The organism is Pseudarthrobacter sp. 10T415 (assembly GCF_056394175.1).
Genome location: NZ_JBFTHJ010000009.1, coordinates 1 through 112,801 on the forward strand (window position 1 = coordinate 1; position 112,801 = coordinate 112,801).

The window sequence follows — 112,801 nt, forward strand, 5'->3', positions numbered from 1 at the left end:
GGAACACTCCTCTGCACCCATCACCACCACCTCATCCACAAAGAAAACTGGACCATCACCACCACCAACGGCACCCCAACCTTCATCCCCCCACCCCACATCGACCCCACCCAAACACCCCAACAAAACCACTACTTCAAACCACCACCCCAACCACCACAACCAGCGCCCACCGCAGCCAACACCCCCTGGCCATGACCCACGCCCAACACATTTGGGGTTGCCCCCAACACGTTGACAGGACAGCTACAGGCGCGTGGTTGCACCCGCACCGCCGGGGGCGCCCCTACTTGTGGACGCTCCCCACCACGACCGTGCCATCGAGTTCCTCTGAATGAACGGTGGTCACAGAAAGTCCTGTGGCGGCCACGAGCGCGGCTGTGCCGTCGGCCTGTTGCCCGCTGGTTTCAATGAGCACGCAGCCGTGCGGCGCGAGCCAGTCCTTGGCGCCCGCCGCCACACGGCGGTGGAAGTCGAGCCCGTCAGGTCCGCCATCGAGGGAAATGAGCGGTTCGTGAACGCGCGCCTCGGGCGGCATGGTTTTGATGGCATCGGTGGGAACGTATGGTGCGTTGACGGCGAGGATGTCGACCCTGCCTCTAAGCCTGTGAGGGAGCGCATCGAACAGATCACCGATGTGGACCTGGCCACCCATGGCCTCGAGATTGCTCCGCGCACACTCCACAGCCACGGGATCAATATCCGCGGCGTGCAGTTCTGCTCGTGGGAATCGTCGCGCAAGGGCCGCCACAACGGCTCCGGAACCGCAACATAAGTCCACCACCACACCATCGAAGAAAGCATTTCCCCGTGGGCCTTGGACCGCCGTGGCGCTGCCGGACGGGGAGGCACCTGAAACGGCGCCGCGTGACATACCGTCCTCTGCTGATATCAGCTCAGCGGCAAGCCGAACCAACAGCTCGGTCCGGCGCCGGGGAACGAAAACACCGGGCCGGACCGCCATGCGGTGGCCATCGAACTCTGCCCAGCCCAGGATGTACTCCAGCGGAACACCTGCCACCCGGCGCCGCACGCAGTCTGCCAGCTCGGCGGGGCTGGCCGCCTGCTCAAGGAGAAGCTGGGCTTCCTCCTCGGCAAACACGCAGCCGGCGGCCCGCAGAGCGTCGGCTACTTCAACCACACGCATGCCCAACTGTTTCGGAGTTCCGGAGGACGGGACAGGATGCAACGTGCTCCCCTTCGGAATGAGTGCGGGCGCTAGTGGTTGCCCGGCGCTGGGAGACCGGCCGGCGAGGGAGTGAACCCGAGACAACAAGATCACCCACCGGATCACCCTCCATCTGCCTGGCTGGAAATTTCATCGTAATTGACGCCACGCCGCCGCGGCAGTGGCTGTGTTTATTGGCAGGATGGAGCCATGACACCTGCCTCCGGGACACCTGCCACAGAGGGCCAAGTTCCTCACACCGCCATCATCTGGACTGGCGCCTACACCCCGGACGGCGGCGGACGCGCAGAGGGCATCGGCGCCCTCCGAGCCAACGGGGACGGGAGCCTGGAATGGCTCGGCACGGCAGTGGCGGCCCAGTCGCCGTCGTTCGTTGCCGTCCACCCGACCCTTCCCGTGGTGTACGCCGTGGCCGAGCAGCGCAGGATGGTCCAGGCCTACCGGCACGTTGATAACCACAGGCTGGAACCGATGGGCACACCCTGGCCGGCAGGCGAGGCCACCTGCCACGTTGCCGTAGACCCGCAGGGCCGCTTCGTCACCGCAACCTGCTGGGGAGACGGCCAGGTCCTGCTCTATGAACTGGATGCCGACGGCGGGATCACGGAGCGGTTTCCGGCCTCGCCGTCGGTTGATCCGCATTCGGCCCACTCCCCCGATGAGCGCCGGCAGAGCAGGGCGCACACCAGCCTTATGCTGCACGACGGGCGGGTCATGACCACAGACCTGGGCCACGACACACTCCGAATCTGGACCTACAAACCCGGGACCGGGTTGGTGGCCGACCATGAGGTTGTCCTGCCCTTCGGCAGCGGCCCCCGGCATCTGACACTGCACTCCGGCGGTAACGTGTTCGTCGTCTCCGAATACTCCATCGAGGTCTTTGTTGTCCGGCCGGACGCCGGCATCTTCGAGCTGGTGTTCCGCGGTCCCGCAACACTGGGAGGTGCCAAGGACGGCGACTCGGCCGCCGAAATCTGCCTCGGCCCCGAAGGCACCTTTGCCTACGCAGGCGTCCGCGGATCCAACCGGATCAGCGTGCTTGAGGTGGGCAGCAACGGCAGTGAACTGCTGCCCGTGCAGGACCTGGACAGCGGCGGGGACTGGCCCCGGCACCACCTGGTCCGGGGGCCCTGGCTGCACGTCGCCCACGAGCGCTCTGACAACGTGGCCACCTTCGCCCTGGACCCAGGGACAGGCCTTCCCGGACCGGTGGTCCATAACGTCGAAACTCCTTCGCCTACCGCCCTGGTGCCAAACGGCTGACACGGCCGCGCGTTGCGAGGTCCCGGCATGAAGCGGCTCAAATCCGCGTGAGAGGGCCTTCCGGCTGCCTCCGACGGGCAGTTTCCTCAACACTGGAGTAATCCTGCGCCAGCGCCTACGGTTGTGATGTGGTTCACAGGAAGCATGCTTTCCTTCGGACCCGGCGGCGCCCTTGCCGCACCAACCCTTGCCGACAGCAAGCCTGTAAAGCAGCGCCGCTACCAGGAAGGTCTCACCCTTGATACTCCGCACCCCCACCGGCGCGCCCCCACGCGCCACGTCACCAACGTCATCCCGTTCCCGCACTCGTACCAGCGCTGCCGCCCGGCGGGCCTCCGTGGGACTCCTCGCGGCAACCGTCGCCATCTCTGCTGCGTCGCTCCCGGCACAGGCCGCCCCTGCCCCGAAGGACCCGGCGTCGGCGGCCCAACACTCGCTCCGCGCCCCTGTGACCGACGAGAACTTCTACTTCGTCATGGCAGACAGGTTCAGCAACGGCAGCACCGCCAATGACCAGGGAGGCCTGGGCTCCGACCCCATGGTGTCCGGCTTCGACCCCACCAAGAAGGGCTTTTACAACGGCGGCGACCTGGCCGGGCTCCGAAACAAGATCGACTACATCCAGGGCCTCGGCACCACGTCCATCTGGCTCACGCCAAGCTTCAAGAACAAGGCGGTACAGCCAGAGGACAAATCGGCCGGCTACCACGGCTACTGGGTCACCGACTTTACCCAAATCGATCCCCATTTGGGCACCAACGCCGAACTCAAGGCACTCATCGACGAAGCCCACGCCCGCGGAATGAAGGTCTACTTCGACATCATCACCAACCACACGGCGGACGTCATCGGCTACGGCGACAAGAATGAACGGAAAGGCTACGTCCCCAAGGACGCCGTCCCCTACAAAACTGCCGACGGGCAGACCTTCGATGACCGCGACTACGCGGGGACGGACGCCTTCCCGAAACTGGATGCAGCCACCTCATTCCCTTACAAACCGGTCTTGGAACCCGGCGAAGAGGACCTCAAGGTCCCGGCGTGGCTCAACGATCCCACGCTGTATCACAACAGGGGTGACACCACCTTCACCGGAGAGGACTCGTTCTACGGGGACTTCTTCGGCCTGGACGACCTGTTCACGGAACACCCCACGGTGGTCACCGGCATGAAGGACATCTACAAGAACTGGATCCGCGACTTCGGGGTTGACGGTTTCCGGATCGACACCATGAAGCACGTTAATGACGAGTTCTGGCAGGACTTCGGTCCGGACGTGCTCAATTACGCCAAGGAACAGGGCAAGGACGAGTTCTTCATGTTCGGCGAGGTCTTCGACACCTCCAAGAGCTTCACCTCGCAGTTCACTACGAGGAACCGGATGCAGGCCGTCCTCGACTTCCCGTTCCAAGACGCAGCGCGGAACTTCGCATCCAAAGGCCGGGACGCCGGTACGCTGCAGGAATTCTTCGCAGGCGATGACTGGTACACCGACGCTGACTCAAACGCCTACCAACTCCCCACGTTCCTGGGCAACCATGACATGGGCCGCATCGGCAGCTTCATCGCTGCCGACAATCCCGGAGCGACGGACGCCGAGAAGGTGGCCCGCGACCGGCTTGCCCACGAACTCATGTACTTCTCCCGCGGCAACCCCGTGGTCTACTACGGGGACGAGCAGGGCTTCACGGGGCCGGGTGGAGACCAGGACGCCCGGCAAACGCTGTTCGCCAGCCAAGTGCCGGAATACCTGGACGACGATTTGCTGGGCACGGACGCCACCCACGCCACGGACAACTTCAACACTGCCCATCCGCTCTACACCGGGATCAGTGAACTGGCCGCCCTCACCAAGGAACATCCCACCTTGCGGAACGGCGCCCAGCAAGGCCGCTACGCCTCCGACGGCCCCGGCATCTACGCTTTCTCCCGTACCGATGCCAAGGACCAGCGCGAATACGTGGTGGCACTGAACAACAGCGGGCAGCCCCAGACCGCCGAAGTTCCCACCTACATCGCCAAGCGAAACTACACCCGCATCTACGGCGACGCACCAGCCAAAGCCAAGACCTCCGACGCCGGCACCCTGACGGTCACCGTGCCGCCGCTTTCAACAGTGGTCTACCAGTCCTCCGGCCGCATCCCGCACTCCAAGTCCGCTCCCGCCGTCGTCCTGCAACAACCGGCGCCGGCAGCCGGCGACAACGGGCGGCTCCAGGTGACGGCCGACGTCGGCGGTACTTCGTTCTACGAGGTCACCTTCGAGGCGAAGCAGGCGGGCGGAAACTGGACCCCGATCGGCACGGACGACGCCGCGCCGTACCAGGTGTTCCACGACGTCGCCGCCTTGGACGCCGGGACCTCCGTAGAGTACCGCGCCACAGTGCTCGATAACGGCGGGCATACCTCCACCAGCCAGGCACGCAATGCAAGCGTTCCCGCCCCGGTCCTGACACTGCAGAAGCCCGCAGAGGGCAGCAACGTCCAAGGCGCAGTCGAGCTCAGCGCCACAGCCGATCCCGAAAAGTCCAGCAACGTGGTGTCCTTCCAGCGGAGCGTCAGCGGCGGAGAATGGACGGCCGTGGGAACTGACGATTCCTCCCCCGTGTACTCGGCCACCGATGACATCTCCGCCCTGGCCGACGGCACCACGGTGCAGTACCGCGCCCTCATGTCCGGGCCCGGGTTCAGCGTTGCCAGCGGGACCCGGACGGTCACTGTGGGTGAGGCGCCGCAGCCGGATTCGGTGGCGGTGGCCGGATCACTGAACAAGGCGATGGGCTGCGCGGCGGACTGGGACCCTGCCTGCGCCCAGGCGCAGCTGGTCCTGGACCCGGCGGACCGGATCTGGCGGTTGACCGCGGACTTGCCGGCCGGCACCTACGAGTACAAGGCGGCCCTCAACGGCAACTGGGATGCGAACTACGGTGCCGACGGCCAACCTGCAGGACAGAACATCATCCTGGACCACCCGGGCGGCCCGGTCACCTTCCGCTACGACAACAGCACACACCTGCTGAGCGCCACCTATGCCGCGCAGCAGCCCGGGGCCGTTGCCGCCGCAGGCAGCATGGACAGGGAACTCGGCTGCACAGCGGACTGGGATCCCGCGTGCGACCAGGCTCAGCTCACCCTGGACCCTGCCAGCCTCATCTGGAAACTGACCTTTCCGGACCTCCCGGCCGGCAGCTACGAGTTCAAAGCCGCCCTGGACCGATCCTGGAACGTGAGCTACGGGGCCGGCGGAGCTTCCCCCGGCGCCAACATCGCGTTGGAGCACGACGGCGGCCCGGTCACCTTCCGGTACGACCACTTCACCCACGTGATCACCGCCGGATAGCGGGGCTGACCTACCTGTCGGCCGGGTGGCCGAGGATGCCGAGCAGCCGCCGGATGGCATCCTCGGCCGTGGGCGGCGGGCCGAAGACGGCCCGCTGCCGGGTGGTGTTTGCGACGTAACGGCCGGTCTGGAACCAGCCCATCATGGACGCCATGTCCGGCACCGTCGGGTTCACCCGTCCCAGCACCACTCCGGCCGTCTTCAGCACCCTCAAGGGCACTGAGCGAACCCCTATCCTCGATCCGCTGAGCCGGCCCATCATGTCCGCCACGTCCTTCATGCGGACCGGCCGGTCCCAGCCGATGTCGATCCGTTCCCCGTCGACCCCCGGAGTATCTACGGCATCTGCCAGGTGACCGGCAAGGTCAGGGGTGAGCACAAAGGTCAGCGGAACGTTGGGCGAACCAAACCACATCAGTTTGCCTTTGGTCACCGGGTCACCGCCGAAGCGCGTGACCTGGTCCAGGAAGGCGCCCGGCCGCAGCGCAACGAACGGTACGCCGAGCCCTTCCAGCTTGTCCTCCATGAGCTTCTTGTGCCAGAAGTGCGGCACCTGCGGGGTTTCGTCGCAGGTCAGGATGCTGGTGAGGACAAAGCGCCGGACACCTGCCCGGGCGGCCGCTTCCGCAAGGTTCGCGTTGCCCGTGGTGTCGGTTGCGGGGCTGTCGCCCTTGCGGTGCTTTGTGTAGCCGGCAGCTGTGGTGATCACGGCGTCAGCCCCCGCCATGGCCTGGTCCAGGGATTTGGGGTCCATCATGTCGCCCCGGGCAATCTGCACTCCCCGGGCTTCGAGCCGCGATGCATCCGATCCGGGCCGCACCAGGGCGCGGACTTCCTTACCCCGGTCCAGCAGCGCGGTGACCACCTGGCCGCCGAGCATGCCGGTACCTCCGACGAACAAATGGGCCCACGCCCGCCGGGTTCCCTGGCCGAGCTTGCGAGGCTAGGGGGCGGGTGGGGATCGCGTTCTCCTCACCATTGACTAGCCGTGCAGGGCCTCCTCCACCGCCGCGAGCAGCGAGTTGAACCGCGCGTTGGCGGGGAGGTCGTCAAGGAACACCGGCTTACCGTCCGGGCCGGCCAGCGGCACTTGCCAGTTCGGGTAGAGCTCCTCGGTGGTTCCGGGCTGGTTCTGCACCCGCCGCTCCCCCACCGCATCCACCAGCGCCACGCCCAGCAGTACGGACGGCGTCTGGCTCAGCAGCAGGTGCAGGGCCTCGATGGTCTGCTCCTCCGCGTCACCGCCGGCTCCGGGCAGGTAACCGCGTTCGCGGAGCAGCGCGAACATCTTTTCCAGGGACGCGTTGTGCTGCGTACGCTCTTCGGCCTCGGACCGTTCCAGCAGACCCAAGTGGCTGCGCAACGCCACGTGGTCCCCGGCGAGGTAACCGGCGGTGGGCGGAAGATCGTGGGTGTTGACGCTGGAAAGCGCCTGCGTACGGTACTTTTCGGGCGCAAGGGGAGAATCGCCGTCGTACTCAAACCAAAGAATGGATGTACCCAGAATGCCGCGCGCGGCAAGGTAGTCCCGCACCCACGGTTCGAAGGTGCCCAGGTCCTCGCCAATCACCACGGCCCCTGCCCGGTGCGCTTCCAGGGCCAGGATGCCGATCAGTGCCTCATGGTCGTACTTCACGTAGGCGCCGTCACCGGGGGCGTTGCCGCTGGGGATCCACCACAGCCGGAACAGTCCCAGGATGTGGTCCACCCGGATGCCGCCGGCATGCCGAAGCACGGTGGCCAGCATGTTACGGAACGGCTGGTAACCCGCTTCGGCCAGCCGGACCGGATGCCACGGCGGCTGGCCCCAGTCCTGGCCCTGCTGGTTGTACATGTCCGGCGGCGCTCCAACACTGGTGGCGGGGGTGAGGACGCCCTTCAGCGTCCACGCGTCGGCGCTGCTGTGGTCCACGCCGACTGCGAGGTCATGCACCACGCCCAGCCGCATCCCCGAACGCAGCGCTGCCTGCTGCGCGTTCTCCAGCTGCTCGTCGCAGATCCACTGCAGCCACCGATGGAAGCCAATCCGGTCCTCAAGCCTTCCCCGCAGCGCCTGCGCCTCCTGCGAATCCAGGGAGAACGCGGGGTCGGTCCACATGGGGTCGTCCGGCGCAGCGTCCTCGCGGATGGCTGACCAGAGGGCAAAGTCATCCAGGCCGCTGCCGGAAATGCGGCAGAACTCGTCGAAGGCCGCCTGCCGGGACGGTGACCGGCGCGTGTGGTACAGCAGTTCCAGGGCCTGCAGTTTCGCGGCGTAGACCGCGTCCCGGTCCAGCCGTTCGGCGTCCTTGTTGAGCCCTGCCACTTCCTCGCGCAGCTTCTCCAGCGCGGCGCGCTTGCGGGGGCGCAGGTAGGCAAGCTCCGGAATGGCCTCGATCCGGATATAGATCGGGTTGAAGAACCGCCGGGTGGACGGCGAATACGGTGAGGGCTGCACCGGCGGAACCGGTTCTGCGGCGTGCAGGGGGTTGACGAGCACGTAATCGGCGCCGCGGGCTCCACTGAGTGCGGCGAGGTCGGCAAGGTCGGAGAAATCCCCGATCCCCCAGGAACGCTTCGAACGCACGGAGTACAGCTGGGTGGCGAGCCCCCAGCCACGCCGCTCCTCAAGGTCCCGGGCGGTATCCAGCCGGGCCGGCGTCACCACGAGGGTTGCGGTGGCGGTGACGCTCCCGGCTTCCGCGTGCAACGTGTGCCAGCCGAGCGGCAGGTCCTGCGGCAGGGCGAAGGTGGCCCGGCCCATTGCCACACCGTCCACGTCCCGCGGCTGCACCCACACGTCCTGCTGGGCCGCGTCCACGCTCCCGGCACCGCCTTCAAGGCTGATGCGGAGGCTCACCGGGGCGCCGTCGGGGATGTGGACCGGTACCTGGGCCGGCTCGCCCTGCTGGATCACGACGGCGGGAGGCAGCGTCTTGCGCCAGGGCGCCAGTTCCGCTTCGGCCAGCCCGGCCCGGATTTGTTCATCGGTATGGGCCGGCACGCCCAAAGCGCCCAGGACCTTCCTCAGGGTCTCCGGGGAAACTGCGTGCGGCAACCCGTCCCAGCCCTGGAAGGAAGTGCCCACCCCATGGGCGTCCGCGAGCTGCTGCAGCAGGTGGGCATTCACGGCCGGTGGTTCCGCGGGCGCGTTCCGCCGTATTACGTGTTGCTGGTCTGATGCCGTCATGCGTGTCCGCCTCGTCTGGTGTGATGGGCCTGAACTTACGTGCTGCATGTTGCACCGGGCGTTTGCACCCCCGCGCACAACCGTTGATTCAGATTATTGCAGTGCTGCCGCGGGACGAAACTGCGGACCGGAACCGGCCTGCCCGCCACAAAACGTCACGCCCGCTTCCCTGCGTTACCTCCCGCGTCGAAAAGAGAAGGAACAAGGCGGGATTCCGCCGGGTGGAAGTGAATCTGTGTAGCCTCGTGACGACCGGCGGCACGTATAAATCACTCGACGACGCGCCGGGACCAGGCAGACAGCAACAGGCATTCAGGCATATACGCAACTGGCACGCAGCCAACAGGAGGGAACCGGGGATGAGCCTCAGCGAACTGAGGGTGTTCGGACGTTCGGGCACCCCAATCAGCCAACTCACCCTTGGCACCATGAACTTCGGCGAAGGCGCCGGCGGTCCGCACGGGGCCCCCACCGGCGCGGACGAAAGCATCCGCATCATCCACGCCGCCCTTGACTCGGGCATCACCGCCATCGACACGGCTGACGTCTACTCCCAAGGCGAATCCGAGCAGGTAGTGGGGCGGGCCCTGCGCGGCAGGCGCGACGACGTTTTCCTGGCCACCAAGTTCCACGGCCAGATGAGCGCCAACCCGGCCCACTCCGGTAACTCCCGCCGCTGGATCACCCAAGCCGTGGAGGGCAGCCTGCGCAGGCTGCAGACGGACCGGATCGACCTCTACCAGGCGCACCGGCCGGACTACAACACCGATGTGCTGGAAACCATCACCACGCTCAACGACCTGATCCGGCAGGGCAAGATCCTGTATTACGGCACGTCCGTCTTTACACCGGCGCAGCTGGTGGAGGCCCAGTGGCTGGCCAACACCAACCACCTCATTCCTCCGCTGGGCAACCAGGTGCCGTATTCCATGCTGGTCCGCGGGAATGAACGCGATGTCCTGCCCATCGCCCAGCAGTACGGGCTCGGTGTCCTGGCCTACGGTCCGCTGGCGGGCGGATGGCTCTCCGGAAGCTTCACCTTCGAGGCCGGCAAGGCCCCCACCCGGGTGCACTCACTCCCGGGCCGGTATGACATTTCGGGGCCCGCCAGCGAGCGCAAGCTCCTTGCCGCGGATGCGCTGGCCCGGCTGGCGGACAAGCTGGAACTTTCGCTGGTGGACCTGTCCATCGGGTTCGCCCTGACCCACCCGGCCATCAGCAGCGTGATCATCGGGCCCCGCAATGAGGAGCATCTCCAGGCCTATCTCGGCGCGGCGGATGTCCGGCTCAGCGAGCCGGTCCTGGACGCCATCGACGACCTTGTGCCGCCGGGCACCAACTTCGTGGAGCGGGACGCGGGAGCCATCGTTCCGTCCATCGAGTTCGCAGAATTACGACGACGGTAGGCGGCTTTCCGGTGTAGCGCCGATTTCGCCTTGGGTGCGCCGGGGGTGCGCCGACGGTGCGCCGACCGCGCGGGCCGCGGTCCCGCCGTCGTGCGCTGCCCTAAACCGGTGCTGAGGCGCGTGCCTGGAACGCGTCCTGAGCCGCGTGCCAAACCGGTGCCCTAACCCCGCTTCGCGGGCCTGCCTATCATGGCTTGGATGAAGGCGCTATTCACTGTTGGGCACGGCACCGCCGCGCAGGAGGACTTCGCCGCGCTGCTGGCATCAGCGGGCGTGACCTCCCTGGTGGACGTGCGGATCGGCCCGGGCAGCCGCAAGCACCCGCAGTTCGGCAAGGACCTGATGTCCACGTGGCTGCCCGACGCGGGGATCAGCTACCGCTGGGAGCGGCGGCTGGGCGGATTCCGCAAGCTGCCTCCGGATTCCCCCGACACCGCCCTGCGCAACGACTCCTTCCGCGCCTACGCCGCCTACATGCGGTCGCCTGATTTCGGGGCCGCCGTCGGCGAGCTGCTGGCTGCGGCGCAGGACGAACAGACTGCGATCATGTGCAGCGAAACCGTGTGGTGGCGCTGCCACCGCCGCCTCATCGCCGATTACTGCGTCCTGCTTGCCGGACGGCCCGTGGAACACCTGATGCCACCCGCCAAGCTGACGCCGCACGTGCCCACCCGCGGTGTCCGGATCGGTACAGGCTCGCTGGTTTACGACGTCCCCGGCACGGAGTAACCCGGGATTGTGGCGGTGGGCAACGCGAACCCTTGACTCGATGGTGGAAGGCTCTTAGCGTCATAAGCGATACCCGCGTCTCATGGAACCCAGGGGCATCCGATGCCAATGTCCGAAGAGGAGCGGAGGCTGCTCAAGGAGCTGGAGCTCGGACTGATCGCCGACGATCCCCATCTGGCCATGGAGCTGCTCTCCGGTTACCCGTCCCGCCGCATTCCGCCGGGCCTCGTGCCTGGCTGTCTGGTGTGCCTGCTCGCTTTCGCGATCGTCGCCGCAGGCATTGGCAGCCAGGAGCTGGCCGCCGTGGTGGTGGGCGCTATGCTGCTGGTGCTGGGTGGCTGCCTCCTGCTGAACCGTCCGGCCACCGGGCGCGGCACGCAGCGTGGCAAGGCTACCGGCTGACTTTCCGCGGCAGGGCTGCCGGCTGATGTCCTGGTGGCCGGGTTACGGCTGACGTTCCTGTGGCGGTCAACCGGCTACCGTCTCCGGGACCGGGCAACCGGCTGCCGTTCTCGCTACAGGGCTACCGGCTGACGTACCCGGGGCCGGGCTACCGGCTGATGTCCTGGTGGCCGGGTTACCGGCTGATGTCCTGGTGGCCGACGCTTGCAGGCTGAGTCCCTGCGGCCTCCGGCGCTGACGGCATGGTTTCCGCCGGGGCGGCAGGCAGCCGGGTGCGCTGGGTCCGCGGCGTCAGGATGAAGAGGCTGCCGAGGACGACGGCGGCGCCAAGCCAGCCAAGTGCCGGGAGCCGCTCCCCCACTACCAGGACGGCCAGGACAGCTGCCACTACCGTTTCCAGCAGCGAGATGCTGGTGGCCGTGCTGGCCCGGACCCGCGCCAGGCCCCAGCCGAACAGGATGTAGCCGGCAAACATCGGTACCAACGCCATGTAAGCGCCCACCGAGAAGTTGGTCCAGGAGTCCAGCAGCGGTGCACCCGTGACGGCCAGGACGGGCATCAGCAACAGCCCGCCCAGCCCGAAGATGCTGCCCATCGCCGCCCGGGACGGGATGCCACCGCCGATGAGCCGGTGCGCCGCCCACGAGTAGAGGGCATACGTGCCGCCGGCCAGCAGGCCCAGGAAAATTCCAGCCGTGGAATCCCAGGCCTCGCCGTCTGTACCGGCGGCGGTCCCGGGACTGTGGCCGGCGAACGAGAGCAGCGCCGCTCCGCCCACGCCAAGGAACGCACCAATGATCCAGCGTCGGGTCAGCGGCTTCCGGTCGGTAAACCGTTCGATCAGGGCCGCAGCTACGGGCGCCGAGCCGATGGAAACCACAGTTCCCACGGCCACTCCGGACAGGTGCATGGAACTGTAGAACGCCAGGGGATATACGGCCACCGCGGCCGCTCCGACTGCCACAAGCCGCCACCGCCGCAGGATGCCGGACCCCTGCCGCCTGATGGCCCGGGCCGCGGACATCGCCTGGAGCAGCCCGCCCACCCCCATCGCCACGGCGCCGATGGCCAACGGGCTCACCCCGGGGGCGAGCGTGGCGGCTGTCCCGGTGGTGCCCCACAGGATCGAAGCCGCGACGACGAACAGGGCACCCCAGAGCGGCGCGTTGCCGTGCCCGGCATGCACAGCGACGCCTGAAGCGGGGCTGCCTGTCCCTGGGGAATCTGTCCCCGTGCTCACGGTTGTGGGGCTCCCGATGCCGTGCATCCGGGTTGCAGGGGTGCTTTTCCCAGGGAATCCAGCTGCGCCGTTGTCTGGCCGGTGGCTGCCTGTCACAGTCCTGCCAGCATCTGTTGAGCAATGCGTTTGGCGTCCCGGAGGCTGGCGTCGTTGCCTTCGAGGCCGGCCCTCGCCATCGCCCCCTCGAGGAGGAAGGAGAGGTGCTGCGCGAGCACCGCAGCCCGTTCAGCCTGATCCGAGGAATCGGCGGGCTCAGGACGGTGCTCCGCGAGCCCTGGAGTCCGTTCAGCACGGGCAGAAAACGCGGCGGCCGCGGAACGACCGGCCAGGTGGTCAGCCAAATGCGTGGCCAGCAGGTGCTCCACCTCTTCCTTATGCTGCCGGACCGCCAGCCGCCCGGGATGGCCGACGGGCAGTTCGGCCGCCGCATTCAGCAGGCCGCAGCCGCGGAAGCCGTGCTCGTAAGCGAAGTTGGCGTGGTCCAGGTAGGCGTCGAACACGGCGAGGACCCGTTCGGCAGGGGTGGCGGCAATTGCCACCCGGGCGCGGTACAGTTCCAGCCATTCCTCATGGCGGGCTTCGAGGTAGGCGGCCACCAGATCGGCTTTGGACGCGAAGTTGTTATAGAGGCTTTTCTTCGCGACGCCGGCCGCGGTTGTGATGGTGTCGATCCCCGTGGCCCCCACGCCCTGGGCATAGAACAGCCGGGCGGCGGCCTCAAGCAGCAGCTGCCGGGCCGGCCGACGGGCGGGCAGCTGCGCAGAGGAAGCGGAAGCGGAAGCAGCAGCGGACAGCATCGCGGCCGACGAAGCAGCAGGCAGGGCTGCAGCGGAGGGGGCTGATGCGTCGGCGGGCATGGTGCGGCTCCTTGGGTAGGTAGACCAGTCTACATACCCAAGGAGGGGTTGCACCAGATCCGCTGGCTATGCCGCGACCGAGCCCGCGCGTGACCGCAGCTGGAGCACCACAGCGTCCACGAGGGCGCCGGGGTCCAGCGTGATATCGCCGACGACATGCGCCTCATCAGGTTCAAGGGCTTCAAGAGTTGCCAGCTGCGACTCGAGCAGGGTGCGGGGCATGAACTCGTGGGCCCGGGCTTCCATGCGCGCGGCGATGGTTGCACGCTGCCGGAGAGGTGCACGAAAACGACGTCCGGTGCGGCCGCCCGCAGAAGGTCCCGGTAGCTGCGCTTCAGCGCGGAACAGGCGACGATGGGTGCAACCGGTGTGCCGCCGTCGTGGTTTCCCGTGGTCCTGGCGCCATGCCCTGCGGGTCCCGTCTCTGCAAGATCCTGCGCAGCCAGATCCGTCCCTGCAAGATCCTGCCCGGCCAGCAACTGGCCGATGCGGGCGAGCCAGGGCCCCCTGTCGGCGTCAGTGAGCGGGATGCCCGCGGCCATCTTCTCCTTGTTGGCGGCGGGGTGGTAATCATCGCCGTCCAGGAAGGTGACGCCGAGGCGCCCGGCCAGCAGGGCACCCACTGTCGACTTGCCGCACCCGGACACACCCATCACCACCAGCGGCGGAACCGGCGTGGTCACTGCCCGCCTGCCGCCTGCGCGGAACCGCCGCCGTTGAAGCTCAGCAGGACCTTGCCGGAGCTGGTGGAGTCCTTGGCGACCTCGAACGCATGCAGGGCCTCGGACAGCGGGAACTCGTGGGTGATGACGGGCTCGATGTGCAGGCTGCCGTCGGCCAGCGCGGCGATGACCTCGTCGATCTCGTCGTTGAAGCGGAATGAGCCCTTCAAATCCAGCTCGCGGGTGATAGCCAGCGAGATGGGGACCGGCTGCATCCCGGTTGGCAGCAGCCCCACCATCACCACGGTGCCGCCGCGGACCGCGCCGCGGATGGCCGAGGCGAGGCCGTGGTGGTTGCCGGAGGACTCGATCACCACGTCCGCTTCGACGGCCTCAATGGCAGCCGTGTCCGCGGCGTTGATGACCTGGTCCGCGCCGGCGGCGGTGGCAATCTCCAGCGGTTTGGGGTGCAGGTCCACCGCGGTGATGTGCGCGGCGCCGGCCCGCTTGAGCACGGCGACGGCCAGCGCGCCGATGGGTCCGGAGCCGATCACCAGGGCCGTCTTGCCGCGGACATCTCCGGCCCGGGACACGGCGTGCCAGGCGACGGACGCGGGTTCGATCAGGGCTGCCGTGCGCAGGTCGATACCCTCGGGCAGGGGCCGCAGCATCCGCACGGGAAGGTTGACGTAGCGGCTGAACGCGCCGTCCGTGTGCGGGTAGCGGGCCGCACTGCCCAGGTAGGTGCAGCCGGGCGAGAGGTTGGGCCGGTCGGCAGGGTACTTCGCCGCGCCGGGTCCGGGGGTGGCCGGGTGGACGGCGACGGCGGTCCCCTTCTGCGGTCCTTCACCGTTGGCCGCGGCGCGGACCACCACGCCGGAAATCTCGTGGCCCAGGACCAGCGGGTCCTTCAGGATGGACTCCCCCGCCGCGCCGTGCAGCCAGTAGTGGAGGTCCGAGCCGCAGATGCCACCGTACAGCACCTCCACCACGGCCTGGTCTTCGGCCGGGTCGGCCAGCGGCACGTCATCGATGCGCAGGTCGCCCGCGGCGTGGGCCACCAGGGCCGGGCCGGAGGCGGGCAGCTTTTCAGCCGCAGTGTCCTGGAAAGTGTTCCCTGGCATCAGACCACCACCGTCATTCCACCGTCGATAAAGATTGTTTGGCCGTTCACGAAGTCGGATCCGCTGGAGGCAAGCCAGACCACCGGTCCTGCGAGGTCCTGCGGGGTGCCCCAGCGGTGGGCCGGTGTGCGGCCCAGGATCCAAGAGTTGAACTGCTCATCGTCCACCAGGTTCTGCGTCATCTCCGTGTGGATGTACCCGGGGGCGATGCCGTTAATCTGCAGTCCGGAGGCGGCCCACTCCGCCGTCATGGCGCGGGTCAGGTTCCGCAGGCCGCCTTTTGCCGCCACGTACGGGGCGATGGTGGGCCGGGCGAGATCTGTCTGGACCGAGCAGATGTTAACGATCTTGCCGCGGCCGCGCGGGATCATGTGCCGTGCCGCTTCCCGGCCCACCAGGAACGCGCTGGTGAGGTCGGTGGAGATCACCCGCTCCCAGTCGGCAACGTCCAGGTCCAGCATGGGCACTCGGTGCTGGATGCCGGCGTTGTTGACCAGGATGTCCAGCGGGCCCACGTTCTCCTCGATCCAGGCGATGCTGCGGGCGGCGGCGTCGCCGTCGGTGACGTCGAAGGCGATGCTGGTGATGCGCCCGGGCGGGAAGTCGGCGGCGAGCGCCGTTTCGGCTTCCTTGAGCCGCTCCGGGTTGACGCCGTTGAGCACCACTGTGGCACCGGCGTCGGCCAGTGCCCGGGCGAGTGAGGAACCGATGCCGCGGCTGGAGCCGGTGACCAGGGCAACGCGGCCGGTCAGGTCGAACAGTGCGCTCACGCGGACGCTCCCTGCTTGGAAGAGCCCGGCTGGGAAGGGACCTGCTGGAACGGCCCCTGCTGCACGAGGTTCGCAGGGGTTTCGCCGGAGGCGAGCGCTTCGAGCTGGCGCTTCAGGAGCTTGAGGATCCTGGGTTCGAACGCCGAGGCGTTGCCGCCCACGTGCGGGGTGATGAGGGCGTTGTCCGTGGACCACAGCGGGTGGCCCTGCGGCAGCGGCTCGGGGTCCACCACGTCCAGGGCGCACTGCAGCCGGCCGGAAACAACCTCGGCGGTGAGCGCGTCAGTGTCGATGACGGGGCCGCGGCCCACGTTGACCACCAGGGCGCCGTCGGGCAGGGCGGCCAGGACCCGTGCGTTGACCAGGTGGTGGGTGTGGTCGTCCAGCGGGAGGACCGACACCAGGATGTCGTGGTCCCGGGCGAGCGATTCCAGGTCAGTGGAGGAATGGACCTGGCCGTGCTCGTCCGTGCGGGCCGTGCTGCCCACGCGCGTGACGGTGACCTCGAAGGGTTGCAGCCGGCGGGCCAGTTCCTGGCCGATGCCGCCGATGCCCAGCAGCAGGACGCGCCGGTCCGCCAGGGACTGGCGGCGCTGCGGTGCCCAGTTTTCGGCCTGCTGGTCGCGGACGGCCTGGTCGATGCCGCGCAGCTTGGCGAGGATGAGGCCCACCGCCAGTTCCGCCGTGGCAGCGGCGTGTACACCCGAGGCGTTTGCCACCGCGGCGCCGGGCCCTGCTGCCTCGCGGACGCCGTCGAACCCGGTGGACTGGGTCTGCACGAACTTCAGGTCCTGCACCTTGTCCAGGTTCCCCAGGACGGCCCCGGCGTTGATGTACGGAAGGATGACGCCGTCAATGCTGCCGTGGGCCGCGTCGGGTTCGCCCTGCATGTCCCACACCACGCCCCTGAGTCCTTCGGGAAGCGGGGAAAGGTCAGCCAGGAGCTGGGGTTCGGGGAAACTGACGGTACGTATCAACTGCATCGGTGCGGCCTATCGGGTTGGCGGGCTGGATATTCGGCTGCCCGGGTCCCGGGCAGTGCGGAGTGGCTGTTCGTCAGTCCTCGCGGCGGTCAAAGGTGAGGCCGCCGGGAACCTGGAACGTGGGCATGAGTTCAAGCATGCCAACATTCACGTGGCGCGGGGTTTCGATGGCGTAATCAAGCGCATTAACAATGTCGTCAGTGGTCAGCGACTCGTAACCCTCGTAGTACGTCTTCCAGGCTTCTTCCATGGCTTCGGGACTGCCGCCCATGTTCCGGCCGAAGATCTCGGTTTCCACGCGGCCGGGGCAGATTTCGGTGACCCGGATGCGCTTGCCCACGGTGTCGTTGCGGAGCTGGCGGGAGATCTGGTGCACGGCGGCCTTGGTGGCGTGGTAGACCGTGTGGCCGTAGAAATTGTAGGTTCCGGCGATCGAGCTGATGTTGACGATGTGGCCGAGGTCGCGCTCCACCATGCCCGGCAGGACCAGCCGGGTCAGCTGCAGCAGCCCGCGGAGGTTGACGTCCACCAGTTCATCGATGTCCTCTTCGGAGGAGTCCAGGATGTTGCCCGGGCGGGAGACGCCGGCGCAGTTGACCAGGACGTCCACGTTCAGTTCGCGGACGACGGCGGCCAAAGCGGCTGTGTCGGTCAGGTCCACCACGTGCGGGACTGCTCCGGTCCGGTCCGCCAGTTCAGCGAGGCGTTCTTCATTGCGGGCCACTGCGTGGACGGTGAGGCCGCGCTTGGTGAGGCGTTCGGTGATGGCGGCGCCCATGCCGGTGGAGGCTCCGGTGACGAGGGCGGTGGTGTAGTCAGAAAAAGACATGTGGTTCTCCAGGTGTGGGGAATGGGAGTGCTCCTGCGCCCGGCAGCGGGGCCGGACGCAGGAGCCTGTGGGTCAGGGGTGCTTACGCATCCCGCAGCGGTTCGTGGGCACGGTCCTTGACGGTGCTGACCGCCGCGAGGGTGCCGAGTGCCGTGATGACTGCGTAGAAGGCGGGCATGTAGATGTTGTTGGTTTCCGCGATCAGCCAGGTCATCAGCAGCGGAGCGGTTCCGCCGAAGAGTGCCGAGGAGATGTTGTAGCCCACGCCGTAGGCGGAGTAGCGGACGCGGGTGGGGAACAGTTCCACGAGCAGGATGTGGATGACTGCCGTGTGGCCCGCGAAGACGACCGCCATGATGCAGGCACCGAGGATGGCCAGGCCCATCTGGCCGGTGGCGATCAGGGCGTAGGACGGGATGCCCAGGACGGCCATGGCGATAGCCGAACCGGCAATGACCTTCTTGCGGCCCAAACGGTCGGAGAGGGCACCCATGAACGGGATGGCGATGCAGATGACCACCAGGCTGCAGGCGGTGACCAGCAGCGCCTCACCGATGGTGAAGTTCAGCTGCTTGCCCTTGAGGAACGTGGGCATGTAGGAGAACAGGACGTAGTAGCCGGAACCGTTCATCAGCGGAATGAACAGCGCCAGGAGCATGGCGCGGCGGTGCACCGGGCTGGCCAGGGCTTCCTTGAGCGGGTTCTTGGAAAGGCCGCCCTCTTCCTTCAGCTTCTGGAAATTGGGGGTGTCGCTGATGGCCTTGCGGATGTACCAGCCGATGATGCCCATGGGGATGGCCACCAGGAACGGAATACGCCATGCGAAGGAACCGAAGCCGCCGCCCTCGATGGCTGCCTGGGTGAGCCAAGGGGACATGGAGAACGCAACCATGGTGCCGGTCAGCAGTGCTGCGAAGGAGGCGATCTGGGCGTAGGAGGTGATCACGCCGCGCTTACCCTCAGGGGCGTGCTCGGCGAGGAAGGTCATGGCGCCGGCAGCTTCGCCGCCCACGGAGAAGCCCTGGACCAGGCGGAGGAGGACCAGCAGGATGGGCGCGGCAATTCCGATGGCTGCATACGGCGGCAGCAGGCCGATGCCGGCGGTGGCAATGCTGATCAGCATGATGACGAAGACCAGCAGTTTCTGCCTGCCGATCCGGTCACCCAGGTAGCCGCAGACGATGGCGCCGAGGGGCCGGACGAAGAAGGACACCGCGTAGCCCGCGAAGACGAACAGCAGGGCGTTGTCCGGGTTGCCCGGAGCCAGGAAGACCAGGGCCAGGGTGCCGGCCATGAAGGCAAAAATGCCGTTGTCATACAGTTCCACGAAGATGCCCACGCATCCGGCGGTGACAACCTTGCGTGTCTGCTTCGCAGTCAGACGGTCATGCTGCGGTGCTACCGCATTCGTTGATGTTGACATCTTGTTTTCCTTTGTGGGTTTGGGAAAAGCATTCACGGGATTCAGCTTCCTGACGCTGGGCTGAGTTCGTGCCAGCGCTCGCCGGCTCCGATGCCGAGGAGTCCGAAGACCGTTTGGATGGTGCTCCGCAGCCTGTCCAGTTCCAGGCAGGCTGCCCTGTGGGTGGCCGTTGCATCAGCAACGGTTGTCTTTCGAAAGGTGATGGTGTGTCCGGGCCTGGCCTGCGCCAGGGCGTCCAGGGAGCGGCTGGTGACCACTGCCAGGACCGGATAACCTGCCGTCACGCCGCGTCCCCGGTGCAGGACCAGCAGTTCCTCCCGGGACGGGACCTCGATGGCCCCCACCGGGACGCCGCGGGACAGTACTTCGGAGGTGAGCTGGCGTTCGGGCAGTGCGCCGCCGAGCCGGAGGCCGATGTGGTTGCTCCTGGGGCTGACGGTGTACTGCGAGGTGAAAAGCAGGTCTGCGGTGTCGCCGAACTCCGCCACATCCGGACCGTCGGTGACGTCGATGACCGGGTGGGTGGTGAAGTCCGGTTTGGTCAGGCCCAGCCGGAACAGGGGCAGGCCGTAATGCGGCTGGGTGATGGGGGCGGTGCTCTTTTGCGTGGCGAGTTCGGTTCCCTCAATGAGTTTGAGGCCGAAGCCCACCACCGTGTCCGGGGCGCAGCTGCCCAGCAGGGTGGGCACCGTGAACGATCCGTGGACGGCGATGTAGGCCCGGAGCCCGGTACGGATTCCACGGACTGCCACTGTTTCGCCGGCCCGGACCGAGACCGGCTCCCACTGCGGGCAGTCGCGGCCGCCCACGGTGAGGTCCAGCGGTGCGCCGGTGACGGCGATCAGCAGGTCCGTGGTGGCGCGCATCCGAAAATCCAGTGCGGTGAGTTCCAGCAGCGGTTCGTTGTCCGTGTTCCCGGCCAGGATGTTGGCGGCCTTGGCCGAGAACTGGTCCAGGGCGCCGTTGACCGGGAGGCCAAAGCCAGGGCCCTTGGTGCGGCCGAGGTCGGTGACCACGGAGTGCCCGGGCTGCAGGATGACGAGGGATCCGGTCATGGCCGCGCCTCCAGGAACTGGCCGGCGAGGCTTTCGAAATCCCCTTCCGGGATGGCGTAGAAGCGCAGTTCGTCGCCCGGAACGTAGGGCACCAGCGGTTCACGGGTGGCGTCGAGGACGGTCAGCGGCGTCTGGCCGATGACACACCAGCCACCGGGTGCCGTGGCCGGGGCAATCACTGCCTGGCGTCCGGCCACGGAGACTGCCCCTGCCGGGACGGAGAGCCGTGGATCCTTGAGCCTCGGGACGGGGAACGGGAAGTCCGGCCCGTCCATCATGGGAGAGCCCGCGGGTGCTCCCAGGCAGCGGATGACGTAGGTCTTTTCGGTGTGCCGGGCAATGACGTCAGCGGCGTCCAGGCCCTGCTGTGCTGCCACGCGGTCCAGGTCCGGTCCGTAGCTGCCGCCGTACACCACCGGCACTTCGAAGCGGCGGGGTTCGCGGACGGTGGCGCCGGTGAAGTCCAGCTGGCGCATGGCGAGGAGCACGAAGGCCCGGACCTGCCGCGCGGAGGTGAGGTAGGGATCGAATTCCACCAGTACGGAGTCGTAGGTTGGCACGGCGCCGTGGACGCCGTCCACGCCGGCCGCCGCCAGCCACTCTGCCAGGGAGTGGACGGTGGCCCAGTCGGCCTCGGCGTTGCCGGAAGTTGCCACCACCCGGAGGGCAGCGTCACCCGACTCGTGGATTTCCAGTGCCGCGGGGGCGGCGATGGTTGGGGCCGGCATGGTCAGGAAACCTTCTGCTTCGCGGCGAGCACCTGCGCCAGCGGGGCCACGGTGACGCCGGCGGCGATCAGTTCGCTGCGGATCAGGCGGGCCAGTTCGACGGCGCCGGGGTTGTCCCCGTGCAGCAGGATGGTGTCTGCCTGGATGGCGAGGTCCCTGCCGGTCGCCGTGGTGATCAGGCCTTCGCAGACCATCCGGACCGTCCGTTCGACGATGGCTGCGGGGTCGTGGATGACGGCGCCGGGCTGGCTGCGGGGAACCAGGATGCCGTCCTCCTGGTAGGCGCGGTCGGCGATGCCCACGATGGCTACCTGCAGGCCACGGTCAGCTGCGGCGGTGGCCAGTTCGCCGTCCTGGGCGAGCACGATCAGGCGGGGGTCCACGCGGGCTGCGGCGTCGGCCACGGCCTCTGCGTAGTCGGCGCGGGTGGCTACGAGGTTGCCGAGGCGTCCGTGCGGTGCCAGGTGAGAGACGGATCCGCCGTGGTAGGCGGCGAAAGCGGTGAGGGCGCCGAGCTGGTACACGACGTCGTTGCGGACCTCGTCCGCGGTGAGGTCCATGGCGCGGCGGCCGAAGCCGCGGAGGTCCGGGAAGCTCGGGTGGGCACCGATGCCCACTCCCTTGCGGACGCATTCGGCAACGGTGGCGTTCATGATGTCCGGATCGCCGGCGTGGAATCCGCAGGCGATGTTGGCGCTGGACACGATATCCAGGAGGGCCTTGTCGTCGCCGATCGAGTAGGCACCAAAACCTTCACCAAGATCCGCTACGAGATCAACTGTGGGCATTGCGGGCCTTCCTCTGCTGCATGTTCGGGGATGTAAAAAAGTGTGACACCGGAGACTTGACTCACACAAAGACGTAATCGGTATCACGGGATAGGGGACGGTTATGACCCCCGCTTGCGGCGTTGTGGCCGACACCTGGAAATGTACTTATGGCGTGTTTCGGAAATGTAAAAACAATGCGGCCAAATGATGCCTCTGCGGTTTATGCAAAATGCATATGCCGTCATCGGAAGCCGCTATGACCGGAGCGGGGATAGAATGTTCTGGTCATTGGGAAGTCATCTGCAATTAACCTATGCCTGAGGCCGGGATCACACAAAGACGTAATGCCTGTCCCGCCATAGCGCCAACGTATGACCCCCTGCAGCACTGTGCCGTCCCCGCCGGAAAGAGGAACGCTATGGACACCCGCAAGCTGGCGTACTTCGTGAAGATCGTCGATTCCGGCAGCATCACCAAGGCAGCCGCCGCCCTCCATGTCGCCCAGCCGGCCCTGAGCCAGCAGGTTTCATCCCTGGAAACCGAGCTGAAGCAGCGGCTCCTGATCCGGAGCAAGCAGGGAGTGGAGCCCACCGCCGCGGGCCACACCCTCTACCGCCACTCCCAGACCATCCTGAGGCTGGTGGAGCAGGCACGGCTGGATGTGGCGGCATCCGGCGCTGCGCCGTCCGGCCGGGTTTCCATCGCGATCGCCCCTTACAGCATGGCGTCCAGCCTGACGCCGCGGATCATCAGCGAAGTGAACCGGCGCTACCCGGATATCGTGCTGCACCTGACGGAGATTTACGGCGGTGTACTTAGCGAGGCCATCAAGAACGGCCGGCTGGACATGGCCCTGATTTACGAGCCCGGGCCCATCCGGGGCGTGCAGTTCACCACCCTGATCGTCGAGGACCTGTACCTGATCGTCAACGGTGGCCGCGAGCTCCCGGTGGGGCCGGAGGCGGACACCATCGCCCTGGAGCAGGCCGCCACGCTGGGCCTCTTCCTGCCGGAGCAGATCCACACGCTGCGGCAGGTGGTGCAGGCCGGCATCGAGGGCAAGGGGCTCACGCTCCGGCTGGTGGGCGAAGTGGAATCGGTTCCATCGCTCACCCGGCTGCTGCGCAGCGACCTGGGGGCCACCATCCTGCCGAAGTCGGCGGCGGACGCCCTGTTCCATGAGGAGGACTTCCGGGTCCTGCGGATCGTGGATCCGGCACTGCAATGCAAGATCGCCCTGTGCACCCCGGACCATGAGCCGCTGTCCGAGGCCGGGTCCGCCGTGCTGCTGGTCCTGAAGGAAATGCTGCAGGAAATGCTCCGCAGCAAATACCCGCCGATTTCCGCCGAAAAGCCTGCCGCCTCGAATTAGCCATCATAAGGCGGCCTTATCAGGTCACGCTCCATTAGTCTTATCCATGGAATTGCGGGCGTTCTAGGATAAAAGCCATAAGGGTTCGCCAACGGCGTTTACCCGGCACAAATGATTCCTTGGAGCCCAGCCATGAAAAAGATCACCAGCCTGCAATACCGGAAGTCCTCGGACCGAAGGATCCAGCTCAAGGCGGGCACCGGCTCGCATTGCCCTACCAACGGGTTCTGGCGGCCTGAGGACGGGCCGGCGTCGGACCCTGTTTTTGTCTTTGAGGGAAGCATGATGCCGCCGGGTAAGCGTGGCTCCACCATGTGGTACCTGGATGACACCCAGGTTGGCCCGCCGGCGCACCTCCTCCCCGGCATGAACTGACAGTTTCACCACAGCAGAAGGGCCCGGAGTTCCGAAAGGAACCCCGGGCCCTGCTTTGTGGTTACAGCGCGGGTTCGAGTTCGGCGTCCTCCACCAGCAGGCCCTTGGCCTTGAGGACGTCCGTGAGCTTGCACAGCTCGATGGTGGTGCCGCCCTCCTTGTAGAGGCGGATGAGTTCGTCCTCGGCGTCAACGCGTGCCTGGGACAATGCGATGACTTCCTCGATCTCGTCCTTCCGGACCACCACGACGCCGTCGGCGTCGCCCAGCAGGACGTCGCCGGGGTAGACAATTTCGTCGCCGAAGACCAGCGGGTGGTTGATGGGGCCAATGGTTTCCTTGACGGTGCCCTTGATGCAGACGCTGCCGGAGAACACGGGCAGGCCGAGCTCGATCAGGTCCTTGGTGTCGCGCACGCCGGAATCGGTGACCATGGCGGCGACGCCCTTTGCCTTCATGGCGTTGCCCAGCACGTCGCCAAAGGTTCCGGCTTCCTCGAATTCACCGGCCGCCACCAGCACAACGTCGCCCTTCCGGGCGTAGTGGATGGCCACCTGCAGCATGAGGTTGTCCCGCGGCGCGCACACTACGGTGACGGCCGGGCCGCAGAAGGACATGCTGCGGTCAATCGGCTTGATCTTCGAGCTCAGCGCACCCTTGCGCCCCTGGGCTTCGTGGACCGTGGCGGAGGAGAACTTGGACAGTCGTTCGATGGCGTCCTCGGAGGGCTTGTCGAACTTGGTCTTGACGTGGATCACGGGATGGCTCCTAAAGGGGCTGGAAAGGGAGGTGTAGCAGCGGGCAGGTGCGGAACGTAGGGCTCAGGAGAGCGCCAGGACCGCTTTTTCGATGGCAGCGATGGATTCCTCGATCACAGGCAGTCCCGTGGCGTAGGAGATCCGGAAGTAGGGGCCCACGCCGTAGGCCGAGCCCTGGATGACAGCCACGGAGGCGGCGTCCAGCAGGTAGAGGGTGAAGTCCTCGTCGTTCGCGATAAGTTTCCCGTCCGGCGTGGTCTTGCCGATGACCCCGCCGCAGTTGACGTACGCGTAGAAGGCGCCTTCCGGCGTCGCGCATTTAAGGCCTTCGATGGCGTTGAGCCCGGCAACTGCCGCGTCCCGGCGTTCGCGGTACACGGCCACGCTTTCGCGGACGAAGGACTGGTCGCCGGTGAGTGCCGCGGCGGCGGCCGCCTGGCTGACGGACGACGGGCAGGAGGACATCTGGGACTGGAGCTTGTTGATGGCTGCCACCAGGGGCGCCGGCCCGCCGGCGTAGCCGAGCCGCCAGCCGGTCATGGCGTAGGCCTTGGAGACACCGTTGGTGACCAACACGCGGTCCTTGAGTTCCGGCGCCACGGCAACCAGGCTGGTGATCGGTTCCGCGCCGAAGTGGATTTCGTCGTAGATCTCGTCGGTGAGGACATGGACCGCGGGGTGCTCCTTGAGGACCGCGGCCAGGCCGGCAAGTTCGGAACGGGAGTAGACAGCCCCGGTGGGGTTGGACGGCGTGTTGAGGATGACCCACTTGGTGCGGTCCGTGAGGGCGGCTGCCAGCACCTCCGGAGTCAGCTTGAAGCCGGTGTCCTCGGAGCAGGGGACGATCACCGGTGTGCCCTCGTTGGCGAGCACCATGTCCGGGTAGGACACCCAGTAGGGGGCGGGAATGACCACTTCGTCACCTGCATCCAGGGTGGCCATGAAGGCGGTGAAGATGACCTGCTTGCCGCCGCCGCCGATGGTGATCTCGCCGGGCGTGTACTGCTGCCCGGTCTTGCGCTCGAGCGTCTGGAGAATGGCCTGCTGGAGTTCGGGCGTTCCGGTGACCGAGGTGTACTTGGTTTCGCCGCGGCCAATGGCGGCGACGGCGGCGTCCTTGATGTGCTGGGGGGTATCGAAATCCGGTTCACCCACCGTCAGGTCCAGGATCCGCCGGCCCTCGGCCTTGAGCTCCCGGACACGGGCCGCTGCGGCCACGCTGGGTGAGGTATTGATTCGGGTGACGCGTGACGCTGGCACGAATTCAGGCATGTTCTCTTCCGGGGCCTTCCACTGCGGACGGAGTGTGATTCATTCGAGCGTAGGGAAGGAACACCCCGCTTGGATAAGACCTAAAGTGCGTGGACGGATAAGCGGCCCTTATGACACCGCACCCAGAAGAATCCGCTATAACACCACGCCAAATTGGTATTCCCCGCCCGGCGGCGGGGCCGCGTAGCGTGGCAGGCTGGACATCCTCCTTCCCGCGCTCCGCGTCATGGCGTACGACGGCGGCCGCCGGCTTTCCGCCGTCCGCCTGGGGTTTGTCCTCCGCTACTTTCGTCCCAGGAGCCTTTTGGCAGCAAGGAGCCGGCCGTGTCCGCCCACCATGCCTTCCGTCCAACGGCCGCTGCCGCTGCGACTGCGACTGCGGCAGCCAATCACTCCGGCGGCTCCCCAGGGGGTGCATACAGGTACCGGGGAACACCGCAGCCGGACCCTGCCGCCGCCCGGGTTGGCGAGATCCGGGATCTCCTGGAGCAGCAGCGGCGGATGATTTCCCTCCGGTCCAGCCGGCTGCGTGCCCTGTTCTCCGAGCTCAACGAACGCGTGGCGCAGGCAGTCTGCGACGGCGTGAAGGTCACCGTCATCGCGCGGGCTGCGGGCGTGCCTGTCACCACGGTCCGCGGCATCGGGCTGGGCCGGGACGGGCTGTACCCCTCGGGCCTGCCCGCCGAGGACCAGTTGCGCACCATTGCCGGGATCGCGGACGAGGTGTCCTCCGTCGAAGCGGCGCGTGCCGCCGTCGAACGCCACCGCGTCCAGGTGCTGGCGGACGCGAGGAAGCAGCGCCTGCTGGATGATTACCAACTCGCCTCCGCGAGCGGCCTGAAGCACGACGAAATCCGCAAGATGACCAGGGGCGTGAACACCCGGCCGGAGGACTGACCGGCTGCGCCCGGCACCGGGGACGGATGGGAATATTGTGGCCCCGCCCCGGCGTTGTTGCCCTGTTCGGAAGAATCTGTCCAGAAGAATCAGTCGGGAACAATCCCGACGGAAGAACCTGTCCAGGCGATTCCGGATTTCAGCAGCCAGAGAGGAGAACGCATTAATGGCAGTTGATTACGACGCTCCCCGGGTGACGCCGGAAGACGAACCGAACGTAGCCATCGAGGAGCTGAAGGCCGATAAGCCGGGACGCCGGGAGGCCGCTCCCGATGTGGACGAGACGGACCTTGCGGACAGCTTCGAGCTCCCCGGAGCCGATCTGTCCCACGAGGAACTGCAGGTCCAGGTGGTCCCGGTCCAGGCGGATGAATTCACCTGCATGTCCTGCTTCCTGGTCCACCACCGCAGCCAGCTGGCACGGGAAAAGGACGGGAAGAAGTACTGCAGGGAATGCGAGTCCTGAGCGGTCATGCGGAGGCGGCTGACGGCCGCTTCCGCCCGGACCGGTTGGCCCGCCGATAACGGAAAGCCCTTTCCAAGGCTCGCCGGTCCTGATTGAATGAAGCACGCCACCCTTTCTTCAATCACACAGAACGGCTTTCACAGTGCGCATCAATGACAACGGGGCATGGTGCTGGTTCCAGGACGAACGCGCCCTCATCGATCCGGCCAACAACACCCTGCTGGTGGGTTCCGTCGCCGCTCCGGAAGGCCCAGGCGGCACTGACCGCGGCGGCAACATCGAGGTCTCAGTGCTTGACCCCGCCACGGGGCACAGCCAGGTCCACGTGCTGCACGAACGGCTGGAATCCGATGACCACAACGCCCCGGCGCTGCTGATCCGGCCGGACGGCAGGTACGTGGCCATGTACGCCCGGCACAAGACGGACAACTACTCCCGCTGGCGCGTATCCGTGCGGCCGCATGACGCCTCCGAATGGGAGCCCGAGCAGGTCTTCGACTGGACCGAACTGGCCGGCGGCCGCGGTGCCACCTACTCCAACCTGCACCGGCTGGACGCCGAGTCCCGCGTCTACAACTTTGTCCGCGCCATCAACGACGACCCCACCATGCTGGTGTCCGCGGACGACGGCAGCACCTGGAGCTACGGCGGCAAGCTCTTCACCCGCGCCAAGGTGGGTTACGTCAACGGCTACACCCGCTACTGGGGCAACGGGGTGGACCGGATCGACCTCATCACCACGGACCACCACCCCCGCGACTTCAACAACAGCATCTACCACGGTTTTATCCGCGACAATGCGCTGCACGACGCCGAAGGCCGGGTGGTGAGCAAGCCGCTCCTGGGGTCCGCGGGCGTCAACCAGGACACCCTCACCACCGTTTTCCGGGCCGGCACCGAGATCGACGGCGACGTCCTCACCCACGCCTGGACGGCAGACCTGCGGGGGCAGGGCAACCAGCTGGCGGCAATCATCAGCTGCCGGGCCAACGACGTGAACGGGCCGCTCCAGCGCCAGCAACGGCTCGACGTCGACGACCACCGGCTGCTATACGCGCGCTTCGACGGAACGGAGTGGGCCCTGCACCCGCTGGCCGTGGCCGGCCCGGGCCTGCTTCCCCATGAGCAGGACTACACCGGACTGGGCGCCGTGGATCCCAACAACCTGGACCAGGTCTACGTTTCCACGCCAGTCCACCCCGGCACCGGCGAAGCCACGGACCACTACGAGATCTACCGGGGACGGACGGCCGACGGCGGAGCCAGCTGGAGCTGGAGCGCGGTGACCGAAAACTCCGGCTCCGACAACCTCCGCCCCCTGGTGGTTCCCGGCGATCCCTCGGTCCACGCCGTGCTGTGGTTCCGCGGCAGCATGGCCTCTTCCCAGGCGTACACCGCCGAGGTGGTGGGACGGGTGGGCAGCCCGGACGAGAGCTGACGGACGAATCCGCAGCCCCCCCTGACCGATTGTGATCGAACCGCCATAAATCGGTTGACCGTTCAGGAGGGCCCGCAAAGAATGGTTGAAACGATATTCCTTACAGACCGGGGAGACCCTTGCACTACCTTCCAGAGGGCCGCCCGGTCCTGACAGTTTCCACCCTGGGCGCCCCCGGCGAAGGGCTCGGCACCGTTCTGGGCTGGCTGGCCGAACACGGCGTGGCAGGCGTTGAACTGCGGCTTGCGCCGGGCCAGATCGCAGCACCGGCGATGACCCGGCAGGACCGTGCCCGCCTCCGCTCGGAGGTGGCGGACGCCGGCGTGGCCATCACGGGGCTGGCCAGCTACATCCGCATGGCAGATGCGGTGCCGGACGAACTCGTGGTGGGCGCCCTGGAGGCCGCGCTGTTCCTGGCCGCGGACCTCGGAGCGCCCACAGTCCGGGTCTTTCCCGGCGCCCCCACGGAGCCCGCCGAGTACCAGCAGGTTCCCGTGACGACGACGGCCCGCAACGAAGTCAACGCCCTCGCCGCCGGGCGACTCACCGCCGTCGGCCGCGTTGCCGAAGAACTGGACGTGTTCCCTGCGCTGGAAACCCACGACTCCCACCCCCGTGGAGAAGACATTGCCGCCATCCTGGGCCAGGTGGAGGGAAGGGTGGGTGCGGTGTGGGACCTGATGCACCCCTGGCGCGTGGGCGAAAGCCTCGAGGATACGTGGAACATCCTGGCGCCCTGGCTCACCAACGGCCTGGGCAGCGTCCAGGTCAAGGACGCCGGGCTGCCGGAGAGCCGGACGCCGGTGACGATCGGAGATGGGACCCTCCCGGTGGACGGTTTTGCGCAGCTCCTCAAGGACCGCGGCTACACCGGGCTGCTGTGCCTGGAATGGGAGAAGGCATGGCACCCCGATGCCGTCCGGCTGGACGCCGCCATCGCATCCACCAGGGCATGGTACCTGCGCCACTGGCCGGACAGACCAGCAGTGGTTGAGCAGGCGGCGGTTGGGCAGCCGGCGCCTGACCTGCCGGCCGTGAGCCCCGGCGAGCCGCCCGTTTCAGCCCAAGAAACCGTTGTGGAGACACCGTGAACGCCCAGCCAGACCTCAATTTCGATTACTCCCCCTGGACCTTCCGGGACAACGCCTCCCCCGCGCAGCGTGAGGCGCAGCTGGAACGGCAGCGGACCCTGGCCGGCAAGGACGGCATTACCATCGGCGAGGGGGCCTACGTTTCCGCGCTGGCCATGGTGGACCCGGACAACCTGGCCCTGGGCGACGAATCGCTCATCGCCGCCCACGCGTACCTCACCGGGGACCTTCGGATCGGCAGCAACTGCACCGTGAACGCCTTCACCGTGGTGCGCGGCACCGTCAGCATGGGCGACGGCGTCCGCATCGGCGCGCACACCTCCATTCTCGGGTTCAACCACTCCATGGAACCGTCCGCACCGGTGTTCCGGCAGCCGCTCACCAGCAAGGGCATCGTCTTCGGCGATGACGTCTGGATCGGTTCCAACGCGGTGGTGCTCGACGGCGTCACGGTGGGTTCCCACGCGGTCCTCGCCGCCGGTGCCGTGGTCACCAAGGACGTGCCCGACTGGGCGGTGGTGGGCGGCAATCCGGCACGGTTTATCCGCGACAGGCGGACTCCCCGCAGGCCTGCCGGCGGCGGCGATGGGATCCTGCGTGAACGGCTTGCGTCCTTCGCCGGAACGGCCCGCGCGGACGCCCCGGAGATCATCGCCCGCTCGTGGCAGCAGGAGGCGTCCGGCACCGGCGGCTTCGGCGAAGGCCGCTACGTGGACCGTCCGGGTGCGGCGGCAACGGTCCGGGCCCACTGCGACGCGGTCGAAATCGCGGATCTCCTCCTCCGCACCACTCCCCCGCAGCTCAGCAGGGACGCACACGCGGACCGGCTCCGGTCCCTGCAGGATCCGCGGACGGGCCTGGTGCCCGAGTACGGCCCGGACGGGCTGCCGGACGCCGGAGAAGAACTGGCTTTCGGGCACGGGGCGGCCACGTATCACGTGCTCTCCGTGGGGTACGCCCTCGATCTGCTGGGAAGCGGATTCAAGCACCCCATCCACGCGGTGGCCGGGACCGGGCCTGCGGATCTGGCAGCCCGGCTGAACGCGCTGCCGTGGCGGAAGGAAGCCTGGGAATCCGGCGCTTGGGTGGACGCGTGGGGAACCGCGGAGTATTGGAACCTGGCCCATGCTGCGGACGCAAACCCCTTGAGCACCGGCACCCTTGAGGCCCTGTTCGGCTGGCTCCTGACCCGGGTCAACAGCGCCGCGGGAACCTGGGGAACCCCTTCCGCCGATACCCGCCTCAAGGTGGTCAACGGCTACTACCGGCTCACCCGCGGCACCTTCGCCCAGTTCGGACTGCCGGTCCCCCACCCGGAACAACTGATCGACACCGTCCTGGAGCACGGAGCTGATCCCCGGTATTTCGCAGACGGCCGGCAGAACGCCTGCAACGTGCTCGACGTGGTCCATCCCCTCTGGCTCGCACGGAAACAGGTGACGCACCGGGAGGCGGACATCAAGGCCTGGGCCGCAACGCAACTGGACCATGCCCTGGGCCAGTGGCAGCCGGGGCGGGGCATGGCCTTCAGCGCGGCACCCGAAAGCGGCCAGCAGAACCTCCCCGGCCTGCAGGGCACCGAAATGTGGCTCAGCATCATCTGGTACCTGGCGGACCTGCTGGGACATTCGGAGGCCCTGGGCTACCGCCCCCGCGGCGTGCACAGGCCGGAGCCGGCCTTCCTGCTTCCCACGCTGTAGCGGCCGGCCGCAGCGGGCTGTTCATTGATTGAAAACCGGGCCTGACGCGCGGCGGGCGGTCCGTCATGCTGGTGGGGACTCACATTCCGGCCGTGCCGGGCGACCCGAAAGAAGGAACCGATGTCCCTCAGCGTGGAGGAAATGAACAAGCAGCTGCCGGTGGCCAATGCGCTGCCGGGCGAGGCCGTCCCCTACTACATGGCCTCCGGCGAGGGCGCCCGGTACGAGATCAACGGGCAGCTGGTCACGGTCATCGCCCGCGCCGCGGACACCGGCGGCATCTTCAGCGCCGCCTACATCTCCGGCGGCATGGGCGCCGAATCCCCGTTCGTCAGCCACAGCATCGAGCACAAGACCCTGTACGTTTTCGACGGCATCCTGCACGTCTGGCTGCCGGGCGAGAGCCGCATCCTGACTCCCGGCGATTCGGTGGTCATCCCGCCGAACACGCCGCACGCCTACCGTATGGCCAGCCACTACACCCGGTTCCTGAACTGGATGACGCCCGGCGGCGGCGAGGCGTACTACGAGCGAGTGGGCACGCCCATCGATTCGCACGTCCCGCCGGTCCGCGCCGGCCGGTCCGCGAGCCTGCAGGAGCAGGCCGAGGTGGGTGCCGAGTTCGGCATCACCTTCCCGGACGTGGAGCGCGTGGCGCCGTCGTTCAAGCACGACGCCGGGCTGCCGCCCACACAGAGCCCCTACTTCCTCAGCGCCGGCGAGGGTGAGCGGCTGGCCAGCTACCAGACGATGTTCACCTACCTGTCCCGCCCGGCCAACACCGGGTCCAACTACTTCGCCGTGCACACCAAGGGCGCCAAGTCGCCCTACATCCCGCTGCACTTCCACTCCGAGCACACCGAGAACTTCCTCTGCACCGAGGGCCGGATGTGGCTCTACGCCAACGGCCGAGAGATGCTGCTGACGAAGGGCGACTTCGTGCACGCCCCCGCCGGCACCATCCACTCGTTCGCGCTCGACGCGCACAACACCCAGATGGTGGGCTTCCTGACGCCGTCGGTGTTCAACGGGTTCTTCGAGTACTTCAACAAGCCCACCGAGGACTACATGTACACCGAGGGCGGCGAGCCCTACATGGACATGGAAGGCTTCGGCCGGGCCCAGGCGGAGATGGACCTGACCGTCGTCGGACCCCCGCCGCAGCGCCGGGCAGCCCTCGACATCCCCTAGCGCCAGCCGCCACCGCCACCGCAGAAGGCCCGGACTTCCGAAAGGAAATCCGGGCCTTCTGCGATTCAGAGACCATCCATTGCTCCGTAACCGCCGTTTTGGCGCCTGATAAGGGCCCATGCGGAGCAATCGATGATTGGGGTGGGTCAGGCGGTGGCTTGCTTGACCAGTTCGCGGCCGTAGTCGTTGCCGTTGGGGGTGCGGACCACGGTGTGCATATGGAACGGGGCAGGTTCATCGTTGCTGAGGAACACGCCGGTGTGGTGGTCGAGTTCCAGCACCACTACCGGGCTCTGCAGGCGGAAGTAGAACGCCTCGTCCCCCTCCCAGCCGCCGATCCAGCTGAAGTACGTCTCGCCGTATTGCTCCTGGATTTCCCGACGGCGGGCGGCGCGGGGTCCGTCCGGAAGGTAGCCGATGAAGTCGTCCACCACGGCGTCCAGGAGTTCGCGGGCTTCCACCGGCATGTCCGCCACCAGGATGCCCTCGTAGGGGATCACCCGGTTGTCCTGGAAGCAGCCGCCCAGGTGCCGCTCGTCGCCCGGGTGGATCCGGCCTTCAGGCATTGCCGGGTCCACCATGGACCCGTAGGCCACGGCAAGGGAACGAAGGTCCGCAGGCAGCGCACCCATCAGCTGCCGGCCCAGGGCGATGCGCTCCTTGAAGACCTTCACGCCCCGGTGCGGGCCGGCGTCGATCATGTCCGGCTCGGCGCCCATGAAGACCGGTGAGATCACCAGCTGGCTGCCTGCCACCAGGCAGTTAATCGCCGCGTGGTGGCCAAAAAGCTGCCATCCCCAAGGTTCCGTTTCGGACGGCTCCCCGTAGAGCGCAAAGTTGTAGCTGAACTCGTTCATGAGCAGCGGCAGTTCCACCAGGTCGCCCAGGAAGCCGTTGATGCGCATCAGGTTCCGCACCAGTTCAAACCCTTCCCCGGACAGGCTCGCCTCCACCACGCCAAGGATCGCGTCCCGGACCGGCTCGCCGAGTTCGTCCAGGCGAAGCCCGGTATCGTGCTGCATGAACTCGGGGTTGGCCCAGCTCTGCCACTCGGGCGCGTCCACGGCGTAGGAGAGCTTCCCCGCCTGTTCCGGCGTGATGGTGCCCAGGAGCTTGCGCGCGGCGGCCACCATGTCCGCCGTCGGCCCTTCCTCCCCGGCCCGGGCGGGAGCGAGCGGAAACAGGCCTTCCCGGCGGACGCCGTCGCTGGTGATGCCGGCAAAGGGCTGCGGGTACAGCTTCTGCCAGCCCTCAATCATCGGGCCTGCGAAGGAGTCGGTCTTCGCGGCCTCGGCATATTCGCGGGCGTTCAGGCCACGGATCTCCGCAACGCGCGGATGGTCCGGGGCAAACAGGTAGTCACGGAATGACGGCGTCGACACGGGCGCTCCTCGCTGGAAAATCTGCTGCTGGAACTTCTTCTGCTGGGATTTCTGTGACCGGCTCGTGTGCCGGCCCGGTGCCTGCGGCTTCTCGCCGCGAACCGGGAAGCCGGCCCGCCGCGATGGACAGCGCGGCCGCGGCGGCTTCGGCTGAATTGCCGCGCCACGCCACGTGCTGGTCGGGCCGGACCAGCACGGCGTCGGCGCCCCATTGATCGGAAAGGGGGGTGCCGTCGTCGGAAGGCCCGACGGCGGCGACGGTCACCGGAATGCCCTGCCGGGCCGCCGCCTCCACCACCGGCGCAAAAGCCTCATCCGCCGGCACTCCGCCCAGCACGGCGGCGTCGGCCAGCAGCGTGAAACCGGGGCCCAGCGCACTGTAGAGAGAGTAGGACTGCGCCAACCAGGCATGCGGCAGCAGTGAGCCCGGGCTGGCGGACGGGACGTAGTGGATGGGGTCCTCGGGCGGCACAGGCAGGCCGTCGGGCACCACCAGGGGCGAGCCAGTGTACGCATAGCCCAGCACCAACCCCAGGGAATCGAACTCGCTCTGCTTCACGGCCAACGCGTCACGGGCGGTGAGCCGGGCGGCATCACCGTCAGGCCCGGATGCCGCCAGCTCCGGATCAGCGAAGTGGTACGCCAGCGCTTTGCCGTTCCGTGCGGCGTCGCCGATGGTGCGGTCCGCCACCGGCCGGCGCTCCTGGCCGTAGCTGGCCAACAGCGCAGGTCCGCCCCACCCGTTGATGGTGGCGGCCAGCTTCCAGGCCAGGTTGGCGGCATCGCCAATGCAGGTGTTGAAGCCGTGGCCGCCCCACGGCGGGTTGAGGTGCGCGGCGTCGCCCACCAGGAAAATGGTGCCGCGGCTGTACTGAGGGGCCAGCAGCATGCGGGCGGTCCACGGATCGGTGGCGAGCACCTCGATGTCCACCTCGGTGCCCACCAGCGCGCGGACCATGGCGCCCGCGTCCTCCGTGCTGACGGTGACGGACGGGTCCACACCCTGCACGATGGCCCACCAGGTACCGTCCAGGTCCATTGGCCCCACCATGCCGGACGTGTCCGAGCCCACCACCCAGTACTGCACGGCCGGGTCCAGGGTGATGGCCGGGGCCAGCGCCCCGGAGCGGAACAGGATGCTGATGTTGGACAGCGCCGCGGAGCCGCCCTCCAGGCGGATCCCCAGGCTGCGCCGGACTGCGGAGGATCCGCCATCGGCGCCGATCACATATTCCGCCGCAATGGTGTGGGCGGCACCGGACGTTCCATTCGAAACAACGGCGGTGTGCGCCGCCGGGGCAGTTTCACCCGAGGCATGGACCTCGCTGACAGCCCATCCGGTCACGAATGTCACCAGCGGATGGCTGCCGACGGCGGCCCGGAGCACTTCCTCGAGGACCGGCTGCGGCACCTGCTGCCCGCCTTCGGGCTGCGGGCCGTAGCGGCCGGGGACCAGCTGGAAGGCGTTGGAAAAGCGCCGCAGCTCGTGGGCAGCCGGGCCTGTCAGTCCGGTGCAGAAGATGACGTCCTGTGCGTAGTCCACCGGTAGTGGCGACGCGCCCCGGAGGGCCTCGGCAAGCCCCAGCCGGCGCAGGTGCGTCATGGTGCGGGCGTTGGTGGTCTTGGCCCGTGGCCTGGTGTGGTCCACGCCGGTGCGGGGTTCGATCACGGTGCTGGCGACGCCGCGGGAGGCGAGGTCCAGCGCCAGGAACAGCCCGCTGGGGCCGCCACCGGCAATGAGGACCTGGGCCTCCTGGGGGATGTCCGCCGCAGCCGTCACGGGGAAAATGCGGGGGAAGGTGCCCTGCGAGGTGTCCATCAGGCACGGCTCCGCAGGGAAGTGTCGCCCACGGGGGTGGTCAGGCTGCCGAGCTTCTCGATCTCCACCACCACGGTGTCGCCGGGCTGCAGCAGCCACTGCGGGGTGCGGGCGTAGCCCACGCCTTCCGGGGTGCCGGTGGCGATGACGTCGCCCGGGTGCAGCGTGAAGGTCTGGCTGATGAGCGAGATGATGGCCGGCACGGAGAAGATCATGTCCCGGGTGTTGCCGTTCTGGGCTTCGATGCCGTTCACCAGGGTCCGGACCTGGAGCCCGTCCCGGAGATCGCCCACCTCGTCGCGGCTGACCAGCGGACCCAGCGGCCCGCTGAAATCGCCGTTCTTGCCCAGCGTCCACTGCGAGGTCAGTTTCTGGGCCTTGCGGGAGGTGATGTCGTTGAAGGTGGAGTAGCCAAAGACGGCGTCCGCCGCGGCGGCCTCGTCTGCCGATTCGACCCGGCGGCCGATGTAGGCGGCCACTTCCCCCTCCCAGTCCAGCCCGGCCTCACCGGCGGGGACGGGAACCGGGACATTGCCCACGGACAGGGACGCCGTCCAGCGGGCGAACAGGGTGGGGTACGGGGGCAGTTCCAGGTCCTTGAAGCTTCCTTCGGCCACGTGCGCCTTGTAGTTCAGGCCCACGCAGATCACCCGGGCCGCGGCCGGGACGAGGGGCACCTCGGTGACGCTGCCCCGCTCCAGCCAGGCGCCGGCGTCGGACGCGTCATTGCCCTCCGCGCCGGCATGGGACGAAACGCCGGCAACCAGCGTGGCTGCCTTGTCCTGCCAGCCCTCGGGGTCGGCCCAGAAGTCGGTGACTGTGGCCAGCGGGAGGACGTGCGATCCGGCGAGGGCTGCCGCCCAGGGTTCGCCGTTGTGGTTGATGCCGATGAACTGCATGAGGTGGCCTTTCAGGTCTGGCGGCCGGGCAGGCGGGCTGCCCGGGCGTAGTGGAAAATCAGTGCTCCGACTGGCGGCGGAGGAAATCGAGGGTTGCTGCGGTGGCCGCTTCGGCGGCCGCGCTGCTGCCGTCCGGGGTGGCCCACATATGGTCCGCGCCGTCCAGCAGGAGAAGTTCGACGGCGGCGCCCGCGTCTTCCAGCGCCCCGGCAAGGGCGGCGGACTGGGCCGCCGGGACGAACCGGTCCGCCGTGCCATGGATGAGGAGGAAGGGAGGGGCGCCCGCATGCACGTAGGCGAGGGGGCTGGCGGCCCTGGCCCTGTCCGGGGCGTCGGCGGGCTGGGCACCGATGAGGAGTGCTTCCCGGGAACCGGGATCGTCGGCACTGGCAACGGCGTCGGGCCGGGCCTGGGCTCCCATCAGCACCAGGTCGGTGGGCGGATACCAGGCCACCACCGCGGCGACACTGTCGGCGGTCCCCGTGCCGCCGTCGTCCGCAAACGCCGCTGACCCGGCGGTCAGGCCAACCAGGCTGGCGAGGTGGCCGCCCGCGGAATCACCCCACGCGTAGATGCGCCCGGGGTCCACGTTGTAATCGGCGGCGTGGTCCCGGATCCAGCGGACCGCGGCCTTGGCGTCGTGCAGTTGGGCGGGAAAGGTGGCGGTATCCGTGAGCCGGTAGTCGGCGGAAGCCACCACAAAGCCGGCGTTCACCAGCTGTTCAATGGGGCTGAGCCCGAAACCGTCCACCGTGGGCCCCAGCGAGGAGCGCTCCCCGGTCCGCCAGCCGCCGCCGTGGAAGTGGACCACCGCGGGGTGCGGGGAAGCGGTGCCCCGGGCGGGATCCGCCGGGAGGTAGAGGTCCAGCAGCAGCGGCGCTCCGCCGCCGGGGCGGGCGAACTCAATCCCCCGAAGGATCCGCCCCGCCGTCGTCGTTGACTCCATGTGTACCGCGCCGTTCTGTCCCGTGATGATCCCGTGGTGACTGCCTGACAAGCCCGGTGTGGGCTGCGTCATGAATCAACTGTGGGGTATCGGGAAGCCGCACGGCGCGGCCGGTTTCACTGAATGAAAAGGGTTGCTGGCTGCGGCTTATCGCGGGGCGTAGTGGGCGGCGAGCTTCGCGAGTCCTTCGTCCAGCGACACCGCAGGGGTCCAGTCCAGGAGCTCCCGGGTGCGGCGCTGGTCGAACCAGTGGGCGGTGGACAGCTGCTCCGCGAGGAACCTGGTCATGGGCGGCTCTTCGGTGCGTCCGGCCCACAGCCACAGCTTTTCCACCACGGACCCCACACCCCGGGCCACGGCTCCGGGAACGGCCCACGTCGGCGCCGCAACGCCGCCGGCAGCACAGATGCCGGCCAGAAGTTCACCCACTGGGCGGGGCTCGCCGTTGCTGACCACCACCGCCTGTCCGTGGACGCGCTCCATCCGTTCCAGCGCGGCCACCATGGCGGACGCCGCGTTGTCCACGTAGGTGGTGTCGATCAGGGCAGCTCCGGCGTCCAGCAAGGGCAGGCGGCCGACGGCGGCGCGGGCCAGGACGCGCTCCACCAGTTGGGTGTCGCCCGGGCCCCAGACGATGTGCGGGCGCACGGCGGCCACCCGGAAGCCCGGGGAATCAGCGGCCAGGGCCAGCAATTCGGCGGCGCCCTTGGTGCGGGCGTAGTCGCCGTGCGCGTGCTCCGGGTCTGCCGGTCCCGCGCCCAGCCCCACGATGGCGGCCCCGGAATTCGCCACGGACGGGGAAGAAACGAACACGAAGTCCCGAACGCCCGCCGCCCGCGCGGCGTCCAGGAGCCGGCGGGTGCCCTCGATGTTCACCTCGTCGAACTCCGCCGCGCGTCCGGTGAAGGAGACCTTCGCGGCGAGGTGAATGATGCCGTCCTGGCCCCGGACGGCGTCCTTCAGCACCCCGGCATCGGTGATGGACCCGCGGAGGTCCGTAGCGCCGTCGACCCCCGACGGGCGCCGCTGCAGCGTGGTGACGGTGTGGCCCTCGCGGACCAGGAGCCGCGCCACGGCGCCGCCGAGCATGCCGCTGGCTCCGGTGACCAGGACCCTCACGGTTTACCCGGCCGGCCGCCGGCCAGCACGCGCGTTGCCCAGCGCGAAAGCCGTGTCCTGTCGATCTTGGCGTTATGCCGGATGTCGGTGGGCTGCGCGGGAACGGCCAGCACAGCGGAGATTTCGACGCCGGCCGTGCGGGCTGCTGCGCGGACGCTTGCGGAGAGGGCGGGTTCAGCCGGTCCCGCGGTGCGCGTTGGAGGCGCGGTTTCGACGACGGCCACCACCGCCTGCGTGCCGGCCGGGCCCACCCCGGTGACCGCCGCCAACCGGACATTGTCCAGCCGTTCGATGGCCTGCTCGGCACCCACCGGGGTTACCGCGGCGCCGGGTGCCGTCACCACGTGGGCGAGGCGGCCTTCCACCCAGAGCCTGCCGGCGGCGTCGAAGTGCCCCACGTCCCCGGTGCGGTGCCAGCCGGGCAGGCCGGCGCTCTCGCGCTGGGTCAGCCAGAGCCTGTCGTACGAGTCCTTGACGTGCGGGGCGCTGACCAGGATTTCACCGGCCACGCCGGCATCCGTCACCGGCGTGGTTCCGGACGCGGTGCCGTCCGCCGCGAGCGGGATGATGGCCAGGCGTGCTCCGTGGACGGGTTTGCCGACGCACACGCCGTTGCCGCCGCCGTGGAGGGTTCCGGCCGCTGTTTCGGCGTCGGCTTCCCTGATCTGTTCCAGGCTGATGTCCGTGACCGGAAGGGCTTCGGTCATCCCGTAGGGGGTGTGCAGCGAGGCCGCGGGGACCAGTTGCTGGACCTCTGCCAGAAGCGGTTCGGGGACGGGGGCTCCGGCGGAGAGCAGCAGCTCAACGCGTGCCAGCGCCTTCAGGCCCGCCTCATCGAGGTGGTCCCGGGTGGCGACGACATTGCGGAGCGCGGCCGGCGAGGCAAACACCACGGTGGCGTCGATGGCTCTGGCAGCGTCGGCCAGCGCGCGGGCTGTCAGCGTTCGGGGTGCCGTGACGTCCATGGCCGGCGTAACGGACACAGCGCCCAGTGCCGGGCCCAGGAGGGCGAACGGAGCGAAACCGGCCACCAGGTTGGACCCTGCCCGGATCCCGAAGGTGCTGGCCACGGTATCCCGCATCGCGGCCAGTTGCCGGTGCGTGTAGAGCACGCCCTTGGCCGGTCCGGTGGAGCCCGAGGTGAACAGCACGGCTGCGGGGGCGTCGGGGTCGGCAGCATCGGCGTGCTGGGCCCCAGCGTGTCCGGCGCCGGGCCGGGTCAGTTCTGCCAGGGAGGTTTCGGCGCCGAGGAGGCGGCGGCGGGCGGCCGGGAGGGTGCCCACGCTGATCCGACGGCCGGGCCAGCCAAGGGCGGCGGCCGCAGCCAGTGCTTTGTCGATGCCGATGATGAAGTCCGGGGTGGCGCCTTTCACGGCGCGGCTCAGGCCCTTGGTTCCCAGTCCGGCGTCGGCCACCACCACCACGGCACCAAGGCGCAGGCAGGCGTAGAGGGCCACGGTGAGGTCGACCCCGGGCGGCACCATGAGGCTGACCCTGCTGCCGCGCTGCACTCCGGCTTTCTCCAGCCCAGCAGCGAGGTCCAGGATCTTCTGGTCCAGCTGTTGCCAGCTGAGCGACCGGGCTGCCGTGCCGTCCGGGGCCATCTCCACGACGGCGGACCCGGTGCCGGCCGGCCCTGCGGCCTGCTCGCCGAGCAGGTCCCAGAGGGGCCGGAATTCAGCGGTTTCCGGCGCCGCCGTGCTAGCTGGGGAGGCTGACGTCGCCGGGGTGGCTGCGATGGCCGAGATATCAGTGGGGGCGGCAGAAATGTCAGCGTCGGCGCCCGAACCAGCGGCCGCGGCAGAAACCGCATCGGCCGGGACCGCACCTTTCAGCGCAGAACCGCCCGAGTCAGAACCGTCCGAGTCAGCGCCCTCCCGGGCGGCAAGCCACTCAAACACCGGCGTGGCAATATCCCGGTCCTCCGCCACAAGGTGTCCAGCACCTTCGAAGCGGTGCACCTTGGCGTGCGGAAGCCTGCCGATGAGGTCTTTGAGGTAGCGGTCGGAAAAGATGGGATCGCGGGGGCCCCAGAGCATCAGGGCCGGGACGGTCAGCCCGCGCAGCCCTTCCGCCACGCCGGCCAGCGCCGCAAAGCTGGGGTGGAATTCGTCCACCGGGATATCGGCCACGAAGTTGCCTACGCCGGACCGCCGGCTGGCGCCCCGGTAGGGGGCCATGTAGGCGGCGTGGATGTCGGCGGCCAGCGGCGGGTGGGCCAGCGAATGGGTCACCCGCAGGAAGGCGTCAGAGGTGACCGTTCCCCACTGGTGCACGGCGGGGTGCAGGGCCAGCCGGAGCGCCGGCGGAATTGTGGAGGTGGATGGCTGGTGGACTGCCGTGTTGGTCAGGACCACCCCGGCGAGCTGGTCCGGGTGCGCCAGCGCCCAGCCCAGGCTGATGACCCCGCCCCAGTCGTGTCCCACGGTGACCACGGGACCGTCCAGGCCCAGCGCCGTGGTGAGGTCGCCCAGGTCGTTGATCCGGTCGGCGAGGCGCCGGAACGTGCCGGTGCGTTCCGAAAACCCCATGTCCAGCTGGTCCACAGCCACCACGCGCCACGGGTGGGCGGGATCGGACCCGGCGGCCAGCAGCGTGCGCCAGAGGTAGGACCAGGTGGGGTTGCCGTGCACGCACAGCAGGGTGCCTGCGGGTGTCAGGCCCCGGGCCTCAAGCTGGGCGCCGTTATCCAGGATGTGCCAGTTGCGGACCGTTCCGGGCTCATCCGCCCCGGAGGTGGAGGGCACGGCAAGTTCGCGGGACCACTGCGGATCCACGCCGGGCCAGGCGGCGGCTACCAAACGATTTCAATCATGGCGGTGTTCAGGCCGGAGCCCACGCCCATGCAGAGAACGCGGTCCCCGGCTTCGAGGGACTGGGATTCGGCGGCAAGCGTCATGGGCAGTGAAGCCGGTCCCACGTTGCCCCAGTGCGGGAACGTGATGGGCACCTTGGCCGGGTCCAGGTCGATGGCATCGATGATGGCCTGGGTGTAGGCGTTGCTTACCTGGTGCGTGACGTACCTGTCCATGGTGGCCCAGTCCCACTCCGGCTGCGCCTCGTGCCAGGCGTCCACCACAAGCTGCAGGCCGCCGTCGAGCAGTCCCTTGGTGTCGGTGTTCATGCCGTCGATGCCGCCCACGCACAGTTCGTGGTGTTCAGTGCCCGCGCGCATCACCCCGCCCACCAGCCGGTGCGCGCCGGGGTGTCCGTCTGCCGGGCCAAGGACGGCCGCGGCAGCGCCGGAGCCCAGGGTGAGTGTGGCGAACTCGCGGTTGAAGTCCTCGCGGGTGGTTTCGGGACGCTGCAGCCGGGCGATCGTCGCTTCCTGTGTTGCTTCGGCGTCCTCGGCGTTGACAATAACGGCGTATTTGATCTGGCCAGAGTCGATCATGTTGGCCGCGAGGGTCAGGCCGTTGACGAACCCGAGGCACGCGTTGGCGAGGTCGAAGTTCATGGCCGACGACGGCAGGCCCAGTCCGTGGTGGATCTTCACCGCAACGGACGGCTCAAGGTTGCGCCGGGTCACCGAGGTGTTGATCAGCAGGCCAACCTCGGACGCTTCCACACCGGCTTCGGCAAGGGCCTTGGCTCCTGCCTCGATGGCGGCGTCGTCAAACGACGTGCCGGCCGCCCACCAGCGGCGGTGCGTGATCCCGGCGACGCGCTCCAGGAGACGGGGCGGGAATTTCAGCCGCTGCAGTGTCGACGCCAGCCGGCGGTCGAAGTCAACGGAACTCACGATCCTTGGAGCTTCGACGCTGCTCACCGAGAGCAGCGCGGTGTTGGTGTGACGGAAGGTTGCATTACCTACCAATTCAAGCCCCTGTTCGTTTCTGTCCTGCGGTGTCTATTACCCACCGGCGCAGGAGCTTAACTATGCAGGCAAGTGCCCCGTCATGCACATTTATTCCCGGGTCAGTGCGGTGCCGGGGTGTCCTGGAGGGGGCGGCGGGCCAGCCAAGCTGCCACTATGGCGCCTGAAATATTGTGCCACAGCGAGAAAACGGCGGACGGCAGCGCGGCCAGCGGGCTGAAGTGTGCCGTGGCCAAAGTGGCGGCCAGTCCGGAGTTCTGCATGCCGACTTCGAAGGCCAGGGCGCGGCGTGCCTTGTCATCCAGCCGGCCCAGTTTCCCGGCGAGGTAGCCCAGCCCCAGGCCGAACCCGTTGTGCAGGACCACGGCCAGGAACACGATGCCGCCGGCGGCCACGATCTTGCTGGCGCTGCCGGCCACCACGATGGCCACAATGAGGGAAATCACGACGGCGGACGCCCACGGCAGTGCCGGCAGCACCTTGTCCACGAGCTTCTTCAGGAACAGCCGGGCCAGCAGCCCGGCGACCACCGGGAGGAGGACAGTGTTGAGGATGTCCACAACCATGCCGCCGGCATCGATGTTCAGGTAGGAGCCCGCCAGGAACAGCACGAGCAGCGGGGTGACGATGGGAGCGATCAGGGTGGACACTGAGGCCACCGCCACGGAGAGGGCAACATCACCCTTGGCGAGGAAGGCCATGACATTGGACGCGGTGCCGGACGGGGCACAGCCAACCAGGATCAGGCCCACGGCAAGCTCCGGCTCGAGGTTCAGTGCCTGGGCGATGAGCCAGCCGGCACCGGGCATGATCACGTAGTGCGCCACAATGCCGAGCGCCACGGCCCAGGGCCGCTTTGCCACAGCGGCGAAGTCGGGAGGGGTCAGGGTGAGTCCCATGCAGAACATGATGATGCCCAGCAGGTAGGGCACGGCGGTCCCCATGGGCTTGAAGGTCCCGGGAAGCAGGTATCCAGCGATACCTGCGGCCACCACGAGGAGCGGGAAGACCGTCACGGCGACGCGGGCAATCCTGCTTTCCGCTGCCAGTGCCGGATTAAGGGGTGCTCCCTCAGGGGAATTCTGCGGTTTGGTTGCCTCAAGCATCTAACAATGCTGCCACCCGCGGCGATCCCAGGCGAATCCGTGACTTGGCGCGGTAACACCGGCCGCTGGATGCTGAACGGCATCCCAAGTTTTCCCCTAGGGCCCTCCTAGGCGCTCCGCCCACCATGGTTGTTGCCGTAAGAAACCATATTGGGGAGGAACCATGAGCCACACTCCACCGTCCGCTGCTGCCCTGCCCCTGAGCCGGCGGCAGTTCGGACTCGTCGTTGGCGGGGGCGCCCTGCTGCTGCTGGGCGGCGCAACCTACGGCGTTGTCTCGCGCAGCACGCCCGGCGGCGGCAGCGGCCTCGCCACGGCCTTTGGCGCCCTGTCCATCGTCGACGCCGGCCGCCTGGCAAGGCTCGATGCCCAGGGACACCCTGCGGCCAGGCCGCTGGCCTCGGCAATATCCCAAGTCAAGGACGGCTTGCACACTGCAGCCGCCGGACGCCAGGGAATACGGCAGGCCTCGAGCCGGCAACCCAGCAGCGCCGGCCACGACCCCGGCCACGACAGTGACCCCTTGCTGGACTCCGACTGGCCGCAGCCTGGCAACTTCACCTGGGGCGATGTGGTTGTGCTTGAAGTGGCGCTACGCAATGACCAACCGCAGCCGGTCCTTTTCAGTCCGGGCCAGTTGCGCCTCAGGCTGCTGCCGTCAGGCATCACGGTGGCCCCGCAGGACTCCGACCACGGACCTGGCACCATCGCCGCCGGCGCCACGGAACGGGTCTGGATCAGTTATCTCGCCCCGCACGATGCCGTCACTATGCAGATCGAATACTCGGGACTGGATGACGACGCCGCGCAACTGCTGGCACTGCCGCAACTGACTGTCACGGGGGTCCGGTCATGAGCCCCCTGGAGCTCCACATCAATGAAGGCTTCCTCCCCATGGTGGACGGGACCCTTGTTTATCACCGCGGGTTCGGGGACCGCAAGACCACGGTGGCAGACCCCAAGCCGAGCCTGGCGGTCGGCCCGCGGGTGTTCCAGCGCGACGGCACCGTGATTGCCAGCAGGACCTATCCGCTTCACGCTCCGGCGCCTGGACTGGGGCGGCCCGCACCTGCCGGCGAGGATCCCCTCAATCCCGGCGAGTACCTGGTCCGGCGCGGGCACTGGGCCAGTTTCTTTCCGGACCGCACGCTGATCGCCGAGACCGGAAGTACCGTCAGCATCCGGGTGACCAACAACCTCGCGCAGGACCATTCACTCCTGTTCCTCAATGCCGGCGGGGGCGGCGGCCACGAGGGCACCGGCGTCATCAGGCCCGGCCAGAGCGGCACCGTGACCTTTCAGGCGCCGGCGGAAGGTACGTACATCTACTGCGATCCGGGTGATGACCCGGCCGATCCCGAAGCCGATCCCGTCCAGCGGATCCTCGGCCTGTTCGGCGCCCTGCTGGTGGTCAACCCTGACTCGCCGTGGCTGCCTGGACCGGGCGGGCACGAGTTTGAGCGCCAATGGCTGTGGATGCTCCACAACGTCGATCCTGTGTGGGCCGTCATTGCGTCCCGCCAGGGAACGGTGGATCCGGACAAAACTCCTGCCTATCCCCGCTATTTCACCCTCAACGGACGCAGCGGCTTCCAGTCCCTCGCCGCTTCCACCGACGAAGCACTCAACCGGACCCGTGAGGAAGATACCCTGATGTCCGGCTCCGCCCGCCAGGTGGACGTCCGCAACTTCAGCCTGTCGACGGCGCCGGGCACGGTCCGCACCGGGCAGCTGATGCGCTTCGTCAACGCCGGGGTGGTCCACCACCAGCTCCATTTCCACGGCAACCACCTCTGGACGGTTCAGCGGAACGGGACGGCATTCCCGCGCAGCGGCGGCCGTATCGACGCCGACGGCCACATCGAGCTCCAGCAGTGGGAAGACGTCATCGAGATGCATCCCCTGGACCGGAAGGACTCGATGCTGCCGCTGCGGCGGCCGCCGGAAGCGATCGACCAGGTGTGGAACGCGCGGAAGACGGACTGGTTCTACCCAATGCACTGCCACGCCGAACCTTCCCAAGTGGCCCGTGGCGGCATGTACCCCGGCGGGCTGGTGGGCCATTGGACCATCGCGGCTCCGGGGCCTGGGAGCGCTACCGGTGGGCACCCGTTGTACCGCAGCCAGGCGGACTTCAGCTCGGACCAGATGCATGAAGGCAGCCCGGCCACGGAGTTCCGCCAGAAGCCTGATGTTGCGCACGAGTTCAAGTTCTTCAACCGCAAGATGAAGTTCGACGACGGCGGCGAATTCGAAATGTGGACGTTCGAGACGGAAAAATCGGGCCGCATCTTTCCGGCACCCTTGGTGCGGCTGACTGAGGGGCAGCTGTTCCACGGCACCATTCACCCCAGCAAACGGGTCCATACAGTCCACTGGCACGGCATGGAACCGGATCCACGGAACGACGGCGTGGGCCACACCTCCTTTGAGGTGTCGGGCTCCTACACGTACCAGTGGCGGCCCGAAAAGGGCTCGCCCGGGAACCCGAACGTGGGTGCGTCCGGGACATACTTCTACCACTGCCACGTCAACACGCCCCTGCACGTGCAGATGGGCATGTTCGGTCCGCTGATCATTGATCCGGCACCGCACCCGGACTACCCGGTGGCTGCGGGCGCGCGGCGGGCGTTCGTGGACGGACCGGAGTATGACACCGCGACGGAAACCATCCTGGTTCCGTATTCGGTGGATCCGCGCTGGCATGAGCTCAACCATGCCGCCGGGCTCTCCGGCGACGATGCCGGCCTGGACAGATTCCAGCCCAAGCACTTCTACCTGCTCGGCGGTGAACTCGCGTCCACAGCCAAGACGGAAGGACCCGCCGTCCTCAGCCGCATCCGGGCCCGCATACCCAACGGCAGCGTCAAGCCCACGCTGCTCCGCCTGCTCAACGCCAACTATTTCCCGGTGAATGCGTATTTCACCAACGCGGGCAACGAACGTGTGCCCATGGCCGAGCTGATTTCGCATGACGGCAGGCCGTTCCGCGATACGTCCAGCCCGTCAGGGCCGGCGCGGCCCATTTCGGAGACGGGGCCCCTGCGCACCAGCCTCATCAACTTCGGTGCCGCCGAGCGGTACGACATGCTGCTGCGCCCGCCCGCGCCCGGCAATTACACGCTGACGGTGGACCTGCTGGACTGGATCACGCAGAAGGTGCTCCACACCCGGAAGATCCCCGTCACCGCGGCCTGACGCCACGGGGTCAGCGCTTAGGAAAGCCCCCAATCCATGAAGGCTCATTGATAGGCGTAGGCTATTGGAGCCCTACGCCCAAGGAGCCGCGCATGGACACCCGGAAGCTGAAGTATTTCCTGGCTGTGGTTGACCACGGCGGATTCAACCGCGCTGCGGAACACCTCCTCATTGCCCAGCCGTCGCTGTCCCAGACCATCGCCGGCCTCGAGAAGGAACTGGGAGTGCCGCTGTTCCACCGCATCGGGCGGCGGGCGGTCCTCAGCGATGCAGGCAAGGAGCTGGTGGGCCCGGCGCGGGTGGTGATGCGGGACCTCGACGCCGCACAATCGGCCGTCCAGTCGCTGCGGGGAATCCGGAGCGGCCGGTTGGACATCATCACCATGCCGTCGCCGGGGATCGAGCCGCTGACGTCGATGATCAGCGATTTCACCCTGTCCTACCCGTCGGTGCGCCTCAACGTCTCGGCCGCCTTCACCCCGGAAGAAGTGGTGGAGTCCGTCCGCAGCGGCAGCACGGAAATTGGCCTGGCCGGCTCCCCCACGGCCATCCGCGTTCCCGGCGTCGAGGTCCTGGAACTGGAACGGCAGCCGCTGATCCTGATCGTCAATCCCCATGCGGACGCGTTCGGCAACGTGAAGGCCATCCAGCGGGAGGACCTGGGCGGGCACCGCCTGATCGCCAGCCAGCGCGGCTCGCTGATGCGCGGACTGGTGGACGAGGCACTGGCGTCCGGAATCAACGCCGAAATCGTGGTGGAGGTGGCGCACCGGACCTCCATCCTCCCGCTGGTACTGGCGGGTGTGGGGCACGCGGTGATGCCGTCGTCGTGGGCCCCCACGGCGCACAGAGCGGGACTGCGAACCCTGCTGATCGAGCCGGTCTCCCAGCTGGAGGTCGCCATCCTCAGCCGGAAGGAAGGCCTCACGCCCGCCGCCCGCGCGTTCCTGAAAGTCGCCGAACAGCACGTGACGGCCAAGCCCGCTGCTGTTGCTGCAGGGGAAACATAGGCGTTGCCTATCTAGCGGATCGATTCTTGGTCTTGGACGCTATGGGACCCTCGCCCGTCTACTTGAAGAGGAAGGAAACAGTGTGATGCCGATAACAGCGCCGCACTGGAACCACTCAACGAGGAGACACAGAAAATGAGCACCACCCAGACTTTCAGCATCGCTTCCATCCCCGCCGACGGCGTGGGCAAAGAGGTCGTTTCAGCCGGCCGCCGGGTCCTGGACGCCCTGGCCGGTAGCTCCAACGGCAAGTTCGCTTTCGACTGGACCGAGTTCCCCTGGGGCTCCGAGTACTACGCCAAGACCGGCCTGATGATGGACCCCAAGGGCCTGGAAGCCCTCAAGGACTTCGACGCCATCTACTTCGGCGCCGTCGGCTGGGAAAACGTCCCGGACCACGTCAGCCTCTGGGGCCTGCGCCTGAACATCACCCAGAACTTCGACCAGTGGGCCAACATCCGCCCGGTGAAGTTCCTCCCCGGGGTGCAGTCCCCGCTGCGCAAGGCCGACACCGTTGAGCTCGACTGGGTGGTGGTCCGTGAGAACAGCGAAGGCGAGTACGCCGGCCTGGGCGGACGCAACCTCAGCGGCCGCGGCCCCGGCAACGAGGTGGCGCTGCAGACCGCGCTGTTCACCGAGAAGGGCTGCGAGCGCATCATGCGCTTCGCTTTCGACCTGGCCCGCACCCGCACCGTGAAGAAGGTGTCCTCGGTGACCAAGTCCAACGCCCAGCAGTACGGCATGGTCCTGTGGGATGAAGTCTTCAACCGCGTGGCACTCGACTACCCGGACGTGCGCACCGAAAGCGTCCTGGTGGACGCGATGAGCGCCAAGTTCATCCTCAATCCGGAAGACCTGTCCGTGGTGGTGGCGTCCAACCTGAACGCCGACATCCTCTCCGACCTCGGTTCCGCCCTGGCCGGCAGCCTGGGCCTGGCCGCCAGCGCCAACCTGAACCCGGAGCGCCGCTTCCCGTCCATGTTCGAACCGGTCCACGGCTCCGCCCCGGACATCGCCGGCAAGGGCATCAGCAACCCGATTGGTGCGATCGCCAGCGCAGCGCTCATGCTGGACCACTTCGGCCTGCACGAGGAAGCCCGCAAGGTTGAGGCCGCCATCGAAGCAGCCACCGGCAGCGGACACCTGACCCGCGACGTCGGCGGCGACGCCAACACCGAGGACGTCACCGAGGCCATCATCAAGGCCCTGACACTGGCCCCGGCCACCGTCTAGCACCTCCCGCCAGGGTGAGGGTACGACGGCCGCCCGCCAGCCGCCGTCGTACCCCGAAGGCCCCGTCCCAACGCCCGCAAGCTCGCGTCGGGGCCCTCGGGGCGCCGCTTATCCCGCATTCATCCCCCCAGCGTTCTCCAAAGAAATTCCACAATGAGGTAGGAATCATGGACCACATCACAACCGCCGGCGGCCCCGCCGCAGGAAAACAAGCGCCAGCCAAAACCCGCTGGTACAAACAGCTGTACTTCTGGGTACTGACCGCCATCGTCGTCGGCATCCTGGTGGGCTGGCTGGCCCCGTCCGCGGGCATCGCCATGGAACCCATCGGCACCACATTCGTGAACTCGATGAAGATGCTCATCGGCCCCATCGTGTTCCTCACCATCGTGGGAGGCATCGCCAGCGTCGCGGACCTGAAAAAGGTGGGCATGACCGGGCTGAAGGCGCTGACGTACTTCCAGGTCGGCACCATCCTGGCCATGGTGTTCGGACTGGTGGCCATCAACATTTTCCGGCTGGGCGACGGCGTCAATGCAGACGCCGGCAGCATCAAAACCTCGGACTCGGCCGCGAAGCTCATCGACGCCGGCCAGCACCAGGAATGGTGGCAGTTCATCACCCACATCATCCCCAGCAGCATCGCGGGGCCCTTCGTTGAGGGCGACATCCTGCAGATCATCTTCATCGCCGTGGTCTTCGGCATCGCCCTGAACGCCATGGGCAAAGTGGGCGCCCCCGTCCTGGACGGCGTGCAGCGGCTCACCGGCGTGATGTTCAAGATCCTCGGCTTCATCATGAAGGCCGCCCCGCTGGGCGCCTTCGGTGCCATGGCCTACGCCGTGGGCAAGTACGGCGTCTCATCGCTGACCAGCATGGGCGGGCTGATCGCGCTGTTCTACGTCACCTCCATCCTGTTCATCGTGGTGGTCCTCGGCTCAGTCATGGCGTTCCTCAAACTGAACATCTTCACGATGATCCGCCACCTCAAGGAGGAGTACATGCTCATCCTGGGCACCTCCACCGCCGAACCTGCCCTCCCGGGTCTGATGCGCAAGCTCGAGCACGCCGGTGTCAAGAAAGAGACCGTGGGCCTGGTGGTTCCCACCGGCTACAGCTTCAACCTCGACGGCGCGGCCATCTACCTGTCCCTGGCCGCCCTCTACATCGCCCAGGCCACCAACACGGACCTGAGCATCGGCCAGCAGCTCGGCCTGCTCGCTGTCATGCTGCTGACCTCCAAGGGCGCGGCGGGCGTGGCCGGCGGCGGGTTCATCGCCCTCACGGCCACCCTGACCACCATCGGCACCATCCCGGCCGCCGGCATCATGCTGATCTTCGGCATCGACAAGTTCATGTCCGAATGCCGGGCCATCGTGAACTTCACGGGCAACGCCGTGGCCACGCTGTTCATCGCCCGGTGGGACCGCACGCTGGACGTGGACCGCGCCCGCCGCGTCTTCGCCGGTGAAACGGTGGAGCCCCTGGCCGCCACGATGCAAGCGGTACCGGCAGCACCGGCAGCAGAAGTGGTGCCGGCAGCACAGCCAGCCGCAGCATCCGCCGGGGACGCACGGGCCGGCGGTCCGGCACCCGCCGGACCCACCGGCGTCGTCCTTTCCCACAACGAAGCCGCCGCCTCCGCCGGGCACGCGTCCGCTGACCGCCGCCCGGCCTACTCAGAGACTGTCTGACCATGACTGCAGCCACCGCGAAGACCGTACTCATCGCCCCGGACAAGTTCAAGGGAAGCCTCACCGCCGCAGAGGTGGCGGAGGCCCTGGCTGACGGCATCCGCTCCGTGGCAGGTGGGCCCGGAATGTCCGCAGGAATCCGGTGCGAGCTGCTCCCCCTGGCCGACGGCGGCGACGGCAGCGTCGACGCCGCCGTCGCTGCCGGCTTTACCAGGCGCAGCTGCACGGTCCCCGGGCCCACCGGCCGGCCCGTGCAGGCAAGCATCGCGTTCGACGGCGTGACGGCGGTGGTGGAGGTGGCCAACACCTGCGGGCTGGGGCTGCTCCCCCACGGGATACTGGAACCCTTGGATGCCTCCAGCCGCGGCTTCGGCGAGGCCATCCTGATGGCCCTCAGCCTTAATCCGGCCCGGATAGTGCTGGCACTGGGTGGCAGCGCCAGCACCGACGGCGGCATGGGCATGCTGACCGCACTGGGGTTCACGTTCCGTGACAGCCATGGCCTCTTCCTGGCAGGCACGGGCCGGAACCTGCGGGAGATCAGCTCCGTGGACGTCCGGCCGATACCGGAGCTGGCAGGCACGGAGCTCATTGTGGCAAGCGATGTGTCCAACCCGCTGGCTGGGCCGGACGGCGCTCCGGCCGTCTTCGGACCCCAAAAGGGCGCCACGGTTGCTGACATCGCCGCCCTTGACCGGGGCCTTGGAAATCTGGTGGCGGCCCTGGCGCGGGCCGGTACCGGCACCGCTGCGGAGCTGGCCGCCCACCCGGGTGCCGGAAGCGCCGGCGGCATCGGCTTCGCATGCATGCTACTGGGGGCACACCAGGTTTCCGGGGCGGATTTCTTCCTGGACCTGCTGGACTTCGACACACGCCGGGAGCCCTGCGACGTGGTCATCACCGGCGAAGGCAGCATCGACGAACAGACGCTGGCCGGGAAGCTGCCGGCCGCCGTCGCCCGCCGCTCAGGAAACCGCGCGGTCCTCGCCGTGACCGGACGCTCGCTGCTGCCGCGGGAGCGCTGGGCGGACCTGCCGCTGGACCGGGTCTACGCCCTGGCGGACTACACGGAGCTGGATTCGTCCCGCGATCCGGAACTGTCCGCCGCCCTGCTGCGGCGGATCGGCAGGGAAATCGGGCAGGGCATCGGCCAGGACATCGAACCATCCGGCGGCCGGCACCGGGCAGAGAGCACCGTAGAAAGCACAAGCGCCGCCCTCCGCTAAGGCACCGCCCAGGCCCATGGCACGTCCGTAAACCCGGGCGTGCCATGCCGTTTTAGCCGATGTCCACCCACTGCGAGCGCCATTCAGGAGCCGGAAACGCTTCGCTCCAATAGGCCGTTTCCGTGGCGATCCGGCCGTCGCGGAGCTCGAAGATGAACACCGTTTCGTAAACGGGGCCGCCGTAGTCGAGGGATGCCTCGGCCACCACCAGGTTGCCGCCGCTGGTCAGCCGCCGGGGCGTGATGGTGGGCAGCTGCGGGAAAGCGTTGTAGATTCCCCGCCGGTTTTCGGCGCCGCGGACGTACTCGCCGGACTGGGGCCAGTGCATCACCGCGTCCTCATGGAACAGTTCGTCCATGACCTCAATATGCCGGTCGTTGATGCACTGGATCAGCCGGTGCACCACCTTCTCGTTGCTGCCCGTCTCATCCATGGTTTGCCCCGCCCTTTCCCTGCGGACCGTCCACTTTCGCAGTGGATTGTGCGCACATGCTAGGCCTGTCCGGCCGGCAGGGCAACGGCCCGGCGGACGACGGCAGGGCCGCACCTTGAGCGGCCGCGGTTCCTAGGACCCGCCGGCGCCGCAGCCGGTGCCGCCGCCGTATTCCAGCCAGCCCGCCAGGGCGGCGGCGAAGGAGCCACGGATGGCCGGGGTGCTGGTGACAGGCAGGGGCTGGCTACCGCTCCCCCGCGGACCGGAGTTCGCCTGCCATGAAGTCCAGCGCAGCCTGGCCTTCGGGCAGCCCGGCCGTGTGGTTCAGGTGCCCGTGCACGCCGCCCTCGGCGAGGAAGTAGGTCACGGGGACTTTGGCCTGTTCCAGGCTGGCCGCAAAGAGCTCGGCGGAGCCGCGGGCGTCGTCGTACTCGCAGGCAAGAAGGGCCGTTGGCGGGAGCCCTGCAGGGTCCGCGTACCCGGGCATCGCGTAGGACGGCGCCATGCTGACCGGGCCGCCCACGTAGTTCTCCGCTGTCCGGATGCAGTCCTCCAGGGTGAACCGCAGGTGCCGGGGCAGGCCCGCCATGACGTCCTCGTCCAACCCGGCGGCGGGCGGCGGGAGTTCGGCGTGCAGGAAGGGGTAGGCCAGCAGGAGCTTGGCGGGCAGCGGCTTTCCGGCATCGATCAGGTAGAGCGCGGCGCCAACGGCCAGGTTGCCGCCCGCGCCGGCGCCGCCCAGGCACAGCAGCTCCGGGTCCAGCCCCAGCGAGGCGGCGTTCTCGCGGGCCCAGAACCAGCCGGCCAGGGCGTCATCGTGTGGGATGGGGTAGGACACGCCGTCGCGGGCCAGCCGGTAGTCCACGGACAGCACCGGTGTCCCCAAGTCCGCCAGCACGCGGGCCAGGTAGTCCGATTCGGGGATGTCCACGCTGCCGCTGACGAAGCCGCCGCCGTGCAGCCACACCAGGGCCGGAGTGTCCGTCCCGGTGGCTTCGCCGTAGATCCGGATGGCCACGGGACCGTGCCGCCCGTCGGCTGTCACGGTACGGATGGGAACGTCGGGGCCCGGCTGCCGTTCGGCGTCGGGGTTCAGGAACCGGGGGCCTTCCGGCGAGGCAAGGTATTCGGCAAACCCGGCGGCCGGGGCTCCGGGCAGCTGGCTGGCTGATTGCTGGGCTGTTTCGTGTGGCGTCATGGTGTTCCCAGCTTCCGGGAGAAGTAGCCGACGGCGAGGGCCAGGATGGAGTCCATCTGGTCTTCGGCGCCGAAAAAGCAGTGGTCGGCGTCTTTGATGGTGACAACCTCGTGTTCCACGCCGGCCTCCGCGAGCGCGGCCGCCAGCAGGTCGGCCTGGGAATGCGGAACCAATCCGTCGCTGTCGCCGTGGACCAGCAGGAAAGGCGCGGCGCCGGCCGCCACGTAGCTGACGGGGCTGGCCGCTGCCAGCAGGTCCGGGCGGTCCGAGCCGCCCACCAGCATGTATTCCGGCTGCAGCGTCATGCCGGGCGGAACTGCCGCGGTGAGCGCGGGCGGGAACAGGCTCTCCGGGAGCTGCATGGGCGGGATGTCCGCCAGGGAGGACACCCCGTAGAAGTCGACGACGGCGCTGACGCCGGTGGCGTGCCCCTGCGCGCCGAGGCCGCCGTCCAGATCCGGGCGGTTGCCGGTGAGCCCAAGCAGCGCCACAAGGTGCCCGCCGGCGGATTCGCCCCAGGCGCCGAACCTGTCCGGATCAATGTTCAGGGGGGCGGCAAACTCACGGAGGTAGCGCAGCGCGGCCTTCAGGTCGTGGAGCTGGGCCGGGAACGGCGCCTCCAGCGAGTGCCGGTAGTCCGCGGTGGCGCAGGCGATGCCGGCCTCGTTCAAGAGCCTGAAGACCGAATCCGGCGCGAAGGTGGGCGGCAGTTCACGCCGGTCCCCCAGCTGGAAGGCGCCGCCGTGCACCCACAGCACCAACGGCGTCGGGCCGGACGCCCGGCGTGGCAGCCAGATGTCCATCTTGAGGGGGCGGAATCCGATGGCGCGCGCATACGTGACCTCGCGGTGCACGGACGACGCGTCCGAGACGGCCTCCGGTGTACCGGGTGCGTCGTACACGGGGAACGGCGGGACGTCCCTGTTTCCCGGCCGGGAAACGTCAGCGCCGGAAGCGTCAGGGCCGGAAGCGTCAGGGCCGGAGACGTCAGGGCGGGAAACGCCAGGGCCGGAGACGTCAGGGCGGGAAGGGTCAAGTACGTCGGTAGCGTCGTCCACTGTCATAGTGTGCTCCTCATCAGCTCGGGGTGTGCGGTGTCCCCGCCGGTGGCGGCGAGGAAAGTATGGTGTCCGGGTCCCACGACGGCGGCCGGTTTCCCGGGCAGCAGCACCTCAGCAGTGGTGCCGGAGGGGATGTCCGCGGTGAGCGTCAGCACGCCGTCGTCCGTCATTCCGCCCGGCGCCGAAGCATCCTTTGACAGGGTCCAGGCCACAGTGATCTGGCCGTGGGGCCCGTGGTGGGAGGTGGCGGCGGATGTGATGCCGGCGCCGGGGCGCGGTTCAATGATGACCCGGTCCCAGCCGGCACTGCCGGGCACCTGCCGCAGCCCGGCGGTGTAGCGGTGCAGGAACGAGACCACCGCGCCCTTGCTGTAGTGGTTCAGCGACTGGTGCGGCGTGCCGTCAGCATCGATGCCGTCCCACAGTTCCCAGACAGTGGTGGCGCCGCGGTCCACCATGGCCAGCCAGGACGGCTCTGTGTCCTGCATCAGCAGTTCATAGGCGAGGCCCAGGTGGCTGTTGTCGGCCAGGACCGGGAGCAGGTAGGGGGTAGCCAGGAAACCGGTGCCCAGGTGGGTGCCGGCGTCGCGGATCAGTTCCACCAGCTGTGCGGTGACGGTTGGGCGGTGCTCCGGGCTGACCAGTCCGAACGCCAGTGCCCGGACGCAGTTGGCCTGGCTGGCGACGGTGACCCGGCCGGCGGCGTCCACGTATTCCGTGGCCCAGGCGTCCCGGATGGTGTCCGAGAGCTCCGCGAGGCCGGCTGCTTCCTCCACCAACCCGAGCACCCGGGCGATGCGGGCCATCAGGTCCGTGGTGTGCCGGTAGTAGGCGGTGGCCACGATGCCGTTGTCCGCGGTGCGGGCAGCGAAGAGGTCCGGCTCGGGGCCGCCCGGTTCCATCCATTCGCCGAAGTGGAAGCCGGTGTCCCACAGGAACTTCTCGTGGGCGGCCGGGACAGGCGCCTGCGCTGCGCGGGTGGCGTGCCGCTGGGTTTCGGCGGTGGTCCGGACGAAGCCCAGCCACCGCTTCATGGCCGCCCAGTTTTCAGCGAGGATCGAGGCGTCCCCGGTGGCCAGGTAGGTCTCCCAGGGCACCATGACCATCGCGTCGCCCCAGCCGGAGGAACCGTTGGTGAAGCCCATGAACTCCGCCGAGGTGGCGGCAGGTCCGGGCGACGGCGAGATGTTGGCAATGACGCCGTTGTCCCACTGGTCGGCGCGGACGTCCCGCAGCCATTTGCGGGTGAACCCGGTGACGTCGTACAGGTAGGCGGCGGTGGGGACGAACAGTTGCCAGTCCCCGGTCCAGCCCGCTTTCTCACGCTGCGGGCAGTCGGTGGGGACCTCGCAGGAGTTGCCCAGGAAGCTCCACTCCGCAATTTCGTGGAGCTTGTTCAGCCGTTCGTCGCTGCAGTGGAACGTGCCGATGCGTTCCAGGTCGGTCCGGACCAGACAGGCAGTGATGTCCCCCGGGTGAAGGTCCGCGGCGAGCCCTTGGACCGAGACGTACTGGAAGCCGTGCGTGGTGTGCCGGGGCTCGAAGACTTCGCCGGCGGCGCCGGAGGCGGTCACGGTGTCCACCTGCCCGGCGTCCCGGAAAGCCCCGGGCGTGCGGAAGTCATGCGGGCGCAGGTGGTCCCGGGTGACGTCACCGTCCGGACCGAGTGCCTCGCCGTGTTCCAGGGTGACGGTTTCGCCCGCCGCACCAAGTGCAGCCAGGCGGATCCAGCCGTGGATGTTCTGGCCGAAGTCCACCACCTGGTGTCCGTTGGGCAGCCGCGTAATGGACACCGGCGCCAGCTCCGCCGTCACCCGTGTAGGCGGGGCGAGGGGCCCGGTGAGTGCGTCGAAGCTGCCGGAACGCACGACGGCGGCCCGCGGCGGCGCCGGCAGAAGACCTGGTGCGCGCGCACCTTCCCCGCGGTCGCCTGCCCGGGGTGACTCACCGCCGTCGGCCGTTCGGAAATCAACGTGCTGCCCCGCCATGAGGTCCGCGCTGGTGACTTCCGTGGCGGACACCAGCCACGACGCATCGGTGCCGATGACCTGCCGTCCCGCCCGGGACTCGAGCTCGAGCTGACAAAGGAATGCCGTGTGTGTGCCGTACATGTCGGCGTCGCGCGTGTACCCGAAGGTGCCGCGGTACCAGCCGTCGGTGACGACGGCGCGGAGGGTGTTGCGGCCCGCAGTGAGCAGGGCGGTGACGTCGTAGGCCTGGACCTGGAGGGTGGTGTTGTAGCTGGTGGAGCCGGGGGTGAGCTGCTGGTCGCCGACGCGCTGACCGTTGATGAAGAGTTCGTAGATGCCGTGGGCGGTGGCGTAGGCGCGGGCTTTGTCCGGTGCCGCCGGCAGAGTGAAGGTTTTGGTAAGTGCGTATCCCGGGCGCCCGCCTGGCTGGTTGACCGCCTCCTCGGCGGGGCCGATCCACTGCGCCGTCCAGTCCGAGGGGCGCAGGAGCCCCAGCTCCACGGGCATGGGTTGGGACCAGTCGCTGGCTGTTTCCGCGCCGCCGGCGGTGACGTCCCAGGTACGCACCCGCCATTCGAACCGGCTGCGGGAATCCAGGGCCGGTCCGCTGTAGGCGATGCCGCGGGACTCCGCGGATTCGATCCGTCCGCTGTCCCAGCCGTTCGAGGCTGTGATCCGGTACGCGGCCTGCCGGGTGGTTCCGGCGGGCGGCGTCCAGCCCAGGCGGGGTTCCCGGACGGCCAGGCCCATGGCTTCGCTCAGGTGTTCGGCCCGGAGCCGGGTGGGGGCGGTCATGCGGCGGGACTCCTGGAGGTGGCGGTGCTGGGACTTCAAGCTTCGTTGGCTGTGCCTTGCCCTCACAGGCGGCTTTCAATGGTTGGAATAGTATTGTGGTTCAGCTCACGGTGCCGCTGTGGGCCGTATGCTCTGCCAACGGCGCTAGGAACCACTGCCATGACCCTCTCTCCGGACACGGATACCCCCAACGCCGCGCCTGCCCGCGGAAAGCGGCCCAAGCAGGGCGAACCTGTCATTGACCGGGCGCTGAGCCTGCTGGCCGTCTTCTCGGACCGCCGCCGGGCGCTGACCCTCTCTGAACTCGCCCGCCACGCGGACATGCCCGCGCCCACCGCGCTGCGCCTGATCTCCCGGCTGGTGGCCTGGGGTGCCCTGGAGAGGCTCGATGACGGCCGGTACGTCGTGGGGGTCCGCCTCTGGGAGGTGGCATCCCTGTCTCCGCGCGGGCACGGCGTGCGCGAGATCGCGCTGCCGTACCTCGAGGACCTTTTCGAAGTCACGCGCCACCACGTCCTGCTGGCCGTGCGGGACAACGAACAGGCGGTGCTGATCGAACGGCTCTCATCCAAGGACGCCACCGAGGTGGCGTACCGGGTGGGCGGCCGGGCGCCGCTGCGGTCCACCGCCGTGGGGCTGGTGCTGCTGGCGGGAGCGGACCAGCAGTTCCAGGAAGCCATCATGGCCAAACCGCCGGAGAAGGAACCGGGTGTGGCGGAGATGCCCGAGGGGCAGCTGCGGCGGACCCTCTCCGACGTGCGCCGCACCGGAATCGCCATGATCCGGCGCAGCCACCCATCAATGACCGTGTCTGTGGCCTCGCCGGTCTTCGATGCGCAGGGTTCGGTGGTTGCGGCCCTGTCCATCGTGGTTCCGGATGGCTCCACTCCACCGAACGTGCTGGCGCCGGCGGTCCGTGCCGCCGCCCGCGCCGTGTCCAGGAACCTTGGGCACCAGGCAACGGTCAGCGCGGACGTGCGGACGCACTCGCGGGGGTAGCCGCCTAGCCCGCGGTGGCGGGGGCGTTCCGGGCAAACGCGCGGGCCGCCCGTGAACCTGCGGCGGCGCTGGCCCCGATGGTGATCAGGGCGCCCAGGATCAACGCCGAGGCTTCGCCCGGCTCCAGCAGGTTCAGCCGGGTGCCGATGGCGGCGGCAGCAACCGGCACGCCCAGCTGGGACGCCGAAAGGACCGCGAGTGGCAGCGGCTGGCCGAGCAGGCGCAGGCTGCCGTGGACCAGCAGGGTTCCTGCTCCGAGGCAGAGCCCGAGGAGCACCATGCCGGGGGTGCCGGCGAGGGCCCGCAGGTCCAGCGATGCGCCCAGCCAGACGAAGAACACGGGCCCGAGGAAACCGTCGCTCACGGCGAAGAGCTGATGCGCCAGCCGCCGGGGTTCACCCACGGCCGCCACCACCAGGCCGAAGGAGAATCCGGCCAGCATCACGGACACGTGCCCTGCCACCGCCAGCCCGGAGAGGGCGAAGAGCAGGGCCAGCTGGATCCGGAGTTCCAGGGCGAACTTCCGGTCCTCGGACACGTCATGCACCCGCCCGCGGGTGCCGCTGAGCTCCAGCCAGCGGAGCACGAAGAACAACGCCACCGAACAGGCCGCGACGGCGGCCGCCCCCACCGCCGCCCGCGCAGCGTTGGGCGGGTCCACGGCGAGCGGCAGCGCCACGATGCAGGCGATGTCCGCCACGGCAACCTGCGCCGTGGTGGTGAGGACCTTTGGACCGGCCAGCCGCAGGGAATCAATGATCGGCAGGACCAGGGCCGCCGAGGACGAGGCAAGCAGGACGATGTAGAGCGGGGCGTGGCCGGTGCCGAAGGCGAACGCAATGCCGGTTCCGACGGCGGCCGCGAGCGCCGCGGCAATGGCTGCGCGGAGCGCACCGCCCGCCAGGGCAGGGCGGATGGCCCGGTCCCGCACCGGCACGTGCGTTCCGGCCACGAACATAATGAGCGCGAACCCCACCTCCGCCACGAACGTGAACGTCGGGTCTGAGGAATCCACCAGGCCCAGGCCGGTGCGCCCAATGGCGATGCCGGCCAGCAGCTGCCCCAGCACCATGGGCAGGTGCCACTTCCGTGGGAACGCCAGCAAGGGTCCCAGGAGCGCGACGGCGGCGATCAGCGAGAGCTGGAAGAACGACACGGCCCTCCTTCGGCCTGGGCGCCGGGACCCCCATCCGCTCCCGGTACCGGCTCGCAGCGTCCGTGGCCCGTGGGATTCGCCAGCGGCGCGGATGGTGCGCTCACAGTATCCACGCCCGTGCAGGCGGTCAACGGCGTGGGTTCTGTGGGCCGATCAGGAGGCAGACCGGGTATCGAACGCGGCCGCTGATTCACGCAGCAGCCGGGCAACGGTATCCAGCGGGGTGCTGGCCGGCCGGCGCCCCGCGAACCGCCGCAGGACGATGCGCCGGGTTCCCAGCCCGGGAACGTCCAGGACTTCCACACCATCCTGGACCACCCCGGCCAAGGCCAGGGTGGGGACGATCGCCACCCCTTCGCCCGCGGCGACAAGTGCCAGCGCCGTCAGGGTTTCCTGGTACTGGTGCACCGTTTCGATGTGGGCGCCCGTCGAGTGGCGGAGCCGTCCGATCACGGCGGCGTTGGCTGCTGACTGCTCGACGCCCAGCCACGGAAGCGGGAGCCGGCCAAGGTCCACGTTTTCGGTGGTCAGCAGCGCCCCGGTGGGGACCACCAGTTTCCATGGTTCGTCCAGGAGCGGCTCCTCGATCATCCCGGCCGCGAGTGTCCGCTGCTCCGCCGTGGTCGAGTCCAGCTCCACCACCACGGCATCGAGCTGGCGTTGGCGGAGCAGCCGCATCAGGGCGGGATAGTCGTCCTCCACGATCCGGATCTGCAGCTGGGGGAACTGGTTCCGCCACTCGGGGAGCCGCGGAATCACTACTGTCCGCACGAAGCTGGTGAACCCGCCGATGCGCACCACCCCTTCGATGGTGGCTCCGCTTTCCATCCGTGCGCGCGCCACGGTGAGGGCGCGCTCGATCTCTTCGCCCGCCTCTGCCATCGCCAGGCCGGCGGGTGTCAGCACCGAACCCTTCGGCGTCCGCAGTACCAGCGCCTGCCCCGTTTCGTGCTCCAGTTTGCTCAGTTGCTGGGACACCGCGGAGGGCGTGATCCTCAGCTCATCGGCCGCCGCGAGGACACCGCCCGTGCGGGCCACGGCCAGCAGCACCAGCAGGCGGCGCGGGTCGAGATTCATGTTAAGCCGTTCTAAACCTGGTCTTCAGAAGAATGCAATTGAACTACACCTCTTCCGGCCCCCACAATTGCCGTTAGGTAACGATTTCAGAGAGGACACCATGGAACTGCTGTGGGAAATTGCCGGTTGGGCCGGCGCCGTCGCCATCCTCAGTGCATACCTGACCGTCTCCATGGGGTGGCTGAAGGCCGGCAAGGCTTTCCAGACCGCGAACCTCGTGGGCGCGTCCGCATTCATCATCAACGGCGCCTTCCACGGTGCGTGGCCTTCCGTGGCCACAAACGTTGCCTGGTGCCTCATTTCCGCCGTGGCGCTTCTTCGCATGCGCGCCGCCGGCGGCTCTGCCAGCAATGACGCTCCCGCGGTGCAACTGCCCGGCGTCCCGGACGCCACCGGCCAGCTCGCCGTCATCGAGCCGCGCGTCAGCGGACCGTACCCCATTGAGGCGCGAGCGGTCGAAGCCTATGCAGCGGAGACCTATGCCGCTCAGCCCTACGTCGCTGAGCCTTACGCGGCATGCACGGCATCCGCCGTCGCACCCACACGGCAGGGCGCCGTCGCCGTCTAGCGGTGGCCATCGGGCACCGTGCTGATCAGTCAGTCTTCGCCGCGGTAGGACACCCGGCGGACCAGGACCTCACCGTCAACGGCGTAAACGCCGAACGCCCTCCCGGTGAAGGCCTTGGCGGTTTCGAAGGTCCAGTGCCGCCCGTCGAGCTCGGCCAACAGCACCTCCGGGCTCCCGCCAGGCCCGGCGGCGCGGACGGTCAGGCGGATCCTGTCGCCACCCACGGCGCCGGCGCTGAAGTCCGACGGCGGCGGGCTGGCCACGATGGCCAGTTCCACGTCGCCGGACGGAACCGTCGCCTCCCACGTCCGGTCAAAGCCGGCGACGACGGCACGCGCGGTGATCCTGACGCCGTCGCAGTCCTTACTCTGCCCCTGGCTGGCTTCGATGCCGAACCAGTTGTCCTCGGCGTTCCGCACGGCCACGCCCCCACTGCCCGTGGCGACGCTCAGCACCGCCCGGAATTCCATGCCGAGGTGGCGCTGGCGCTGGGCGAGGAAGCAGGGCCGGGGCGAACCCATGGTGCTCCCGTCGCCGGCGATCAGGAGGCCCTTGGACGTCGGCGCCGTGAATTCGGCGGGCATCCTGCGGACCCCGATCCAGGCGGGGTGGTCCGGGCCTGCACCGTGGGTGAAGTCGTACTCCGCCTGTTCCGGCCGCGTCCCGCCCACGACGGGAAGCTGCGCGTGGGGCCACCCGTCTTTCCACTCCACCCCGGTGAGGAAGGCTTCCCTGCCCAGGGGTGAAAACGCCTGGGTGAGGCCCACCGGACGCACGCCCAGCAGGACCATGGCCGTGCCGCCGTCGGGAAGCTCCACCAGGTCTGCATGCCCGGTGTTCTGGACCGGGGATCCAGTGCCTGCAGCGGTGAGGACGGGGTTGTGCGGCGCGGGCTCGAAAGGTCCGTCCGGGCGGCGTGACCGTGCCACGGTGACGGCGTGGCCCCTGTCCGTCCCGCCCTCCGCAGCGACCAGGTACCACCAGTCGCCGCGGTGGTAGAGGTGCGGCCCTTCCGGCGCATAGAGTCCGCTGCCGGACCACAGCGCGCGGGGCTGCTCAAGCGCTTCTCCAGTTGCGAGATCCACCCGCACCTGCTGGATGGCGTCCGGGTGGCGGGCGAAGGTGACATAAGCGGTGCCGTTCTCATCCCACGCGAGGTCCGGGTCGATGCCGTCCACCGCCCCGATGGCTGTGCCGTCGCTCCAGGGGCCGGCGGGGTCGGTGGCCGTGAACACCACGCAGCCCCGGCCGCCGAGGAAGATCGACACGATCAGGTAGAAGACACCGTCACGGTAGCGGAGGGTGGGCGCCCAGACTCCTCCGGGGGTGGGGACGTTGGCGAGCCGGACCTGCTCCTCGCGGGTGGCCACGTGCCCCACCAGCTCCCAGTCCTTGAGGTCCTTGCTGTGATAGATCGGCAGGCCCGGCAGGTATTCAAAGGAGGACGTGGCCAGGTAGTAGCCGTTCGGGGTGCTGACGATGCTGGGGTCAGGGTTGAATCCGGACAGGATGGGGTTGGTCTGCATCCAGCCATCCTGCCGCCTGCAGCCACGTCAGGGCCGGGCCGGTTTCACCCTTTGGAAGGCATTCTGCCCGGCAGGCTGCGCGTCCTTTACAGGAAGCTGTCCTCGCTGAGCTCGAAATCCTCGCCCCCTGCCAGTTCAACGCTGACGCGTCTCCCGTCCCACACGACGTCCCGCCGCACGGCCTCGGGCGAACGGAGCACCGCGCTCCCTAGGACCCCGCCGGACCACCGAAGGTCCACCCCGATGCCGCCCACAGCGCGCAGCCCCCTGACCGATCCCTCGCCCCATGCGGCCGGCAGTGCCGGGAGGAGCCGGATGGCGGCGGCGTCCGACTGCACCAGCATCTCCGCGATGCCCGCCGTCGTTCCAAAGTTGGCGTCGATCTGGAAGGGCGGGTGCGCGGTGAACAGGTTGGGGTAGACCCCGCCGCGTTCGGCCAGCCCCTCCCCGGCCACGCGCAAGGCGAGGTGCAGGCTCTCCTCCGCTTTGCCGGCGTCGCCCAGATGGGCCCACAGGCCGAGGCGCCAGGCCATGGCCCAGCCCGTCGATTCCGGGCCGCGGAGTTCCAGCGTCCGTGCTGCCGCGGCGGCCAGTTCCGGAGTGGCCTGCGGGCTCCATTCCTGCAGCGGGAACAGCCCCGCCAGGTGCGAGGTGTGCCGGTGTTCCGGCTCGTGTTCGGTGGCAGGGAAGGCCCATTCGAGGACTTCACCGCGGCCGCCGATGGCTGGCTGCGGAAGCGCCGCCACCTTCCGGGTGAGGTCATCGAGCCAAGGCACGGGGGCACCGAGCACTGCCGCCGCCTGCCGCGCCGAACCGCACAGAGCCCTGAGCAGGGAAACGTCCATGGTGGCGGACCTGCCCACCGCTGCGGGGCCGCCGTCGTCCGCGACAAAGCGGTTTTCGGGAGAGGTCGACGGCGACGTGTGCGTTCCGCTGTCAGCTTCGCCGATGATCCAGTCCAGTGCGAAGAGGGCCGCGCCTTCGAGGGCGGGCCACGACGCTTGGAGGCGGGCGAGGTCCCCCGTATAGGAGTAGTGCCGCCACACGGAGTCTGCCAGCCACGTTCCGCCCATCGCCCAACTGGCCCACATCGCGTTTCCCGTGCCGGCTCCCACCGCGAACGGGTGGCCCCAGGGGTCGGTGTTGTGGTGGGCCGCCCAGCCGCGGGCACCGTACAGGCCTGCCGCCGCGGTTCCGGTGCGGGCGAGGGTATCCACCAGCCGGAGCAGCGGGTCATGGCATTCCGCGAGGTTGGTTGTGAGGGCGGGCCAGTAGTTCATCTGGGTGTTGATATTGATGGTGTAGTTGCTGCTCCAGGGCGGTTGCAGCTGCTCGTTCCAGATGCCCTGGAGGTTGGCCGGGAACCCGGCCTCCCGCGAGGAGGCGATCAGCAGGTACCGGCCATAATGGAACAGCAGCGCCATCAGGGCCGAGTCTGACTTATCCCTTTCAAAGGCGCGGATGCGCTCATCGGTCGGCTTCCCTGCGGCGGCCGCCGAGCCGCCGCCGAGCTCGAGCGCAACGCGGCTGTAAAGCCCGGCGTGGTCGGCGAGGTGGCGCTCCATGGCCGGCTCGAAGGCTTCTTCCTTCAGTACCCCCGCGATCCGTGCGCTGAGGAGCCGTGCCAGCGCATCGGCGTCGTCCGCGGTGTTGGCGTGGCGGGCATAAGGGTGGTTGAGCACGGTGCCCGTCGCCACGACGATCCTGACAAAAGTGGCGCCCCGGATGCCCAGGACCCCGTGGGCAAAGCCGGCATCGCCGTCCGTGACAATGCCGGCGTGGACCGCACCGGCCCGGGAATCCGGGCCATAAACGACCGGTTCGGCAGCCTGTTCATGGGACGGCGCGACATCAGCGGGAAGCACCACGCCCAGCCGGACCTCCGTTCCCCAGTCCTGTGTGACGGCGCCCATGCCCCGTGCGGCGATCTTGTCCGGCGAGATCCCGATCCGCAGGTCAGCGGGCGCACCAAACGCAATGTCATGCACAATGACGGCGTCGGGGTGGGAAGCGAACGTCCGGTGACGCGCCTCGGAACCGTCCAGGAGGTAGCGGTGCCCGGCGATGCCTGTCCGGAGATCGAGCCACCGGGCGGGGCCATCTGCCGGAGCGGCGGTGCCGGCGGCTTCGACGGACACGACGGCGAACGGAAGGTACGCCTGTGAATGCGTGCTTTGGAAGGCCATCAGCAGGTCTTCCGCCCGCCGGACGTCACCGGCGTCGATGGCCTCGCGGACGGCCTGGAGCGTTGCCGTCCCCTCGGCCGGGTCGAGCAGCGGCGCGGACCGGTCCGTGGGGCCGGACCAAGCCGAGCCCTCGTTGAGCTGGATGCGCTCGCCGCCGGCCAGGCCGCGCAGCGTGGCACCGGTGAGGCCGTTGCCCACCGGCAGTGACTCGACGAACTGTTCCGCCGCCCCGCGGTACCAGAGCACGTGGCCGGGATCGGCGCAGGGCAGTTCGATGGCCGGCGGTTGCCCCGCGGCGGCCCGCCGGCTCAGTACTGGCCCTTGATCACGAAGTAGGAGCCGCGGATGGTGCCCGCGAGCTTGGATTTCTGGCGCGCAAACTTGAAGCTGGACGCCAATTCCTCCGGCACCTCCATGCCGTCGGACAGCTTAAATCCAACCGCCCGCTTTGCGCCTTCCTCGATGCCGTACATGACGTTGATGGAGAGCCCGGACTCGTAGAACACGTACGCCATCCGCAGCCCGTCCACCTCGAAGGAAGACACTTCAAGCGGCTTCGAGGCAATCACCAGGTCCCGCTCCTCGGCGAGGATGTTGTGGATGTAGGCGAGCGTCTCCGGATCGTCTTGGGCGGCGGTGACGGTGAAGTCATGGTCGTACTTGTTCTTGTAATAGCGTGCCTCGTTGGCGCGCAGCCCGGCAAGCGCGTCCACCACCGGTGACGATTCCAGGCCAACGGTGGAGACGTTCTTGAAATCCGCGGTGTATGGCATGAGTCCTCCTGGGTTTTGGTCCTGTGGCACATCGTTGCAGATCAGCGGCTGCCGCGCACTCACAGCTCTGGTTTGCGGGCAACCACGGTGTAGGTGCAGGGGACGAGGTCCCGCTCGGCTTCCGGCCACGCGTAACCGTCCGGCACGTCCACCATGCGGGGCGAGAACTTCCACGGCAGCGTGGTGCCTTCGTCCAGGCGGAGGATCTGCATCCCGGCGCCGATGAGGGAGTTGATGATGTCGGACAGCGGATGCGCCCACTGGTAGGTGCGGGAATGGGCCACCTTCCCGTCGCCCACATAGGTGGACTCCTCGTCCCACACCTGGGCTTCGCCGCGGTTAAAGTACGGGTAGCGGAGCTGCAGCCCCTCGGCGTCCTCATCCACCGCGTAGAGGGCAGGATGGCCGTCGCGGATGTAGAAGGTGCCGCCGGGTTTGAGGAGCGCTGCCACCTGGGACGCCCACTGCGCCAGATCCGGAAGCCAGGTGACGGTTCCGATGCTGGTGTAGACCACGTCGAAGTCGCCGGAAACGGCCAACCTCGCCTGCAGGACATCCGCCTCCACCCATGCCACCTTCAGGCCCAGCTTTTCCGCCAGGCCGGCAGCGGAGGCAAGGGCGGACGGCGAGAAGTCCAGGCCGGTGACCCGGGCGCCCGCACGGGCCAGCGACACCGTGTCCATCCCGATGTGGCACTGCAGGTGGCACACGTCCAGCCCGGCAACAGTTCCGTCAGGAACGAAGGGCGCGAGCGCTTCAAGATCGGTGCGCACCACGGGGGTCAGGTAGCCAGGATAATCCAGCGCTCCGAGTCCGTAGGCTTCCTCGTGCAGGGGCACCCGGTCTTCCCAGTTGTCCAGGTTGGTGGCGCGTGCGGTCTCCCAGTCGACCGCGAGGGGGCTGTCGCTCATTCCGGCAGCCTACATCGTTGTACAGCCGCGGGTACCGGAACACCCTCCATCATTACAGGATCCTGATACCGGCCCCGCTGATCTCAATTTCGGTGAGGGTGACCCGTTCGTCCGGAGAGCTGTTCGGCCAGTGGAAGCTCAGGTAGTCGCGTCCGCCGGCCGTGCGGAGGATCATGCCATGGCCGCCGTCGCTGGACCACAGAGGCTCGCGATGCTGCGTCCAGGGCCCGGTGATGGTCCCGCTGGCCGATTCGGCGACGCCCATCGCATACCCAGTCTCGCCGTGGCTGGACCACAGCATGAGAAGCCTGCCCTCAGCGGCGCGCACCAGGAACGGCCCGTCGGTGAACATGGGATCCGCGGCCAGGTTCAGACCCTTGGGAGGTTCCACGCCCTCCGGGAAACGAAGGGGACGGGTCCAGTTGGCCGAGGACGCCGCGAACAGGAGGACCGGCTCATCAACACCGGAGCGGAGGTCCTCGGACAGCCGCAGCGCGTACATTTTGCCGTCACCGATGCCTGCCTGGTCCGGCGTCCCCTCCGTCCCGCGGCTGTAGACCAGCCAGCGGGTGCCGTCGCCGTCGATATGCAGGGTTCCGTCCAGGCATGGCTGGGTTGCCGGCGTGACAGGTCCGTCGCTCCAAGGGCGGTAAGGGCCGGTGGGGCTGTCCGAGACCAGCACTGCTACCCCGCGGGGGCGCGCGCCAGTGGACGTGGCAAATGTGGCGAACATAAAGAACCGCCCGTCAAGGGCGTAGGCTTCCGGCGCCCAGAACTGCGTGTCGGCCCAGAACCCCGGTGGCGGGCGGAACGCGGCGACGGGACCGTCCCAGTGCTCCAGGTCGCGGCTGGTGTAGCAGTCAAAACCCGTTGCCGGCCCGCCCCACACGTTGGTGTCACTGGTTCCGAACAGGACGAACTCGCCGGGGGCAGGCTCCAGGATGAAAGGGTCACGCATCCGGATGTCCTCGAGGCGGAACTGCGGAACAGTCTCCTGTTGGCCCGTCATCGGCTTACCTCATAGTCGGGGGCAGGCGCCAGCGCCGCTTCGAAGTGGTGCGTTCCGCCCGTGACGCCGTGCCGCGCACCGTCCGGAAGGACGACGTCGGCCGCCACCCCGTCCGGGACGGTCGCCTCGAGCCGGAACCCGCCGTCGTCGTACTTCCACGCGGTGCGGACCTCGCCGTGCGGGGTCTTCAGGGACGTGGACGCCCAGTCGATCCCCTCCCCCGGCTGCGGCTGGATGAGCACCCGTGCATAGCCGGGCTCCAGCGGCCGGATTCCGCCGATGGCCTTGTGCATCCAGTCCGCCACGGCGCCCAGGGCGTAGTGGTTGAAGCTGGTCATTTCGCCCGGGTTGATGGTGCCGTCCGGGAGCATGGAGTCCCAGCGTTCCCACACCGTGGTGGCGCCCATGGTCACGGGGTACAGCCAGGATGGGCAGCCCTCCTCCAGCAGCAGCCGGTACGCCTCGTCCACGTGCCCGGTGTCCGTCAGTGCGTGGGTGATGAACGGCGTCCCCGCGAAGCCGGTGGACACCCGGTATCCGTTGTCGCGGACCAGTTCGGCCAGGCGGTTGCCGGCGAATTCCCGCAGCTCCGGCGTCAGCAGGACGTCGAAGGCGATGGCCAGCGCGTAGACGGTGGTGCAGTCGCTGGAAATGGTGCCGTCGGCCGCCACGTAATGCTCGGCGAAGGCGTTCCGCACCCGGGCGGCGAGCGCCTCGAAGGAGGCCTCGTCGTCGTGCTTCCCCAGCAGTCCTGCGGCCCGGGCGGTGAGAATTGCGGTCCGGTACATGCAGGCGGTGGCCACGACGGCGGTGTCCGCCTTGGCTGCCCACGGCTGGTCCGGCGCGGCGTCGGGATCGAGCCAGTCACCGAACTGGAAGCCCGAATCCCACAGCCCGACGGGCGAGAGCAGGCCTTCCACCCGGCGGGTGTGGGCGGCCATCGATTCGTACTGGTTCTCCAGCACGGACAGGTCGCCGTAGGCCTCCCACAGGGCCCAGGGCACCCAGACGGATGCCTCGCTCCACAGCGCGGAGGATTCCGGGGCGGGGAATTCAGCCGGCTGCGGGCAGTACTTCAGGACGTCGGGCACGGTGATGGGGACCAGCCCGTCCTGCGCCTTCTGCTCCGCGGCGAGGTCCAGCAGCCAGTCCTGCAGGAAGCCCTTGACGTCGTAGAGGAAGGCGGCGGTGGGCGCGAAGACGCCGATGTCGCCGGTCCAGCCGAGCCGTTCGTCGCGCTGCGGGCAGTCCGTGGGCAGGTCCAGGAAGTTGCCGCGCAGGCCCCAGACGATGTTGCGGTGCAGCTGGTTCACCAGTTCGTTGGAGCACTCGAAGGTGCCGGTGCGCTCCAGGTCGGAGTGGACCACCACGGCTTCGAGGTCATCGGCACCGAGGTTCCCAGGCCAGCCGGTCACCTCGGCGTAGCGGAAGCCGTGGAAGGTCTTGGTGGGCTCGAAGGAATCCTGGCCGCCGGAGAGGATGAACGTGTCCGTGGCCTTCGCCGTGCGCAGCGGCCGGACGCCCAATTCGCCCTCCTCCAGCACTTCGGCATGCCTGATGGTGATGGTGTGGCCCGCTTCGCCCTGCACGGTGAACCGCAGCCAGCCAACCAGATTCTGGCCGAAATCCACCAAAGTCTTTCCGCCCGGCGAGGTGAAGACCTCGACGGGACGTACAACGCCGGCACGCACCACGGGCGGGCCCACCGGCTCAGCCAGCCGCCCGACGTCGAACGCCACCTCGCGCGCACCGGTCCAACCGGTGCCGGGCACGAAGCCCGGTTCCGCCCAGCCCTGCTGGAGCCGGCGGGAATCGATGGTTTGGCCGTCGTAGAGGTCGTTAAAGGTGGTGGCGGACAGGCCGGCCTGCCAGGACGCATCCGAGGCAACGGACTGGACGTGCCCGTCGGCGAACTCGATGTCCATCTGGCCGAAGAACCCCAGCTCGCTGCCGTAGAGGTTGGACATGCCGTGCCAGGCCAGCCTGCCGCGGTACCAGCCGTTGCCGAGCTCGACGCCGATCACTGTGGTGGGCCGGATGAGTGCGGTGACGTCGTAGCTGCGGTGGCGGAGGCGCCACTCGTAGGAGCTCCAGCCGGGGCTCAGCACATCCGGACCCGCGGGGACGCCGTTGATGGACGCCTCGTAGACGCCCAACGCGGTGGCCCGCAGCGTCGCCTTCACCACGGCGCCGTGGCCCTCCTCAAGGGTGAACTCCTTGCGGAGCAGCGGAGCGCCGTCGAAGTCGTTTTCGGGCGTGATCATGGCGGCGAGCCAGGAAGCTGAAGTCATGGAGGGAGTGTTCCGTTCTGGTGGAAGCAGGGTCAAGGGTGGTTCGGTCCGCGAAAAGGCAGGCGCCGTCAGGCGTAGTGGCAGGCGACGTCCGCCGTGCCCACGCGCCGCAGCGCCGGGCGTTCGGTGGCGCAGAGTTCGGTGGCGAGGGGGCAGCGGAGCCGGAAGGGGCAGCCGCCGGGACCGGGTACTGCGGCGGCGCCGGTACGGACTCCGAGCGATTCGCGGGCTTCCCGTCGGGCGGCCTGTTCGGCGGGCCGGGGCACGGGTGAAGCGGCCACGAGGGCCTGTGTGAAGGGGTGCCGCGGGTTTTCGGTGACGGCCGCCGCCGGTCCGCTTTCCATGACCTGGCCGCGGTAGAGCACCACCACGCGCTGAGCCAGGAACTGCACCACGGCGATGTCGTGGGCGATGAACAGGTAGCTCAGGCCGCGCTCGTCGCGGAGGTCGGCCAGGAGGTTGAGCACCTGCGCCTGGGTGGAAAGGTCAAGCGCGCTGACGGCTTCGTCGCAGACCACCAGCTGGGGGTCGCAGATCAGGGCCCGCGCCACGGAGATCCGCTGCCGCTGGCCACCGGAGAACTGGCTGGGGTAGCGGTCCACGGCCTCGCGCGGGAGCCCGACGCGTTCCAGCATGTCCTCAGCCTTGGCGCGGGCCTCTGCCGCCGGCACGCCACGGAGGCGCAGCGGTTCCGCGAGGGATGTACCCACAGTGTTGCGGGGGTTCAGGGAGGAGTTGGGGTCCTGGAAGACGGCCCGGAGTTCGCCGCCGAGGGCCCGGCGCTGGGCGGCGCCGGCCGAGGTAATGTCCTTGCCCTGGTAGCTGATGGACCCGCCGGAAACCTTCTGCAGTCCCAGGATGGCCTTGCCGATGGTGGACTTGCCGGAGCCCGACTCCCCCACCAGCCCCACGGTTTCGCCGGGGGCGATGCTGAAGCTGACATGGTCGGCGGCGGCCGGTGCGGCGGCTGCCTTGCGTCCCCGGCCGTAGCGGACCACCAGGTCCTTGACCTCCAGCATGGAGGTGCCGTCGTGGGGAAGGGTGGAATCGGTGCGTTCCGTGACTGCGGTGCTCATGCCAGGTCCTTCTCGATGACGGCGGTGTGCTGGGAGGTGGCGGTGGTGTGCTGGGAGCTAATCGGGAGGAGGCGGGCGGCGGGCACATCGGTGGCAAGCCAGTCCATGCCCTCGACGGCCAACTGGTCCGCCTTGACGCAGCGCACCAGGCCCTCGCCGGTGCCGGACGCCAGCAGCGGAACGGGGTCCGTGCAGGCGGAGCCGGCGAACTGGCACCTGGCGGCGAAGCGGCAGCCGGTGGGCCAGTCCTTGGGCTGCGGCACCTGGCCTTGAATCGTGGCCAGGCGTTCGGGCATGTTGTCCGCGTCGTTGGCGTGCGGGTCCGCGGCCAGGAGGGCCAGGGTGTAGGGGTGGCGCGGGTTGTCCAGGATGGCGGCGGTCTTGCCGTTTTCCACCACCTGGCCGGCGTACATCACGGCCACCTGGTCGCAGATGTCCGCCACTACGCCGAGGTCGTGCGTCACCATCACCACTGACATCCCGGTGTCCTTGACCAAGGCCCGGAGCAGGGACAGGATTTCGGCCTGCACCGTGACGTCCAGGGCGGTGGTGGGCTCGTCCGCCACCAGCAGCCGGGGCTGTCCGGAGAGGGCGAGTGCGATGGCAACGCGCTGGGCCATGCCGCCGCTGATCTGGTGCGGATAGGTCTTCAGGATTCGCTGGGCGTCCACGATGCCCACCTTTTCCAGCAGGTTCCGGGCCTCCGTGCGCGCCTCGGACTTGCCCATGCCGCGGAGCCGGCGGATGGCTGCGGTGAGCTGGTACCCCACGGTGAACATGGGATCCAGTGCCCGCATGGGCTCCTGGCTGATCAGCGCGATGTCGCGGCCGCGGATGCCTTCCATGTCCTTCTCCGTTGCGGCGGCGAGATTCCTGCCGTTCCAGAGGATCTGCCCACCGCTGACGGAGACGCCGGAGGGCAGCAGCCCCAGCAGGGACAGCGCGGTCATGGTCTTGCCGCAGCCGGATTCGCCCACCAGGCCCAGGACGCTGCCCGGTGCGACATCGAAGGAGACGCCGGTGACAAGGGCGACGCCGTTGCCCGTACCAGCACCGTCGACGCCGACGGAAAGGTTGCGGACGCTGAGGGTTCCGTTCCCGGGGGCCTCCTGCGCCTCTGCGTCCTTGGGTGCCGGGGCGGCGGCGATCGCGGCGACCGCTGCCGCCCGCTGCCTCCGCGCGGCGGCGGAGGGAAGGTGCGGTGCGGCGGCGTTGGGCGCCTTGCCCAGGGCGTTGCCGATGGCGTTGGCGGACAGGACTGTCAGCGCCAGGACGGCGCCGGTGGGAACCATCATCCAGGGGGCGTCATAGACGTGCTGCGAGGCGCCCTGGATCATGCCGCCCCAGCTGGGCTGCGGGAGGGGCGGGCCGAAGCCGATGAATGCCAGGCCGGCCTGGATCAGCATGCCGACGGCGAAAATCAGGGCCGCCTGCACCACGATGGTGTTGGCCAGGCCGGGAAGGACGTGGCGGAGGCTGATGCCCACCGGGCTGAGGCCGTCCACCTTGGCGGCGTCAACATAGAGCTGGGACTGCAGGGACTTGGCCTGGCCCAGGACCACCCGGTAGATGCCAGCGGACATCAGGATGCCCAGGATGGCCATGATGAGCGGAATGTTGGTTCCCACCGCGCCGATCACCGCCAGGATGATCACGGTTCCCGGCAGGGACATCATGACTTCCGTGATCCTGCTGATGACGGCCTCGGTACGTTCGGCACCGGCGGCGGCCATGGCCAGGAGGGTACCCAGCCCGACGCCGACAATCACCGTGATCAGCGAGGTCCCCAGGGTGCCGGCGGCCGCGGCGAAAATGCGGCTGAGGATGTCCCGGCCCAGTTCGTCGGTGCCGAGCCAGTGGGCGGCGGTGGGGCCGGAGAGGACGGCGGTGAAGTCCTGGTCTTCGGTCTTGAAGGGCAGCCACAGCGGCGCCGTCAGGGAGGCAATGACCAGGGCCGCCAGCCACACCAGGCCGGCCACTGCTCCCGGCGAGCCGAAGAGCCGGTGCCGGGAGAACCTGGCGAGTGCCGCCTTGCCGGAGCGTGGCACGGAGGCTCCTGCCGCCGTCGTACTTCCTGCCTGGTCCGCGTCCGCGGGGGCCGGGGCAACTGTGGGAATCATGAGGCACGCAACTTCGGGTCGAGGAACTTGGTGGCCAGCTCCAGCACCAGGTTGACGGCAACCACCACCACGGTGGCGATCACCACCACGCCCTGGACTGCGGGGGCGTCATGGGTGCTGACGGAGGTCTGAACGGCCTGGCCCAGGCCGGGCATGGCGAACAGCTGCTCCGCGATGACGGAACCGCCGAACAGGCCGATGAACTGCAGGGCGATGCCGGCAACGATCGGCAGGCTCGCGTAGCGCAGGGCGTGGATGTAAAGGATCTTCCAGGTGGGGGTGGCAGTGGCGCGCAGGGTGCGGATGTGTTCCTGCTGCAGCGCCTCGAGCATGGAGGCCCTGGTCTGGCGGGCGATGAAGGCCGCCCCGCCCACGGCCAGCGTGATGACCGGCAGCGCCAGGGACAACGCCCAGTCCTGCGGCGAGACCTCGAACGGGACGTAGCCCGTGGCCGGGAAGACCGAGGACTGGACGGCGAGGAGGTAGACCAGGATGATGCCCACCCAGAACGCCGGCAGGGCCACGAGGAGCCCCACGAACCCGCCGATCACCTGGTCCAGGAGACCGCCGCGGACCGCTGCGGTGACGCCCAGGGCGATGCCGAGGATGGCGCTGAGGACCGTGGCTCCGGCGGCGAGGGATGCCGTCACCGGCAGGCGGGCCGCCAGGTCGGCGCTGACGGAGCGGCCGTCAATCAGCGAGACTCCCAGGTTTCCCTGCACCGCGTCGCCCAGCCAGCGGAAGAACTGGGAGAACAGCGGATCGTTCCAGCCGAGCTGCTGGTTCAGCTGGTCGATCGCGTCCTGGGAGGCGCCGGCGCCGAGCGAAACAGCTCCCGGGCTGCCGGGCATCGCGTGCACCAGCAGGAACGCCAGCACCGCAACCACCAGCACCGTGGCGAGCGCCATGAGCAGGCGCTTGGCAACGAACAATGCCATGGGGTGACCTCCGTTGGTCTTGCCCGGCGCCTCCGTTGGTGGGCAGGCGCCGGGCGGGTTGGATCAGTTGGTGGGCTTGTAGGACGAGAGCAGCGGGTAGGCGTTGGTGCCGGCGAACTGGACTTCCTGGACCTTCTTGGTGTTGTAGCCCCAGTTGGACAGTGATTCGAAGAGCGGGATCAGCCAGCCGGACTCCACCAGCCGGGTGTTCAGCTTGGTCAGTGCCGTCTTCCGGGCGGCGTCGTCCTTGGCGGCGGCGGCTTCGCCGGTGGCGGCGCTCAGCTGATCGTCGGTGGCCTTCTGGACGTTGGTGAAACCGTTGAGGATGGCGCCGTACATCAGGCCGATCGGGTTGTCCCAGCCCAGCGGTGCGTAGCCCAGCGGGGTGGTGGCAACGGCGGCGAAGGCCTCATCGGTTGAGGCGGCCATCTTCACGTTCATGGTGATGCCCACCGCTGCGAGGTCCTTCTGGACAGCCTGCAGGTCGGTCTGGGTCTGGGCGCCGGCGATGATGGTGAACTCGAAGCCGTTGGCGTAGCCGGCCTCGGCCAGCAGGCTCTTGGCCTTCTCCGGATCGTAGGCGAACGTCTTCTCCAAGTCCGCGGTGAAGCCGGCCGAGTCCTTCGGAAGGGCGTTCCAGGTGGGGATGTCACCCTTGTGCAGCGCGTCCACCAGGGCCTGGCGGTTGATGGCGTGCTGGATGGCCTGGCGGACCTTTTCGCTGGCGAACGCGGGGGCGGTCTTGCCGGTTTTGTCGAACGAAATCATGGTCTGCACCGTGCCGCCGATGCGGGACACGCCCACGCCCTTGGACTTCGCGAAGTCCACGGTGGGCGAGGTCAGCTGGGCCACGTCGGCTTGGCCGGACACCAGCGCGTTGGCCCGGGCCTGCGGGTCCATGATGACGTTGAAGACGATCTTGCTGTACGCGTAGTCCGCGGCGTCGTCGTTCTTCTCGTTCTTGACCATCACGTACTTGTTGCCCTTCACCGTGGACGGGTCAAGGGTGTAGGGGCCGGAGCCGTCGGGCGTGGTGGCGAGGCTGGCGGTGTCGGCGACGCCCGCCTTGCCCACAATCATGCCCATGGTGGAGGTGAGGTTCTTCTCGAAGCCCGGCTGCGGCTTGGCGAAGGTGATGGCCACCTGGGTGGGGCTTACGACGTCGACACTTGCGATTTCCTGCGCCCCGCCCTTGGCGATGGCTGAGTAGGTGCTCAGGGCGGTGTCGGTGCGGCGGTCGAAGTTGGCCTTCACCAGTGCGGCGTCCAGGGTGGAACCGTCCGTGAAGGTGACGCCGTCCGCGAGGGTCAGGGTGAGGACGGTGCTGTCTGCGTTGTACTCGAACTTCGTGGCCAGGCCGGGGCCGGCCGTTCCATCGGGCTGGAGGTCCAGGAGGGTGTCGTACAGGCCTTCCATGAACTGGCGCTGGGCGTCTGCCACGCGGATGGGGTCGTAGCCGAAGGACGCCGAGTCGCTTTCGACGCCGATGGTCAGGGTGGACTTGTCCACGGTGGCCGCCTGCTGGCTGCCGCCGCCGCAGGCGGCCAGGGAGCCCATCAGCAGGGCGCCGGTCAGGACGGCAGCGCTGCCGCGGGCGGTGGTGGTCAGGAGTTTCATCGGGTGCGCCTTCGCATTCTTCTGTGACTGCAACGGAAAGAAAGGGGGCCGGTGGTGTCCGGCACCTTTCAAGAATCAGCCGGGGCCGTCAGGGCCAGACATGACAATGTCATTGATTGAAAAAGTATTGTGGCGGGGGTCACGCGGCCGGACAGGATGGATGAAGGCAGAGACGCCTGGGCGCCGCCTGGCCGGCCCCCAACACGAGAGGAACCACATGACCAACCCGTTTCCGCAGGACTTTCTTTGGGGCGTGGCCACCGCCGGCCACCAGGTGGAAGGCAACAACGTCAACAGCGATACCTGGTTCCTGGAGCAGCTGCCCGGGACCATCTTCGCGGAGCCGTCCGGGGACGCCGTGGACCACTACCACCGCTTCCGCGAGGACATTGCCCTGATTGCCGGGCTGGGCTTCACCAGCTACCGCTTCTCCCTGGAGTGGGCTCGGATCGAGCCGGCCGAAGGCCAGTTCTCCGTGGCCGCGCTGGACCACTACAAGCGCGTCCTGGAGGCCTGCGTTGAGCACGGCCTCACCCCAGTGGTGACGTTCCACCACTTCACCTCACCGCTGTGGCTGTTGCAGTCCGGCGGCTGGGAAGGTGCCCGCACGGCCGAGCTGTTCGCCCGGTACTGCGACCGTGCCATGGCGCATTTCGGCCACCTCATCGGCGTCGCGTGCACGTTGAACGAGCCCAATCTGCCCTGGCTCCTGGAGTCCTTCGGCATTGGCGGAGAAGCCCCGGAAAACCGCGGCTCCGTACCGATCTGGGCTGCCGCAGCGCAGCGCCTCGGCATTGACGCAAGCACCATTGCCCCGTTCCAGTTCTGCTCCACTGAGGCCGGGTTCGCCGTGAAGCTGGCCGCGCACCAGGCTGCCACCGCCGCGATCAAGGCCCACCGCCCGGACCTCCAGGTGGGCTGGACGCTCGCCAACTCCGACATCCAGGCCATCCCCGGCGGCGAGGAAATTGCGGACAAGGTGCGCCGCGACGTCAACGAGCGCTTCCTCGAAGCTTCCCGGGGCGATGACTTCGTTGGCATCCAGACTTACGGCCGCACGGTGTACGGCCCGGACGGCCATGCACCCGCGCCGGACGGCGTGGAAACCAACCAGATGGGTGAGGAAATCTACCCGCAGGCCATTGAGGCCACTGTCCGTGAAGCCGCCCGCCTGGCCGGCATTCCGGTGATGGTCACCGAGAACGGCCTGGCAACCGAGGACGACACCCAGCGCGTTGCCTACCTGCAGGCAGCGGTGGACGGCGTTGCCTCCTGCATCGCGGACGGCATCGACGTGCGCGGGTACATCGCGTGGACCGCGTTCGACAACTTCGAGTGGATCTTCGGCTACCGGCCCAAGTTCGGCCTGATCGCCGTGGACCGCACCACCCAGGAGCGCACTCCCAAGGAGAGCGCGCACTGGCTGGGCAGCTTCGCCCGGAAGCAGGCATCCCAGGTGGCCCTGCCCGCCTGATCATGGCGAATGGCCCGGATTTCCCATGGAGATCCGGGCCATTTCCTTTTGTGCTGCTACGCCTGCAGCCGCAGCTTGGCGGCGAAATCGGCCATGATCAGCCTGGTATCCACGGAGGTGTAGGTGCGGCGCACGGGCTGGGTGCCAGCCTCCGTGAACGTGGAGGTGACGTCGTCGAGCCCCGTTACTACCAAAGGGGCGCTGTCCCCCAGGCACCACAATGGCCCGAACTTCACGAAGTCCGGCACGTCCAGGCCGTGGAAAAGCTCCCACAGCCAGGCGCCGGCGGCTCCGGCTGTGCGGAACAGCTGGTCCAGCTCCGCCACCGGGGCAACAATTTGCCGGTACGTTTCGGCCGGGAACTGCCACACGGCAAGGTCCTGGTTGCCCAGCACGAAGTCGGCAGCGGCGGGATCGGTGAAGTAGTTGTATTCGTCGTCGTTGACCTCGGCTCCGCCCACCCACGCAAGCGTGAACGAAGACGCGATGGCCGGCTCCAGCAGGAGTGCATCGGCAACATTCGTCAGGGGACCTGCGCAGACCAGGACCAACGGAAGGCCTCCCGCGGCCGGTTCGGCAGCGGCGGCGACGATGGCCCGGGCCGCTGCCGATTCCCGCGGTTGTCCCGTGAAGGGGGCATCGGGTCCGGCCTGGACGGTTGACGGTTCCGGCAGCTTGAGGACCCGCAGCAGGTCCGCCGCCACATCCGCCCCGGCAACGGCCCGGCCTTGCGGCGGCCCAAACATGGGATTCGTCAATGACGACGTGACAGCAACGATCCGGTTGGTCGGGGACAGCGCGTGATGCGCCAGCCCCACCAGCCCGTCCGGGTCACCTGCCCAGTCATTGTCGATAATGACCCTGCACCGGGGTTCAACCGGAATCATGTCCATCATGGTCCTTTACACTGGGCCGGGCGCCGGTTTTGTCCTGGCGCTTGTGCGGGCGGGCGCCGGCGTGGCCACGCGCCGGTAAGCACGCATCCGGGAGCACCGGCGGAGTCCCTGCTCCCGGATCGACGGGTAGTCTCAGGAACAAGTCTTGCCGCCGCACCCCATCCCCGGGCCATGGCTTTCATTCACTGGAAAGCTCCGGGATCCGCTTGCGGCCCGCAAGGCGGAACCTACGGCATTCGCTAAGGATGCCGGGAGAGATTCGGGGGGATCCGTGCCGCGATTAGGTTGGTGGGGCAGGGCGTATTTTGCGCTGCAGGCATTGGCCGGAGCCCTGTGGTGGGCCGCAGTTGCGGTGTCTCCCACCGTGCGGACAGCCACACTCGGCAGCCTCGATCCCGCCCTTGTTGCCGCTTTCGACATCCCGCTCTTCGTGGTGGGGTCCGCCGCGGCCGCAGCAGGTGTCCGGGCCGCTGCCGCCATTGTTGCCGCGTGGTCCGCCGTGGTCACCATTGCACTCGGCGCCTACGCCACTGCCACAACGCAGGCAGGCGCTGGTGCCCTCCTGATGGTGGCAGCAGCGGCGGGTTCGATCGCGGCCCTCTGTTTGGCCTGGTGGGGACGGATTCCCGTTGAGTGGATCATCCGTGGCCCGTTCGCGTTCCGCGCCGCCCGCCAGCGGGGCGCCAGGTTCCATGTGGCTGCCACCTTTGGGCAGATCGTCGTGTTCTGGGGTTTCTTCCTGGGAGTCCTTCCCCTGTTCCTGGACTTCCTTGAGCGGCGCTGGGGACTGGCTGCTGCCTTTCCCCAAGCGGCCGGCCCGGCCGGCGTGGTGGTCTTGATCCTGGCCAGTGCGCTGGGAATCTGGTCTGCCGTTTCGATGTCCACCAGGGGAAACGGGACACCGCTGCCCGCAGCCATGGCCACCACGCTGGTGGTTGCCGGCCCGTACCGCTGGATACGCAATCCGATGGCGGTGGCCGGCGTTGTCCAGGGCGCGGCGGTGGGCCTCATGCTGCACTCCTGGTTCGTGGTGGGCTACGCGGTCCTGGGTTCGCTGGTGTGGAACTATGCCGTGCGGCCGCTTGAGGAGGCGGACCTCAAGGCCCGCTTCGGCAGCGGCTTCGAGGCATACCGCGAGGCCGTACCGTGCTGGATCCCCACCCTCCGCCGGCGCAGGAATTCACCCGTGGCTCTCACTCCGGGAAGCGGACGCCATGCTCTGCCGCCGTCAGATATGCCGGAGGTACCGCTGCGGTGAATCGAGGAAGTTGCGCCAGTTGGTGATTAGGTCCAGATCGTCCCAGTCGCGCTCCCGCAGTCCCCAGGGGCCCGCTTCCAGGATTTGCGCACCCGGAAGCGCGGCCAGCAGGGGCGAGTGGGTGGACATCACCACCTGTGAATGCCCTTCAGCCAGCAAGTCCTTCAGGATCGCCAGCAAGCTGAGGCAGCCGGAGAACGACAGTGCGGATTCCGGTTCGTCGAGGACCCACAGTCCGCGTCCACGGAACCGGCTGACCGCCAGTTCCAGGAAGGACTCCCCGTGTGACATGTCGTGGAAGGCGGCGTCCCGGCCGCCGGGATTGTTTTCCAGGTAGGTGAAGAACCCGTGAATGGTTTCGGCGCGCAGGAAATACCCTCGGCGGGTGGCACCGGCGTTCCTGACCAGTTGCAGGTGCTGCGCCAGCACCGATTCGGTGGGCCGGGTGGAGTGCCGGGCGCCCGTTGAACCGCCTTCCGGTGACAGCCCGTACGCCAGGGCAATGGCTTCCACCAGCGTGGACTTTCCCGATCCGTTCTCCCCCACCAGGATCGTTGCCGGGGCAAGGTCCAGGCCCTTTTCCAGGATTTGGGCCACAAGCGGAAGGCCGGCAGGCCATCGGCCGCGGTCCAGGCTGTTGTCGGGGTTCTCCACCAGCCGCCGGATGGGATAGGTGCCGGGATCCATGGACCCATTCTCACAGGAAAGAAATTCCCATCCGCACCCATCCGCAGGCATCCCGGCTCCGAATCCCGGTGGAGATCATCTCCCAAAGCTAGGAGGGACAATGGATGAGGCGGACCAGCAGGCCCTGACCGGAGCTGTCATCAGGCTGCACAACCTGGACATCGGCGGCCTGTGGCTCGACTACGTTGCCCTTGGCGGCGATGCCTCAGAACAGGACATCCGCAATTACAGCCTGGAATCCGGTGCACTGCCGCAGAAGGAGCGCGACGCTTTGTCCCAGGCCGTCAATGAGTGCTGTGCCGAGGCGGACCTGGTGGTCCGGGCACCGTACAGCAGCTCCCCGCTGACCGTGGTACCCGTGGAGCCGAAGGATCCCTATTCGTCGAAGTAGGTGAACGTCTTTGCGCCGCCGGCTACCGAGGACACCACCAGCGAGGCAACGTCCCGCAGCTTCATGTTCCTGCTGTTGGAGGCTTCCCGCAGCACCTTGAACGCTTCGTCCTGGCTGCAGCGGTTCTGCGCCATGATGGCACCGGTGGCCAGGTCGATGACCGTCCGCGTCTGCATTGCCGCGGTCATTCCATCCTTGGTGTCCTGGAGCTTCGCCATCCGCAGCGTCAGGGCCAGGCCCTTGGCCGCCTGTTCCGTGAACGCCTCGGCCATGGCAACGGCATCGGCGCTGAAAGCATGGGGCTGCCCGCTGTACAGGACCAACACGCCGCGGTCCTCACCCTCGAGCTGCAGCGGCATGGCCAGCACGGAGTGGGCGCCCTGGTGAGTGGCCGCGGCGGCGTAATCCGGCCACCGCGCTTCCTCCCGCAGGTCCTTGATGTGCATGGTGGCCGCGCTGCTGACGGCGGAGTCTCCTGGCCCCTGGCCGTACTTGAGTTCCAGCTGGTCAAGCAGCCTCGCCTTGGTGTCGCTGGCGGCCGCTGCCGTGGGTTTCTTGGGGCGGCTGACGGAGATACCGCAGAACAGCTCCCGGCCTACGCTCCCCAGCCGGGCTACCGCGTAGAGGGCAAGGCTGTCCAGGAGCCGGACCACATCAGGACTCTGCAGGACAAGGTCCTGAACGTGGGCTGCAACATCGGCAAAAACCTTGCCGCCCGAAACCCCGGCGTCAACCACAAATATTCCCTCCCGGACACAATTGATAAGCCATGGCACGCCATGGCCGCCCACTGCCGAACGGTAGTCCTCAGCGTACCCGCGGACACCCCGTAAGGTGTCAATCATGAAGCTCGCCTCCAGCAACGGCGGAACCTTCCGCGGAACCACCCTGGCAGTGGACGGCGGCACCGTGCACCGGTTCCTCGGCATCCCATACGCCCAGCCGCCGTCGGGGAAACTGCGATTCCGACCGCCCGTCGCACTGCCCGCGCGGACCGGCGAGGTGGACGCCACCGGGTACGGCCCCGCGGCGCCGCAGAACCCGGACACCCGTGATCCAAACGAAACCCCGCTGGCCTGGAGTGAGGACGGCTGCCTGAACCTGAACATCTGGACGCCGGACACCGCCGGGACGGGCCGGCCGGTGATGGTCTGGATTCACGGCGGCGCCTACCTGATGGGTTCCAACAGTGACGGGATGTACGACGGCGCCCGCCTCGCCGCAGCGGCGGGCACGGTGGTGGTAGCCATCAATTACCGGCTGGGCGCGCTCGGCTTCCTCCACCTGGCACACCTGCTCGGCGATGATTTCGGGGATTCGTCCAACCTCGGCCTGCTGGACCAGCTCCAGGCGCTGCGCTGGGTGCGGGACAACATCGCCGGGTTCGGCGGAGACCCGCACAATGTGACCCTGTTCGGGGAATCGGCCGGCGCGGCAGCCATCGGCACCCTGCTGGGCATGCCGGCGTCGGAAGGCCTCTTCCGGCGGGCCATCATGCAAAGCGGCACAGCGGAGCGCTTCCGTACCCCGGAGGCGTCTGCGCGCGTGACTGCTGACTTCCTGCGGCTTTGCGGCCTGGACGAATCGTCAGCAGGTGAGCTACGCACCCTCCCGGTGGAACAGCTGCTGGCCGCCCAGCAGCAACTCGAAGAGCGGATCGCCGCCGAAAGCTACGCGGTGCCGCTCCCCTTCCAGCCAACACTGGGGACCCCGTCACTGCCGGAACCTCCACTGGAGGCGGTCCGCAGCGGGATCAACAGCGGCGTGGACCTGCTGGTGGGTACCAACCTCAACGAGGGGTCCTTCGCCGTCGAAATGCGCCCGGACCGGCCGGAAGACCCTGATTACCCGGACCGGGCCGCCGCGGTCCTGTCCGCCGGCGGCCTGCCCGGAAACGTCGCGCCGGAATACGCGGAGGCACTGGCGGCCGTGCTTGCACGCGAGCCCCGCGGGAAGGAACTGCTGGAGGCGGCCATCGCAGATACGGTGTACCGCCAGCCCAGCAACAACCTGCTTGATGCGAGGCTCCAGTCAGTACACAGCGCGGCGCACGGCAGGACGTTCGCCTACCTGTTCACCTGGCGCAGCCCGGCCATGGGCGGCAAGCTCGGTTCCTGCCACGCGCTGGAAATTCCGTTCGTGTTCCGCCACCTGGATTCCCCGGACGCCGCCTACCTGACCCGGGGCAAAGCTCCGCAGGCCCTCAGCGACACCATGAGCGGAGCCTGGGCGGCCTTCGCCCGCACCGGGGCCCCGGACCAGCCCGGCCTGGCGTGGCCGGAATACGGGCAGGAGCGCCGCACCATGATGCTCGACGACGCGCCCCGGTTGGAAGCGGACCCACGGCGGGAGGTCCGGCTGTTTTTTGCCGGGAACCAGGTCAGGCGGCAGCCAGTGAGTTAAGCGTGTCCCGGAGGCCCTTCAATGCGGGGTCGCGGAGCTGCATGAACAGCGGTTTCAGGAGCGGCTGGATGATTTTGGCCGGCCCTTTGATGCTGAACTCTGCCGTGTACTTCACCACGGATCCGGTGCCATTGGGGGCGACGTCGATGGAATCGAAGGAGACGACGGTCTTGTTCTCCCCGCGCAGCTTGATGTGGCTGCCCGTCAGCTCGATGACCTCGTAAATCAGCGACTGGCGTTTCCCCCGGAACTCGGCCTCAGCGTGGTACTTGTGTCCCACGGCCACGGGCCCCGGCGTGATCTTGTCCATCACAGGGGTGCCGGGGTCCCACTTGCTGGTGTTTTCGAACTCACTCAGGAAGGCAAAGGCCTTCTCAGCGGACAGTTTGGTTTCCACACTTCCGGCTACTGTGATCATCACCCCAGTCTAGGAGCACCCGGAAGGTGGGAGGCAGCCATTTTGTAGCAAAGATTGCCGTCCAACTTACGGGGGCTGATCCACACCTCGTAGCCGTCAGCGGCGGTGAACAGGGCACGGCCGCCGTTGGCGTCGCCTGCAATCCACACGGCGGAGGAGTCCGGCATGGCGTTGTCCACCACGCCGGACCGCACCGTCCGGCGGCCCTTCCGGACCTCCACAGGGACACCGATCAGGCGGGCCCACTCGGAATACGGGTAGGAATCCACGGCATCCCTCCTGCTCAGCGTGTCTCGAAGTCGCTGAGGATCTTGATATTGCCCATCAAGGCGCCGTCGGCGACGTCCGGGCCGGTCAGCCCGGCGAAGGCGTGAATGTCGCAGAAACCCGCAAGGGCTTCCTCGGCAAAGTCCGAAGGGTCATTGACGGTCTTTGTCATGGTGGGTTCTCTGGCATCCGGAAGGAGGCGAAAGGGCTGCGGGGCCCTTAGTGCATGTGGCTTCCGCCGTTAATGTCCACCACGGTTCCGGTGAGGTACGCGGAATCCTCGGAGGACAGGAAAGTGATCACGGAAGCTACTTCCTCGGTGCTGGCGTTACGGCCCAGCGGGATGCCGGCGTTGATGGCGGCTTCCTGTTCTTCGGTGCTGCCCACGCGGATGTTGGTGTCCACCGCGCCCGGGGTGATGGCGTTGACGGTGACGCCGGTGGTGCCGAGTTCACGGGCCAGTGCCTTGGTGAGGCCCAGGATGGCTGCCTTGGCTGCAGAGTAAGGGACCTTGCCGAAGACGCCGCCGCCGCGCTGGGCGGACACGGAGGACATGTTCACAATGCGGCCCCAGCCGTTCCCGATCATGTCCGGCAGGAATGCCTTGGTCACGAGGTAGGTGCCGGTGGCGTTGACGTCCATGATCTTGTGCCACAGCTCGAGGGTGGTTTCCAGGAACGGGACGGGCGAGGTGATGCCGGCGATGTTGGCCAGTGCGCCGACGGGCGGCAGGTTACCGGCGGCCACCTCGGCGGCGACGGCGGCCTGGGCGGTGGTCACGGAGGCCTCGTTGGCGACGTCGATCTCGTGGCCGTAGGCAGGGACGTTGAACTCGTTGCCGATTTCCGCGGCCACCTTGGCGGACTTTTCGCCGTCGAGGTCCAGGATGACGACGCCCCAGCCTTCACGGGCATAGCGGCGGGCGGTGGTGATGCCGATGCCCCGGTCCGAGGTGGCTCCGGTGAGGACGGCGGTGCGCTGGATGGTGGTCATGGTTGGTGCTCCTTGAAAGTGTTTTTGTGGATCGATTGCTCTGTAGTTGTCGCCGGCCCCTGCCGGGCGGTATGCCAGCAGTCCTTCGGGTTCCAGGTCCTCGCGCTCACCGCGCACCGGTTCGTGGTGGAGTGGGCCGCGAGTCAGTCTTTAGACCCTGGTGACGCATTCTGAAGGACGAGCATCCGGGTCTGAAGTGGAACATCGTTGATCCCTTGGTTCGTGCGAAGCAGTAGTGATGCCGACCACACTAGCTTCGTTAACTGTCAACAGTCAACCCATAAAGTTGACTGTTGACAGTCAGCATGATGCGGGTCACACTGGGGATATCATTTGTTAACAGTCGACAGCGGCGACTTCCTGAGGCCGCTTTTCGAAAGGGAACCCAACATGAGCAAAGATGCTCTGACCATGCGCGGTCCGGTCCACGGAACCAAGGACGCCAGGCGCGTTGCCGTTGGCTCCGGTGTGGGCGCTGTGATCGAGACGTATGACTTCATCGGTTTCGGCACCGCCGCTGCGCTGTACTTCGGCACCGCGTTTTTCCCCGGAACCGATCCGGTCACCGGCACCCTCGCTTCCTTCGCCACCCTGGGCGTCGGCTTCGCAGCCCGTCCCTTGGGCGGCATCATCGGCGGCCACCTCGGCGACAAGGTAGGGCGCAAGCCCGTTTTGGTGGCCTCCCTGATCCTGATGGGCCTGGCCACGTTCGCCATCGGACTCCTGCCCACCTACGCCGCAGTGGGGCTCCTCGCCCCTGCACTGCTCGTCTTCGTCCGCATCGTCCAGGGTTTGGCCTTCGGAGCGGAATGGGGCGGCGCCATCCTGATGAGCTACGAGCACGCACCCTGGAAGGCCAAGGGCAAGTACACCGGCATTGTCCAGGCCGGCTTCCCGGTGGGCCTGCTGCTGGCCAACCTGACCTTCCTGTTCAGCGTCAACCTCGGCGGCGAACTGGCCTGGCGCATCCCCTTCCTTGCCAGCATCGTGCTGGTGGCGGTGGGCCTGATCATCCGCTCCAAGGTCCCGGAATCCCCGGTCTTCGATGAGGTCAAGGACAGCGGTGCCATCGTGAAGTCCCCCATCGTTGAGGTCATCAAGACCGACTGGCGCAACATCGTCAAGGGCATCGGCCTCCGTGTTGCCGAGACCGCAGGCTACGCCGTGTCCATCACCTACATGATTTCCTACCTCAACAGCCAGCACCTGGCGGACAAGAGCCAGACCCTCATCGCCCTGTGCATCGCCTCCGCCATAGGCATCTTCGCCACCCAGGCCTGGGCCGCGCTGACCGACCGCATTGGCCGGCGTCCGCTGTATGTCTGGTCCACCCTGTTCGCGGCCCTCTTCGCCATCCCGATGTTCCTGCTGGTCAATACGGGAATGTTCATCGCCATCATCATCACCATCGTCATTTCCTACGCGGTCTGCCAGAACTCGCTCGCCGGCGCCCAGGGCGCCTGGTTCCCGGAGCTCTTCCAGGCCAAGACCCGGGCCTCCGGCGCCAGCCTGGCCTACCAGATCTCGGCCATGGTCTCCGGCTTCACCCCCTTCATCACCACCCTGCTGTTTGTCAGCTTCGGCTGGATGGGCCCGGCGCTGCTCTTCGGCGCCTACGCCCTGATCGGCCTCTGGGCTGCGGTGGCCACCCGGGAAACCTGGGGCAAGCGGGAGCGCGAACTGGCTGAAGAAGCCACCAAAAGCACCCCCAACACCGTCAACGCCTGAATGACCGCGCACCCAACAACCACGGAGCACGCAATGCCTACAGATACCGTCCAGGACACCCCACAGGGACAAACATTGCAGGAACAGATCCTGCAGACCGCGGTGACCCCGGAACGGGTGGAGAAAATCAGCGCCGCCGCGTACCGGATCCGGCACCACGCCCTCAACATGGGCGAAGTCCAAGGCCAGGGCTACGTGGGCCAGGCCCTCGGGGCTGCCGACATGCTCGCCACCGTGTACGGGGACCAGCTGAACTTCCGCGCCGAGGACCCGCACTGGGAAGCCCGCGACCGGTTCCTCCTGTCCACCGGCCACTACGCGATCGGCCACTACGCAGCCCTTGCCGAAGCCGGAATCGTCCCGGTGGAGGAACTTGAAACCTACGGCTCGGATGACTCCCGGCTGCCGATGTCCGGGATGTCCACGTACACCCCCGGCATGGAGATCTCGGGCGGTTCCCTGGGCCACGGCCTGACCATCGCCGTCGGCATGGCGTTGGGCCTGCGCTACCACGGTTCGTCCGCCCGGGTGTTCAACTTCCTCTCCGACGGCGAGCTGGACGAAGGCTCCACCTGGGAAGCGGCCATGGGTGCGCACCACCACCAGCTGGGCAATCTCACCGCCATGGTGGATATCAACGCCCTGCAGGCCGACGGCAAGACGGACTCCGTACTCCGCACCGAACCGGTGACGGAGAAGTGGGAATCGTTCGGCTGGTACACCCAGCGGGTGGACGGGAACGACGTCGGTGCGCTGCTCGCAGCGTTCGACAACGCGGCCGCCCAGGCCGCCGCCGTCGGACGTCCTTCCGTGATCCTGTGCGATACGAAGGTGGGCCGCGGCGTCCCGCTGCTGGAGAACCGCGAAAAGGCGCACTTCATGCGCATCGAAGAGAACGAATGGCAGACCTGCCGCGAGCAGCTCACCGCCGGATATGAAGGAAAGGCTTCAGCATGAGCACCACCACCGAGGCCCCGGACACCACGGCGGCCGCTGCAACAACTGCCAAGCCCAAGCTCAAGACCTCGGCGATGATCGCATCGTTCGCCGATCCCGGCCAGAAGACGGCGTCCGCGCCATTCGGGCACGCCCTGGTCAAGGCCGCGCAGGAGAACGACAAGATCGTGGGCCTGACCGCAGACCTGGGCAAGTACACGGACATGCACATCTTCGCCAAGGCCTTCCCGGAGCGGTTCTTCCAGATGGGCATGGCCGAGCAACTGCTGTTCGGCGCAGCCGCGGGCCTGGCCGAAACCGGACTGGTGCCGTTCGCGTCCACCTACTCCGTGTTCGCTGCCCGCCGCGCCTACGACTTCCTGTGCCTGGACGCGGCAGAGCCGAACCTGAACGTCAACATCGTGGGCGGCCTGCCCGGCCTCACCACCGGGTACGGCCCCAGCCACCAGGCCACCGAGGACATGGCGATCTTCCGCGGCATGCCCAACCTGACCATTGTGGACCCCTGCGACAGCATCGACATCGAACAGGCAGTGCCGCAGCTGGCAGCGTCCGAGGGCCCCACATACCTGCGGCTGCTCCGCGGGAATGTGCCCACGGTCCTGGACGAGTACGGCTACACGTTTGAGCTCGGCAAGGCCAAGGTGCTGCGCGGCGGCAACGATGTCGTCTTCATCTCCTCCGGGCTGATGACCATGCGTGTGCTGCAGGCAGCAAAGGCCCTCGCGGCACACAACGTGGACGTCGCCGTCGTGCATACGCCCACCATCAAGCCGTTCGACGCCGAGACCGTCCTCAAGGAGATCAACACGGACAGGCTCGCCGTCACCCTGGAAAACCACTCCGTGGTGGGCGGCCTGTTCGAAACCGTTGCCTCCGCCGTCGTCACAGCGGGCCTGGGCAAGCGGGTGGTTCCCATCGGCCTGCCGGACCAGTTCCTCGATGCCGGCGCCCTTCCCACCCTGCACGACCGGTACGGGCTCGCCACCGACCGTATCGTGGCGAAGGTCCTCGCCGAACTCGGGTAGGAAGCCAGTAAACCAGCAGAAAGCGCGGCACCGGTCCAAAGCCGGTGCCGCGCTTTCTGCCGTACCATCGAACTACGACTGTAAACAGTCGACTTATGACACTGAGGACGGATGCCATGGCCGGACTGACAGCCCCGCTGCTGGGACTGCAAAAGAAAAGCCTGCGCGAGCAGGCCCTCTCGGCGCTGCGGACCGCCATCACCAGCGGCGAGCTGGCACCGGGACGGCACCTGGTGGAAACCGAACTGTCCGAAATGCTCCAGATCAGCCGCGGCACGCTCCGGGAAGCCTTGCGGCAGCTGGAACAGGAGGGCCTCCTCTCCGCCGGACCGCGTGGCCGCCTGTCCGTGCGGCACCTGGACCACAAGGAGATCCGGGACATCTTTGCGGTGCGCGCGGCTCTGGAGTCCCTTGCTGCCCGGACACTCTGCGAATTGGCGGACCGCCAGCACGTCACCGAGTCGTTACACGCCGCCATCGACGCCATGGCCGCGAATGCCGGGGGAACGCTGGAGGAACGCATCGAGTCGGACCTGGAGTTCCACCGGACCCTCTGCCGGCTGACCGGCAATGAAACGCTCCTGCACTCCTGGGAGTCGCTGGAGGGCTCCATCCGGATGTCCATCATGTTTGCCGGACAGGAAAAAGGCGTCAGCAACATGAGCGTTGACCGCCACCGGGACATCGTGGATGCCATCGATACCGGTGACGCCGGGCTGACGCGGAAGACCATCCTCGAACACATGGACACCGCCGCCGCGAACCTCGTCTCCTAGGCCTTCCGTCCGGCTGCGTCCCGGGAATCACTGCGGACCGTCAACCGTTAACTTACTGTGCGGTAGGAAACCCGCCAGTTGGTTAGGGATGTGATGAGCGCAAAGTTTGAATCAGTAGAGGACGACGCCGGCAAGGTCACCCGGTACGTCCGGCACGCCAATGGCGGTGGCTTCGTTTCACCCGGGGCCGTTGTGGCCGAGAGCGCCCGGATCGGCCCCATGACGTACGTTGAGCACGGTGCCGTGATCGGCGCCGGTTGCCGGATCGGACACGGCAGCTGGGTCGACCGCGAAGCCAAGATCGGCACGCGGACGGTGATCGGCGACGGTGTCCGGATTGGCCGCGCCACGGTGATCGGTAACCGCGCCAACATCGGCAGCCACTCCCGCATTGGCTCGGGCGTCCTGATCGGGCACGGAATCCACCTTCATTCGGACACCACCATTCCGGACGGCGGCCAGAAGCTGCATGGTGTGCAAGCCACAGCGCCAACCAAGAGCCGCCCGCACCGCAGGCAAAACCGCGGCATGGCCGCCTGACGCCAGGGCCCGCCTAGGCGGGGTGCCCCGGCCCCGCGGGAACCGGGCACCGCAGTCCGTGTCACGCGGAGGTTTTGATGGTCCTTCTCGATTTCAGGACCGCCCCGCCCCAGACGGCCAGGAAGGCCGCCACCAGCAGGAGTCCGGCTTCACCCAGGTCGATCTCCCCCAACCAGCTGGTGAGCGGATCGGCCAGGCCAAAAGCCGCGTTGGCGAACCCGCCGAGCGTGATGACGGCGATGAACAGTGCCGACAGTGCTGAAACGCCTGTGACCGCCGCATTGAAGCCGAGCCTGCGCTGCGGGCTGTGGATCGCTGACCTGTACATGCGCATCATCGCCACACCGTTGACCGTGTCGCAGAGGGTCATTGCCGCGGTGAAGGCGAGGGGAAGGGCCATGAGTGCCACCGGGGACACCCCGGCCAGGGATGCGGCGGTGGTCACCACCAGCAGCCCGATGGTGGTGGCGGTGTCGAACCCGAGTCCAAACAGGAAACCGATCACGTAGATGTTCCGTGGCCGCTGCACCCGTGCAAGCGGCCTGGACAGGAGCCGGGCAACAAATCCTTTGCTTTCCAGGTCTTCGTCCCTGATGGCCGCACCGCTGCGGGCGCTCCTTAGGGCCTGCGCGGCACGAAGGAACGCCTGCCCGTTGAACAGCCCCATGGCCAGCAGGAACAGCCCGGACACGCCACTGCCGATCAGGCCCAGCACGTAGTTGCCGGTGGTTCCGTCTTCCATGAACTGGCCGATCACCGCGGCGCCCGCAACCACCAGCAGCCCGGCCAGGACCACCACGGAACTGTGGCCCAGGCTGAAGGCGAAACCTACGCTGACGGGGTCCTTCCGCTGCGCCACGAATTTGCGGGTGGAGTTGTCGATGGCGGCGATGTGGTCCCAGTCGTAGCTGTGCTTGACGCCGGCCACGTAGGCGGTCAGGACCAGGCCGAGGGCAAGGGGCGCGCCGGCTGTTGCCGAGCCGGCGATGAGGAGGACGACGGCGGCAATATGCAGGGCGGCCACGGCACCAAAGGTGGCAAGCAGGCGGGTCCGGAACGGCAGGGTTTCCCGGTCGCGGTACAGGGTTGCGATGTTTGCCAGGGCCGTCATCAGTGCTTCCTCAGGTTCAGTGGGCCTTGCCCGTGCCAGCGTTCCCTCAGGAGGTCGGTGCAGGCTGCGAGCAGGCGGTTCAGTTCATCGGTGCTGTTGGAAAGCGAGCGCAGCACCAGGCCGGTGGTTCCGGCGACGGTGCGGGTGAGGGTGATTCCGGTCCGGGCGTCGTATCCCGCCGTGAGGTGGTGAAGGTGGTCTGCGAGCGCTTGGTCCACCCGGGCATCCACCACCACCAGTGAGCCGAGGTGGCTGAAGCCTTCCATGAACCCCAGCCCGGTGACGTCGCCGAGCGGCGGCCGGATCAGCAGGTTGTCGAGGGCAAGCATCTGCGTGCCCTCATCCGTTTCGATGTGGACCTCGTTCCGCAGCCGCACTTCCTCGTACCGGAAAGCGGCGCCGTCCGGCGACCAGCCAGGGGTCACTACTTCCGCCATGACAAGGTTCGACGACGGCCGCAGGGTCACGGAGGTCCGTTGCCGGTAGCTGGCCTCCCGGTAGGCGATCAGCTGGTCCGGCATGAGTTCCAGCCGCGCCCCCTCCCCCAGCCGCACACTCATCCGCTGCTCAGCAAAAGACCCAGGAGTCCGATAAACCTTCGTCGCAGACTGAGTGGTCAACAAGAGGTCAGCGCCCTCACCCACCTCCACATCCAGCAGAAAAAGGTCAGCCCCCAGATAAGCCCCGCCAGGATTCACAACGACATAACAAACCTGTCCAGAGTCATCCAGATAGTGCGGTCGCAGTACCCGCAGAGCACCGCGATGGTACTGATGCGCCGCAAAGGATCGTCCCGCACGCTCGGCGACCACAAGCTCAAGCTCGCCCATAGGTGAGCTGTCAGCGCAAGCGGAGCCGGATGTAAGGGGCCGCGGCGTGGCGGGCACCGCGGAGCGGGCACGGCCCCTTACATCCGGTGAAGCGCCTGAAGTAGCCCCATCCGCGGGCGCCGCCCAAGGTGTGTCGACGACGGAACTGTTGGAGGTCATACCAAGTCGAGCATCAGGACGTCGTGCCGGATCCAGTCGATAACGGCGTCGAGCCCTTCGTCGGTCTTGAGGTTGGTGAAGCAGAACGGCTTGTTGCCGCGGAACTCTTTGGAGTCTCGCTCCATGACACTAAGGTCCGCTCCGACGTGGGGTGCGAGGTCGGTTTTGTTGATGATGAAGAGGTCGGATTTGATCATGCCCTGGCCGGCTTTGCGGGGGATCTTTTCACCTTGGGCTACGTCGATGATGTAGATGGAGAAGTCGACCAGTTCGGGGCTGAAGGTGGCGGAGAGGTTGTCGCCACCGGATTCGACGAAGATGACTTGGAGGTCGGGGTGCCGGGTTTTGAGTTCTTCGATGGCGGCGGTGTTCATGGAGGTGTCTTCGCGGATGGCGGTGTGGGGGCAGCCGCCGGTTTCGACGCCGATGATCCGGTCCTCGGGGAGGATGCCGTTGGCGGCGAGGATTTTGGCGTCCTCGATGGTGTAGATGTCGTTGGTGATGGCGGCCATGGAGATGCCGCCGCTCATGTGCCGGGTGAGCCGTTCCACGAGTTGGGTTTTGCCGGCGCCGACGGGTCCGCCGATGCCGATTTTGATGGGTTCAGTCATGGTGTTCCTCCTGTAAAGCAATAAGCATTGTTAGCTCATGAACATCCGGGCACGTTGGCGTTCGTGCCGCATTTGCGAGATTTCCAGTCCTGGGCTGACGGCGCCGAAGTCGTCCGGCGTGAGGTGCGCGATCGCCTCGATGGCGGCAGCGACGTCGTCGTGCGCTTTCCGCAGGATCCTTTGGCCGGCATTCTGGCCGAGCGGGATGGCCCGCACGGCGTTCTGGGTGAGGGACATGACGGTGGCGAAGAGGTAGGCGGCGAGTGCCTCCTGCAGCGGCACGCCCAGTGAGCGGGCGACGACGGCGAACGCCAGCGGCTGGTGCCCGGCGGCCCGGCCGCTGGTCACCAGGTCCCGGTACAGTTCCAGCGCGGCCGAGGGAAACACCTCAAGCCCAATCTCCAAGAGACGGCCGCCCATCTTCAAACTGGCCTCCCGAACCTCCCTGGGCAACAGAGAAGCAGACAAAAGAGCATCCAACTCCCAAAGATCAACACCCTCATAAAGGAAGCGGATCGCCAAGCCATCAGAGTAAGCAAGCGACTGCGAGACAAACGCACCAATCCAGAGTCCAAACGACTCCTCATCAAAAATGAGCTCCCGATCGATGTACGTCTCAAACCCCAGTGAGTGAGCAAAAGCCCCAGTAGGAAGCGCAGAGTCAACCAATTGTTGTAGAGCAAGCTGATAACTACTCACAGCACCACCGCCAACCGTGACGGAGCATCGCGACGGCCCGGATTGGGGGCCGCGGCGTGGCGGGCACCGCGGGGGGCCCACAGGCGCGAGGGCCCCGATCCGAGCTTGCGAGGATTGGGAGCGTCTGGGGACGGGCACGGCCCCCAATCCGGGGCGGCGCACCCAAGCTGCACCTCCCGTAGAGCGCGCAGCGCGGAAGAGTTAGTGCGAGTGTTCAGCATGGCGGAAAGGCACAGGCATGACGCGTTCCTGGCGGGCGTAGGGCACGGAGTTGTGGATGAGGTAGTCCTCGACGGTGTGGTCGTAGGCGCACACCATGACGTCGGCCCCGTACTCGGAGGATGAGTCGAAGAATTGTGCCTGGAGGTGCCGGTTGCCGAGGGAGTGTGCGGTGACGCCCATTTCGTGGATGGTGCGGGGTGCGATGACCAGGACGTCGGTGGGCAGGACGGAGACCACGATCATGTTGGTGTCGGCGACGTGGAGGATGTCGCCGTCGCGGAGGTCGCCGGATCCTGGGGCGAGCCGGATGCCGATGTCGTTGCCGTGGTCCGTGGTGGCGCGTTGGATGCGTTTGACCAGTTGGGCGCTGGGCAGCACCACTTTCTCGCGGTGGAGCCCGGTGTAGGCGGCGAGGTCGGTTTCGGGCAGGTCGTGGAGGTTGCCGAGGATTTTCTCGATGATCACGTGGTTCTCCGGGTGGGTTTTAGAAGAGGAAGTAGCGCTGGGCCATGGGTAGGACGTCGGCGGGTTCGCAGGTGACGTCTTCGCCGTCCACCGTGACTTGGTAGGTTTCCGGGTCCACTTGGATGTCGGGCGTCGCGTCGTTGTATTTGAGGTCGGCTTTGGTGAGGTTCCGGATTCCGGAGACGGGCCGGATGACCTTTTCGAGGCCGAGTTCTGCGTGGACGCCGGCGTCGATCGCGGCCTGGGAGAGGAAGGTGATGGAGGTCTGCTGGACGGCTTTGCCGAAGGCGCCGAACATGGGCCGCATGGTGCGTGGCTGAGGGGTGGGGATGGACGCGTTCGCGTCGCCCATCAGGGCGTAGGCGATCTGCCCGCCTTTGAGGACGAGTTCGGGTTTGACGCCGAAGAAGGCCGGGTCCCATAGGACCAGGTCGGCGAACTTGCCTTCTTCCACGGACCCGACCGTGTCCGCGATGCCCTGGGCGAGCGCGGGGTTGACCGTGTACTTGGCCACGTAGCGCTTGAGGCGGAAGTTGTCACTCCCGGCGCTGCCGTGCGCGGAAGCCGATCCGTCGGCACCAACGTCCGTGCCGCCGTCGGAAGCTAAAATTCCGCGCTGCTTCTTCATCTTGTCCGCCACCTGCCAGGTGCGGGTGATCACCTCTCCCACCCGGCCCATGGCCTGGGAGTCGGAGGAGGTGATGGAGAAGATGCCCATGTCCTGCAGGACGTCCTCCGCGGCGATGGTCTCGGCGCGGATGCGGGAATCGGCGAAGGCCACGTCCTCGGGAATGTCCGGGTTGAGGTGGTGGCAGACCATCAGCATGTCCAGGTGCTCTTCGATGGTGTTGCGTGTGTACGGCAGCGTGGGGTTGGTGGAGGCGGGCAAGACGTTGGGCATCCCGGCGATCTTGATGATGTCCGGTGCGTGGCCGCCGCCGGCGCCTTCGGTGTGAAAGGTGTGGATCACGCGGCCGTTGATGGCGCGGATGGTGTCTTCCACGAAGCCGCACTCGTTGAGGGTGTCGGTGTGGATGGCCACCTGGACGTCGTATTCATCGGCGACGGTCAGCGACATGTCGATCGAGGACGTGGTGGAGCCCCAATCCTCGTGCACTTTCAGGCCGATGGCGCCGGCTCGGATCTGCTCGGCGAGGGGCTCGACGGCGGACGCGTGGCCTTTGCCGAACAGGCCGATGTTCATGGGGAACGCCTCGGCGGCCTGCAGCATCCGGTGGATGTGCCACTTGCCGGGAGTCACGGTGGTGGCTTTGGTGCCTTCCGCCGGGCCGGTGCCGCCGCCGATCATGGTGGTAACGCCGCTGGTCAGGGCCGTGGCCACCTGGTCCGGGGAGATGAAGTGGATGTGCGTGTCGATGCCGCCGGCGGTGAGGATTTTGCGTTCCCCGGCGATGATCTCGGTGCTGGCGCCGATAACGATGTCCACGCCGTCGGTGATCTGGGGGTTGCCGGCCTTGCCGATCCGAAGGATGTGGCCGTCCCTGAGGGCGACGTCCGCCTTGTAGATTCCGGTGTAGTCCAGGATGACGGCGTTGGTGATGACGGTGTCCGGAACATCGTCTTCCGGGCGGTCCCCGTCGCGGGTGGCCTGGCCGTTCTGGCCCATGCCGTCGCGGATCACCTTGCCGCCGCCGAACACCACTTCCTCGCCGTAGACGGTGAGGTCCTTCTCGATTTCGAGGAACAGCTCGGTGTCGGCCAGGCGGATCTTGTCGCCCGTCGTGGGGCCGTACAGGTCGGCGTACTGCCGCCGCGGGATCTCGAAGCTCATTTGGCGTCCCTTTCGGTGGCTGACCCGCCCGGGCGGGGGCCGCCGTCGAGCTTTCCGTTGACGGCGTTGCTGAGCCCGAACACTTCGCGGGCCCCTGCGAGTTCGATGAGCCGGATGCTCCGGGAGTCCCCGGGTTCAAACCGGGCGGCCGTCCCTGCGGGGATGTCCAGGCGCCGGCCGCGGGCTGCTGCCCGGTCGAAGTCCAGCGCAGCATTGGCTTCGGCGAAGTGGAAGTGCGAGCCCACCTGCACGGGCCGGTCGCCGGTGTTGGTCACGGGCAGCTCGATGGCGTCGCGCCCCGCGTTCGCCGTCACGGGCTCCGGGCGGAGGACGTATTCTCCTGGGATCACTGTGGCTCCTTAGCGGATGGGATCGTGGACGGTGACCAGTTTGGTGCCGTCGGGAAACGTGGCCTCGATCTGCACGTCGTGGATCATCTCGGGGACGCCTTCCATGACGTCTTCGCGGGTGAGCAGCGTGGTGCCGTAGCTCATGAGGTCGGCGACGCTCCGGCCGTCGCGGGCGCCTTCGATCAGTTCGTAGCTGATGATGGCCACCGCTTCGGGGTAGTTGAGCTTGAGGCCGCGGGACTGGCGGCGCCGGGCGAGGTCGGCGGCCACCACGATCATGAGTTTTTCCTGCTCACGTGGCATCAGATGCATGCGGGGTCCCTTCAACGGCCGGCGGACAGCGTGGATTCAGAGTAGGCCCCGCACATTTCCGCCACGTTTCAGGTCCATCATCCGGACGCCCGCGCACGGACGCGCTGAAACTCCCCGGCTTTGGCTCCCCCATGGCAGCGGACGACGGCGGCTTGCCTGGACACGCCGTCGTCCTCGCTCAAAGGTGGGGAGACTCAGCGGTGGACACCCGGCTGCCGTGGGTAACGTACCCACCTCCGGCCAAAAGAAGCTAGGGTGCGGACTCCCTGATCCTCAGCTGGAATTCGGCCTCAACGTGCACTCCGGCGTCGGCGGTTTCGCGGCCGGCGATCCGGTCCAGCAACAGCGCCATGGACCGTTCGGCGATCTCGTCCATCCCGGGCGAAACCGTGGTCAGGGACGGTGAGGCGAAGCGGGCTTCATCCACGTCGTCGAAGCCGGCCACTGCCACGTCCTGCGGCACCCGAACGCCGCGGATCAGGAGTTCGTGCAGCGCTCCGAGCGCCAGGACGTCATTCAGGCCGAAGACGGCATCGAACTCCACGCCCGCTTCCAGCAGGCCAGCGACGGCGGCAGCTCCGGCGTCGCGGCGCCACTCACCCGGGGCGATCAGCGCCGGGTCGAAGGGGATCCCTGCCTTCTTCAAGGCGGCGCGGTAGCCGTTGAGGCGCAGCCCGGCGGTGCCGGTGGACTCCTCCGCTGTGGCGCCAATGACGGCAATACGACGGCGGCCTCCCGCCAGCAGGTGCGAGGTGAGCGCGGCGGCAGCCTCCTCGTTCTTCATGGTGACCAGGTCGAACCGCGGGTCCACAATATGTTCGCCCAGCATCACCAGGGGCTTGGTCCCGGCCCGCTGGGCAATGGCGTCGGCGCCGATGGACAGCGGTGTGAAAAGCAGCCCGTCAGTGAGTTGCCGGAACGGGCCCTGGAGGGCGTTCAGCTCGGCACCGCTGTCTGCGGCGGACTGTTCCACCAGGACGCGGTAGCCGTGTTTGGTTGCCGCATCCATCAGCTTGGAGGCGAGCTCGGCGTAGTAGGGCGCCGAAAGGTCCGAGAGGACGAGGCCCAGCATGGAGGTCTTGCCGGACCGCAGGCTGCGTGCGGTGAGGTTGGCTTCGTAGCCCAGTTCCGCGATGGCATCTTCCACCCGCTGCTTGGTGGCGGGGCGGATGAACTCATAGTTGTTCAGGACGTTGGAGACGGTCTTGAGTGAAACACCCGCGGCCTTCGCAACGTCGTTCATGGTTACTGCCATTAACGTTCTTTTCCTGCCTTCGCCGCGGCCTTGGCCGCCTGCTTGCTGGCCCGTACCTTGACCAGGGATTCCGGGTCCACGATGTCAGCCACGGACAGGTAGGAGCCGTCTTCACCGTAGTGGCCTGCAGTTTCCCGCCAGCCCGGCGCCTGGAGTCCGCGCTGTTTGCCCAGCAGTGCAAGGAAGATTTTGGCTTTCTGGTCACCGAACCCGGGCAGGGCCTTGAGCCGCTTCAGCACCTCGGCGCCGCTGGGCTCGCCCTGGGTCCAGATGGCGGTGGCGTCGCCGTTCCATTCGTTCTGCACGGCTTCGGCGAGCGACTGGACCCTTGCGGCCATGGAACCGGGGAACCGGTGCACGGCGGGCCGTTCCTTGAACATCTCCACGAAGGCCTGCGGATCATGGCCGGCAATGGCCTCGGGAGAGACGGACCCGATGCGGGTCCTGATCTTTTCCGGCCCCGCGAACGCCGATTCCATGGTCACCTGCTGGTCCAGCAGCATGCCGGTCAGCAGGGCGAAGGCGTCCTCACTCAACAACTTGTCCGCGGCGGGATCCCCCGTGATGTGCAGCTCCATGCCGTCCATCCTCCCACCTGCGGGCTGCCGTCGTCATAAGGACGCCTCCGCCGCACCGCCCCGGGGTGTTAGCCGCCCACCGCCAGGCGGATCATGGACCAGGACACGGCCGGGAGCTCCGCGGTGAGGCGGCCGCCGTCGGCCTTGACCGTGACGTTTTCCGCGGGCTCCACGGATGTTGAATCGTCCGCGCTGGCCTGCCAGTACGGGTCCTTGTTGGCGTAGGTCAGTGCCTCCAGCACGCGGACGTTGCCCAAGCCGGCGACGGCGGCATCCAGGGTGAGTGCGTCCGTTGCCGAGCGGTTGACGGCGAACACCACTGCCTCGCCCTTGTCGGCGTCGAAAGTTGCAACGGCGGACAGTGCGGCGACGCCTGCGGTGGCGCCCCCGCTGACCAGCGGGGATTCGACGGCGAGCTGCAGGACAGTGCCGGCGGCGTGCCGGGAGGTCAGGGCGAAGGGGTGGAAGGTGGTCTGCTTCCAGGCGCGGCCGCCGGGTTCGGTCATGATGGGGGCGATGACGTTGACCAGCTGGGCCAGGCTCGCGGAATGGACCCGGTCCGTGTTCTTCAGCAAGGTGACCAGCAGGTCGCCCACCACCACGGCGTCCGCCACCGTATAGGTGTCCTCCAGCAGCACGGGGGCTACCGGCCAGTCCTTGCCGGAGGGCGCCTTGGACTCGGCCCGGCTCATGTGCCAGACGTTCCATTCATCGAAGGAGATGTTCACCTGCTTGGTGGACTTCTTCACCGACTTCACATGATCGATGTGGCTGACGATGTCCTTGATGAAGGCGTCCATCTTGTGGCCGGCGGCCAGGTGCTCCTGAAGGTCGCCGAAGTCCTCAAAGTACTGGTGGGCGGAGATCAGGTCCACCAGTTCATAGGTTTCGGACAGGACCACGCGCTCCCATTCGCCGAACGTGCCCATGGTGGGACCGGAGCTGCCGCAGGCCACCAGTTCGAGGTCCGGATCGATCATCCGCAGGCCGCGGGCCGTGTCCGCCGCGAGCCTCCCGTATTCGAGGGCATTCTTGTGGCCGATCTGCCACGGTCCGTCCATCTCGTTGCCCAGGCACCACATCTTGATGCCGTAGCCGTCCGGTGCACCGTTGGCGCGGCGCTGGTCGGAAAGCTCAGTGCCGCCGTCGATGTTGCAGTACTCCAGCAGGTCCATCGCCTCCTGGATGCCGCGGGTGCCCAGGTTGACGGCCATCATGGGTTCCACGCCGGCCTTGGCGGACCACGCCGCGAATTCGTCCACGCCCACCAGGTTGGGGTCGGTGGAGTGCCAGGCCAGGTCGAGGCGGACCGGTCGCTGGTCCTTGGGCCCCACGCCGTCCTCCCACCGGTAGCCGGAGACGAAGTTGCCACCGGGGTACCGCACCGTGGAGACACCGAGTTCCCGTGTTAGGCCCAGGACATCGCGGCGGAAACCGTCCTCATCGGCGTCGGGGTGTTCGGGCTCGAAGATGCCGGTGTAGACGCACCGGCCCAGGTGCTCCACGAAGGCGCCAAACGTGCGGCGGCGGACGGGACCAACGGTGAAAGCCGGGTCAAGGGTTACTTTGGCGGTTGCCGGTTCAGGGGTTGCCACGAAAAACATCCTCGTTCTCTCTAATTTACAACGTTATAGAAAACATTGTTGGCGCTGAGGTGGTCCGAGTCAAGGGTGCTGCGCGGAACGGCCGCCGGAAAGAAACTTTTCCGCGGCCGGGCCGGAGCGGAACCGGCACCGGGCGTCCCACCTGCGGCTACGCGCAAAGCAAGTAGCGGTTTCGAGTATCCAAGTAATACCTAATCTGAAAGTCGAGTACCGTTACTCATTCTCCGGCCCCGGCTGGCCCATTAGGTTCGTCACAGGGGCAGGGCGAGTTTCTGTCCTGGCAGGACTTAGCTCACCAGGGGGTGTGAGAGTGGCAATGCACGCACGACAGGTGAGCCCAAACTTCCCGGGTCAACGAACCCGGGTACTGAGCGGGGCCGGCGACGAGGAGGCCTTTGAGACCAAGGCCTCTCCCCCAGCCGTCGCCGGCCCTCTTCTTCCTTCACGCCTCCACGGCCCGCGGTCTGCCGCCGGGCTGCCGACGGTTGTGCCGCATAGCACTACGCCGGCCGGTCCGGCCTCGAAAGCAGCACAGGCTGCCGGGAGTGACGGCAGCCAGGCGATGCTGCTTGACCTGGTCACCGGGGCAAACTCGCTGACCGATTCCCTGGACCGGCTGGCCGCCGCTGCGGTGCGGTCGGTGGCAGGTGCCCAGCAGGCGGGCCCGATTCAGTCGGCGGGCACGCGCATCGAATGCGCGGTGGTGCTGACCCAGCCGCGCCGGTCCCCCGCCATTACGGGGACATCACGGGACGCGGAGCGGATGATGGCGTGGGAGCAGCAGGCGGCTGAGGGGCCCACCAGCGAGGTGCTGGCCGGCGGCCATCCCGTTGCGGTTCTTCAACGGCACGGGGATTTCCGCTGGCCGCGTTACTGCAGCGAGCTGCAGGTTGCCGGCTTTGGCAGTGTCCTGGGCGTCCGGCTCCGGCTTGACGGTGCGGGCGATGCAGCGGGTTCGGGCCCCGACGGTGAAGCCCCGGGCGGGGACGCGGAAACCCACGCTGCGCTGGCGTTCTTCGCACCGGATTCCAAGGCCTTTCCGCTGCAGGTTATCGCCGAGGCCCGGGCATTCGCCGGGCTGGCGTCACGGAGCCTGCGGATGGCCCTCGACCTGCATACGGCCCGTTCCATGGCGTCGGACCTGCGCTCGGCACTGGACAGCCGCACCTCCATCAACGTGGCGTGCGGCGTCATCATGGCCCAGAACCGGTGTTCCTACCACGAGGCGTTTTCCATCCTGGCCAAGGCCTCCAGCCACCGGAACATCAAGGTCCGCCGGATCGCGGAGGACATCCTCGAGCGGCTGCCCGAGGGTCCCCCGCAATCCCACTTCGGGCACTAGCCCGGACGCACACCCGTCGGCCCAGCGCTCAAACGCAGCGGGCCTCGCTAAGCGTCGGCGCGGCGGGTAAAGACCATGTGCACCACTCCGGCCGGCGATGTGGTGGATTCGATGTCGAAGCGCTCATCAAGTCCTTCCAGCCCGTCCCACAGGCGCTCGCCGCGGCCAAGGATGATGGGCACCACGGCGATGTGCATGTGGTCGATCAGGCCTGCCTCGAGGAACTGCCGAACCGTGTCCGCGCCGCCGCCTATCCGGACGTCGAGGCCGGGGGCCAGTTCGCGGGCCTTTGCGAGCGCCGTTGCGGGGTCGGCGTCAATGAAGTGGAAGATGGTTCCGCCCTCCATTTCGAGGACCGGCCGGGGGTGATGAGTCAGGACAACAACGGGCGTGTGGAAGACGGGGTTGTCGCCCCACCATCCTTTCCACTCTTCGTCCTCCCAGGGTCCGCGCTGGGGGCCGAACTTGTTGCGCCCCATGATTTCGACGCCGATCCCGGGGCCCCATTGACTGGCGAAGGCCTCATCGACGCCAAAGGATGCCTGCCCCTCCCCGTGGAGTCCCATGGCGCGGAAGGTGCGGGTTCCGAAGGCCCATTCCATGAGCCGTGATCCGGCATGGCCGAACGGGGCATCGAGCTGCTGGCCCTCACCCGTGCCGAAGCCGTCGAGGGAGACCGAGAAGTTATGCACGCGGACGAGGGACATGTCATCTCCTGGGGTGGGCTTGCCTGGTCACCTCACCCTAAGGGCATTGAACCCGGAAGCTCCAGAGCCTGCGGCCAGGAAGCAGCTGCGCTGGTCCGCGCAAGCCAGTCGTTCATTGCCCCAAGCCTGCAGCCGCTTACAGCAGACTGCCCCGCAGTCGCTTAACGGCTGCGTGCTCCACAAACAAAGGAACCATCGTCCGCACAGGGCCCGAATTGAACGCCGCGTATTCCTCGCACACTGCGTCTTCAACTTCAGTGCGGGAGCGCCCCGGAAATCTGCCCTCGAGGGCGTTGATCAAAGACACCAGAGCCCGCTGCTCGTCACTGCATTCCACCCTTAACCTCTTCGTCGAAGCTTCAGAATTTTCACTAGCCTGCCAAGCATCTAGTATAGCTAGCGAAAAGTCCATGCTTCGGCACAGCGAGTCGATGGGACCCAGCGTTCATCAGCAGCAATTCGGGGTACGGTCCACTGGTACTGCCAGCCGGATGGACTGAGGGAAATCTGTGAGCACCACCAGAGCCGAGGCCGGGCCTTCGCTGCCTTTTCGATATCCACTCGATTCGACGCGCCCACGCATGGTTGCGGCCAGGCGCCCGCCCAGGAACCAGGTACGGCCAACCAAGGCCAGAACCAAGGACCCGTGCCGCACGATCTTCACCTGCTCCTGTAATTGCACATGGCGGCGGCGCTGCTGACGGTTGTCGCCACCCGGCAGCTGGACACAATCCATGCACGGCGAAGCCAACGGAATCCAGTAGATACGGACGCCGGCGTCCCAGTCAGGAAGTAAGCGTCCCCCGGACAATACTGACCGTTGAGTGGGCCGGATTGCCGTCCACCGGCTCGTCCGAGACATCCACAATCGGGTAGTCCGCCAGCTGCAGGCCGGCGGGCACCTCGAAGCTTCCGGAGTCCGAGTTCATAATGCCCAGGCTGACCAGCCGCGACAGATCCGGGGCGATCAGCCAGACTTCCTGGTAGCCCCGCGCCTCATCCTTGTCCAGCGTGACGTCCAGCCGGCGCGAACCGTCGGCCGCCTCCACCACCTTCGCCGATCCTGTGGCGGAGTACTGGGCCAGCGGTGTCAGCTGGGCCTGCGCCAGCTGGGTGGGCTGGGCGGGCCGGGTGGACACCCAGATGCCGCCCGCCGCCACCAGCACAACGGCCGCAGCGGCTGCGATCCACGTCCCGGTGCGCTGCCACCACGCCTTCCTCCGCGGGCTGAACGGAGCAACGTTCGGCGGCGCCGCCTCGCCAGGTGCCTCCGCAGGCTTGGTACCGGGACCACTCAGCGGGTCCGCCTGGACAGCCTCGGCAAGCCCAAGTTGCCGGTGGATTCCGGCCCACACGTGCGGTCCGGGAACGGACAGGCTTGTGGTGTCCGGCGTCGTCCTGACGGCGTCAACCGTGCGGCGCAGCGCGGCGTAATCGGCGGCGCATTCGGGGCAGACACTGAGGTGCTCCCGGCCGTCGGCGTCCTCCCAGTCCTCGTACATCGCAAGGAGGCTCAACTGTTCCGGATCAAGATGCGGCATGGTCTACCTCCAATCGGCTTCTCAAATGCGTCAGGCTGCGGCGGATGTGGCTCTTGACGGTACCAAGCGGCAGGTCCAGTTTCCGTGAGATCTGTTCGTGCGTCAGATCCTCGTAGAAGGCCAGCTTCATGATGGACCCCTGTGGTTCGCCCAGCCTGTCCAGTTCGCCGTCCAACATCAGCCGGTCCGCGAGGACCTCCGCCGCCTCCGTTCCGGCGCCCACTTCTCCGGCGGCCAGTCCGGCCCCGGCCGCCGCGTGGGCCTTGCGCACTTCGCGTGCGGTGGCCGAGTGCGCGTCGGTGATGACGTTCCGGGTGATGCCCACAATCCAGGCGGGCAACCGGGCCACCTCCGGCTTGAAGGTGTTCCGCGAGCGCCACACCCGGATAAAGACCTCCTGGGTGACGTCGTCGGCCGCGGACCGGTCCGACAGGGAACGGAGGGCCAGGGTGTGCACCAGCGGGGCGAATTCGCGGTAGGCCGCCGCCAGAGCCCTCTCATCACCGGCGAGGAAGGACGCGGTCAGCCCGTCGTCCCAGCCGTGGGAGGCTTGCGCAGGAGAGGTCACTCGCGGCTCCTTCCCGGCATCGGTGACAAGAACCATGGCTGGTCACCGCTTACCCGGGGACCGCGGTGACTATCACATTGTCGCTGTAGTCCATCCGCTCGTCCAGCCACCTCCCGCCGCAGGTGACCACCTTGAGCTCGTGCGGCCCGGTGCGGCGGAAGAGCGAGCCGCCGTCGAACCTGTCCTTGGCCATCAGTTCCACCTTCACCACGCGGTAGGTGAGGTCCGGGGAGCCGTCACGGCCCACGCGGATGGCGGTCCCCTCGGGCAGTGATTTCAAGGCGGAGAACGGTGCCCCGTCCGAGGCCGTGTCGATGTGGCCGGCGATCACGGCGGCCCCTTCGGCCGCTCCCGGGGCTGGCCCGAACCGGTACCAGGCGGCGCGGTCGAAAGCGTCCGGTAATTCCATGGCACCTTCGCCGGACACTCCCCCGGGAACCACCGGCATATCGATGGCCGTGCCGGCGATGGAGATCGACGTCGGCGCAGGGTCTCCCGGAACAGCACCCAGGGTAGCCGGATGGACAGGAATGGTGGGCGCGGCACCCGGTTGGCCGGCGGGAGCGGCCGGGCCGGGGGCAGCGGCGCCCGGGGCGGCCGGAGCGGCAGTGGGAACCGCACTGGGAGGGTCGGCTGCCGCGGAAGCTGCTGCGCTGGCGGGCGCAACGGAAGGTGCCGGGGGCGGCCCGGCGGGCGCACACGCGGTCAGCACCAGAATGGACGCGGCGGCGGCGATCCGCGCCCCAACAGATGGACGACGGCGGGACTCCCGTGCCGTCGTCGTACGTCCGTTCATCGCCGTGGCCTTTCTCGGTCCGCGCCCCGCGCCCGAACGGGGACCAGTGGTTTTCGGTAGGGTGGCCGCCCGGCGCAGGTGGGCAGGGTACGCCGGGCGGCCGGTCTATCGGATCGCCGGAAGCTACTGCCGGACGCGGCGTGCGGCCACTGCGCGGGCCGCGCCGAAGCCGCTAAGCAGCAGGGCGAGGGTGGCTGCACCGAAGCCCAGGACCAGGCCTGCCGGAGCCGTTGCGTCCGCGGATCCGTCGCGGGCGCCGGGGACAGAACCGGGCGCGGAGTGCAGTCCCGGGATGGTCTGGACGGCAAGCTGCAGGTTCTTGTCCGCCAGGCTGCCCCACGCGTACACGATGGTGTGCGTGCCCTCGGCGATGGTGACGTCCGCCGGGCCGATCACCGGGGCGGTGGTGCCGGTGGCGGCAACGGCGGCGGAAACCGTTCCGGGATCCAGGGTGAGGGTCTGCTCGTTGGGGTTGGACAGGTTGGTGACCACGGCGCCGCCGCCGGCCAGGACGTCGACGGCGGGTGCCGCGGCGGTGTGCCGGACGGTCAGCTTTCCCTTGCCCGCGGCGATTTGGGACACGTCATTGGTGAAGAGGTTGGCTGTGGGTTTGCCCGCGGCGTCAAGGTTGGCCACGGCGGTGTAGTTGCCGTTGGCCGCGAGGTTCACGGTAACGGGGCCGATGACGGCCGCGGATGCATCAGCAGCGTCCGCTGCAGTGATCGCAATCTGGTAGGCGCCTGCGGGCAATGCCAGCGGGCCTGCCAGGCTGCCCGGGGTGAAGTCGTCCAGGGTGCGGTCGCCATTGACCCATACGTCTACCGTCAGCCCGGGAACGCCGTGCAGCACCGACAGCTGGGCGTCGCCTTCGGCCGCGTTGGCGGGACCGGCAAGGGCCATAGCGGCGGCAATGGCTGCGGCACCGATACCTGCTGTGAAGATCCTCTTTCGCATGTCCTTCTCCTTGGGTCGGCCCGTCCGGCGGGCGCTTTACGCTTACACCCCTACTACTGGTGCGGGCGCGGAGTTGGATGCAGAATCATGGAACTTTTTGTGGGCCGCCTACCCGGCCGCGGGCGGGGCGGTGCTGGACCGTGGCACAAGTTCCGGCGTGACCACCGTGGAGCTGATCCCGGCGCCGGCCTCGATTTCCTTCAGCATGATGTCCAGGCAGCGGCGGCCCAGTTCCTCGAAGTCCTGCCGGACGGTGGTCAGCGGCGGGCTGAAGTACCCCGATTCCGGCTGGTCGTCGAACCCGACTACGGAGACGTCGTCGGGCACGCGGACACCGGCCTCGGCGAAGGCCCTCAGGACTCCCAGCGCCATCTGGTCGTTGCCCACGAACAGGGCGGTGGCGCTGCGCCGCGCCGCCAGCCTGCGGCCAATGGCGTAGCCGCTGCCGGCACTCCAATCCCCTTCCACCAGCAGATCGTCCGCCAGCCCCGCGTCGTGGAGGGCTTCCCGCCACCCCTCGGCGCGCTCAGCGGCGTCGGTCCAACCGGCGGGACCGGAGACATGGCCGATCCGCCGGTGCCCCTGGGCAATGAGATGTTCGACGGCGAGCCGCGCCCCTGCGCGCTGGTCCACCATGGCGCCACTCACCTCGCTGTTGCCCAGCGATCCCACAGCCATCACGGGCACCGGGATGTTCAGCGCATCGAGCGCCTGGAGGGTTTCGGCGTGCGGCACCAGCACCGCAATGCCGTCCACCGCCTGGTCCAGGAAATGGCTGACGGCATCGGCGATGGCAGCTCCGCTGACCTCGCGGAGTGCGGCGATGCTGACGAAGTAGCCGGCGTCGCGGGCAGCCTGCTCCACACCGAGGAGGGTATTGGCCGGCCCGTACTGGGACAGCTCGCTGCCAAGGACCCCGATGGTCTGGGACCGCCTGGTGACCAGGCTTCGGGCAGCCGTGTTTCGCCGGTACCCCAGCTCCGCAATGGCGGCCTCCACCTTTTCCCGGGTGGCCTTGCTGACATTCGGGTGGTTGTTGATGACACGGGAGACGGTCTGGTGGGAAACGCCGGCCACATCGGCCACATCCTCCAGGCGAGGCATCCTGCCCTTGCTGCTTTTAGCCATCTGCCTATTGTCCCGCTGGAACGGGTGGCCCGCCCCCGGCGCGTCCTAAGCTACTTTGCCGGACCGTGCCGTGAAGGCTCTGAGGAGCGAACAAGCTTATGAGGAAGGCAAAGCTGGCGTGGTGAACGGGGCGTGGCTAGGGATTCCCGTCCGGAAGGAACAGTTCTTCAAGGGTGGTCTCAAAGATCCGGGCGAGCCGGAAGGCCAGGGGCAGCGACGGGTCAAACCGTCCGCGTTCAATGGAGATGATGGTTTGGCGGGAGACCCCCAGCTGGTCCGCAAGCCGTTGCTGTGACCATCCGAGCCGTGACCGGCACTCGTTGACGCGGTTCTCCATCTCAGCCCCGGAGGCGCAGCAGCAGGTAACGGATGCCGAAGGAGGCGAAGCAGACAGCCAGGATTGCCGGCAGGACCAGTTTCAGGTCTGCCGCAAGATCGGCAGGAACGAACGCGGCCACGGCCGCCAGGACTCCCAGGACCAGGACGAGGTCCGTGAACGATCCTGAGGCGGCCTTGTCATACCACTTGCCTTCCACCGACTCCTCGGGCCGGTCAACCGCACCTTCGACAGTGCTTCTGTCAACCACCAGGACGTACATCAGCGCCATCGCCGGCATCGCCAGGCAGGCGGTGAAAACCGCGAAGCCAAGGAGGGGATTTGACCCGGCGAGGCCGGTTCCCACGGCCAGCCAACCGCCGGCAGCACCCAGGAGTAATCCGCCGGGAATGGCAAAAAGCACCGCAGGAATCCGGCCATCCCCGAATTTTGCCTGCCCCCATCTGGTGCGTGTCTGCTGCCTTGCCATGGTGTCCCCCTCGATATGTACAACAAACTTTACATGTCTAGTGTGCTTTACATTGTCAATTTCTTCAAGGGGCGTCATCCGCCGGACGGCGCACGTGGATCAGCGGGGCCGCGTGATGGAATGGCAATATGACCCTGGACAACGGCGCACCCGGTATGTTGCTGACCGCGATCAAAGGCGCCCTGGACGTTTCCCTGGACGACGGGGGCATGTCGGTCAAACGCCTCCCTGCCTGGACGCAGGCCCAGTTCGGCGGCGACGCGCCGCTGGCCAAGGCCAACTCCACACCCTCCGGGGTGCGGCTGGAATTCCAGACGGACGCGGCCTGGCTGGAACTGGACCTGACGTTCACCCGGGAATCCGCTGCCTGGCGCTGGCGTCCGCTCCAGGCAGCCGTGATCAGCCTGACCACGTCGGATGGCCATGCCGAGAGCCGGGACTTCCACGCGGGGGACGTCCTGGAAACCTTTCCGGACGGGTCCAGCACCCTGACTCCTGGCGCCCCGTCCACGGCACGTTTCGAGATTCCGGGGCCACGGCAGGAGCGCACTGTCACAGTGTGGTTGCCGCACCGGGGAAGCGCCCGGATCCACGGTGTGCGTTCCGAAAAGCCGCTGCAGCCAGCGCCCCGCACGGGTCGCCGCTGGGTCCACTACGGAAGCTCCATCAGCCAGTCCTCGCACGCCGAGGCGCCCCTCGGGGTCTGGCCCGTCGTTGCCGCCCGCAACCTTGGCCTGGACCTTTACAACCTGGGACTTGCAGGCTCCGCCCACCTCGACCAGTTCGTTGCGCGGACCATCCGCGACCAGCCCGCCGATCTCATCACGCTGAAGGTGGGCATCAACATCATCAACAGCGCCAGCCTCCGCCGGCGCACTTTCGCGCCGGCCCTTCACGGGTTCCTGGATACAGTGCGGGACGGCCACCCCGAGACCCCGCTGGTGCTGATCTCGCCCATCTTCTGCCCCGAGCATGAGGACGCCCCCGGCCCCTCGCGGCTGGTGGACGGAAAGTTCCTGGCCACCGACCTTGCCCGTAGGCCCGGCGACGGGCTGCTGCCCCTCCGCGACGCCAGGAGCATCCTCGCGGACGCCGTCAGCGAGCGCGGCACGTCCGATCCGAACCTGCATTACCTGGACGGCCTGCGGCTTTTCGGGTCCGCCGACGCACATCTCCTCCCGGACCTCCTGCACCCAAATGACGAGGGTTACGGGCTGATCGGCGAACGGTTCACGGATATCGCGGCTGGCAGCCCGTGGCTTACCCCGGCAGCGCAGGCTCCCGTCAGAAGCTAGTTCGCGGGACCGCGCCGTGAAGGTTCTGGCCAGCGAACAAGCCCAGGACCGGCGCCACAACGGGCAAACAAAAACGGGCCGGAAGCTCTACGCTTCCGGCCCGCTGAATGGGTGGGCCCTGAGGGGCTCGAACCCTCGACCCACGGATTAAAAGTCCGATGCTCTACCAACTGAGCTAAAGGCCCCAGCCGGTTGGTCAACGGTGCAGTCTGCCACGTTCGCCATCCCGGCCCATCCATTTCTGGACGTTAATACTCTAACCCATGGTTCCAGCGCCTCCGCACGCAGTCCGGATGCCGCCGTCGGGCGTTCCACGGCTGATCCGGCACCCGCTTTCCTGCCCGGTCCTGCGCCTTGCTTGGCATGCTCGATTCAGGCACGGCACAGGAGTAGCGTGGGGGCATGAGCGAGCAAGCAGGATCCAAGCCATACGGCGGCGCGAACCGGCACCACAAGCCCAAGCCGTTCGCCCCCATCGACTTCGAGCCCTTTGCCGGCGGCGCCGATCCCGCCCGGGTATCCGAGGCCGCGCACCTCGCTGCGCAGGCGCTGGTCCGGCATGGCCGCGACAGCGACGACCCCGTCATCACCGAGCGCCTGGTGCGGCTCGCGGACGAACAGGGCCTGGAAGCCATTGCGGAGATGTGGGCCGAAAGCCCCGCCCGCTCCCTGCCCGGCGCACTGTGGCGGCTCTACGCCCTGCGAGCCGCCACCGTCCAGGACCCCGAGCGCATCTCCGTCTATTTCCGGGCAGGCAAGGACACCGCGCAGGTGTCCAACGTGGTTGCCGGCGTGGCAGAACCGCCGGGTGCGGATGAGATGCGGACCATGGCGGACGCCGTCCTTTCCGGCGCGTTCGACGGCGAGTTCGACGTAGCGCTGGAACGTTCCGCTGCTTTCTGCCGCGTGGTGGCGCTCGGCCAGGTGACGCTCGCCGACGGCGCCGAGCACGCCAACGAGGCCCACGCCAGCCGGCTGACCCGCAACTCGCACCAGCTGGTGAAGACCGCCGAGGACCTGGAGCACGCCGCCAACGCGTGGCGCCTCGGTGAGCTCGACTGAATCCCCCTGCCCAAGCACCGCCAACTGTCAAGATTGACTTGGGCGAAGCATCGTAGAAGACTGAAATCGGTGCCGAACCGCGAAACCCCCGGGCTTCAACACTCAGCCGCCTAGAGCGGCCTACCGCCGAGAGGCGTATCCGGTTCGGCACCATTTTTCTGCCCTTTTGACCGTCCGCCCATTTCAGGCCCGCAGTGACGGGCCGGTAGAGTTAGCGTCAGTTGCGCGCCCGGGTCAAGTCACACGGCGGCAATCCCCCGCATTGAACTTTTCCCGGAAACCGGTAAGCCACGTGAAGCAGTTGCGTCTATTTCCCCAGGAGCCCGCCGGGCTGAAACTCCTCTCCCAGATGGCGCAGCAGATTGTCCTGGCCAGCGGCACCCTGGCGGAAATCCTGGGAGTCTCGGCCTCGGACCACGCCAAGCTCGTGGAGGACATGCACAACCACGATGCAAAATCCTCCGAGCTGCACTATGCCCTGCTGACCCACATGCGGACCAGCTTCGTGAACCCGCTCCCCCGCGAGGACATGTACACCCTGTCCCGCTACCTCAACGAAGCCATGGAAAAGATGGACGCCGCGGCCGAACTGGTTGCGCTGTACAAGCTGGAGCGGCTCCCCAAGCGCGCCGCGGACCAGCTGGAGATCATCAGCAGGCAGGCTGAACTGACCGTGGATGCCATGCGCCGGCTGAACAACCTGGACGACCTCGAGGACTACTGGATCGAGATCCTCCGCCTCACCAAGAGGGCCGAGCGCACGCACCGGGTGTGGGTGGCGGACATGATCTCGGACATGAAGTGGGCCCAATACTCCCGCAACCGGGACGTGGCCAACCAGCTGGTGGAGGTCACCAAGGACATGCGGCGCATCGCCACGCAGGTGGGCAGCATCATCGTCAAGGAATCGTGAGGTGACGGCAGTCTTCTTCGGCGCGGTGGTGCTCCTCACCGCCGCGTTTGCCTTCCTCAACGGCTTCCGGGACGTTTCCCTCTCCACGGCCCTGCCCGTCCGCAACCGGGCACTCACGCCCAGCGTGGCGGTCCTGCTGGCCGCCTTCTTCAACTTTGTGGGCGCGCTCCTGAGCGCCACCCTGGCCGTTGCCGTCAGCCAGACCTGGATCAGCCTGCCGTCCGGCACCGACGGCCTGACCATCCTGGTTTCCGGCCTCCTTAGCGCCTGCGCCTGGGGCCTGCTGATGTGGTGGCGGGGCATCCCCGTCCCATCGACGCACACCCTGGTGGGCGGCCTTGCGGGGGCCGGCCTGGCCAGCCTCGCCGTCGGCGGGACCGGGGTGGGCGGCGCAGACCAGTCGCTGCTCCTGCAGGTGGTCCTGCCACTGCTGCTCTCCCCCCTGGTGGCGTACAGCGGCGCGTTCCTGCTGGTTTATCCGGCCACGTGGGCCGCCCGCCATACGCAGCCAAGCGTGGTGAACCAGCGCTTCCGCCGCAGCCAGGCCATCGCCGCCGGTGCTGTGGCGTTCGGCCACGGCCTGCAGGACGGCCAGCGCGTCAGCGCAGTGCTGCTGCTCGCCCTGCTCGCGGCAGGATATTCCGACGGCGGGAGCATCCCCGTGTGGGTTGTCCTGCTGTCCGCGGTGATGATGACTGCCGGGACCCTGCTTGGTGGATGGCGGATATCCCACACCATCGGCTACAAGCTCACCCGGGTGGATCCGCTGCGCGGTTCGGTGGCCCAGATCTACAGCGCCCTCATGCTGTTCGTGGGGGCGCTGGCACTGCACTGGCCCCTGTCCACCACCCACACCGTCACCGCGGCGGTCCTGGGAGCCGGCGAGAACCAGCATTTCTCCGTCACCAACCGGAAGCTGGTGATCCGCATCGTGGGGCTCTGGATCCTCACCCCGCTGGCGACGGCGGCACTCGCCTTCGTGCTGGCGCTGGCCCTGTCCGCGGCAGGCTGAGCGCCCAATTTCCTGTACAGTCCCCGCGCCGGTGACGTACATTCGAAAGATGTCCCCCAGGGCTGGGTGCCGGGGATGCGTCCGGCGCCGCGTGCAACCGCCGGATTGGCGCCGCTGCTGCAAACCGGCGGCATGAATGCACATCGCGGAAAAGAGCAGGCATCATGTCTACTTCGAATCCCCGGCGCCCGCTGCCCCAGCCACGGCAGCTAGGCTGCGCAACCTGCGGCACGGAAAACCACGTGACCATCCACGCGATCACTGCCCTGGACCCCGGCGGCGGGGACCTGGTGACGGTGTCCTACACCTGCGATGACTGCAGGCAGTTCCAGGAGCATCTGGCCTACGCCACGGACGTGGCCGCCGCCCTCCACCAGGTGCGCTCCATGACGCAGGTGATCATGTTCGGCGATGACTACGTCCACTGCGGCTACCCCATGGAGGAAGCCGGGTTCGAGATCGAACGGCTGGGCTACCGGAACCGCAGGGCGGGAGGCGGGCACAACGCCGTTTGCCTTCCCACCAGGGTCCTGCGGTGCCGGTGCGGATTCCAGCTGGAAGTCCCGGAGTAAGCCAGCCTCGGGACGCAGTGCCTGCGCTCCCCGTTATCCGGAGCTGCCGGATTTACCCGAAGCGGCCGGAGACGTAATCCTCGGTGGCCTTCTCCACGGGGTTGCTGAAGATGGTGTGGGTGTCGCCAAACTCGATCAGCTTGCCGGGCTTGCCGGTACCGGCGATATTGAAGAACGCGGTCCTGTCAGAGACGCGCGCCGCCTGCTGCATGTTGTGGGTCACGATCACCACCGTGTACTGGTCCTTGAGCTCGTTGATGAGGTCCTCGATGGCCAGCGTGGAGATGGGGTCCAGGGCGGAGCAGGGCTCGTCCATCAGGATCACCTGCGGCTCCACGGCGATGGCACGGGCGATGCAGAGGCGCTGCTGCTGGCCGCCGGAGAGGCCGGAGCCGGGCTTGTCCAGGCGGTCCTTGACCTCGTTCCACAGGTTGGCGCCCTTCAGCGAGCGTTCCACCAGGACGTCGGCCTCACCTTTGGAGATCTTCTTGTTGTTCAGCTTCACGCCGGCCAGCACGTTGTCCCGGATGGACATGGTGGGGAACGGGTTGGGGCGCTGGAACACCATGCCGATCTGCGAGCGGACCGTCACGGGGTCCACTCCGTTGCCGTACAGGTTGTCTCCGTCGAGGAGGACCTCGCCCTCC

The 112,801-nt window shown here is 67.7% G+C and carries 103 protein-coding genes, 1 tRNA gene and 2 pseudogenes (1 of these 106 cut by a window edge); 37 read left to right on the plus strand and 69 right to left on the minus strand.

All coding sequences use genetic code 11. The annotated features are described in order from the left end of the window. A pseudogene (locus tag AC1DBN_RS12830) lies at positions 1 to 198 on the plus strand (hypothetical protein); the annotation flags it as partial. Between the two features lie 88 nt (positions 199 to 286). Here AC1DBN_RS12830 and AC1DBN_RS12835 read toward each other — a convergent pair. Further along, entirely contained in the window at positions 287 to 1,147 is an 861-nt protein-coding gene (locus AC1DBN_RS12835; protein WP_091717672.1) for a methyltransferase, read from the minus strand. A gap of 231 nt (positions 1,148 to 1,378) precedes the next feature. Between AC1DBN_RS12835 and AC1DBN_RS12840 the strand changes: the two genes are divergently transcribed. Both AC1DBN_RS12840 and AC1DBN_RS12845 read left to right on the plus strand, forming a co-directional pair. Next, positions 1,379 to 2,455, plus strand: a complete 1,077-nt coding sequence (locus tag AC1DBN_RS12840; RefSeq protein WP_314215998.1) for a lactonase family protein — start codon at positions 1,379 to 1,381, stop codon at positions 2,453 to 2,455. Positions 2,456 to 2,693: 238 nt separating this feature from the next. After that, positions 2,694 to 5,795, plus strand: a complete 3,102-nt coding sequence (locus tag AC1DBN_RS12845) for an alpha-amylase family glycosyl hydrolase (RefSeq protein WP_477723372.1) — start codon at positions 2,694 to 2,696, stop codon at positions 5,793 to 5,795. A gap of 10 nt (positions 5,796 to 5,805) precedes the next feature. Here AC1DBN_RS12845 and AC1DBN_RS12850 read toward each other — a convergent pair whose 3' ends face one another. Continuing rightward, positions 5,806 to 6,675 (minus strand): NAD(P)H-binding protein, encoded by an 870-nt coding sequence (locus tag AC1DBN_RS12850; RefSeq protein ID WP_477723373.1) that lies wholly within the window; start codon positions 6,673 to 6,675, stop codon positions 5,806 to 5,808. 102 nt (positions 6,676 to 6,777) lie between these two features. After that, positions 6,778 to 8,964, minus strand: a complete 2,187-nt coding sequence (gene malQ / locus AC1DBN_RS12855; RefSeq protein ID WP_477723374.1) for a 4-alpha-glucanotransferase — start codon at positions 8,962 to 8,964, stop codon at positions 6,778 to 6,780. A gap of 359 nt (positions 8,965 to 9,323) precedes the next feature. Between malQ and AC1DBN_RS12860 the strand changes: the two genes are divergently transcribed. The 3 genes from AC1DBN_RS12860 (at position 9,324) to AC1DBN_RS12870 (ending at position 11,501) form a co-directional block, all read left to right on the plus strand. Continuing rightward, on the plus strand, positions 9,324 to 10,370 hold the full coding sequence (locus AC1DBN_RS12860) for an aldo/keto reductase (RefSeq protein WP_314216000.1): 1,047 nt from the start codon (positions 9,324 to 9,326) through the stop codon (positions 10,368 to 10,370). Positions 10,371 to 10,568: 198 nt separating this feature from the next. Continuing rightward, on the plus strand, positions 10,569 to 11,099 hold the full coding sequence (locus tag AC1DBN_RS12865) for a DUF488 domain-containing protein (RefSeq protein WP_172829899.1): 531 nt from the start codon (positions 10,569 to 10,571) through the stop codon (positions 11,097 to 11,099). Between the two features lie 102 nt (positions 11,100 to 11,201). Beyond that, positions 11,202 to 11,501, plus strand: a complete 300-nt coding sequence (locus AC1DBN_RS12870) for a DUF3040 domain-containing protein (RefSeq protein ID WP_091717661.1) — start codon at positions 11,202 to 11,204, stop codon at positions 11,499 to 11,501. A 175-nt stretch (positions 11,502 to 11,676) separates the two neighbouring features. On the opposite strand, the gene AC1DBN_RS12875 is transcribed toward AC1DBN_RS12870, so the two are convergent. From AC1DBN_RS12875 to AC1DBN_RS12925, 11 genes and pseudogenes are all read right to left on the minus strand, one after another. Next, entirely contained in the window at positions 11,677 to 12,741 is a 1,065-nt protein-coding gene (locus tag AC1DBN_RS12875; RefSeq protein ID WP_477723375.1) for a DMT family transporter, read from the minus strand. 92 nt (positions 12,742 to 12,833) lie between these two features. Then, complete coding sequence (locus AC1DBN_RS12880) at positions 12,834 to 13,538, minus strand: TetR/AcrR family transcriptional regulator (protein WP_477723440.1); 705 nt, start codon at positions 13,536 to 13,538, stop codon at positions 12,834 to 12,836. 126 nt (positions 13,539 to 13,664) lie between these two features. Continuing rightward, positions 13,665 to 14,251: pseudogene (locus tag AC1DBN_RS12885) on the minus strand (gluconokinase). 26 nt (positions 14,252 to 14,277) lie between these two features. Then, positions 14,278 to 15,384, minus strand: a complete 1,107-nt coding sequence (locus AC1DBN_RS12890; RefSeq protein WP_477723376.1) for an L-idonate 5-dehydrogenase — start codon at positions 15,382 to 15,384, stop codon at positions 14,278 to 14,280. Then, complete coding sequence (locus tag AC1DBN_RS12895; protein WP_091717651.1) at positions 15,384 to 16,154, minus strand: SDR family oxidoreductase; 771 nt, start codon at positions 16,152 to 16,154, stop codon at positions 15,384 to 15,386. Before AC1DBN_RS12895 ends, AC1DBN_RS12890 begins: the two co-directional genes overlap by 1 nt. Next, positions 16,151 to 17,137: a 2-hydroxyacid dehydrogenase gene (locus AC1DBN_RS12900; RefSeq protein WP_477723377.1), complete on the minus strand. Its 987-nt coding sequence runs from the start codon at positions 17,135 to 17,137 to the stop codon at positions 16,151 to 16,153. The genes AC1DBN_RS12895 and AC1DBN_RS12900 overlap by 4 nt, the downstream gene beginning before the upstream one ends. A gap of 73 nt (positions 17,138 to 17,210) precedes the next feature. Continuing rightward, a complete protein-coding gene (locus AC1DBN_RS12905) occupies positions 17,211 to 17,966 on the minus strand; it encodes an SDR family oxidoreductase (RefSeq protein WP_091717648.1) in 756 nt (251 codons plus the stop codon). A gap of 82 nt (positions 17,967 to 18,048) precedes the next feature. Next, positions 18,049 to 19,389, minus strand: coding sequence for an MFS transporter (locus AC1DBN_RS12910; protein WP_091723784.1), 1,341 nt, complete (start codon positions 19,387 to 19,389; stop codon positions 18,049 to 18,051). A 41-nt stretch (positions 19,390 to 19,430) separates the two neighbouring features. After that, positions 19,431 to 20,444 carry a 5-oxoprolinase subunit C family protein gene (locus AC1DBN_RS12915; RefSeq protein ID WP_314216006.1) on the minus strand — a complete coding sequence of 338 codons (1,014 nt, stop codon included), beginning with the start codon at positions 20,442 to 20,444 and terminating at the stop codon, positions 19,431 to 19,433. Continuing rightward, positions 20,441 to 21,172, minus strand: coding sequence for a 5-oxoprolinase subunit B family protein (locus AC1DBN_RS12920; protein ID WP_091717644.1), 732 nt, complete (start codon positions 21,170 to 21,172; stop codon positions 20,441 to 20,443). Before AC1DBN_RS12920 ends, AC1DBN_RS12915 begins: the two co-directional genes overlap by 4 nt. 2 nt (positions 21,173 to 21,174) lie before the next feature. Then, a complete protein-coding gene (locus AC1DBN_RS12925; protein WP_477723378.1) occupies positions 21,175 to 21,960 on the minus strand; it encodes a LamB/YcsF family protein in 786 nt (261 codons plus the stop codon). Between the two features lie 400 nt (positions 21,961 to 22,360). On the opposite strand from AC1DBN_RS12925, the gene nac reads away from it, so the two are divergent. Further along, a complete protein-coding gene (nac, locus tag AC1DBN_RS12930; protein ID WP_477723379.1) occupies positions 22,361 to 23,314 on the plus strand; it encodes a nitrogen assimilation transcriptional regulator NAC in 954 nt (317 codons plus the stop codon). Positions 23,315 to 23,446: 132 nt separating this feature from the next. Beyond that, positions 23,447 to 23,689 carry a hypothetical protein gene (locus AC1DBN_RS12935; RefSeq protein WP_426765292.1) on the plus strand — a complete coding sequence of 81 codons (243 nt, stop codon included), beginning with the start codon at positions 23,447 to 23,449 and terminating at the stop codon, positions 23,687 to 23,689. Positions 23,690 to 23,750: 61 nt separating this feature from the next. Here AC1DBN_RS12935 and AC1DBN_RS12940 read toward each other — a convergent pair whose 3' ends face one another. Continuing rightward, positions 23,751 to 24,446 (minus strand): 4-carboxy-4-hydroxy-2-oxoadipate aldolase/oxaloacetate decarboxylase, encoded by a 696-nt coding sequence (locus AC1DBN_RS12940; protein ID WP_091717628.1) that lies wholly within the window; start codon positions 24,444 to 24,446, stop codon positions 23,751 to 23,753. Between the two features lie 63 nt (positions 24,447 to 24,509). Then, positions 24,510 to 25,718: an aspartate transaminase gene (locus AC1DBN_RS12945; RefSeq protein ID WP_477723380.1), complete on the minus strand. Its 1,209-nt coding sequence runs from the start codon at positions 25,716 to 25,718 to the stop codon at positions 24,510 to 24,512. Between the two features lie 324 nt (positions 25,719 to 26,042). Here AC1DBN_RS12945 and AC1DBN_RS12950 point away from each other — a divergent pair, with 324 nt between their 5' ends. The 6 genes from AC1DBN_RS12950 to AC1DBN_RS12975 all read left to right on the plus strand — a co-directional run bounded on the left by AC1DBN_RS12950 (position 26,043) and on the right by AC1DBN_RS12975 (position 32,501). Further along, positions 26,043 to 26,615 carry a hypothetical protein gene (locus AC1DBN_RS12950; protein ID WP_477723381.1) on the plus strand — a complete coding sequence of 191 codons (573 nt, stop codon included), beginning with the start codon at positions 26,043 to 26,045 and terminating at the stop codon, positions 26,613 to 26,615. 166 nt (positions 26,616 to 26,781) lie between these two features. Further along, positions 26,782 to 27,081, plus strand: a complete 300-nt coding sequence (locus AC1DBN_RS12955; protein ID WP_056082606.1) for a DUF4193 domain-containing protein — start codon at positions 26,782 to 26,784, stop codon at positions 27,079 to 27,081. A 142-nt stretch (positions 27,082 to 27,223) separates the two neighbouring features. After that, on the plus strand, positions 27,224 to 28,519 hold the full coding sequence (locus AC1DBN_RS12960) for a BNR-4 repeat-containing protein (protein WP_477723382.1): 1,296 nt from the start codon (positions 27,224 to 27,226) through the stop codon (positions 28,517 to 28,519). Positions 28,520 to 28,638: 119 nt separating this feature from the next. Beyond that, the gene (locus tag AC1DBN_RS12965) at positions 28,639 to 29,610 is read left to right on the plus strand and encodes a sugar phosphate isomerase/epimerase family protein (protein ID WP_477723383.1); all 972 of its coding nucleotides are present in this window, start codon (positions 28,639 to 28,641) and stop codon (positions 29,608 to 29,610) included. Continuing rightward, positions 29,607 to 31,310 carry an acyltransferase gene (locus AC1DBN_RS12970; protein ID WP_477723384.1) on the plus strand — a complete coding sequence of 568 codons (1,704 nt, stop codon included), beginning with the start codon at positions 29,607 to 29,609 and terminating at the stop codon, positions 31,308 to 31,310. Before AC1DBN_RS12965 ends, AC1DBN_RS12970 begins: the two co-directional genes overlap by 4 nt. A gap of 120 nt (positions 31,311 to 31,430) precedes the next feature. Further along, entirely contained in the window at positions 31,431 to 32,501 is a 1,071-nt protein-coding gene (locus tag AC1DBN_RS12975; RefSeq protein ID WP_091717618.1) for a quercetin 2,3-dioxygenase, read from the plus strand. 146 nt (positions 32,502 to 32,647) lie between these two features. On the opposite strand, the gene AC1DBN_RS12980 is transcribed toward AC1DBN_RS12975, so the two are convergent. The 8 genes from AC1DBN_RS12980 to AC1DBN_RS13015 all read right to left on the minus strand — a co-directional run bounded on the left by AC1DBN_RS12980 (position 32,648) and on the right by AC1DBN_RS13015 (position 43,589). Beyond that, positions 32,648 to 33,883 carry a DUF3500 domain-containing protein gene (locus tag AC1DBN_RS12980; RefSeq protein ID WP_477723385.1) on the minus strand — a complete coding sequence of 412 codons (1,236 nt, stop codon included), beginning with the start codon at positions 33,881 to 33,883 and terminating at the stop codon, positions 32,648 to 32,650. Then, a complete protein-coding gene (locus AC1DBN_RS12985; RefSeq protein WP_477723386.1) occupies positions 33,861 to 35,702 on the minus strand; it encodes an FAD-dependent monooxygenase in 1,842 nt (613 codons plus the stop codon). Before AC1DBN_RS12985 ends, AC1DBN_RS12980 begins: the two co-directional genes overlap by 23 nt. Next, positions 35,702 to 36,601, minus strand: coding sequence for a fumarylacetoacetate hydrolase family protein (locus tag AC1DBN_RS12990; protein ID WP_091717612.1), 900 nt, complete (start codon positions 36,599 to 36,601; stop codon positions 35,702 to 35,704). The genes AC1DBN_RS12985 and AC1DBN_RS12990 overlap by 1 nt, the downstream gene beginning before the upstream one ends. A gap of 58 nt (positions 36,602 to 36,659) precedes the next feature. Next, positions 36,660 to 37,619 (minus strand): alpha/beta hydrolase, encoded by a 960-nt coding sequence (locus AC1DBN_RS12995; RefSeq protein ID WP_091717610.1) that lies wholly within the window; start codon positions 37,617 to 37,619, stop codon positions 36,660 to 36,662. 75 nt (positions 37,620 to 37,694) lie between these two features. After that, positions 37,695 to 38,666 (minus strand): NAD-dependent epimerase/dehydratase family protein, encoded by a 972-nt coding sequence (locus AC1DBN_RS13000; protein ID WP_091717608.1) that lies wholly within the window; start codon positions 38,664 to 38,666, stop codon positions 37,695 to 37,697. Further along, positions 38,663 to 41,467, minus strand: coding sequence for an alpha/beta fold hydrolase (locus AC1DBN_RS13005; RefSeq protein ID WP_477723387.1), 2,805 nt, complete (start codon positions 41,465 to 41,467; stop codon positions 38,663 to 38,665). Before AC1DBN_RS13005 ends, AC1DBN_RS13000 begins: the two co-directional genes overlap by 4 nt. Further along, positions 41,461 to 42,483, minus strand: a complete 1,023-nt coding sequence (locus AC1DBN_RS13010) for a 3-oxoacyl-ACP synthase III (RefSeq protein ID WP_091717604.1) — start codon at positions 42,481 to 42,483, stop codon at positions 41,461 to 41,463. The genes AC1DBN_RS13005 and AC1DBN_RS13010 overlap by 7 nt, the downstream gene beginning before the upstream one ends. 101 nt (positions 42,484 to 42,584) lie before the next feature. Continuing rightward, entirely contained in the window at positions 42,585 to 43,589 is a 1,005-nt protein-coding gene (locus AC1DBN_RS13015) for a bile acid:sodium symporter family protein (protein WP_477723388.1), read from the minus strand. A 163-nt stretch (positions 43,590 to 43,752) separates the two neighbouring features. On the opposite strand from AC1DBN_RS13015, the gene AC1DBN_RS13020 reads away from it, so the two are divergent. From AC1DBN_RS13020 to AC1DBN_RS13045, 6 genes are all read left to right on the plus strand, one after another. Next, complete coding sequence (locus AC1DBN_RS13020; protein WP_477723389.1) at positions 43,753 to 44,445, plus strand: hypothetical protein; 693 nt, start codon at positions 43,753 to 43,755, stop codon at positions 44,443 to 44,445. Further along, positions 44,442 to 46,787: a multicopper oxidase domain-containing protein gene (locus tag AC1DBN_RS13025; RefSeq protein WP_477723390.1), complete on the plus strand. Its 2,346-nt coding sequence runs from the start codon at positions 44,442 to 44,444 to the stop codon at positions 46,785 to 46,787. The genes AC1DBN_RS13020 and AC1DBN_RS13025 overlap by 4 nt, the downstream gene beginning before the upstream one ends. A gap of 92 nt (positions 46,788 to 46,879) precedes the next feature. Next, positions 46,880 to 47,797 carry a LysR family transcriptional regulator gene (locus tag AC1DBN_RS13030; RefSeq protein WP_314216027.1) on the plus strand — a complete coding sequence of 306 codons (918 nt, stop codon included), beginning with the start codon at positions 46,880 to 46,882 and terminating at the stop codon, positions 47,795 to 47,797. A 135-nt stretch (positions 47,798 to 47,932) separates the two neighbouring features. Next, positions 47,933 to 49,030 carry a tartrate dehydrogenase gene (locus AC1DBN_RS13035; RefSeq protein WP_477723391.1) on the plus strand — a complete coding sequence of 366 codons (1,098 nt, stop codon included), beginning with the start codon at positions 47,933 to 47,935 and terminating at the stop codon, positions 49,028 to 49,030. A 167-nt stretch (positions 49,031 to 49,197) separates the two neighbouring features. Further along, positions 49,198 to 50,724, plus strand: a complete 1,527-nt coding sequence (dctA, locus tag AC1DBN_RS13040) for a C4-dicarboxylate transporter DctA (RefSeq protein WP_091717592.1) — start codon at positions 49,198 to 49,200, stop codon at positions 50,722 to 50,724. 2 nt (positions 50,725 to 50,726) lie between these two features. Beyond that, positions 50,727 to 51,950, plus strand: coding sequence for a glycerate kinase (locus AC1DBN_RS13045; protein ID WP_477723392.1), 1,224 nt, complete (start codon positions 50,727 to 50,729; stop codon positions 51,948 to 51,950). Positions 51,951 to 52,002: 52 nt separating this feature from the next. On the opposite strand, the gene AC1DBN_RS13050 is transcribed toward AC1DBN_RS13045, so the two are convergent. The 4 genes from AC1DBN_RS13050 to AC1DBN_RS13065 form a co-directional block, all read right to left on the minus strand. Then, complete coding sequence (locus tag AC1DBN_RS13050) at positions 52,003 to 52,383, minus strand: nuclear transport factor 2 family protein (protein WP_091717589.1); 381 nt, start codon at positions 52,381 to 52,383, stop codon at positions 52,003 to 52,005. A 244-nt stretch (positions 52,384 to 52,627) separates the two neighbouring features. Next, positions 52,628 to 53,581 (minus strand): alpha/beta hydrolase, encoded by a 954-nt coding sequence (locus AC1DBN_RS13055; protein ID WP_477723393.1) that lies wholly within the window; start codon positions 53,579 to 53,581, stop codon positions 52,628 to 52,630. Continuing rightward, on the minus strand, positions 53,578 to 54,645 hold the full coding sequence (locus AC1DBN_RS13060) for an alpha/beta hydrolase fold domain-containing protein (protein ID WP_477723394.1): 1,068 nt from the start codon (positions 54,643 to 54,645) through the stop codon (positions 53,578 to 53,580). The genes AC1DBN_RS13055 and AC1DBN_RS13060 overlap by 4 nt, the downstream gene beginning before the upstream one ends. Further along, on the minus strand, positions 54,642 to 57,407 hold the full coding sequence (locus tag AC1DBN_RS13065) for an alpha-L-rhamnosidase (RefSeq protein WP_477723395.1): 2,766 nt from the start codon (positions 57,405 to 57,407) through the stop codon (positions 54,642 to 54,644). Before AC1DBN_RS13065 ends, AC1DBN_RS13060 begins: the two co-directional genes overlap by 4 nt. A gap of 159 nt (positions 57,408 to 57,566) precedes the next feature. Between AC1DBN_RS13065 and AC1DBN_RS13070 the strand changes: the two genes are divergently transcribed. After that, positions 57,567 to 58,406 carry an IclR family transcriptional regulator gene (locus AC1DBN_RS13070; protein ID WP_477723396.1) on the plus strand — a complete coding sequence of 280 codons (840 nt, stop codon included), beginning with the start codon at positions 57,567 to 57,569 and terminating at the stop codon, positions 58,404 to 58,406. A 4-nt stretch (positions 58,407 to 58,410) separates the two neighbouring features. Here AC1DBN_RS13070 and AC1DBN_RS13075 read toward each other — a convergent pair whose 3' ends face one another. Beyond that, positions 58,411 to 59,562 carry a cation:proton antiporter gene (locus AC1DBN_RS13075; protein WP_477723397.1) on the minus strand — a complete coding sequence of 384 codons (1,152 nt, stop codon included), beginning with the start codon at positions 59,560 to 59,562 and terminating at the stop codon, positions 58,411 to 58,413. A 153-nt stretch (positions 59,563 to 59,715) separates the two neighbouring features. Next, positions 59,716 to 60,639, minus strand: coding sequence for a LysR family transcriptional regulator (locus AC1DBN_RS13080; RefSeq protein WP_091717577.1), 924 nt, complete (start codon positions 60,637 to 60,639; stop codon positions 59,716 to 59,718). Between the two features lie 100 nt (positions 60,640 to 60,739). Here AC1DBN_RS13080 and AC1DBN_RS13085 point away from each other — a divergent pair, with 100 nt between their 5' ends. Next, on the plus strand, positions 60,740 to 61,207 hold the full coding sequence (locus AC1DBN_RS13085; protein ID WP_091717575.1) for a CBU_0592 family membrane protein: 468 nt from the start codon (positions 60,740 to 60,742) through the stop codon (positions 61,205 to 61,207). Between the two features lie 29 nt (positions 61,208 to 61,236). On the opposite strand, the gene AC1DBN_RS13090 is transcribed toward AC1DBN_RS13085, so the two are convergent. From AC1DBN_RS13090 to AC1DBN_RS13135, 10 genes are all read right to left on the minus strand, one after another. After that, on the minus strand, positions 61,237 to 62,733 hold the full coding sequence (locus AC1DBN_RS13090; protein ID WP_091717573.1) for a glycoside hydrolase family 43 protein: 1,497 nt from the start codon (positions 62,731 to 62,733) through the stop codon (positions 61,237 to 61,239). An 86-nt stretch (positions 62,734 to 62,819) separates the two neighbouring features. Then, positions 62,820 to 65,165: a glycosyl hydrolase family 95 catalytic domain-containing protein gene (locus AC1DBN_RS13095; protein ID WP_477723398.1), complete on the minus strand. Its 2,346-nt coding sequence runs from the start codon at positions 65,163 to 65,165 to the stop codon at positions 62,820 to 62,822. A 62-nt stretch (positions 65,166 to 65,227) separates the two neighbouring features. Further along, positions 65,228 to 65,692, minus strand: a complete 465-nt coding sequence (locus tag AC1DBN_RS13100) for a phage tail protein (RefSeq protein ID WP_477723399.1) — start codon at positions 65,690 to 65,692, stop codon at positions 65,228 to 65,230. 59 nt (positions 65,693 to 65,751) lie between these two features. After that, positions 65,752 to 66,603, minus strand: coding sequence for a class I SAM-dependent methyltransferase (locus AC1DBN_RS13105; protein ID WP_477723400.1), 852 nt, complete (start codon positions 66,601 to 66,603; stop codon positions 65,752 to 65,754). A 52-nt stretch (positions 66,604 to 66,655) separates the two neighbouring features. Then, on the minus strand, positions 66,656 to 67,612 hold the full coding sequence (locus tag AC1DBN_RS13110; protein WP_477723401.1) for a glycoside hydrolase family 43 protein: 957 nt from the start codon (positions 67,610 to 67,612) through the stop codon (positions 66,656 to 66,658). Then, on the minus strand, positions 67,609 to 69,903 hold the full coding sequence (locus AC1DBN_RS13115; protein WP_477723402.1) for a family 78 glycoside hydrolase catalytic domain: 2,295 nt from the start codon (positions 69,901 to 69,903) through the stop codon (positions 67,609 to 67,611). The genes AC1DBN_RS13110 and AC1DBN_RS13115 overlap by 4 nt, the downstream gene beginning before the upstream one ends. 68 nt (positions 69,904 to 69,971) lie before the next feature. Continuing rightward, positions 69,972 to 70,979, minus strand: a complete 1,008-nt coding sequence (locus AC1DBN_RS13120; RefSeq protein WP_477723403.1) for an oligopeptide/dipeptide ABC transporter ATP-binding protein — start codon at positions 70,977 to 70,979, stop codon at positions 69,972 to 69,974. Beyond that, positions 70,976 to 73,099 carry a dipeptide/oligopeptide/nickel ABC transporter permease/ATP-binding protein gene (locus AC1DBN_RS13125; protein ID WP_477723404.1) on the minus strand — a complete coding sequence of 708 codons (2,124 nt, stop codon included), beginning with the start codon at positions 73,097 to 73,099 and terminating at the stop codon, positions 70,976 to 70,978. Before AC1DBN_RS13125 ends, AC1DBN_RS13120 begins: the two co-directional genes overlap by 4 nt. Further along, a complete protein-coding gene (locus AC1DBN_RS13130) occupies positions 73,096 to 74,037 on the minus strand; it encodes an ABC transporter permease (RefSeq protein WP_477723405.1) in 942 nt (313 codons plus the stop codon). The genes AC1DBN_RS13125 and AC1DBN_RS13130 overlap by 4 nt, the downstream gene beginning before the upstream one ends. A gap of 63 nt (positions 74,038 to 74,100) precedes the next feature. After that, positions 74,101 to 75,654 carry an ABC transporter substrate-binding protein gene (locus AC1DBN_RS13135; protein WP_091717559.1) on the minus strand — a complete coding sequence of 518 codons (1,554 nt, stop codon included), beginning with the start codon at positions 75,652 to 75,654 and terminating at the stop codon, positions 74,101 to 74,103. 217 nt (positions 75,655 to 75,871) lie between these two features. On the opposite strand from AC1DBN_RS13135, the gene AC1DBN_RS13140 reads away from it, so the two are divergent. Next, the gene (locus AC1DBN_RS13140) at positions 75,872 to 77,128 is read left to right on the plus strand and encodes a glycoside hydrolase family 1 protein (protein ID WP_477723406.1); all 1,257 of its coding nucleotides are present in this window, start codon (positions 75,872 to 75,874) and stop codon (positions 77,126 to 77,128) included. Positions 77,129 to 77,184: 56 nt separating this feature from the next. Here the strand turns inward: AC1DBN_RS13140 and AC1DBN_RS13145 are convergent, their stop codons facing one another. Next, complete coding sequence (locus AC1DBN_RS13145; protein WP_477723407.1) at positions 77,185 to 78,015, minus strand: nucleoside hydrolase; 831 nt, start codon at positions 78,013 to 78,015, stop codon at positions 77,185 to 77,187. A gap of 280 nt (positions 78,016 to 78,295) precedes the next feature. On the opposite strand from AC1DBN_RS13145, the gene AC1DBN_RS13150 reads away from it, so the two are divergent. Continuing rightward, positions 78,296 to 79,282 carry a methyltransferase family protein gene (locus AC1DBN_RS13150; protein WP_477723408.1) on the plus strand — a complete coding sequence of 329 codons (987 nt, stop codon included), beginning with the start codon at positions 78,296 to 78,298 and terminating at the stop codon, positions 79,280 to 79,282. On the opposite strand, the gene AC1DBN_RS13155 is transcribed toward AC1DBN_RS13150, so the two are convergent. Continuing rightward, positions 79,253 to 79,969 (minus strand): AAA family ATPase, encoded by a 717-nt coding sequence (locus AC1DBN_RS13155; protein WP_091717553.1) that lies wholly within the window; start codon positions 79,967 to 79,969, stop codon positions 79,253 to 79,255. The genes AC1DBN_RS13150 and AC1DBN_RS13155 overlap by 30 nt on opposite strands. A 100-nt stretch (positions 79,970 to 80,069) precedes the next feature. Here AC1DBN_RS13155 and AC1DBN_RS13160 point away from each other — a divergent pair, with 100 nt between their 5' ends. Continuing rightward, a complete protein-coding gene (locus AC1DBN_RS13160; protein WP_091717552.1) occupies positions 80,070 to 80,360 on the plus strand; it encodes a hypothetical protein in 291 nt (96 codons plus the stop codon). On the opposite strand, the gene AC1DBN_RS13165 is transcribed toward AC1DBN_RS13160, so the two are convergent. Next, a complete protein-coding gene (locus AC1DBN_RS13165) occupies positions 80,345 to 81,205 on the minus strand; it encodes an ANTAR domain-containing protein (RefSeq protein ID WP_477723409.1) in 861 nt (286 codons plus the stop codon). The two genes, AC1DBN_RS13160 and AC1DBN_RS13165, sit on opposite strands and share 16 nt — an antisense overlap. On the opposite strand from AC1DBN_RS13165, the gene AC1DBN_RS13170 reads away from it, so the two are divergent. Beyond that, complete coding sequence (locus tag AC1DBN_RS13170) at positions 81,204 to 82,763, plus strand: carboxylesterase/lipase family protein (protein WP_477723410.1); 1,560 nt, start codon at positions 81,204 to 81,206, stop codon at positions 82,761 to 82,763. The genes AC1DBN_RS13165 and AC1DBN_RS13170 overlap by 2 nt on opposite strands. On the opposite strand, the gene AC1DBN_RS13175 is transcribed toward AC1DBN_RS13170, so the two are convergent. Genes AC1DBN_RS13175 through AC1DBN_RS13190 form a run of 4 tightly spaced genes read right to left on the minus strand, consistent with a single transcriptional unit; the run spans position 82,741 to position 84,441 of the window. Continuing rightward, complete coding sequence (locus tag AC1DBN_RS13175) at positions 82,741 to 83,181, minus strand: SRPBCC family protein (protein ID WP_056083177.1); 441 nt, start codon at positions 83,179 to 83,181, stop codon at positions 82,741 to 82,743. The genes AC1DBN_RS13170 and AC1DBN_RS13175 overlap by 23 nt on opposite strands. Then, positions 83,181 to 83,450: a hypothetical protein gene (locus AC1DBN_RS13180; RefSeq protein WP_056082715.1), complete on the minus strand. Its 270-nt coding sequence runs from the start codon at positions 83,448 to 83,450 to the stop codon at positions 83,181 to 83,183. The genes AC1DBN_RS13175 and AC1DBN_RS13180 overlap by 1 nt, the downstream gene beginning before the upstream one ends. 14 nt (positions 83,451 to 83,464) lie before the next feature. Next, entirely contained in the window at positions 83,465 to 83,620 is a 156-nt protein-coding gene (locus AC1DBN_RS13185) for a hypothetical protein (RefSeq protein WP_156368428.1), read from the minus strand. 47 nt (positions 83,621 to 83,667) lie between these two features. Continuing rightward, complete coding sequence (locus AC1DBN_RS13190; RefSeq protein WP_056082719.1) at positions 83,668 to 84,441, minus strand: SDR family NAD(P)-dependent oxidoreductase; 774 nt, start codon at positions 84,439 to 84,441, stop codon at positions 83,668 to 83,670. 390 nt (positions 84,442 to 84,831) lie between these two features. On the opposite strand from AC1DBN_RS13190, the gene AC1DBN_RS13195 reads away from it, so the two are divergent. The 5 genes from AC1DBN_RS13195 (at position 84,832) to AC1DBN_RS13215 (ending at position 89,470) form a co-directional block, all read left to right on the plus strand. Next, positions 84,832 to 86,169 (plus strand): MFS transporter, encoded by a 1,338-nt coding sequence (locus AC1DBN_RS13195; protein WP_477723411.1) that lies wholly within the window; start codon positions 84,832 to 84,834, stop codon positions 86,167 to 86,169. Positions 86,170 to 86,202: 33 nt separating this feature from the next. Further along, on the plus strand, positions 86,203 to 87,126 hold the full coding sequence (locus AC1DBN_RS13200; protein WP_477723412.1) for a transketolase: 924 nt from the start codon (positions 86,203 to 86,205) through the stop codon (positions 87,124 to 87,126). Next, positions 87,123 to 88,154, plus strand: coding sequence for a transketolase family protein (locus tag AC1DBN_RS13205; RefSeq protein WP_477723413.1), 1,032 nt, complete (start codon positions 87,123 to 87,125; stop codon positions 88,152 to 88,154). Before AC1DBN_RS13200 ends, AC1DBN_RS13205 begins: the two co-directional genes overlap by 4 nt. Before the next feature lie 116 nt (positions 88,155 to 88,270). After that, complete coding sequence (locus tag AC1DBN_RS13210) at positions 88,271 to 88,930, plus strand: GntR family transcriptional regulator (RefSeq protein WP_056082735.1); 660 nt, start codon at positions 88,271 to 88,273, stop codon at positions 88,928 to 88,930. A 93-nt stretch (positions 88,931 to 89,023) separates the two neighbouring features. After that, on the plus strand, positions 89,024 to 89,470 hold the full coding sequence (locus AC1DBN_RS13215) for a transferase (RefSeq protein ID WP_314212023.1): 447 nt from the start codon (positions 89,024 to 89,026) through the stop codon (positions 89,468 to 89,470). Positions 89,471 to 89,531: 61 nt separating this feature from the next. Here the strand turns inward: AC1DBN_RS13215 and AC1DBN_RS13220 are convergent, their stop codons facing one another. The 11 genes from AC1DBN_RS13220 to arfA all read right to left on the minus strand — a co-directional run bounded on the left by AC1DBN_RS13220 (position 89,532) and on the right by arfA (position 99,458). Continuing rightward, positions 89,532 to 90,581: a HoxN/HupN/NixA family nickel/cobalt transporter gene (locus AC1DBN_RS13220; RefSeq protein ID WP_314212025.1), complete on the minus strand. Its 1,050-nt coding sequence runs from the start codon at positions 90,579 to 90,581 to the stop codon at positions 89,532 to 89,534. After that, complete coding sequence (locus AC1DBN_RS13225; protein WP_477723414.1) at positions 90,581 to 91,411, minus strand: urease accessory protein UreD; 831 nt, start codon at positions 91,409 to 91,411, stop codon at positions 90,581 to 90,583. The genes AC1DBN_RS13220 and AC1DBN_RS13225 overlap by 1 nt, the downstream gene beginning before the upstream one ends. A 155-nt stretch (positions 91,412 to 91,566) precedes the next feature. Next, positions 91,567 to 92,181, minus strand: coding sequence for an urease accessory protein UreG (gene ureG / locus AC1DBN_RS13230; protein WP_091717536.1), 615 nt, complete (start codon positions 92,179 to 92,181; stop codon positions 91,567 to 91,569). Between the two features lie 30 nt (positions 92,182 to 92,211). Further along, on the minus strand, positions 92,212 to 92,880 hold the full coding sequence (locus AC1DBN_RS13235) for an urease accessory protein UreF (RefSeq protein WP_477723415.1): 669 nt from the start codon (positions 92,878 to 92,880) through the stop codon (positions 92,212 to 92,214). 201 nt (positions 92,881 to 93,081) lie between these two features. Further along, a complete protein-coding gene (gene ureE, locus AC1DBN_RS13240) occupies positions 93,082 to 93,567 on the minus strand; it encodes an urease accessory protein UreE (protein ID WP_091717533.1) in 486 nt (161 codons plus the stop codon). 19 nt (positions 93,568 to 93,586) lie between these two features. After that, positions 93,587 to 95,359: an urease subunit alpha gene (ureC, locus tag AC1DBN_RS13245; protein ID WP_091717531.1), complete on the minus strand. Its 1,773-nt coding sequence runs from the start codon at positions 95,357 to 95,359 to the stop codon at positions 93,587 to 93,589. Continuing rightward, positions 95,356 to 95,709 (minus strand): urease subunit beta, encoded by a 354-nt coding sequence (locus tag AC1DBN_RS13250; protein WP_091717529.1) that lies wholly within the window; start codon positions 95,707 to 95,709, stop codon positions 95,356 to 95,358. The genes ureC and AC1DBN_RS13250 overlap by 4 nt, the downstream gene beginning before the upstream one ends. A 9-nt stretch (positions 95,710 to 95,718) precedes the next feature. Beyond that, positions 95,719 to 96,021, minus strand: coding sequence for an urease subunit gamma (locus AC1DBN_RS13255; protein ID WP_091717527.1), 303 nt, complete (start codon positions 96,019 to 96,021; stop codon positions 95,719 to 95,721). Positions 96,022 to 96,271: 250 nt separating this feature from the next. After that, positions 96,272 to 97,276 carry a LacI family DNA-binding transcriptional regulator gene (locus AC1DBN_RS13260; protein WP_314212038.1) on the minus strand — a complete coding sequence of 335 codons (1,005 nt, stop codon included), beginning with the start codon at positions 97,274 to 97,276 and terminating at the stop codon, positions 96,272 to 96,274. Next, entirely contained in the window at positions 97,276 to 97,863 is a 588-nt protein-coding gene (locus AC1DBN_RS13265; protein WP_314212039.1) for an HhH-GPD-type base excision DNA repair protein, read from the minus strand. The genes AC1DBN_RS13260 and AC1DBN_RS13265 overlap by 1 nt, the downstream gene beginning before the upstream one ends. A 59-nt stretch (positions 97,864 to 97,922) precedes the next feature. Further along, positions 97,923 to 99,458 (minus strand): arabinosylfuranosidase ArfA, encoded by a 1,536-nt coding sequence (gene arfA, locus AC1DBN_RS13270; protein WP_314212042.1) that lies wholly within the window; start codon positions 99,456 to 99,458, stop codon positions 97,923 to 97,925. A 487-nt stretch (positions 99,459 to 99,945) separates the two neighbouring features. On the opposite strand from arfA, the gene AC1DBN_RS13275 reads away from it, so the two are divergent. Then, entirely contained in the window at positions 99,946 to 100,800 is an 855-nt protein-coding gene (locus AC1DBN_RS13275; RefSeq protein WP_314212044.1) for a GAF and ANTAR domain-containing protein, read from the plus strand. A 47-nt stretch (positions 100,801 to 100,847) separates the two neighbouring features. Here AC1DBN_RS13275 and AC1DBN_RS13280 read toward each other — a convergent pair whose 3' ends face one another. The 9 genes from AC1DBN_RS13280 to AC1DBN_RS13320 all read right to left on the minus strand — a co-directional run bounded on the left by AC1DBN_RS13280 (position 100,848) and on the right by AC1DBN_RS13320 (position 107,234). Then, positions 100,848 to 101,507 (minus strand): dihydrofolate reductase family protein, encoded by a 660-nt coding sequence (locus AC1DBN_RS13280; protein WP_314212046.1) that lies wholly within the window; start codon positions 101,505 to 101,507, stop codon positions 100,848 to 100,850. Between the two features lie 136 nt (positions 101,508 to 101,643). Then, on the minus strand, positions 101,644 to 101,919 hold the full coding sequence (locus tag AC1DBN_RS13285) for a three-helix bundle dimerization domain-containing protein (protein ID WP_390896631.1): 276 nt from the start codon (positions 101,917 to 101,919) through the stop codon (positions 101,644 to 101,646). A 373-nt stretch (positions 101,920 to 102,292) separates the two neighbouring features. Next, a complete protein-coding gene (locus AC1DBN_RS13290) occupies positions 102,293 to 103,048 on the minus strand; it encodes an anti-sigma factor (RefSeq protein WP_091717513.1) in 756 nt (251 codons plus the stop codon). Then, on the minus strand, positions 103,035 to 103,652 hold the full coding sequence (locus AC1DBN_RS13295) for an RNA polymerase sigma factor (RefSeq protein WP_172829898.1): 618 nt from the start codon (positions 103,650 to 103,652) through the stop codon (positions 103,035 to 103,037). Before AC1DBN_RS13295 ends, AC1DBN_RS13290 begins: the two co-directional genes overlap by 14 nt. Before the next feature lie 13 nt (positions 103,653 to 103,665). After that, positions 103,666 to 104,412 (minus strand): class F sortase, encoded by a 747-nt coding sequence (locus AC1DBN_RS13300; protein WP_091717510.1) that lies wholly within the window; start codon positions 104,410 to 104,412, stop codon positions 103,666 to 103,668. A 123-nt stretch (positions 104,413 to 104,535) separates the two neighbouring features. Beyond that, complete coding sequence (locus tag AC1DBN_RS13305) at positions 104,536 to 105,366, minus strand: DUF4397 domain-containing protein (RefSeq protein ID WP_091717507.1); 831 nt, start codon at positions 105,364 to 105,366, stop codon at positions 104,536 to 104,538. A 108-nt stretch (positions 105,367 to 105,474) separates the two neighbouring features. Beyond that, entirely contained in the window at positions 105,475 to 106,494 is a 1,020-nt protein-coding gene (locus AC1DBN_RS13310) for a LacI family DNA-binding transcriptional regulator (RefSeq protein ID WP_091717505.1), read from the minus strand. Positions 106,495 to 106,630: 136 nt separating this feature from the next. Then, on the minus strand, positions 106,631 to 106,831 hold the full coding sequence (locus tag AC1DBN_RS13315) for a helix-turn-helix transcriptional regulator (protein ID WP_056082808.1): 201 nt from the start codon (positions 106,829 to 106,831) through the stop codon (positions 106,631 to 106,633). A gap of 1 nt (position 106,832) precedes the next feature. After that, entirely contained in the window at positions 106,833 to 107,234 is a 402-nt protein-coding gene (locus tag AC1DBN_RS13320; RefSeq protein ID WP_314212058.1) for a hypothetical protein, read from the minus strand. Positions 107,235 to 107,428: 194 nt separating this feature from the next. On the opposite strand from AC1DBN_RS13320, the gene AC1DBN_RS13325 reads away from it, so the two are divergent. Further along, positions 107,429 to 108,595 carry a GDSL-type esterase/lipase family protein gene (locus AC1DBN_RS13325; protein ID WP_314212060.1) on the plus strand — a complete coding sequence of 389 codons (1,167 nt, stop codon included), beginning with the start codon at positions 107,429 to 107,431 and terminating at the stop codon, positions 108,593 to 108,595. A 112-nt stretch (positions 108,596 to 108,707) separates the two neighbouring features. Here AC1DBN_RS13325 and AC1DBN_RS13330 read toward each other — a convergent pair. Next, positions 108,708 to 108,780, minus strand: a tRNA-Lys gene (locus tag AC1DBN_RS13330). 217 nt (positions 108,781 to 108,997) lie between these two features. Between AC1DBN_RS13330 and AC1DBN_RS13335 the strand changes: the two genes are divergently transcribed. The 4 genes from AC1DBN_RS13335 (at position 108,998) to AC1DBN_RS13350 (ending at position 112,154) form a co-directional block, all read left to right on the plus strand. Next, complete coding sequence (locus AC1DBN_RS13335) at positions 108,998 to 109,657, plus strand: hypothetical protein (protein WP_056082820.1); 660 nt, start codon at positions 108,998 to 109,000, stop codon at positions 109,655 to 109,657. Between the two features lie 349 nt (positions 109,658 to 110,006). After that, positions 110,007 to 110,570: a DUF47 domain-containing protein gene (locus AC1DBN_RS13340; RefSeq protein ID WP_477723416.1), complete on the plus strand. Its 564-nt coding sequence runs from the start codon at positions 110,007 to 110,009 to the stop codon at positions 110,568 to 110,570. 1 nt (position 110,571) lies between these two features. Next, a complete protein-coding gene (locus AC1DBN_RS13345; protein WP_477723417.1) occupies positions 110,572 to 111,582 on the plus strand; it encodes an inorganic phosphate transporter in 1,011 nt (336 codons plus the stop codon). A gap of 242 nt (positions 111,583 to 111,824) precedes the next feature. Continuing rightward, complete coding sequence (locus tag AC1DBN_RS13350) at positions 111,825 to 112,154, plus strand: hypothetical protein (protein WP_477723418.1); 330 nt, start codon at positions 111,825 to 111,827, stop codon at positions 112,152 to 112,154. 52 nt (positions 112,155 to 112,206) lie between these two features. Here the strand turns inward: AC1DBN_RS13350 and pstB are convergent, their stop codons facing one another. After that, positions 112,207 to 112,801, minus strand: the 3' portion of a protein-coding gene (gene pstB / locus AC1DBN_RS13355; RefSeq protein ID WP_477723419.1) for a phosphate ABC transporter ATP-binding protein PstB. It continues 185 nt past the right edge of the window; the window shows 595 of its 780 coding nt (coding positions 186-780); its start codon lies off the right edge, out of view; it ends in the stop codon at positions 112,207 to 112,209.

Excerpts from the sequence above, each read along its gene's own strand:
- AC1DBN_RS13025 (WP_477723390.1), top strand. The coding sequence starts at position 44,442 with ATGAGCCCCCTGGAGCTCCACATCAATGAAGGCTTCCTCCCCATGGTG.
- ureC (WP_091717531.1), bottom strand. The coding sequence starts at position 95,359 with ATGAGCTTCGAGATCCCGCGGCGGCAGTACGCCGACCTGTACGGCCCC.
- AC1DBN_RS12945 (WP_477723380.1), bottom strand. The coding sequence starts at position 25,718 with ATGCCTGAATTCGTGCCAGCGTCACGCGTCACCCGAATCAATACCTCA.
- AC1DBN_RS13085 (WP_091717575.1), top strand. The coding sequence starts at position 60,740 with ATGGAACTGCTGTGGGAAATTGCCGGTTGGGCCGGCGCCGTCGCCATC.
- AC1DBN_RS12995 (WP_091717610.1), bottom strand. The coding sequence starts at position 37,619 with ATGACGCAGCCCACACCGGGCTTGTCAGGCAGTCACCACGGGATCATC.
- AC1DBN_RS12870 (WP_091717661.1), top strand. The coding sequence starts at position 11,202 with ATGCCAATGTCCGAAGAGGAGCGGAGGCTGCTCAAGGAGCTGGAGCTC.
- nac (WP_477723379.1), top strand. The coding sequence starts at position 22,361 with ATGGACACCCGCAAGCTGGCGTACTTCGTGAAGATCGTCGATTCCGGC.
- AC1DBN_RS13080 (WP_091717577.1), bottom strand. The coding sequence starts at position 60,639 with ATGAATCTCGACCCGCGCCGCCTGCTGGTGCTGCTGGCCGTGGCCCGC.
- AC1DBN_RS13035 (WP_477723391.1), top strand. The coding sequence starts at position 47,933 with ATGAGCACCACCCAGACTTTCAGCATCGCTTCCATCCCCGCCGACGGC.
- AC1DBN_RS13195 (WP_477723411.1), top strand. The coding sequence starts at position 84,832 with ATGAGCAAAGATGCTCTGACCATGCGCGGTCCGGTCCACGGAACCAAG.
- AC1DBN_RS12835 (WP_091717672.1), bottom strand. The coding sequence starts at position 1,147 with ATGCGTGTGGTTGAAGTAGCCGACGCTCTGCGGGCCGCCGGCTGCGTG.
- AC1DBN_RS13060 (WP_477723394.1), bottom strand. The coding sequence starts at position 54,645 with ATGACAGTGGACGACGCTACCGACGTACTTGACCCTTCCCGCCCTGAC.
- AC1DBN_RS13175 (WP_056083177.1), bottom strand. The coding sequence starts at position 83,181 with ATGATCACAGTAGCCGGAAGTGTGGAAACCAAACTGTCCGCTGAGAAG.
- AC1DBN_RS12975 (WP_091717618.1), top strand. The coding sequence starts at position 31,431 with ATGTCCCTCAGCGTGGAGGAAATGAACAAGCAGCTGCCGGTGGCCAAT.
- AC1DBN_RS13305 (WP_091717507.1), bottom strand. The coding sequence starts at position 105,366 with ATGCGAAAGAGGATCTTCACAGCAGGTATCGGTGCCGCAGCCATTGCC.
- AC1DBN_RS13210 (WP_056082735.1), top strand. The coding sequence starts at position 88,271 with ATGGCCGGACTGACAGCCCCGCTGCTGGGACTGCAAAAGAAAAGCCTG.
- AC1DBN_RS12860 (WP_314216000.1), top strand. The coding sequence starts at position 9,324 with ATGAGCCTCAGCGAACTGAGGGTGTTCGGACGTTCGGGCACCCCAATC.
- AC1DBN_RS12840 (WP_314215998.1), top strand. The coding sequence starts at position 1,379 with ATGACACCTGCCTCCGGGACACCTGCCACAGAGGGCCAAGTTCCTCAC.
- AC1DBN_RS12880 (WP_477723440.1), bottom strand. The coding sequence starts at position 13,538 with ATGCTGTCCGCTGCTGCTTCCGCTTCCGCTTCCTCTGCGCAGCTGCCC.
- arfA (WP_314212042.1), bottom strand. The coding sequence starts at position 99,458 with ATGTTTTTCGTGGCAACCCCTGAACCGGCAACCGCCAAAGTAACCCTT.
- malQ (WP_477723374.1), bottom strand. The coding sequence starts at position 8,964 with ATGACGGCATCAGACCAGCAACACGTAATACGGCGGAACGCGCCCGCG.
- AC1DBN_RS13185 (WP_156368428.1), bottom strand. The coding sequence starts at position 83,620 with ATGACAAAGACCGTCAATGACCCTTCGGACTTTGCCGAGGAAGCCCTT.
- AC1DBN_RS13020 (WP_477723389.1), top strand. The coding sequence starts at position 43,753 with ATGAGCCACACTCCACCGTCCGCTGCTGCCCTGCCCCTGAGCCGGCGG.
- AC1DBN_RS13045 (WP_477723392.1), top strand. The coding sequence starts at position 50,727 with ATGACTGCAGCCACCGCGAAGACCGTACTCATCGCCCCGGACAAGTTC.
- AC1DBN_RS13340 (WP_477723416.1), top strand. The coding sequence starts at position 110,007 with ATGGCGCAGCAGATTGTCCTGGCCAGCGGCACCCTGGCGGAAATCCTG.
- AC1DBN_RS13295 (WP_172829898.1), bottom strand. The coding sequence starts at position 103,652 with ATGGTTCTTGTCACCGATGCCGGGAAGGAGCCGCGAGTGACCTCTCCT.
- AC1DBN_RS13225 (WP_477723414.1), bottom strand. The coding sequence starts at position 91,411 with ATGGGCGAGCTTGAGCTTGTGGTCGCCGAGCGTGCGGGACGATCCTTT.
- dctA (WP_091717592.1), top strand. The coding sequence starts at position 49,198 with ATGGACCACATCACAACCGCCGGCGGCCCCGCCGCAGGAAAACAAGCG.
- AC1DBN_RS13110 (WP_477723401.1), bottom strand. The coding sequence starts at position 67,612 with ATGACGGGCCAACAGGAGACTGTTCCGCAGTTCCGCCTCGAGGACATC.
- AC1DBN_RS12935 (WP_426765292.1), top strand. The coding sequence starts at position 23,447 with ATGAAAAAGATCACCAGCCTGCAATACCGGAAGTCCTCGGACCGAAGG.
- AC1DBN_RS13155 (WP_091717553.1), bottom strand. The coding sequence starts at position 79,969 with ATGGATCCCGGCACCTATCCCATCCGGCGGCTGGTGGAGAACCCCGAC.
- AC1DBN_RS13205 (WP_477723413.1), top strand. The coding sequence starts at position 87,123 with ATGAGCACCACCACCGAGGCCCCGGACACCACGGCGGCCGCTGCAACA.
- AC1DBN_RS13335 (WP_056082820.1), top strand. The coding sequence starts at position 108,998 with ATGAGCGAGCAAGCAGGATCCAAGCCATACGGCGGCGCGAACCGGCAC.
- AC1DBN_RS13160 (WP_091717552.1), top strand. The coding sequence starts at position 80,070 with ATGGATGAGGCGGACCAGCAGGCCCTGACCGGAGCTGTCATCAGGCTG.
- AC1DBN_RS12865 (WP_172829899.1), top strand. The coding sequence starts at position 10,569 with ATGAAGGCGCTATTCACTGTTGGGCACGGCACCGCCGCGCAGGAGGAC.
- AC1DBN_RS12890 (WP_477723376.1), bottom strand. The coding sequence starts at position 15,384 with ATGCCAGGGAACACTTTCCAGGACACTGCGGCTGAAAAGCTGCCCGCC.
- AC1DBN_RS13055 (WP_477723393.1), bottom strand. The coding sequence starts at position 53,581 with ATGACGCCACACGAAACAGCCCAGCAATCAGCCAGCCAGCTGCCCGGA.
- AC1DBN_RS13030 (WP_314216027.1), top strand. The coding sequence starts at position 46,880 with ATGGACACCCGGAAGCTGAAGTATTTCCTGGCTGTGGTTGACCACGGC.
- AC1DBN_RS12900 (WP_477723377.1), bottom strand. The coding sequence starts at position 17,137 with ATGCAGTTGATACGTACCGTCAGTTTCCCCGAACCCCAGCTCCTGGCT.
- AC1DBN_RS13215 (WP_314212023.1), top strand. The coding sequence starts at position 89,024 with ATGAGCGCAAAGTTTGAATCAGTAGAGGACGACGCCGGCAAGGTCACC.
- AC1DBN_RS13090 (WP_091717573.1), bottom strand. The coding sequence starts at position 62,733 with ATGCAGACCAACCCCATCCTGTCCGGATTCAACCCTGACCCCAGCATC.
- AC1DBN_RS13325 (WP_314212060.1), top strand. The coding sequence starts at position 107,429 with ATGACCCTGGACAACGGCGCACCCGGTATGTTGCTGACCGCGATCAAA.
- AC1DBN_RS12910 (WP_091723784.1), bottom strand. The coding sequence starts at position 19,389 with ATGTCAACATCAACGAATGCGGTAGCACCGCAGCATGACCGTCTGACT.
- AC1DBN_RS13310 (WP_091717505.1), bottom strand. The coding sequence starts at position 106,494 with ATGGCTAAAAGCAGCAAGGGCAGGATGCCTCGCCTGGAGGATGTGGCC.
- AC1DBN_RS13125 (WP_477723404.1), bottom strand. The coding sequence starts at position 73,099 with ATGATTCCCACAGTTGCCCCGGCCCCCGCGGACGCGGACCAGGCAGGA.
- AC1DBN_RS13130 (WP_477723405.1), bottom strand. The coding sequence starts at position 74,037 with ATGGCATTGTTCGTTGCCAAGCGCCTGCTCATGGCGCTCGCCACGGTG.
- AC1DBN_RS13285 (WP_390896631.1), bottom strand. The coding sequence starts at position 101,919 with ATGGACTTTTCGCTAGCTATACTAGATGCTTGGCAGGCTAGTGAAAAT.
- AC1DBN_RS13105 (WP_477723400.1), bottom strand. The coding sequence starts at position 66,603 with ATGAGCGACAGCCCCCTCGCGGTCGACTGGGAGACCGCACGCGCCACC.
- AC1DBN_RS13220 (WP_314212025.1), bottom strand. The coding sequence starts at position 90,581 with ATGACGGCCCTGGCAAACATCGCAACCCTGTACCGCGACCGGGAAACC.
- AC1DBN_RS13265 (WP_314212039.1), bottom strand. The coding sequence starts at position 97,863 with ATGGACGGCATGGAGCTGCACATCACGGGGGATCCCGCCGCGGACAAG.
- AC1DBN_RS13315 (WP_056082808.1), bottom strand. The coding sequence starts at position 106,831 with ATGGAGAACCGCGTCAACGAGTGCCGGTCACGGCTCGGATGGTCACAG.
- AC1DBN_RS12920 (WP_091717644.1), bottom strand. The coding sequence starts at position 21,172 with ATGCCGGCCCCAACCATCGCCGCCCCCGCGGCACTGGAAATCCACGAG.
- AC1DBN_RS12925 (WP_477723378.1), bottom strand. The coding sequence starts at position 21,960 with ATGCCCACAGTTGATCTCGTAGCGGATCTTGGTGAAGGTTTTGGTGCC.
- AC1DBN_RS12915 (WP_314216006.1), bottom strand. The coding sequence starts at position 20,444 with ATGACCGGATCCCTCGTCATCCTGCAGCCCGGGCACTCCGTGGTCACC.
- AC1DBN_RS13260 (WP_314212038.1), bottom strand. The coding sequence starts at position 97,276 with ATGGCAGTAACCATGAACGACGTTGCGAAGGCCGCGGGTGTTTCACTC.
- AC1DBN_RS13145 (WP_477723407.1), bottom strand. The coding sequence starts at position 78,015 with ATGATTCCGGTTGAACCCCGGTGCAGGGTCATTATCGACAATGACTGG.
- AC1DBN_RS13280 (WP_314212046.1), bottom strand. The coding sequence starts at position 101,507 with ATGTCCCTCGTCCGCGTGCATAACTTCTCGGTCTCCCTCGACGGCTTC.
- AC1DBN_RS13135 (WP_091717559.1), bottom strand. The coding sequence starts at position 75,654 with ATGAAACTCCTGACCACCACCGCCCGCGGCAGCGCTGCCGTCCTGACC.
- AC1DBN_RS12990 (WP_091717612.1), bottom strand. The coding sequence starts at position 36,601 with ATGCAGTTCATCGGCATCAACCACAACGGCGAACCCTGGGCGGCAGCC.
- AC1DBN_RS13050 (WP_091717589.1), bottom strand. The coding sequence starts at position 52,383 with ATGGATGAGACGGGCAGCAACGAGAAGGTGGTGCACCGGCTGATCCAG.
- AC1DBN_RS12905 (WP_091717648.1), bottom strand. The coding sequence starts at position 17,966 with ATGTCTTTTTCTGACTACACCACCGCCCTCGTCACCGGAGCCTCCACC.
- AC1DBN_RS13255 (WP_091717527.1), bottom strand. The coding sequence starts at position 96,021 with ATGCATCTGATGCCACGTGAGCAGGAAAAACTCATGATCGTGGTGGCC.
- AC1DBN_RS13100 (WP_477723399.1), bottom strand. The coding sequence starts at position 65,692 with ATGCCATACACCGCGGATTTCAAGAACGTCTCCACCGTTGGCCTGGAA.
- AC1DBN_RS12850 (WP_477723373.1), bottom strand. The coding sequence starts at position 6,675 with ATGCTCGGCGGCCAGGTGGTCACCGCGCTGCTGGACCGGGGTAAGGAA.
- AC1DBN_RS13200 (WP_477723412.1), top strand. The coding sequence starts at position 86,203 with ATGCCTACAGATACCGTCCAGGACACCCCACAGGGACAAACATTGCAG.
- AC1DBN_RS12955 (WP_056082606.1), top strand. The coding sequence starts at position 26,782 with ATGGCAGTTGATTACGACGCTCCCCGGGTGACGCCGGAAGACGAACCG.
- AC1DBN_RS13120 (WP_477723403.1), bottom strand. The coding sequence starts at position 70,979 with ATGAGCACCGCAGTCACGGAACGCACCGATTCCACCCTTCCCCACGAC.
- AC1DBN_RS13165 (WP_477723409.1), bottom strand. The coding sequence starts at position 81,205 with ATGATTGACACCTTACGGGGTGTCCGCGGGTACGCTGAGGACTACCGT.
- AC1DBN_RS13170 (WP_477723410.1), top strand. The coding sequence starts at position 81,204 with ATGAAGCTCGCCTCCAGCAACGGCGGAACCTTCCGCGGAACCACCCTG.
- AC1DBN_RS13140 (WP_477723406.1), top strand. The coding sequence starts at position 75,872 with ATGACCAACCCGTTTCCGCAGGACTTTCTTTGGGGCGTGGCCACCGCC.
- AC1DBN_RS13300 (WP_091717510.1), bottom strand. The coding sequence starts at position 104,412 with ATGAACGGACGTACGACGACGGCACGGGAGTCCCGCCGTCGTCCATCT.
- AC1DBN_RS13290 (WP_091717513.1), bottom strand. The coding sequence starts at position 103,048 with ATGCCGCATCTTGATCCGGAACAGTTGAGCCTCCTTGCGATGTACGAG.
- AC1DBN_RS12985 (WP_477723386.1), bottom strand. The coding sequence starts at position 35,702 with ATGGACACCTCGCAGGGCACCTTCCCCCGCATTTTCCCCGTGACGGCT.
- AC1DBN_RS13190 (WP_056082719.1), bottom strand. The coding sequence starts at position 84,441 with ATGACCACCATCCAGCGCACCGCCGTCCTCACCGGAGCCACCTCGGAC.
- AC1DBN_RS13065 (WP_477723395.1), bottom strand. The coding sequence starts at position 57,407 with ATGACCGCCCCCACCCGGCTCCGGGCCGAACACCTGAGCGAAGCCATG.
- ureG (WP_091717536.1), bottom strand. The coding sequence starts at position 92,181 with ATGACTGAACCCATCAAAATCGGCATCGGCGGACCCGTCGGCGCCGGC.
- AC1DBN_RS13015 (WP_477723388.1), bottom strand. The coding sequence starts at position 43,589 with ATGCTTGAGGCAACCAAACCGCAGAATTCCCCTGAGGGAGCACCCCTT.
- AC1DBN_RS13070 (WP_477723396.1), top strand. The coding sequence starts at position 57,567 with ATGACCCTCTCTCCGGACACGGATACCCCCAACGCCGCGCCTGCCCGC.
- AC1DBN_RS13115 (WP_477723402.1), bottom strand. The coding sequence starts at position 69,903 with ATGACTTCAGCTTCCTGGCTCGCCGCCATGATCACGCCCGAAAACGAC.